Below are 115,343 nucleotides of genomic sequence, written 5' to 3' on the forward strand. Positions count from 1 at the left end.
GCCTGATCGGCCGCGAACGCGGCTACCACGGCGTCGGCTTCGGCGGCATCTCGGTGGGCGGCATCGCCGGCAACCGCAAGCCGTATGGCGTGATGCTGCCCGGCGTCGATCACCTGCCGCACACGCATAACCTGGAGAAGAACGCCTACACCCGCGGCGAACCGGAATACGGCACCGAGCTGGCCGACGAACTGGAACGCATCGTCGCGCTGCATGACGCATCGACCATCGCCGCCGTGATCGTCGAGCCGGTGGCCGGTTCCACCGGCGTGCTGATACCGCCGAAGGGGTATCTGAAGCGCCTGCGCGAGCTGTGCACCAAGCACGGCATCCTGCTGATCTTCGATGAAGTCATCACGGGCTTCGGCCGGCTGACGACGCCTTTCGCGGCCGACTACTTCGACGTCGAGCCGGACATGATGACCACCGCCAAAGGCCTGACCAACGGCGTGATTCCGATGGGCGCGGTGTTCAGCAAAAAATTCATCCACGACACCTTCATGGAAGCGCCGGCCGGCATTGAGCTGTTCCACGGCTACACCTACTCGGGCCATCCGGTCGCCTGCGCCGCCTCGCTGGCGACGCTGGAAGTGTTCAAGGAACAGAAGATCCTCGAACACGCCGCCGGCATGGCCGAATACTGGGCCGACGCGGTGCACTCGCTCAAAGGGCTGCCGCACGTGATCGACATCCGCACCATCGGTCTGATCGCCGGCATCGAGCTGGCGCCTATCGCCGGCAAGCCGGGCGCGCGCGCCTTCGCCGCCTTCAAGCAGGCCTTTGCCGACGGCGTCTTGATACGCACCACCGGCGACATCATCGCCCTGTCGCCACCGTTAGTCCTGGAGAAGAAGCACATCGATGAATTGTTTGGAAAACTGACGACTGTACTTAAAAACCTAGCCTGACCGCCGTCGTCCTCGCGCAAGCGGGGACCCATGCTGAGCATATTCAGCATGGACTCCCGCTTTCGCGGGAGCGACGGTGGTGGCGGATAACGAGGAGAACACCATGCTGGTAGGCGTCCCAAAAGAGATCAAAAACCAGGAGTCCCGCGTTGGCCTTACCCCGGCCAGCGTGAAGGAACTCGTATTGCGTGGCCATCAAGTACTTGTGCAGAAAAATGCCGGCGTCGCCATCGGTCTGACCGATGCGATGTATGAAGGCGCCGGCGCCACCATCATCGAAGCGGCGGCCGAAATCTTCGCTCGCGCCGAGATGATCGTCAAAGTAAAGGAACCGCAGCCGGAAGAATGCGCGATGCTGCGCAAGGGGCAGATCCTGTACACCTATCTGCACCTGGCGCCGGACCCGGAGCAAACCAAGGCGCTGGTGGAATCGGGCGCGGTCTGCATCGCCTACGAAACCATCACCGGCGCCAACGGCGGCTTGCCGCTGCTGGCGCCGATGAGCGAAGTGGCGGGGCGCATGTCGATACAGGCCGGCGCCGCGCATCTGGAGAAATCCAAGGGAGGCATGGGCCTGTTGCTGGGCGGCGTGCCGGGCGTGGCGCCGGGCCACATCGCCATCATCGGCGCCGGCGTGGTCGGCACCAATGCCTTGCAGATGGCGGTCGGCATCGGCGCGCGTGTGACGATTTTGGACAAGAACATCGACCGCCTGCGCCAGCTGGACCTGATCTACGGCAACCGCATCTCGACCATGTATTCGAACGCGCACTCGATCGAGGAAGCGGTGCTCGATGCGGACCTGGTGATCGGCGGCGTGCTGGTGCCCGGTGCGGCCGCGCCCAAGCTGGTGACCAAGGACATGATCGCGCGCATGAAGCCGGGCGCGGTGGTGGTGGACGTCGCCATCGACCAGGGCGGCTGCTTCGAAACCTCGCACGCCACCACGCACGAAAAGCCGACCTACGTGGTCGACGGCGTGATCCACTACTGCGTGGCCAACATGCCGGGCGCGGTCGCCCGCACGTCGACCTTCGCACTGAATAACGCAACCATCGGCCACGCGGTAGCGCTGGCCGACAAGGGCTGGCAGAAAGCGCTGAAAGCCAATCCGCATTTGAAAAACGGTTTGAATGTCTGTCTCGGCCACGTCACCTACGAAGCGGTGGCGCACGGCCTTGGCTATACCTATGTAGACCCGGACAGCCTGCTGGGCTGATGCCGAAATTTGAAAGAAGATCATGAGCAACTTGGACACCATCACCCATTACATCAACGGCGTAAAAGTCGATACGCAAAGCGGCCGCTATGCGGACGTATTCAATCCCGCGCTGGGCGAACCGGTGGCCAGGGTCGCCCTGGGTACGACGGAAGAAGTCGATGCCGCCGTGCGCGCAGCGGAAAAAGCTTTCCCGGCATGGTCCGCCACGCCGCCGCTGACGCGCGCCCGTGTTCTGTTCAAATACCTGCAACTGTGTCAGCAGCACACCGACGAATTCGCGGCGATGCTGACGCGTGAACACGGCAAAACCTTCGCCGATGCGCAAGGCGAAGTGGCGCGCGGTATCGAGATGGTGGAATTCGCGGTCGGCATTCCGCAACTGTTGAAAGGCGAATTCACCGACCAGATCTCGCGCGGCATCGACGCCTGGTCGATGCGCCAGGCGCTGGGTGTGGTGGCCGGCATCACGCCGTTTAACTTCCCGGTGATGGTGCCGATGTGGATGTTCCCGGTTGCCATCGCATGCGGGAACACCTTTATTCTCAAGCCTTCCGAGCGCGATCCGTCGCCGTCGCTGTTGCATGCGCGGCTGCTGAAGGAAGCCGGTTTGCCGGACGGCGTGTTCAATGTCATCCAAGGCGACAAGGTGACCGTCGATGCCTTGCTCGATCATCCGGTGGTGCAGGCGGTGAGCTTCGTCGGCTCGACGCCGATCGCCGAATACATCTACTCGCGCGGCTGTGCTGCGGGCAAGCGCGTGCAGGCTTTGGGCGGCGCCAAGAACCACATGGTCGTCATGCCGGATGCGGACATGGAGATGACGGTCGATGCGCTGATGGGCGCGGCCTACGGTTCGGCCGGTGAGCGCTGCATGGCGATCTCCGTGGTGGTGGCGGTTGGCGATGCGGGCGACAAGATCGTCGATGCACTGGCAAAGCGCACCGCTGCACTGAAAGTGCGCGACGGTATGGCGTCGGATGCCGAGATGGGGCCTGTGGTTTCCAGCGCGGCCAAGCAGCGCATAGAGCGCTTGATCGGCGAGGGCGTGGAGCAGGGCGCGAAACTGGTGGTCGATGGACGCAACCACGTTGTGGCGGGTCGTGAGAACGGCTTCTTCATCGGCGGTACCTTGTTCGATCACGTCACGCCGGATATGACGATTTACAAGGAAGAGATTTTCGGTCCTGTGCTGTGCATGCTGCGTTCTCCGGACGTGGGCAGCGCGGTGGAGCTGATTAACCGTAACGAGTACGGCAACGGTGTGGCGATCTACACGCGCGATGGCGGCGTGGCGCGCGAGTTCGTGCGCCAGATCCAGGTCGGCATGGTGGGTGTGAACGTGCCGCTGCCGGTGCCGATGGCCTTCAACAGTTTCGGCGGATGGAAGCGCAGCCTGTTCGGCGACCATCACGCTTACGGTCCCGAAGGCGTGCGTTTCTATACGCGCCACAAGGCAGTGATGCAGCGCTGGCCGAACACCGCAAGCGCTGGCGCAGAATTTGCATTCCCTCAGATGAAGTAAATAACAAAATCTCAGCCAGGAAATCGTATGATGATCGAATCTCTCAAATACATGCCCCAGCCGAAGGAAGCCAATGCCACACTGGCGGAACACTTCACTGACCTGGCACCCGCGCTGAACGCGCGCCAGGCCGCGATCGAAAGTTCGCGCTGCCTGTATTGCTACGACGCGCCGTGCACGCGCATCTGCCCGTCCGAAATCGACGTCGCCAGTTTCATCCGCAATATCCACGACGAAAACATCAACGGCGCGGCGGTCGGCATCCTCAAGCAGAACATCCTGGGCGGCAGCTGTTCGCGCGTCTGTCCGACCGAGATCCTGTGCGAAGACGCCTGCGTGCGCAATCACGATGCCGAAGGCCAGCCTGTAAAAATCGGGCTGCTGCAGCGCTACGCGATCGACAACATGACGCTCACCGAGCATCCATTCGCGCGCGCCGCATCGACCGGCAAGAAGATCGCCGTGGTCGGCGCAGGTCCAGCGGGCCTGTCGTGCGCGCACCGCCTGGCGATGCTGGGCAACGACGTGGTGATCTACGAGGCGAAAGAAAAATCCGGCGGCCTGAATGAATACGGCATCGCCAAGTACAAGCTGACCGATAACTTCGCGCAGAAGGAAGTCGACTTCCTGCTGCAAATCGGCGGCATCGAAATCAAGCATGGCCAGACACTGGGCGGCAACGTGCAGCTGAAAGACCTGCACGCGCAATACAGCGCCGTGTTCCTCGGCCTGGGCCTGGGCGCCAGCAAGCAGCTGGGCCTGACCGGCGAGGACGCGCCCGGCCTGCTGGCCGCCGTCGACTACATCGCCGCGCTGCGCCAGGCCGATGACCTGAGCAAGCTGCCGCTGCCCGCGCGCGCCATCGTCATCGGCGCCGGCAACACCGCGATCGATATGGCGGTGCAGATCCAGCGCCTCGGCGCGGAAGAGGTCACGCTGGTGTACCGCCGCGGCTTCGACGCGATGAGCGCCACCGAACACGAACAACACATTGCGAAAGAAAACCAGGTCCGCATGCGCACCTGGGCCCAGCCGCAGCAAGTGCTGCTGGACGAAGCGGGCCGCGTGCGCGGCATGCGCTTCGAGAAAACCGCAATCACCAACGGCCGTCTGGCTGGCACCGGTGAGACTTTCGAGATCGCGGCCGACGCGATCTTCAAAGCCATCGGCCAGAGCATGGACGAAAAGAGCATCAGTGATCCACTGGCGAAAACGCTGAAACGCGACGGTGACAAAATCCACGTCGATGATCAGTTCCGCACAGTCCTGCCGCGTATCTACGCCGGCGGCGACTGTGTGGCGCCCGGACAGGACCTGACCGTGCAGGCGGTACAGCACGGAAAACTGGCGGCACACGCCATTCATCAAGACATTAACGGTATGAAGGAGGCTGCATAATGGCTGACCTGAGCATAGAATTCTGCGGCATCAAGTCCATCAATCCGTTCTGGCTGGCCTCCGCGCCGCCGACCGACAAGGCCTACAACGTGGTGCGCGCATTCGAGGCGGGTTGGGGCGGCGTGGTGTGGAAAACGCTGGGCGAAGATCCGGCCGCAGTCAACGTGTCGTCGCGCTACTCGGCGCACTACGGCAAGAACCGCGAAGTCCTCGGCTTCAACAACATCGAGCTGATTACCGACCGTTCGCTGGAAATCAACCTGCAAGAGATCACACAGGTGAAGAAGGACTGGCCGGACCGCGTCATCATCGTGTCGCTGATGCTGCCGTGCGAAGAGAAGCTGTGGGCCGATATCCTGCCACTGGTGGAATCCACCGGCGCAGACGGCATCGAGCTTAACTTCGGCTGCCCGCACGGCATGCCGGAGCGCGGCATGGGCGCCGCTGTCGGCCAGGTTCCCGAATACGTGGAGATGGTCACGCGCTGGTGCAAGACGCACTCCAAGCTGCCGGTCATCGTCAAGCTGACGCCCAACATCACCGACGTGCGCGCTCCGGCGCGCGCCGCCAAGGCCGGCGGCGCCGATGCGGTCTCGCTGATCAACACCATCAACTCGATCACCCACCTGGACCTGGACCAGATGGTGGCCTTCCCGATCGTCGGCGGCGCCAGCACGCACGGCGGCTACTGCGGTTCGGCCGTCAAGCCGATCGCGCTGAACATGGTGGCCGAGATCGCGCGCGATCCGCAGACCAAAGGCTTGCCGATCTCCGGCATCGGCGGCATCGGCAACTGGCGCGATGCGGCGGAGTTCATGGCGCTGGGGGCGGGCTGCGTGCAGGTCTGCACCGCCGCCATGCTGCACGGCTTCCGCATCGTCGAAGAGATGAAGGACGGCCTGTCGCGCTGGATGGACGAGAAGGGCTACAAGAGCATCAGCGAATTCGTCGGCAAGGCCGTGCCGAATACGACGGACTGGAAATACCTGGACATGAACTACCAGGTGATCGCGCAGATCAACCAGGACGACTGCATCAAATGCGGCCGCTGTTACGTGGCGTGCGAAGACACGTCGCACCAGTCGATCGCGCAGCTGATCGACGCGGCCAGCGGCGTGCGCACGTATGAGGTCATCAAGGAAGAATGCGTGGGCTGCAACCTGTGTGAAATCACCTGCCCGGTGCAGGGCTGCATCACGATGGTGCCGCAGAATACAGGCAAGCCATACATGAACTGGACGCAGGACCCGCGCAACCCGCGCGCGGAGAACATCAAGGTGACGGAAACAGCGTAGCAACCCCACCCCGATGGGGTCTGACCCATTGGGTCGGACCCCTGGCGCCGCAGTGCGGGTTAGGTATGGAACTTGCAGCGACAAAAGGACACATCAACCTTTGGAGAAAGCCCCGTGAGCAAAGAACTCTCTGGCAGCACGCAACTCTGGAACGAAGACCTGGCCCCGACAACGGAGGCGCAACGCACCTGGCGCTGGTATCACTTCGCCGCACTGTGGGTCGGCATGGTGATGTGCATACCGGCCTACACGCTGTCCGCCAGTTTGATTGAAGGCGGCATGTCCGGCTACCAGGCCGTGCTGACGGTGTTCCTCGCGAACGCTATCGTTCTGCTGCCGATGCTGTTGATTGGCCACGCCGGCACCAAGTACGGCATTCCGTATGCGGTGCTGGCCCGCTCGTCGTTCGGCACCGCCGGCGCGCGCTTGCCGGCGCTGATGCGCGCCATCGTCGCTTGCGGCTGGTACGGCATCCAGACCTGGTTCGGCGGCCAGATGATCTACACGCTGCTCGGCGTGATGCTGGGCGGCGATATCGGCGGCGACAAGATCGCGGGCCTCGGCATCAACGGCGGACAGCTGCTGTGCTTCCTGGCTTTCTGGGGCATCCAGTTCTGGTACATCGTGCACGGCATGGACGCGATCCGCAAACTGGAAACCTATACCGCACCGCTGAAGATCCTGATCTGCTTCGTGCTGCTTGGCTGGGTCTACAACAAGGCCGGCGGCTTCGGTGACCTGTTGTCGGCGCCTTCGCAATTTGTCGCGGGCGGCAAGAAGGCCGGCCAGTTCTGGTCCGTGTTCTGGCCTTCGCTGACGGCGATGGTCGGCTTCTGGGCCACGCTGGCGTTGAACATTCCCGACTTCACCCGCTTCGCCAAATCGCAGCGCGACCAGGTGCTGGGCCAGTCGGTCGGCCTGCCTGTGCCTATGGGCTTGCTGGCGATGATGGCGGTGATCGTCACCTCGGCCACCGTGGTCTTGTACGGCAAGGCGATCTGGGATCCGGTCGATTTGGCCAGCCGCATGACCGGCGCCGCCGTGCTGATCGCGCTGTTGATACTGTTGATCGATACCGTGTCCGTCAACCTGGCGGCCAACCTGGTCGGCCCGGCCTACGATTTTTCGTCGCTGGCGCCGAAGCAGATCTCGTACAAGGTCGGTGGCTACATCACGGCCGGTATCGCGATCTTGATGATGCCATGGAAGATACTCGAATCCACGCAAGGCTATATCTTCACCTGGTTGATCGGCTACTCGGCGCTGCTGGGGCCTATCGCCGGCATCCTGATCGTCGACTACTACATGGTGCGCAAGACCGAATTGAATGTCGGCGAACTGTATCGCGAAGACGGCCAGTACTCATATGGCAACGGCTGGAACATGGCCGCGCTGGTGGCGTTTGTGATCGGCGTACTGCCGAATATCCCAGGCTTCCTCAATGCCGCTTTCCCGGCGTCCTTCCCCGATGTGGCGCCCGTCTTTAAAACGATTTATACCTACGCCTGGTTTGTGGGAATCGCTATTTCCGCGCTGGTGTATGGGGTTATGATGAAGGGCAAAGCGGTGCCCGCGATCCGGGCAGCTCACCCCTAAAGAGATTCAGGAGATGTCCATGACAACTATCATCCGTGGCGGCACTGTCGTCAATGCCGACCGGGCTTTTCGTGCCGATGTGCTCTGCTATGGCGACAAGATCGTCGCCGTCGGCGATAACCTCGATGCGCCGGCATCGGCCAAGGTGATCGACGCCAGCGGCCAGTACGTCATGCCGGGCGGGATAGATACCCACACCCATATGAACCTGCCCTTCATGGGCACTGTCACGCAGGACGATTTCTACACCGGCACGGCGGCCGGCCTGGCCGGCGGCACCACCACCATCATGGACTTTGTGATCCCGGCGCCGAAGCAGAACCTGATCGAGGCTTATCACCAATGGCGCGGCTGGGCGCAGAAGGCCGCCGGCGACTACACCTTCCACGTGGCGATCACCTGGTGGGACGAGACGGTGCACCGCGACATGGGCATCCTGGTGCGCGATCATGGCGTCAACAGCTTCAAGCATTTCATGGCGTACAAGAACGCCATCATGGCCGACGACGAGACCTTGGTGAAAAGCTTCCGCCGTTCGCTGGAGCTGGGTGCGATTCCGACCGTGCACGCCGAGAACGGCGAGCTGGTTTATCAGTTGCAGCAGGATCTGTTAAAGAAGGGCATGACCGGACCGAGCGCGCATCCGCTGTCGCGTCCACCGGCGGTGGAGGCGGAAGCGGCCAACCGCGCCATCGCGATCGCCAATGTGCTCAACACGCCGGTGTACATCGTGCACGTTTCCTGCGCCGAATCGCTGGACGCCATCACGCGTGCCCGTGCCAACGGCCAGCGCGTGTACGGCGAGGCGCTGGCCGGCCACCTGGTCATCGACGACAGCGTGTACCAGAGCGAGGACCTGGACTTCGCGGCAGGCCATGTGATGAGCCCTCCGTTCCGCAGCAAGCATCACCAGGCCGCGTTGTGGCATGGTCTGCAGGGCGGCAACCTGCACACCACCGCGACCGACCACTGCACCTTCTGCGCCGAGCAGAAGGCCGCCGGCAAGGACGACTTCACCAAGATCCCGAACGGCTGCGGCGGCGTGGAAGACCGCATGTCCGTGGTGTGGGATGCGGGCGTCAACAGCGGTTTGCTGACGCCGTCGGAGTTCGTTAAGGTGACATCGACCAACGCTGCGCAAATTTTCAACATGTATCCGCGCAAGGGCGTGATCGCCGTCGGCGCCGACGCCGACATCGTGGTCTGGGACCCGGAAGGCAGCCGCACCATTTCGTCGCTGACGCAGTTCGCCAAGGGCGGGTTCAATGTATTCGAAGGCCGCACCGTGCGCGGCATCCCGAGCACTACGCTGGCCGCAGGTAACGTCGTGTTCCATCGCGGCGTGCTGATGGCGGTGGAGGGGGCGGGCCGCCATATCGACCGTCCGTCGTTCAAGCCGACGTCGGCGCGTTGAAATTACCTCGTCATTCCCGCGAAAGCGGGAATCCATAGGTCAGCGGCGTGCCCGCTCAGCATGGATTCCCGCCTGCGCGGGAATGACGGATCTACTGGAGATTGATGATGAACGAAATGCGCATCAATGGCGACCGCCTGTGGGCGGCGCTGATGGAACTGGCCCAAATCGGCGCCACCGCCAAGGGCGGCGTCAAGCGCCTGGCCTTGACGGACCTGGACAAGCAGGGCCGCGACCTGGTGGTAGGTTGGGGCAAGCAGGCCGGCATGTCGGTCACGGTCGACCAGATCGGCAATGTCTTCATGCGCCGCGACGGCACCAACAACGCGCTGCCGCCTGTGATGACCGGCAGCCATATCGACACCCAACCTACCGGCGGCAAATTCGACGGCAACTACGGCGTGCTGGCGGGCCTGGAAGTGGTGCGCACGCTGAACGACTTGAAGATCAAGACCGAAGCGCCGATCGAAGTCGCCTTCTGGACCAATGAGGAAGGCTCGCGCTTCGTGCCTGTGATGATGGGGTCCGGCGTGTTCTGCGGCGCCTTCAGCCTGGAGACTGCCTACGCCGCCAAGGACACCGAAGGCAAGACGGTCGGCGAGGAACTGGCGCGCATCGGCTACAAGGGCGATCAGGTGCCGGGTGACCATCCGATCGGCGCCTACTTCGAAACCCATATCGAACAAGGCCCGGTGCTGGAAGACGCCGACAAGGTGATCGGCGTGGTGCCGGCGGTGATGGGCCTGTCCTGGTACGACTGCGTGGTGACCGGCATGGAAGCCCACGCCGGCCCAACGCCTATGGGCCTGCGCAAGGACGCGTTGCAGGTGTCGACCAGGATCATGCAGGAAGTGGTCGCCATCGCCAACCGCTATCCACCATATGGACGCGGCACGGTGGGCATGGTGCAGGTGTTCCCGAACAGCCGCAACGTGATACCCGGTGAGGTCAAGTTCAGCATCGACCTGCGCAACGTGAACGATGAACTGCTCAACACCATGCATGAGGAGATGTTGGCGTTTATCGACAAGACCCGCACCGAGACCGGCTTGAAGATTTCGATCGAGCGCGTGTCCTACTACCCGCCATGCCCTTTCCATCCGGAGTGCGTGGATGCGGTGCGCAACGCCACCGCCAAGCTGGGATATTCGACGATGGACGTGGTCTCCGGCGCCGGCCACGATGCGATCTACGCCGCGCGGCTGGCGCCGGCCGGCATGATCTTCGTCCCTTGCAAGGATGGCATCAGCCACAATGAAATCGAGGACGCCAAGTCTGAACACCTGGAAGCAGGCTGCAACGTTCTGTTGCATGCGATGCTGGAGCGCGCCCGTATCGTTTGACCGCCGCCCGGCCGGAGGGCATACTGACCCGTAGTGGCCTACTCGGACCACAAGAACGGATCAGGGCTCTCCCGGCTTTCAACATGCAAGAACCACCCCAATCCCACGCGACGGCGCTGGAAACAGCCTGCCTGACGGCCACGCTGGAAAGCATCTCCGATGCGGTCCTGATGCTGGACCGCAGTTGGAATATCCGTTACATGAACGGCAATGCGGAGCGGCTGCTGCAAGTGCAACGCCTGGAAGTGATGGGCAAGAACGTATGGTCGGTGTTCCCCGAGGCGGTCGACGGCCCGTACTACCGCGCCTACCACCAAGCGATGGAGACCAACAGCCTGGTGGCGTTCGAGGAGCATTACGCGCCGCTCAATCTGTGGACCGAGATCCGCGCCTATCCGTCGCAAGAGGGCGTGACGATCTACTTCCGCGACATCAGCGAGCGCAAGGCCATCGAGGCGCAGATCCACAGCATGGCCTTTTACGACAAGCTCACCGGCCTTCCCAACCGCCAACTGCTGCTGGATCGAGCCGGCCATGCGCTGTCGCTGGGCCATCTGGGCGCCATGCTGTTCATCGACCTGGATAACTTCAAGACCATCAACGATACGCGCGGCCACGACAAGGGCGACATGTTGTTGCAGCTGGTCGCAGCCCGCCTGAGCGCCGCAGTGCGCGAATGCGATACGGTGGCCCGTTTCGGCGGTGACGAGTTTATCGTGCTGCTGGAGGATTTGGGCACCACCGAGAACGACGTCGCCAGGGCGGCGCAGGACATGGCGCTCAAGATCGTCCATGCCTTCGCCGAGCCGTTCGATATCGAGGGAATAGAGCAATACAGCACGCCCAGCATCGGCATCACGGTGTTCAGCGGCGCCTGCAGTGGCGTGGACGATGTGCTGAAACGCGCCGACCTGGCCATGTACCAGTCCAAGGCGGCGGGACGCAACACCGTCTCGTTCTTCGATCCGGCGATGCAGGCGCGCGTCAGCTCACGGGCCGCTCTGGAAGCCGACATGCGGCGTGCACTGGGCAATGATGAATTCGTGCTGTACTACCAGCCGCTGATGGGCATGGAAGGAACCATGGCCGGCGCCGAGGCGCTGGTGCGCTGGAAGCATCCGCAGCGTGGCCTGGTGCCGCCGGCCGAATTCATCCCGGTTGCTGAGGAGTCGAACCTGATCCTGCCGCTGGGGCGCTGGGTGATGCGCGAAGCATGCAGCCGGCTGGCGCAATGGGCCGTCGATGCGCGCACGGCCGGGATGGAAATCGCGGTCAACGTCAGCGCTTCGCAATTCCACCGGCCGGACTTCGTCGAACATGTGCTGGAGGTGCTGGCGCAGACTGGCGCCCGCGCCGACAGGCTGCGGCTGGAACTGACGGAAAGCCTGCTGTTAAAGGATGTCGAGGGAACGGTAGGGAAGATGCAGCAGCTGCGCGCCGCCGGCGTCAGCTTCGCGCTGGACGATTTCGGCACCGGCTATTCGTCGCTGTCCTATCTGCACCGGCTGCCGTTGGACCAGTTGAAGATCGACCGCTCCTTCATCTGGAGCGCGGTCAAGGAAGATAGCGGCGCCGCGATCGTCCGCATCATCGTCTCGCTGGGCAAGGCGCTGAACATGTCTGTACTGGCCGAGGGTGTGGAGACGCAGGAGCAGCTCAACTTTGTCATCGCCGAAGGCTGTCAGTATTATCAAGGTTATTTATTCAGCAAGCCGCTGCCCGGGCCGGAGCTGTTGACACTCATCGCAGGCCTATAGATTGATGCATTCGGATCCACAGCAAGCCTACCTCGATGGAAATCACCGCATGGCCGCCGGCGATTTTGCCGCAGCGGAGGACTGCTTTTTGCAGGCCCTGATGCTGGAGCCCATGCACGGCGCCGCGCGCGCCAATCTCGGTTATCTGAAGGAGCAGCAGGGCGCGCTCGCGGAGGCGGAATTCCACTATCTCCAGGCGATCGCGCTGATGCCCGATCATGCACAGCTTTACCAGAATCTGGGTGTGGTGCTGCTGAAGGCGAAGCGCTTCGAAGAATCGGAAGCTGCGGCACGCATCGCGCTGGATCTGGCGCCGGAATCCCCATCCGCGTGGAGTCAGCTGGGCGTGTTGCTGGCCTGCGTAAAGCGCGAGCAGGAGGCCGAACTATGCTACCGCCGCGCGCTGGCGTTGGACCCGGAGCATGCGCGGACGCGCTTCAATTTGGCCTACGTGCTGCTGCGGCAAGGGCGCTTTGAGGAAGGCCTGCCTTTGCTGGAGGCGCGCTGGCAGTTCGATTCGTTGGCGCATACCTTCGCCTGCCCCCGCTGGGACGGTGAGCCTTTGCATGGCAAATCGGTGATGATCGTGCTGGAGGCGGGGCAGGGCGACATGATCCACTTCTGCCGCTACGCCGCGCAGCTGAAGGCGCGGGGAGCGTCGCGTGTCGCCGTGATCTGCCATGTGCCGTTGAAGCGCCTGTTCGCCACGCTGGAGGGCGTCGACCGTCTGTACGCCTTGGGCGACCCGATCCCGGATGAGCACTGGGACTACTGGACGCATCCGATGCGCCTGGCCGCCACGCTTGGCGTCAGCCTGTCCGCCATGCAGGCCGCGACTCCCTACCTGGCAGCGGAGCCGGAACTGGTGCGGCTTTGGGCCGGCCGCCTGCCGCGGCAAGGCTTGCGGGTTGGACTGGCTTGGAAGGGCAACCCGGATTTCGAGAACGATGCCGATCGTTCGCTGCCATCGTTGGCGACGTTGGCGCCACTGGCGTCACTGGCCGCCGCCGGATCCGTACATTTCATCAGCCTGCAAAAAGGCCAGGGCGAGGACGAGGCACTGAATCCGCCCGCCGGCATGCCGTTGTACGCAGCCGGCCCGCAACTGCACGACTTTGCCGACACCGCAGCGGTCATCGCCAACCTCGATCTGGTGATCAGCGTGGATACGGCGGTAGCTCATCTGGCGGGCGCCCTGGGCAAGCTGTGCTGGGTGCTGCTGCCGGATTATCGCTGCGACTGGCGCTGGCTGGCCGGACGTAGCGATACGCCGTGGTATCCGGCCATGCGCCTGTTCCGCCAATCCGCAGCCGGCGACTGGGTGCCGGTGATCGACGCCGTCAGGCGTGAACTGGCCCTGTTGCGCGGCGATTAACTGTGGCGGCGCCTCGCTGAAAGATGTTGACTCGTCCTCCGCTCTCTGGTCAACTAGGTTACTCGAAAAAGAAGAAACGCTTGACCTGACTCACTGGAGGTTACAAGATGAATGGGGACATTTCACGCCGCGGGTTCTTGAAGGCCAGTGTGGTTGCTGGCGTTTCGGTCTATATCGCGCCCTTGGGCGGCAAGGCACTCGCCGCCCTGTTCGAGGAAAAAATCCTCACGCCGGTCGCCTGGGACGGCAAGGCCGGACTGGCCAAATTCCGTATCGACGGCCTGTCCAAGGTAACCGGCGCCAAAGTCTTTGCCCGCGACATCCGCTCGCGCGACATGCCGCACTGGCCGCAGCAACAAGCCCATGCCCTGATGCTGCGCACCACCCGCACCGACGCGCTGTTTGACGGCATTGACTTGTCGCTGCTGGGGGCGGACCTGAAACCGGACCGCGTCGTGACGGCGGAAGACCTGGTGCGCGACGGCGTCGCCTTCCCCGGTTTCTATGGCACAGACATGCTGCTTCCGGTCGGGAAGCAGCCTGCCTATCTGGGACATGCGGTGGCGGTCCTGATCTTCAACGACTTCGCCCGCTTCCGCGCGGCCAAGGATGCGCTGCAGTTCAAGGAGGGCGTGGTGCGCTACGGCGCCGCCGCGCCGCCGATGGAGCGCGACCCTTGGGGCACCTTCCGCTTTGTGCGGGTGGGCGGCGCCACCTCGGCCGACATGGACGTTTTCTCCAGTCTGAAAAATGCGCCGGTGTTCCCCAGCGCGATGCGCAAGCAGCAGCCGGTCTGGCCGGACGGCATAGAACACGGCAAGCTGGGCGAGCAGGGCATGTATTACGCCAACCAGATCAAGGAGGAACTGGATCGCCCGCCGGCAGACTGGCTGGTGCTGGAACGCGACTACAACACGCAGTCGGTGGACACGGCAGCGATGGAGCCGGACAACGCCAACTGCTGGTACGACGCCGCCGCGCAAACGCTGCACATGGTGGTGCCGACGCAGTCGCCGCAAGAGGTCATCGACAGCACGATAGAAATGCTCAAGAAGAGCAAATTCCCGCTCAAGAAGCTGTTCCTGCATCCGTGCTACACGGTGGGCTACGGCTCCAAGGACCACTACAATTTTCCGTTCTATGGCCTGATGACGGCGCTCTACGCGAACGGCGTTCCTGTGCGGCTGGCCAACGATCGCTACGAGCAGTTCCAGTCGTCGATCAAGCGCCATGCGTTCAAGATGAAGTACCGCATCGCGGTCGACCGCAAGAGCGCGATGCTGCAGTCGTTCCAGGGATATTTTGAAGCCAACGGCGGCGGGCGTTGTAACTTCTCGCCATCGGTGGCGATGGTGTCGGCGACGGCAGCGCAGTCGATTTACTATTTTCCGAAGAACGATTTCGCCGCCGTCGCCATCGCTTCGCGCGCCGTCGATGCCGGCTCGGCACGCGGCTACGGCACCTTGCAGAGCATGGCCGCGACCGAAATGATGATCGATGAATTCGCGGAAAAACTGGGACTCGATGCGATCGATTTCAGGCTGAAAAACGCGTTGCGGTCAGGGATGAAGAACACGCAGGGCGCGATACCGGCCGGTGCGGTGCGGGTCGACGAGGTGCTGCAAAAAGCCAAGGTCCATCCGCTGTGGACCGGCCGCGCCGGCGCCAAGCGCTCGTTTGAAGCGGCGCATCCCGGCCATCGTTACGGCGTGGGGTTCGCCTGCGTGCAGAAGGACTTCGGCACCGGCGCCGAGAGCTCATTCGCCAAGGTGCAGATCAACGCCGACGGTGCGATCGAGCTGTCGCATAGCGGCACCGAGATCGGCACCGGCATGTCGACCTCGCAGGCGGTGGCTTGCGCCAAATGGCTGGGCAAGCCGGCCGGCGTGGTGCATACCGCCGTCACCGAATGGGACGACCTGCCGGTGGTCAGCAGCGGCGATCCCTACATCATGAGCCAGGCCGATCAGGACAAGCTGTCGGCCAATCCGCGCTGGTCGCCGACCTACTGCTCTCCCGCCAGCGCCACCAACTCGGCCTACTACTTCACGCACAGCACGCGCGAGGCGGCGCGGGTGGTCTTCATGCACGGCCTGTGGCCCGCCGCGATGGCTATCTGGAGCGAAGGCTATGCCGGCGGCCAGGCGGCGTCGCTGGTGATACGGGTGGAGGATGCGCGCTGGGTCGACGGCAAGCTGTCGGCCGGCGGCTTGCAGGCGCTGTCGTACGAGCAGTTGGCGAGCAAGGCGCACGAGTTGGGATTGGTGACCGGCGCCACGGTGCACGTGTTCAACCGCTGGCAGTGGACCGAGGCGGAGTTCGACGTCAACGGCGCCGGCGTGCGCCTGCCGATAGACGGCCTGTCGCTGCGCTACGGCGACGGCGCGGACAAAGGCAAGAAAGCCAGCATGGGCTCCACCGGCGGCTACCATGTGCTGAACCGCAAGCGCGTGTTCATCCCGCCGGTGCAGCGCAATAACGCCACTGTCACCTACTACAGCGCGGTCGGCACGCTGGTCGAGTTGTCGGTGCATGAGGCCAGCGGCAAGGTCGAAGTGCTCAGCCATCATTCCATCATGGAGTGCGGCAGCATGCTGTCGCCGCAGTTGGTGTCGAGCCAGTTGCAGGGCGGGCTGGCGATGGGCATAGGCCATGCGTTGTACGAATCCCTGCCGCTGTACGAGGATGGCCCGGGCAACGGCACCTGGAACTTCAACCGCTACCAGCTGCCGCGCGCCAGCGATGTCGCGGTATGGAAGCAGACGGCGGATATCCTGCCGCCGTTGACGGAGACCGATACGCCCAAGGGCATTGCGGAAGTAGTGATGATTCCCGTGGTCGGCGCCATCGTCAACGGCATCGCCCACGCCATCGGCCATCGCTTCACCGACTTGCCGGTCACGCCGGAACATATCCAGGAGGTGCTGGCATGAGCATCGCGACCAAACCAATCACGCTGACCGTCAACGGCAAGACGGTCGGCCCGCTGCCGGCGCCGGAAGGGTTGATGATGATCGACTTCCTGCATGAGTACCTGGACCTCACCGGCTCCCGCCTGGGCTGCGGACAGGGCGTTTGCCATGCCTGCGTGGTGATCCTGGATAAAGCCGACGGCACCAGCGAGGAGGTCCGCTCCTGCATCACCGGCGCGCATTTCTTCGACGGTAAAAAAGTGCGCACAGTGGAGGGACACGCCAAGTTGAACGACAAGGGCGAGGTGGTGGCGCTGTCGCCGGTGCAGCAAAAATTCCTCGAGCATTTCAGCTTCCAGTGCGGTTACTGTACGCCGGGTTTCGTGAACGCGGCCACGGTGCTGCTGGAGCGCTTGAAACGCACGCCGGTCAGCCGCGACCAGATCGACGAGACGATCACGGAAAGCCTGAACGCCCACATCTGCCGCTGTACCGGCTATGTGCGTTATTTCGAAGCGGTCAAGGACGTCGTGTTGAATACACCCGGGCTGGTTAAGGAGGGTAAATGATGAGCCGCCATTTCGCTCTATGCGCCTCCGCAGCGTTGCTGGCCGTATTGGCCGGCGGTGCCCAGGCAGCTGCTCCGGCAGCCAGCGATGCCGTCGCGCGCGGACGCTATCTGGTCAAGGCGGCCGATTGCGCCGCCTGCCACACGTCTGCGACCGGCGCGCCGTTTGCCGGCGGCGTGGAATTGAAATCCGACTTCGGCACTTTTTACGGCACCAACATCACGCCGGACAAGGAGCACGGCATCGGCAAGTGGACCGCCGAGGAGTTCTACGCGGCCTTGCGCGACGGCGTGGCGCCGGACCGGCATCTGTATCCTGCCATGCCCTACACCTCCTACCGCTCGACGAGCCGCGCCGACAGCGACGCCATGTTCGCGTATCTCATGCAGATCAAGCCGGCGGCGGTGGCCAGCAAGGCCGCCGATCTCAAGTTCCCGTACAACATGCGCTTCGGCATGCGCTTCTGGAACATGCTGTTTTTGAAGGACACGCTGCCCGATGCTTCGGCCGGCCAGTCGCCGGCGTATCTGCGCGGCCGCTACCTGGTCAACACGATGGGCCACTGCGCGGAATGCCATACGCCGCGCGGCTCGCTGGGGCAGATGGATGGAGCAAAGCCTTTGGGCGGCAGCGCGTTGGCGCGCATCGCAGCGCCGGACATCTCGCCGGCCGGGTTGTCGGCATCGGGATGGACGGCGACCGACCTGGCATCGTTCCTGGGCACCGGCGTGGCGCCGCAAGGCTCGGCGTATGGCGAGATGTTCGCCGTGGTCCACCTGAGCACCCAGCATCTGACGCCGGGCGACATGTGGGCAATGACCACTTATCTGCTGGGTGACAAACCCTTGCCGCCGCAGCCGCTGAAGCCCGCTGCGGCCACCGGCGATGCGGCGATCGATGCGGGCCGCCGTACCTACGTCGCCGTCTGCGCCGGTTGTCATGGCGTCGATGGCGGCGGCAAGCCGCATGTGGCGGTGGCGATGAAGGGCAACACCACGGTGCGCAGCGCCGATCCGCACAACCTGATCGCCGTCACGCTGGACGGCATCGAGGCGCAGCGCTTTGGCAAGAAGGAAAGCATGCAGGCGATGCCGGGCTTCGCGACCAAGTTGAGCGACAAGGAAATCGCCGGCTTGATCAATTTCCTGCGCGTCAGCTGGGGCGGGCAGGCGGGCAAGGTCAGCGAGGCCCAGGTGAAAGAGCTGCGGACGCCTTGATATCGCTGTCGGCTTTCTTGACAGCCGGCGCCGTCGCGGCGGCATCCGCTGGTCCAAGTCATTGACTTCATTGGCTACACCTGTCGGGGCATACTTCCTGCATCGCGTCTCAACGGCCGGCATTTCCGCCGGCGGTTGACCAGGGAGACGCGACATGAACATCCATTCCAGAATCCGGCGCGGCTGCATGCTTGGCGCAGTGCTTGCCACGATGGCGGCGGCGCTGCCGGCATCGGCCGCGCCGTTCTTCTTCAGCACCGGCGGCCCCGATGGCCTGATCGGCACGGCCACGCGGCCCGGCAGCGCCGGCAAGGTCGAAATCGAAACGGCGGACGATTTCATCCTCGGCTCGCACACCAGCATCACCAGCGCTAGCTTCACGGGCCTGCTGACCGGCGGCGCCACGGCGGCCAACATCGGCCAGGTGGTGGCGGAGATCTATCGCGTGTTCCCCAAGGACTCCACCAATCCGCCGTCGGGCCGCGTGCCGACGCGTATCAATTCGCCGTCCGACGCGGCGTTCGACAGCCGCGATAGCGGTGGTAGCTTGACTTTCTCGATCACTACGCTGGGCGCCTTCAGCGCCGCCAACAGCGTCCTCAATGGCATCAACCCGTTACCTGGACAGACTACCGGCGGCGAAGGCCCGATCAGCGGCACCGAGGTGACCATCACCGTCAACTTCGGCACGCCGTTCGATCTGCCGGCCGATCACTACTTTTTTGTGCCGCAGGTGGAGGTGTCGGGAGGGGAGTTCTACTGGCTGTCCGCCGCGAAGCCCATCGCCGGCGGCACAGGCCCATTCGTGCCTGACCTGCAAAGCTGGATACGCAACGAGCCGCTGGCGCCGGACTGGCTGCGTATCGGCACGGACATCGTCGGCGCCGGCGCTTTCAATGCTTCGTTCTCGCTGGTGGGCGCCACGGCGGTGCCGGAGCCAGGCAGCGTCGTGCTACTGCTGGCGGGCGTGCTGCCGTTTGCGTTGACGCGCCGCCGGCGCGCGCCGGCGGTCGCTCCTCAGGCGTAGCTGCGCAGGAAATCCAGCAGGACATGGGCGGCGATGTCGGCATCGTCCGCCGTCATCGTCTCCAGCGGATTGTGGCTGATGCCGCCGTTGCCGCAGCGGGTGAATAGCATGGCCACGTCGGTGATCGCGGCCATCGCCATCGCGTCGTGACCGGCGCCGGAAAGGAGGTCGAAACGCTGCAGGCCGGCGCGTTCGATGGCGGCGCCGAATTGCTGCATCAGACGCGGCGCACACGGCGCGGCCGAAGCATTCACGATCTGCTGCATGCCCACTTCCACCTGGCGCCGCGCGCAGATCGCCGCGATGCCATCCAACACATCCTTCACCGCGGCCAGCCGCACCGCATCGTCGGCGGCGCGGATATCCAGCGACAGCTTGCACGCGCCGGGGATCACGTTGACCGAACCGCCGGGCACCTGCAACTGGCCGACCGTGCCGACCAGCGACTCACCCTGCGCGCAGCGCTGCTCCACCAGCAGCACGATTTCCGCCGCCGCCGCTGCCGCGTCCTTGCGCATCGTCATCGGCGTGGTGCCGGCGTGGCTGGCCAGGCCGGTCAGCTCGACCAGGTAGCGCGAGCTGCCGGCGATGGCCGTCACCACGCCCAGCGCCAGGTCGCGCTCCAGCAGCACCGGGCCTTGTTCGATATGGACTTCCACGAAGCCGAGCAGCTGCGCCGGATCGCGCACGATGGCGGGAATGCGCGCCACGTCGTGGCCGGCCGCCAGCAGCGCCTCGCGCATGGTGGCGCCGTCGGCGTCGGTCTGGTCCAGCAGCGACAGGTCGAAGTGGCCGGTCACCGCGTTACTGCCCAGGAAAGTGCTCTTGAAGCGCACGCCTTCCTCTTCGGCGAAACCGACGATCTCGAAATGGAAGGGCAGCTTCTCGCCGCGCTGGTGCAGGTGGCGCACGATGGCGATCGGCAGCAGGATGCCGAGGCGGCCGTCGTACTTTCCGCCGTTGCGCACGGTGTCGTAGTGCGAACCGGTCATCAGCGTTTTCGCGTCCGGCGCATCCGAGCGGTAGACGCCGACCACGTTGCCGACGGCGTCGATGTGCGTGTCCATGCCGGCTTCGCGCATCCAGTCCACCAGCTGCGCGGCGGTCTTGCGGTGCGCTGGCGTCATGTAGGCGCAGGTCAGGTCGAAGTCCGCGCTGGTGCTGTTGTCGGTGTCGCTCCATGCGGCGATGGTTTCGCACCACTGCATGATGGTCGGGCCGAAGTCCAGCGTCACGCCCAGCAGGTCGTTCAGGCGCAGCTCGGCGATGCGCTTAATCTGGCGCAGGCACTCGGCGATTTCGTCGGCGCGCTGGTTCTTCAGGCGGCGCGTGAAGGTGGCGATGATGACGCGGCGCGTCAGCCCCTGTCCGTCCGGACCTTTGACGGCGAGGATGAAGGGGAAGCCGAATTTGTCGTTGTAGTCCGCGTTCAGCTGGTGCAGCGTGGCGAATTCCTCGGCGCTGCACAGGTGCAGGCCGGACTTGGCTTGCTCGTTGGTGGATTCTGCCGTCAGCTGGCCGGATACAGCTGCCTTGCCCGCCAGTTCGGGGTGGGCGCGGATCAGGCCCAGTTGCTCGTCCAGCGTGGCGGCGCTGACCACCGCCTGCAAGGCCAGCTTGAGCGCGGTGGCGTTGGCGAAAGGCCGCTGGGCCGCCGCCCGTTCCGGTATCCACGGCGAGTGCTCGTAGATGCCGCGCAGGCGGTCGGTGAAGGTGGCGGCGTCGCAGCTGTTTAAGTCGGATAGTGTGGTCATAGCCTAGTGTAATCGCAACTGAGCCGTGCAGTTATATGCGGTATCCGCTACGGTTTATAAGGTTTACTATTTGCCGAGCGCCTTGGCCGCCGTGGCGACCTGCTCGCGCAGCCACTTGTGTTCCGGCGCCTGGTGCACGCGCTCGTGCCACAGCTGGTAGAAGCGCATCGGCGGGAACTTGACCGGCACCGTGAAGGTCTTCAGCGGCATGTTGCGCTCGTAGTAGCGCACGAACTGGCGGCCGGTGGTCAGCACCAGGTCCGTCTGCGTCAGCATGTAGGGGATCAGGCCGAAGTAGGCCGATTCCACCGCGACGTTGCGTTGCATGCCTTGGCGCTCCAGGAAGTCGTCGATGACGCCGTGGTAGCCGGGCAGGATCTGCGTCGGCGCCACGTGGGGCAGGGACAGGTAGTCGTTGATCGTCATGTCCTCGCTGCCGGTGCGCAGCGCATACGGGCAGTCGGAGCGCATCACGGCGATGATCGGGTCTTCGAACAGCTTGGACATGTGCAGGTGCTCGGGCGGTTCGTCCCAGTTGGCGATGACCAGGTCCATGTCGCCATCCGACAGCAGGCGCACGTAGTCCACGCCGGGGCCCAGGCCGTGGATCTTCACGCGGCTGTTGGGCGACCCGCGGCGCAGCAGCGCCACCAGGTTGGGCAGGAACTGGCTGTCCAGGTAGTCCGGTGCGGCGATGTGGAAGGTGCGCGCTTCTTCCTGCGGCACGAAGGGCGACTTTTTCAGGAACAGGTTCTCGGTCTCGTCGAGGATGCGCTTGGCCGGGATCAGCAGGCTTTCGCCGTGCTGGGTCGGCACCATGCCGCGCGCGCCGCGCACCAGCAATGGGTCGCCCGTCAGCTCGCGCAGCTTGCGCAGCGAGGCGGAGATCGAGGGCTGCGGCTGATTCAGTTTGAGGGCGACGCGTGAGACGTTCTTCTCAACCAGCAGCAGGTAGAGTATGCGGATCAGGTGCAGATCCAGGTGTTGCGGCAGGGCGGCCATGGGAGTATTTCTGTTATACGGAATCGGATATGTTTAATATACTCTAATGTTCATGTGGTCGGCGTCAATTCCGTTTATCTTCTGTAAATTAGCCACACTCTTTACCCGGAAAGCTCCCATGGATTTATACGCCTATCTGATCCCGTACGGCCTTGAGTGGCTAAACCTGATCGTGCGCTGGCTGCACATCATCACCGGCATCGCCTGGATCGGCGCTTCGTTCTACTTCGTCTGGCTGGATAATTCGATCCGCCCGCCGGCTCCCGGTTCGGAGCTGGCGAAGAAGGGCGTGTCCGGAGAGCTGTGGGCGGTGCACGGCGGGGGTTTCTACAACCCGCAAAAATACCTGGTGGCGCCGGCCGAACTGCCCAAGGACCTGCACTGGTTTAAATGGGAGGCTTATTCCACCTGGCTGTCCGGCATCGCGCTGCTGACCATCGCCTACTACTTCAACGCCCAGGCGATGATGATCGATAAATCGGTGGCCGATATCGGCAGCTGGCAGGCGATCGGCATCGGCATCGGCACGCTGGTCGTCGGCTGGACCGTGTACGACCTGCTGTGCCGCTCGCCGCTGGGACAGCGCGACCTGTGGTTCGGCGTGGTGGTGTTCGCGCTGATCGTCGGCGCCGCGTATGGCCTCACGCATGTGCTGAGCGGCCGCGCCGCCTACATCCACGTCGGTGCGCTGATCGGCACCATCATGGTCGGCAATGTGCTGATGCTGATTATTCCCGGCCAGCGCAAGATGGTGGAGGCCATGTCGGCCGGCCGCCTGCCGGACCCGATCCACGGCCAGAAGGCCAAGCAGCGCAGCGTCCACAATAACTACTTCACGCTGCCGGTGCTGTTCATCATGATCAGCAACCACTATGCGATGACTTACCGGAACGACCATGCGTGGCTGGTGCTGGCCTTCATCATGGCGGCCGGCGTCTTCATCCGCCACTTCTTCAACCTGCGCCACAAGGGCCGCGTGGAGTGGCGCTATCCGGCCGTCGGCGTGGCGCTGCTGGTTGGCGTGGCGGTGGCGATCGCGCCGCCGCGTCCCGTGGCGGTGGCTGCGGCGGCCGATCCTGCGGCGCAATTCGGCAAGGTGAAAGCCGTCATCGACCAGCGTTGCGTGGCCTGCCACTCGGCCCATCCGTCGCAAGCCGGCTTTGCGACGGCGCCGGCCGGTGTCATGCTCGACAGCGCCGAGCAGGTGCACCAGAACGCGGAAAAAATCTACAAGCAATCGGTCCAGCTGAAAGCCATGCCGCTTGCGAACCTGACCAATATGACCGATGCCGAACGGGCGCAGATCGCGACCTGGTTCGAGTCCGGCGCCAAGTGAGAGAACAGCGATGACGACGAACAAAGAACAACTGGCTCAATGGATCGACGCGCACTTCGATGAAGAAGTCGGCGTATTGCAGCAGCTGCTGCGCGTGCCGACCGATACCCCGCCCGGCAACAACGCGCCGCATGCCGACATGGTGGCCGATCTGGTCAAGGCCTACGGCTGGAGCGCCGAGAAGCACGCGGTGCCGGCGCAAGTGGTGCAGGACTACGGCATGGAGACCATCACCAACCTGATCGTGCGCCGCCCGTACCAGGCCGGCGGACCGACCGTGGCGCTCAACGCCCACGGCGACGTGGTGCCGCCGGGCGACAACTGGACCTATCCGCCGTATGGCGGCGTGGTGGAGAACGGCTACATCTACGGCCGCGCCGCAGCCGTCTCCAAATGCGACTTCGCCACCTACATCTTCGCCACGCGCGCGCTGGAGGCGCTGGGCGTGCCGTTGAAAGGCGGACTGGAACTGCACTTCACGTACGACGAGGAATTCGGCGGCCTGCTGGGGCCAGGCTGGCTGCTGGAGCAGAAGCTGACCAAGCCGGACTTCGTCATCGCCGCGGGCTTCAGCTACAACATCGTCACGGCGCACAACGCCTGCCTGCAACTGGAGATCACGGTGCACGGCAAGTCCGGTCATGGCGCGATGCCGGAGACCGGCCACGATGCGCTGCAAGCGGCCACCCGTATCCTGAACGCGATCTACGACCAGTTGCCGGAACTGAAGAAGGTTAAATCGAAAATCCCGGGCATCGATTCGCCGACCATGCTGGTGGGCCGCATCGACGGCGGCACCAATACCAACGTGGTGCCGGGTAAGGTCGTGCTGAAAATGGACCGCCGCATGATCCCGGAAGAAGATCCGGTAGCGGTGGAAGCGCAGGTGCGCGCGCTGATCGAGAAAGCGGTGGAAGGCCAGCCCGGCATCCGCATCGAGATCAAGCGCCTGCTGTTGTCGCACGCGCTGCGCGAGCAGCCCGGCACCGAGAAGCTGGTGGCCAGCCTGCAGCAGAACGCACAAACCTTCATCGGCGAGAAGATCCCCGCGCAAGGCACGCCGCTGTATGCGGACGCCCGCCTGTACGGCGAACAGGGCATCCCGGCGGTGCTGTACGGCGCCGGCCCGCGCTCCGTGCCCGAGTCCAACGCCAAGAAGGCGGACGAGCGCCTGCTGCTGGAAGACCTGCGCAAGGCGACCAAGGTGGTAGCATGCACGCTATTGGATTTCCTTGGAGAGTAAGATGTTTGAAAAGAAGATGATGGCCGGCTGGGGCGATATGGACTTCAACAGCCATATGCGCAATACGGCGTTCCTGGACAAGGCGGGCGATGTGCGCATGCTGTTCCTGTCGGAGAACGGCTTCCCGATGAGTGAATTCATGCGCCTGAAAATCGGCCCGGTGGTGATGAAGGACGAAATCGCCTACTTCAAGGAAGTGATGCTGCTGGAAGAGATCACCGTCACGCTGGGCGTGGCCGGCCTGTCCGAAGATGGCAGCCGCTGGTCGCTCAGCACCGACATCATCCGCGCCGACGGCAAGCTGGCCGCGCGCGTGACCAGCACCGGCGGCTGGCTTGACCTGGCGGCCCGCAAGCTGATTGCGCCACCTGCCAATCTGCTGGCCACCTGGCAGTCGCTGGGCAAGACCGCCGACTTCCAGGAACTGAACACCAGCATCAAATAAGCGCCGCCTCGAGACTATTTGGCCTCGTAGAACTTGCGGTGCAGCTGCCCCGGAACGCCGCGCGCCGCCAGGCGCCTGGCGGCATCGGACAGCGATGGCGCCAGCGCCGTGTTGTCCTTCCCAAGATAGATGTACAACGGCAGGTCCTCGAGCGAAGCGCTGCTATGGCCCTGTGCCAGCAGCGGCCTGGCCTCGGCGTTGAGGCCGCCGTCGTCGAATACGCAGGCGTCGTCGCGCGCCGCCAGCACCATTTGCAGGCAGGCCGATTCGCTTTGCACGTCATGCGGCTGGATCGCCGGCTGCAGCGCCTCCAACCTTTGCTGGTACAGGTAGATGCCGCGTTTGTAGCTGACCGTCTTGACCTTCTTCGCCAGCGATTCCCAGCTGGTGATGTCCTTGTCGGTGCGGGTGAAGATGCGCGTGCGCGAGACGATGAAGGGTTCGTCGAGGCGCACATAGTCCGGATGCTTCTGGATATAGCCTTTGACGCGGCCTACCTCGCCGACGATGCTGCCGGCGGCGAGCATCGCTTCGGAGCGCCGTCCCGGCAGGCTTTGCAACGTGCAGCGCTGCCTGCTCTCGGCGCACAGTTGCTCAAGGTAGGCGCCGGCGTACAGGAACAGCGGCGAGTTCTCGTCATGCGTGGTGCCGAATACCAGTTCCTTCCCTGCTTGCGCGTGCGCGCAGCCTGCAACGGCCAGCGTTGCGGCGATCAGGATGTTGAACTGGCTGCGGAACATGGTTACCTTCATTGCCGATGAATTTGAGGCCGCGATTTTAGCGGATTATCAGATCGATTGTCGTATCATAGGCCCATTATTGAACAAACGGCCAGCCAGTGCATCGATACGATTTGATCAGCTGTCACGATTGCGGCGTACTGCACAAGCGGCGCCCGGTGCTGCCGCGCGAGAAAGCGCGCTGCGTGCGCTGCCGTTCCATCCTCTATCGCGGCATCCATTCGGACGTCAACCGCATGGCGGCCATCACCTTGTGCGCCATCTTCACCTTCCTGATCGCCCAATTTTGTCCCATCGTTGAACTGGAAGTGGGCGGCTACTCGTCCAGCGCCACCTTGCTCGGCGCGATACGCGTGCTGTGGACGGAGCAGATGCAGCTGGTGGCGGTGATCGTGTTCCTGTTCACGGCGCTGTTGCCGGCCGTGGAACTGGGCGCGCTGCTGTACGTAACGCTGGCGCTGCGCGCCGGCCTGCGGCCGCCCGGCTTCGATCACCTGCTGCGCGCCGTTGGCGCCGCGCGGCGCTGGGGCATGACCGAGGTGCTGATGATCGGCATCCTGATCACCATCGTCAAGATGACCAGCCTGGCGCAGGTGGTGGTGCAACCGGGCCTGTTCGCGTTTGGCGCGTTGACGCTGATGCTGGCCATCGTCACCTCTTTCGATCCGCAGATGCTGTGGAATATCGGCGAGCACCTGCCGGGGCCGCGCCGTCCGGCGCAGGCGGAGTTCCGCTACACGCCGCATACCCGGCTGGCCGCTTGCCACAGCTGCGGCCTGGTGGCGCAGGACCGGCCGGCCGCGCACCAGCATTGCGCGCGTTGCGGGGCCGTGCTGCACCGGCGCCGTCCCGACAGCGTCGGCCGCACCTGGGCCTTCCTGCTGGCGGCCACCATCCTCTACATCCCCGCCAACCTGCTGCCGGTGATGTACACGCACTCGCTGTTCGGCAAGGAGGACGACACCATCATCAGCGGCGTGGTCTACTTCTGGACCAGCGGCTCGCCGGCGCTGGCGGCGATCATTTTTATCGCCAGCATCGTGGTGCCGGTGCTGAAGCTGGCGGCGTTGTCGCTGCTGGCGCTGACGACGCAGCGGCGCTCGCGCTGGCGGCCCTTGCAGCGCACGATGCTGTACCGGATCGTGGAGTTTGTCGGCCGCTGGTCGATGCTCGATATTTTCGTGATTACGCTGACGGTGGCGCTGGTGCGCTTCCAGTCGCTGGCCGTGATCACCGCCGGTCCCGGCGCGCTGGCGTTTTGCGCGGTGGTGGTGCTGACGATGCTGGCGTCGATGCAGTTCGACCCGCGCCTGATCTGGGACCCAATCGATTCAAATGGAGAGAACCATGCCTGAAAATGAAAGCGGTGCGCCGCCGCTGCCCGAGCCGAGAGTGGAAAAGGCCAATCGCTGGCTGCCTTCGCTGGTTTGGCTGATCCCCCTGCTGGCCGCCTTGATCGGCCTGGCGCTGGTGGTCAAGTCGGTGATGGACCAGGGGCCGACGGTGACGGTGAGCTTCCGCAGCGCCGACGGCCTGGAGCCGGGCAAGACCAAGGTCAAATACAAGGACGTGGATATCGGCCTGGTGCGCACGATTACGCTGTCGCGCGATTTGTCCAAGGTGCTGGTCCAGATCGACATGAGCAAGGAGGCCAAGCGCTTCACCGCCGCCGATACCCGGTTCTGGGTGGTGCGGCCGCGTGTGGGCGCGAGCGGCGTTTCCGGCCTGAGTACCTTGCTGTCGGGCGCCTATATCGGTGTTGATGCCGGCAAGTCGGAGGAGGTCAAGGAGGAGTTCACCGGCTTGGAAAAGCCGCCGCAGGTGGCCGGCGACGACAAGGGCAGCAAATTCTCGCTGCACGGCGAGAGCCTCGGCTCCATCGACGTCGGCTCGCCGATCTTCTACCGTCGTATTCAGGTCGGGCAGGTGATCGGTTTCGACCTCGACGAAAAAGGGCGCGGCGTGAAAATGACGGTGTTCGTCAGCGCCCCGTATGACCAGTACGTCGGCAAGAACACACGCTGGTGGCATGCCAGCGGCGTCGATGTGCGGCTCGATTCGAACGGCTTCAAGGTCAACACGCAGTCGCTGGCGGCGTTGCTGGTGGGCGGCATCGCGTTCGAGACCATGAATGGCCAGAAGCCGGACCAGCAGGCGGCGCCCGGCACCGATTTCCCGCTGGCCTCCGACCAGGCCAACGCCTTGCGCGAACCGGACGGCGTGCCGATTACCACGGTGCTGTACTTCGACCAGTCGCTGCGCGGCCTGTCGCCGGGGGCGCCTGTGGACTTCCGCGGCATCGTGCTGGGCGAGGTGCGCTCGGTCGGCGTGGAGTTCGATCCGGTGAAGAAGAACTTCCGCATGCCGGTAACGGTGGACATGTACCCGGCGCGCCTGGGCCGCAGCTTCCAGCAGACCGTCTCCAGCGACCAGGATCGCAACGCCGGCCCGGTGGTGCTGGAGCGCATGGTGGCGCGCGGCCTGCGCGGCCAGCTGCGCACCGGGAACCTGTTGACCGGCCAGTTGTATGTGGCGCTGGACTTCTTCCCGAACGCGCCCAAGGTTAATCTGGATGTGGCGCAGTATCCGCTGGAGGTGCCGACGGTGCCGAACAGCCTGGACGAGCTGCAAACCCAGATCGCCAGCATCGCGCGCAAGCTGGATCAGGTGCCGTTCGGCGAGATCGGCAACAACCTGCGCGACACGCTGAAGAGCGCCAATGTGCTGTTCAAGCAGATCGACGCCCAGGTGGTGCCGGAGATGAAGGACACGCTGGGCGCCGCCCGCAAGACCTTCGGCGAGGCCAACCAGCTGCTGCAAAAGGACTCGCCGGTGCAGTCCGACCTGCGCGAGGCCTTGCAGCAGCTGACGCAAACGCTGCAATCGCTGAATGCGTTGTCGGATTATCTGGAGCGTCATCCGGAGTCGCTGCTGCGCGGGAAGACGAACAAGCAGGACACCAAGGGAGAACCTAAATGATGCCGCATAAAACTGCGCCAACCGCGCTGGCCATGGTGGCCATGCTGCTGGCCGGCTGCGCCGCCGCGCCGCCGGAGCATTTCTACAGCCTGAGTAACGGCATGGGCGTGCCTGCGCCCGCCGCCAAACCGCCGGGCTACTACATCGAGCTGCCGGCGGTGACGGTGCCGCAGCAGGTGGCGCGCTATCAGCTGGTGGTCAGCACGGAGGCGGGCCGCATCGACCTGCTGGAGCACGAGCGTTGGTCGGCGATGCCGGCGTCGGAGCTGGGCCAGGCGCTGTCGCTGGCGATCACCGGCGAGCTGGGAACGGTGGATGTGTTCCGCACGCCGACGGCGGATGGCGCGCCGGTCTACCGCATCAGCACCAATGTGCAGCGGTTTGAATCCGCACCTGGACAGTACGCTCTGATCGATGCGGTGTGGAGCGTGCGCTTGGTCGGCAGCAGCAAGGTGCTGACTTGCCGCAGCGTCGCCAACGAAACGGTCGGCGGCGGCTACGACGCGCTGGTGGCCGGCCACCGCCGCGCCGTCACCCGCATCGCCGCCGATATCTCAAAAGCCGTTCGCACACTGGCCTCCGGCGCCAACGCCGGCTGCTGAATCTGCTTTAATCCTGATCAAAGAGCTGGGCACTGGTAGCTTGATCTCTTCCTGCGACGGCATATATTGAGTGGATGCCGCAACGAAAACGGGAGGCCGATATGTGTGAGAAAGTTCAATTATCGATGGTTGGTGGTCTTCAGGTGCTCAGGTTGCCGCGTGGCTGTCAGTTTGAGGGAGGCGAAGTTTATGTCCATCGGGATTCAGCGTCCGGCGATGTTATTTTATCGAGCAAGCCACCGCTGTCTTGGGCTGAGTTCTTTGCGGAAGATGCGTCGAAAGTTGTGCCTGCGGACTTTATGAATGCAGCAGATCGTCAGCAAGGTGCGCAGGAGCGCGATCCGTTTGCGGGTATGGATGTATGAGTATCTATATGCTGGATACCAACATCGCTAGTTATGCTATCCGGGACGATCATCCATTGGTAACTCAACGTTTGCGGAGCTTTCCACGTAATAGTCTGACCGTTTCAGTAATGACCGAGGCCGAACTGCAATATGGCGTCGCCAAGCGTGGAGGCGGCGTTGGCTTGAAGACGCGGGTTGATAAGTTTCTAGGACTGGTAAGGGTACTGCCTTGGACCAGTGATGTGGTGTTGTCATATGCGAATTTGCGTGTGCTTCGTGAAGCTGCGGGCGTTACGCTGGCGCCGATGGATATGTTGATCGCGGCCCATGCGAAGGCAATCGGGGCCACGCTCGTTACCAGTGACGCCGCCTTCAGTTTTTATCCTTCAGGAGTGATCCTGGAAGACTGGAGCAAATGAGCTAGTCAGCCGTCTGCATCGCCTGCTTGACCTGCTCGCGCAGCCATATGCTGGCGGGGTCGGTGTCGATGTTGTTGTGCCAGTAGAGGTAGATGTCCAGCGACGGCATCGTCAAAGGGAAGGGCAGGATCAGGTTGCCGAACTGCTGGTTGACCACGCGCGCCAGGCGCTCCGGCATCGTCAGCGCGAGGTCGGTCTGGCTGACCGCGCGGCAGGCGGCGAAGTAGTGCTGGCAACGCAGCCGCACGCGCCGCTGCAATCCCATGCGGCTCAATTCGAAATCCTCCAGCCCCGGCCCGCGCCGGCGTGAGCTGGTCTGGATGTGCTCCAGTTTCAGGTAGGCGTCCAGATCCAGCGCGCCGCGCACCAGCGGATGATCGCGCCGCACCAGCACCACCGTCTGGTCGGTCGCCAGCAGCGTGCGGCGAATGTCGTTCGACAGCGGCAGCAGGATGTCGATGGCGGCGTCCAGTGTGCCGGCCGCCAGTTCGCTTTCCAGTTCGCGCCGGCCCACCTGCAAGGTGTTCAGTCCCACCGTTGGGGCATCGCCGGCCACGCGCGCCATCAGCGGCGGCAGCACGCTCGCCTCCAGCACATCGCGCAGCGCCAGCGAGAAGGTGCGTTCGCTGGTGGCGGCGTCGAAACGCTCGGCGCCGTTCAGCGTCACCTCAAAGCCGCGCAGCGATTGCCGCACCGAGTCTATGATGGAGCGGGCCAGTGGCGTCGGCACCATCACGTGGCCCTGGCGTTCGAACAGCGGATCGTCGAACAACTGGCGCAGCCGGTTCAGCGCGTGGCTGATGGCGGGCTGGGTCAGGTTCATCTTCAGACTGGCGCGGGTGATGCTGCCTTCCGCGTAGATCGCCTCGAAGACGATGAACAGGTTGAGATCGACCTTGGATATATGCATGAAATTTATTCGGCTCAATTAAAACTATTCATTTGATGAATTATAGGCCGGACGTTAAGCTGGTGTCTGTTTTGATCTGGAGCTGGAAGAAAATGGGACAAATTTATCTGGTGCGCCACGGGCAAGCCTCGTTCGGCAGCGCCAATTACGACCAGCTGTCGACGCTGGGCTATGAGCAGGCGCGCTTGCTGGGGCAGTGGTATGCCAACGGCCGCCAGTCGTTCCAGCGGGTGGTGGTGGGCGGCATGGCGCGCCATCGCCAGACCGCCGACACCTGCCTGGCCGAGCTGCCCAAGGCGCAGCTGGCCGACACCGAGTGGATCACCGACCCCGGCTTCGCCGAATTCGACCACCTCGAAGTACTGCGGCGCCACTGCCCGGAGGTCGACGACGCCGCCGCCTTCCAGCAGATGCTGGCGCAGCACGAGGAGCCGCAGCGCGCGCTGGAGCATCTGTTCCGCGCCGCCATGCAGCGCTGGATGAGCGGCTGGCACGACGACGACTACAGCGAGACCTGGCCGGAATTCCGCCGCCGCTGCGTGGGCGCGCTGGAGCGGCTCGATACCGACAGCAGCAAGCAGTCCACCATCGTGTTCACCTCCGGCGGCGTGATCGCCACACTGATGCAGCACCTGCTTGGCTTGCAGGACTACCAGGTGATGGAGCTCAGCTGGACGCTGGCCAATTGCGCCGTCACCAAGCTGCTGCAGCGTCCCGGCCAGTTCACCCTCAGTTACCTGAACAACTACTCGCACCTGGAATGGCTGGGACAACCCGGCGCCGTCACCTACCGCTAAGGACCACATTATGGATTTCGACTACAGCCCGAAAGTACAGCAACTCCAGGCCAAGCTGACGGCCTTCATGGACGAGCATATCTATCCGAACGAAGCGCGCTTCCACGCCGAGATCGACGCCAACCGCGCCGCCGGCGACGCCTGGGTGCCGACCGTGGTGATGGAGGAGCTCAAGCTCAAGGCGCGCGCGGCGGGCTTGTGGAATTTGTTCCTGCCCGACTCCAAGCACGGCGCCGGCCTGACCAACCTGGAATACGCGCCGCTGTGCGAGATCATGGGCCGCGCCGTGTGGGCGCCGGAAGTGTTCAACTGCTCGGCGCCGGACACCGGCAATATGGAAGTGCTGACCCGCTACGGCACCGAAGCGCAGCAACGCGAGTGGCTCGATCCGCTGCTCGATGGCCGCATCCGTTCCTGCTTCGGCATGACCGAACCGGACGTGGCCTCGTCCGACGCCACCAACATCGCCAGCTCCATCGTGCGCTCCGGCGACGAGTATGTGATCAATGGCCGCAAGTGGTGGTCCTCCGGCGGCAACGACCCGCGCTGCAAGGTCTTCATCTTCATGGGCAAGAGCGATCCCGATAACCCCAACCGCCATGTGCAGCAGTCGATGATACTGGTGCCGCGCGATACGCCGGGCGTGAACGTGCTGCGCCACCTGCCGGTGTTCGGCTTCGACGACGCGCCGCACGGCCACGCCGAAATCGTGTTCGACAACGTGCGCGTGCCGGCCTCCAACCTGCTGCTGGGCGAGGGCCGCGGTTTTGAAATCGCCCAGGGCCGCCTCGGGCCTGGGCGCATCCACCACTGCATGCGTTTGATCGGCCTGGCCGAACGCGCGCTGGAGCAGATGTGCAGGCGCAGCTTGAGCCGCGTCGCTTTCGGCAAGCCGGTGGCGGAGCAGGGCGTGACGCTGGAACGCATCGCCGAGTCGCGCATCATGATCGACCAGGCGCGCCTGCTGGTGCTGAACGCCGCCTACATGATGGACACGGTGGGCAACAAGGTCGCGGCCAAGGAGATCGCCATGATCAAGGTGGCGGCGCCGGCGATGGCCTGCAAGGTGATCGACTGGGCGATCCAGGTGCAGGGCGGCGGCGGCATGGCCGATCCTTTCCTGGCCTCGGCCTACGCCGGTGCGCGTTCGCTGCGCCTGGCCGATGGTCCGGACGAAGTGCACCGCAGCCAGATCGGCAAGATGGAGCTGGCGCGCTACAAGGCGCCGCGCAGCCACTGACGCCGGTGTTAGAATCGCCGCATGGATGACGCCCCGGACCACAACACAGACTCGAACGCGGTAGCGCCGGCGGCCGCGCCGCGCCGCACCCGCCGCAAGAACGGCGGCACCACGCTGCGCGACGTCGCCAAGCTGGCGGGCGTGGCGCCGATCACCGCCTCGCGCGCGCTGAACACGCCGAACGCGGTGTCCGACGCCATCCTGCTGCGGGTGCGTGTAGCGGTCGAGCAGACCGGCTACGTGCCCAATATGCTGGCCGGCGGCCTGGCCTCGCGCAAGAGCCGGCTGGTGGCTGCGGTGATCCCGACCATTTCCGGCAACGTGTTCCTGGAGATGGTGCAGTCGCTGACCGCGTCGCTGGCGGCGTCCGGCTACCAGCTGATGCTGGGCCAGTCGGGCTACGAGGATTCGCGCGAGGATGAACTGCTGGAGGCCATCATCGGCCGCCGTCCCGACGGCGTGATACTGACCGGTATCATGCGTTCGCCGCAGGGCCGCCAGCGCTTGCTCACCAGCGGCATCCCGGTGGTGGAAACCTGGGACCTGACGCCCGACCCGATCGACATGCTGATCGGCTTTTCCCACGAAAAGGTGGGGGAGGCGGTGGCGCGCTACCTGCACGCGCGCGGCAAGCGCCGCGTCGCCACGCTGAGCGCCAACGACCAGCGCGCGATGCGCCGCATGAAGGCTTTCTCCGACACCGCCATCGCCCTCGGCATGGCAGCGCCGGGCGAGGACGCCGTGCCGGGCTGGGTGGTGCCGGCGCCGACCAACGTCGGCCTCGGCCGCAGCGGCTTGCGCGAGCTGCTGGCCCGCCATCCCGACATCGACGCGCTGTTCTGCAGCTCGGACATGGTGGCGCTGGGCGTGCTGACCGAAGCCCAGGCCCGGGGCATCGCCGTGCCGGGTCAACTGGCCGTGGTCGGCCTGGGCGATCTCAGCTTCTCGCGCGACCTGCAGCCGGCGCTGACCACCGTGCGCATCGACGGCGCCCGGATCGGCAGCACCGCCGCCCGCTTCATCATCGAACGCTCGCAGGAACGCGAAGTGAGCGACAGCATCCTCGACATCGGCTTCTCCATCATCGAGCGCGACAGCGCCTGACATCCGTTACAAATCGATTCGCCCCCGTTTCTGAAACTTATTGACATCTCCTATCCACCGGATTAACCTAAGTCATCGTACAACTGGTACCGGTACCATCACACTGGCGCCAGCGGCATTTCATAGGGGATACCCCGTTTAGGCTGATGAAATGGTACGGCGCGGGAGTCCGGTGGTGTGGCCTAAGCTGTTGTTAAACGCCTACACATCGTACAACTGAGTGGAGTCACGCAGAGTAGTTCTTACCTGTTAATTAGGGGACAATAGTGTTTAACAAAAATTACAAGCATCACGATATGCATACAACCACGATGACCACCATCAAGATGACGCCGCTGGCGTCGGCCTTGGCGCTGGCGCTGTTTGCCATGGGCGCCCAGGCACAGGAGCAATCGACCGCCAAACCCGGCCAGTTGGAAACCGTGGTGGTGACCGCCAACAAGCGCGTCGAAAAACTGGAAAGCGTGCCGATGGCCATCTCGGTCATGAGCGAGCAGGAAATCCAGCGCGCCAACATCCGCGAGTTCGAGGACGTGGTCAACATGATGCCGTCGCTGACGCTCAACTCCGGCACCACGGCCGCCAACAACGCCATCTTCATGCGCGGCATCGGCACCGTCTCGGTCGGCATCGGCGTCGAGTCGGACGTGGCCGTCATCATCGACGACATCCCCATCGCCACCCAGTTCCAGGCCTTCAAGGACCTGGCCGACGTGGCCCGCATCGAAGTGCTGAAGGGCCCGCAGAGCACGCTGTTCGGCAAATCGGCGGTGGCCGGCGCTGTCAACATCGTGACCAAGCCGCTGACCGGACCGATGACCTATCGCGGCAGCACCTACCTGAGCAGCGACCACGAATGGCGCGTCAACGCCTCGATGGGCGGCACCATCAACGAGCACTTCGCCATGCGCCTCGCCGCCAGCAACACGCGGCTGCCCGGCACCTTCCACAACCTGACCGACGGCCGCGACGTCAACGGCTCGGGCGGCAAGACCTTCCTGGCCAAGCTGCAATGGACGCCGCTGGACAACCTGTCGGTCGACCTGACGCCGCACTACAATTTTTCGGAAAACACCCGTGGCGTCACCGCCATCAACGGCTTCTTCCTGCGCACCGGTTCGGCTGCGGCGGGCAACCTGGTGTCGACCCCGGTTGGCCTGAACGGCGCTTACTTCAATGGCAATCCGCTGCTGCCGGCCACGTCGGTGCTGGCCGGCATCGACGTCAACGATCCGAACAACCGCAACGTGCGGCGCGACTTCCCGACCGGCCTGGTCTCCAGCGACCGCGGCACCGGCCTGAAGGTGACCTACACCTTGCCCAACGATGCGCAGCTGATGTCGATCACCTCGGTGGACAAATACCTGGCCAACGATTTCCGCGACCAGGACTTCACCGACGTGCCGACCATCGCCGAAGCCGGCAAGACCGCGCTGACGCAGGGGAACAACCAGTATGGCACCTACGACATCCGCGCCAAGACGCAGGAGTTCCGCTACGTCTCGCCGGACAAGGGCAGCTTCAAGTACGTGGCCGGCCTGTGGCTGGCGCATAACGAGATCTACCGCCACTTCATCCGCGGCTACTGCGTGGCGCCGGCCGCGTGCAACGGCAACTCCAACTCCAGCCCGACCAACTACTACACCGACATCTACAACACCAACAAGGCCTTGTTCGGCCAGGCCTCGTGGGAATTCGCCCCGACCTGGACGCTGGAAGCGGGCCTGCGCGACAACCAGGAAACCTCGGGCTTCCACTATGCGCGCAACTACTACACCAACCAGGTGGACCGCGCCAGCTTCGTGCCGGGTCCGGTGGGCGTGGACCAGTTCCAGAGCACCGGCAACTCGGACCGCTCCTACACCGGCAAGGTCAGCTTGCAGAAGCAGGTCACGCCGGAGTTGATGGTGTACGTGATGGGCGCGACCGGCTACAAGGGCAAGGCGTATGACGTGACGTCCGGCCTGAAGGCGGTGGCGGCCTTCCCGGTGCGTTCGGAAACCAGCCAGACCATGGAGCTCGGCGCCAAGGCCAACCTGTTCAACAACCGCATGTCGGTGGCGGCAACGGTGTACAACTCGGAGTTCTTCAACTACCAGCAGAACGTCACCTACGTGCTGCCGAACGACCCGACCATCTACAGCCAGCTGAACTCGATCCCGCGCATCCGCACGCATGGCTTCGAGCTCGACACCAATGTGCTGGCGGCCAAGGACCTGACCATCAACGCGGCGCTGGCGTTCACCTTGCCGACCATCGAGAAGTGGGCCAACGGTCCGTGCTTTGCCGACACCACCAACGTCGCGGTCGGCACGAGCAAGCTGGCGGCCAACGGTTCGCTGGCGGGCCAGAACCCGAGTTGCTTCCCGATCGCGCCCGGCTCGACCACCGGCGTGCAGAACCTGGACAACAGCATCTTCCCCGGCACGCCTAAGATCAAGCTGAACATCGGCGCCAATTACGAGTTCCCAGTGCCGCGCCTGCCGGTCAATGGCTTCGTCAACGTCAACGTGCGTTACCAGGGCGAGTACAACACCAACATCAACAACGACCCGCGCTCGGTCAACGCCGGCTACAGCATTACCGACCTGGGCTTTGGCGTGAAGGACCAGAGAGGGCGTTACGGCATCAGCTTCCGGGTGAACAATCTGTTCGACCGCTTCTACATCCCGAACGCCAACGCCAGCGGCCCGGCCTTCCGCTCCGGCCCGACGGCCACCTCGCCGGCGCTGACGGTCAACAGCTGGGTGCCGCCACGTGACGTGTTCCGCTACTTCAGCATCAAGCTGGATGTGAAGTACTAAGTCGCTAATCCGGGGTCAGGTCCCCCATTACAGCATGAGCTCGGCTGGTATAGCCGAGCTCATGCTGTAATGGGGGACCTGACCCCGGATTGTTTTGCGGGCTGTATGCACATACAGTATAATTCTGTCATGACGCTTACCGCCCAACATGGCTTTATCCTGACTCGCCACTGGCGAGACGCGGACTATGGGACGGAGATCGAATTCTGGCTGGCGACCGACGACGGCCCGAAAAAGATCCGCCTGACCGCCCAGACTTCGGTGGCCTTCGCCGAGGCCCGGCAGCGCTCGGCCATCGAGGCGCTGATCGACGATAAGTCCGGCATCGAGCTGCGCCCGCTGGAGTTGAAAACCTTCCAGCAGGAGCCGGTCGTCGGCATTTACTCCTCCCGCTACAAGCAACTGACCGCACTGGAACGCACGCTGCGCGAGCACGGCATCAAGATGCTCGAGGCCGATATCCGTCCGCCGGAACGTTATCTGATGGAGCGCTTCATCACCGCCGCCGTGCAGTTCGAAGGCGGGCGCGCGGAAGGCGCATCCGTCATCCACAACTGCAAACTCAAGCCCGCGCCCGAGTACCGCCCCAAGCTGAAGATGGTCTCGCTCGATATCGAAACCAGCGCCTTCGAGGATCTGTATTCGATCGCGCTGGAAGGCTGCGGCCAGCGCCAGGTCTACATGCTGGGCGCGCCGCAGGAGTCGTCGCAAGAGATCGACTTCGACCTGGAATACTGCGCCACGCCGCGCCAGCTGATCGAGAAACTCAACGCCTGGTTCGTGCGCCACGATCCCGATGTGCTGGTCGGCTGGAATGTGGTGCAGTTCGACTTGCGCGTGTTGCAAAAGAACGCCGACAAGCACAAGATCCCGCTGGCGCTGGGCCGCGAGGGCAAGACCATCGAGTGGCGCGAGCATCCTGGCAAGCAGGGCTATATGTTCGCGCCGGTGGTCGGCCGCATCGTCCTCGACGGCATCGACGCGCTAAAGGCGGCCTCGTGGACCTTCCCATCCTTCAGCCTGGAAAACGTGTCGCAGGCCATGCTGGGCGAGGGCAAGGACATCGGCGACGTCTACGACAAGATGGCCGAGATCGAGCGCCGCTTCCACGAGGACAAGCCGGCGCTGGCCCATTACAACATCAAAGACTGCGAGCTGGTCACGCGCATCTTCGACAAGGCCAATCTGCTGGCCTTCATGATCGAGCGCGCCACGGTGACCGGCTTGCAGGCCGACCACCTGGGCGGATCGATCGCCGCCTTCGGCCACCACTACCTGCCGCGCATGCACCGCGAAGGCTATGTCGCGCCCAGCGTCGGCGACGTCTCCGGCGGCGCCTCGCCGGGCGGCTTCGTCATGGACTCCAAGCCCGGCCTGTACGACTCGGTCGTCGTGCTCGATTACAAGAGCCTGTATCCCTCCATCATCCGCACCTTCCTGGTCGATCCGGTCGGCCTGATCGAAGGCGAAAACGCCGCCGATCAGTCGACGGTGGTGGAGGGCGTCAACGGCACCGTGTTCTCGCGCACGAAGCATTGCCTGCCCGAGATCACCACCCAGATCTGGAAGCAGCGCGACGCCGCCAAGCGCGCCAAGAACGAGCCACTGTCGCAAGCGCTGAAGCTGCTGATGAATTCCTTCTGCGGCGTGCTGGGCGCGACCGAATGCCGTTTCTTCAATCCGCGCCTGGTCTCCTCGGTGACGCTGCGCGGCCACCAGATGATGAAGCAGACCCGCGAACTGGTCGAGGCGGAAGGCTACGACGTCATTTATGGCGACACCGATTCCATCTTCATCTGGCTGAAAAAGGAATACGAAAACAGCGAGGCGCTGGCCATCGGTGTAGGCCTGGCCGGCAAGATCAACACTTGGTGGCGCACCATGCTGATGGAAAAACACGGCCTCGAATGCCATCTCGAAATCGAGTTCGACACCCACTATCAGAAGTTCTTCATGCCGACCATCCGCGGCACGGAAACCGGCAGCAAGAAACGCTACGCCGGCCTGATCATCAACGCCAAGGGCGAAGAAGAGGTCATCTATCGCGGCCTGGAAGTGGCGCGCAGCGACTGGACGCCGCTGGCGCAGCAATTCCAGCAAGGTCTGTTCAAGCGCATCTTCAAGGACGAGCCCTACCAGGAATTCGTGCGCGACTATGCGCGCAAGACCATGTCCGGCGACTACGATGAACTGCTGGTGTACCGCAAGCGCCTGCGCCAGCGGCTGGACGAATACAAGGTTAACGTGCCGCCGCAAGTGCGCGCCGCGCGCTTGGCCGACGAGTACAATCAGGCGCAGCATCGCCCGCTGCGTTACCAGAACGGCGGCTGGATCAGTTATGTGATGACCACCAGCGGCCCCGAGCCGACCGAAGTGATGCGCTCGAATATCGACTACGAGCACTATCTGACCAAGCAACTGCAGCCGATCGCCGATTCGATCCTGCTGCCGATGCACGACAGTTTCACCAGCCTGACCACGGCGCAAGCCAGCCTTTTCTAAAACGGAGATAGCATGAGCGATTTCAAGAAACTGCATGACGGAAGTAAACTGCTGCACCTGCCTAACGCCTGGGACGCCGGCAGCGCCCGGTTGTTCGAAAGCCTGGGCGCACCGGCCATCGCCACCACCAGCGCCGGCGTGGCCTGGGCCGCCGGTTATGCCGATGGCGGCCAGATGCCGGCCGAGGTGGCGATCAACGTCGCCGCCAGCATCGCCCGCGTGTTGACGGTGCCGCTGTCGGTGGATATCGAAAACGGTTATTCGGACGATGCCAACGCGGTCGCGCAAACCGTGCTGCGCCTGATCGATGTCGGCGTGGCCGGCATCAACCTGGAAGACGGCAACGACGCGCCGCAATTGCTGGCCGCGAAAATCACCGCGATCAAGAAGCTGGCGGCGCAGTCGGGCAAACAGATCTTCATCAACACCCGCACCGACGTGTATCTGAAAGGCCTGGCGCCGGAAGGCGAACGCGTGGCCGAAGTGCTGAAGCGCGCCGCGCTCTACAAGGAAGCCGGCGCCGACAGCCTGTTCGTGCCGGGCATCTGCAAGGTGGACGAGATCAAGGCGGTGGTGGCCGGCGCCGGCTTGCCGGTCAATGTGATGGACTGGCCGGGCGTGCCGTCCGCCGACGAACTGCATCAGCTGGGCGTGCGCCGGCTGAGCGCGGGCTCGGGCATTTCGCAAGCCTTGTGGGCGGTCGCCGCCGATATGGCCAAGGGCTTCCTGGCCACCGGCAGCGCCGGTCCACTGGTTGAAAAAGCGATGCCGTACGGCGACCTGCAAAAGCTGTTTATCGCCTGAGCTGATTAGGCCGGTTGACGGCCAGCGTTGGCGGCGCGGCGATTGTCGAAGCTGTAGGCGCCGGCGCCGAAGGCCACCACTTGCAGCAGGCCGCCTGCCATGGCGATGTTCTTCAACAGGTGGATCATCTGGTTCTGGTCGCCGACCGCGTGGTGGAAGGCCAGGCCGGTGACGATGGAGAACGCCGCCAGTCCTGCCGCCACCAGGCGGGTCTGGATACCCAGTGCCAGCAGCAGGCCGCCGCCCAATTCGACGGCGATGGCGATCACCAAAGCCAGCATCGGCAACGGCAGGCCGGACGAGGCGATATAGCCCATCGTGGCGGCCGGCGCGGCCAGCTTGCCGATGCCGCTCATGACGAAGATGGTGGCCATCAGGACGCGGCCGATTGCCGGGATGACGGAAGTGTTAGCGTTGTTCATGATCGTTCCTTTTCGTGAGTTGGATTACATCAAATTTGCCGAGCGCAGTTGGGTGCCGATGCGTTCGATTTCTGTTTCGCCTTGCGCCAGTGCGGCCTCGCTGGTGTGTACCGAGTAATACCCTGTGACCAGATCGTGCGGATGTTTGACCGCCGAGCCGAGCACGAATTCCGTCTCGCCCTCAGCGACGAAGTCGATGCTCTTGGCGCCTTCCTCGAACACCGCCACTTCGCGGCCGATCACCGCCGCGCCCACATGCAGCGCACCGTCCGCCACCGCGACCCAGGCCACGTCATGGCCGGTTGGCGGCTGGTAGCTCCAGCGTTCGCCATCACGCAGCTTCACGTGCAGATAGGTCAGCGAAGCACGCGGCTGGATGCGGCTGGCGGCGTCGCCGTAGCGGCCGAGGATCACTCGCGCCGGGCCGTTGCTGACCACATGCTCCGCCGCCAGGTACTGGCTGTGCGCCGGGCCGTTTTCATCTTCCGGCGGCAGCGCCAGCCACAGCTGGAAGCCGTGCACCGGCACGTTTTCGGCCGGACCGCCGTCGTGCCAGACGCCATTGCCTGCGCTCATCCATTCGACGCCGCCGGTGTGCAGCACGCCTTCGCTGCCGGTGGTTTCGCGGTAAGCCATCGCGCCTTCCATGATCACGGTGGTGGTGGCGATGCCGGAATGCGGATGCATGCCCATCTTGCCGCCACGGCTGGCTTCCATGCGGAAGCGGTCAAGGAAGACGAAGGGCTTGATCAACTGGCCCACGTCGCCGGGACTCACCAGGCGGGTAATCGGACCACGGGTGCTGCCTTTGGTGCGGAATGCGATATTGCGGTTCATTTGCTTGCTCCTTGTTTGTTGCAGTGCATGGAGAGCATCTTAGGCCGGTGCTATCCATCTGAATAGCCTATATAATTGGATGGATAGTATCCAAGGAGTCGATACATGCTTGACGCCATGTCGATGGACCAGCTGCGCACTTTCATCGCCGCCGCTGACGAAGGAAGTTTCTCGGCCGCCGGCCGCAAGCTGCGCCGGGCGCAGTCGGTGGTCAGCACCACGCTGGCCAACCTGGAGCAGCAGGTGGGCTTCGCGCTGTTCGAGCGCACCGGCCGTTATCCGCAGCTGACCGAGGCGGGCAGGGCGCTGCTGGAGCAGGCGCGCGCCACCGTCGGCGGCATGGATGCGTTCAAGGCCAAGGCGCGCACGCTGGCCGAGGGGCTGGAGCCGGAACTGGCGGTGGCCGTCGATGTGATGTTCCCGATCGCCACGCTGACGGCGGCGGTGCAGGCGTTCAAGGCGGAATTTCCCACCACGCCGCTGCGGCTGTACGTGGAAGCGCTGGGGGCGGTGGTGCAGCCGCTGCTCGCGGGCAGTTGCCGGGTGGCGATCATCGGCTCGCTGCCGGAAATCCCGCCTGGCTGCGCGGCGGAATTCCTGCTCAGCGTGAAGGCGGTGTGCGTGGTCGCGCCATGCCATCCGCTGGCGGCGGCGCCGGGAGAGATTCCGCAAGCGGAGGCCGCGCAGCACGTGCAACTGGTGCTGACCGACCGCTCGACGCTGACGGCCGGCCGCAACTTCGGCGTGGTGGCGGCGCAGACCTGGCGGCTGGCCGACCTCGGCGCCAAGCACGCCTTCCTGCGCGCCGGCCTGGGCTGGGGCTATATGCCGTTGCACATGGTGGAGGAAGACCTGCGCACCGGCAAGCTGGTGCGCATCGCGCTGGAGGCGCACGCGCCGTTGGGGCCAGGCTTCTCGATGCACGCCATCCACATGCGCGACCATCCACCCGGTCCGGCCGGGCGGTGGTTCATCAACCAGCTGAAACTGGTGTGATGCCGTTGCTAGCATACAACTAGTGTAACTTGGCATTTCAGATGCACCGGAGCATCATGGACAGCTCAACCTTCAAGGAGCTGGCGATGAATCTGGCGAATCTCAGGATTGCGGTACGGTTGGGCTTACTGGGCGGTTTTGTCTTCATTGCGCTGGTGGCGGTGGGACTGGGCGGCTGGATCGCGATCGCGTCCGGCAATGCGCGCAGCGCCGCTGCGCTGGAGCGCGCCGCCAATCTGAGTGACGCCATCGACACCACCCGCAGCGCGCAGGTGGAATTCAAGAACCAGGTCCAGGCCTTCAAGAACATCCTGATGCGCGGCGCCGAGGCGGACAAATACACGGCGACCTTCAAGAAGTCGGCCGCCGTCGCCGACACCGAGTTGGGCAAGGCCAAGGAGTTGATGACCAAGGTGGGCGTGAATACCGCGCTGGTGGACGAGACGATACAGGTGCATCAGGAAATGACCGGGAAATTCCTGCAAGCGCTGGCGCCCTACAAGCCGGACTCGCCCGACAGCGCGCGGGCGGTCGACGAATCGGTGCGCAGCATAGACCGGGCGCCGACCAAGAAAATGGACGACATCGTGCTGTTCATCGAGGGCGAGTCGCACCGCCTGCTGGCCAGCATGGCGGAAGAACGCGAGACCGCCCAGCGCCGCTCGGCCATCATGCTGTTCGCCGTGGTGGCGACCACGCTGGTGGTCGGCGGCTTGGCAGTGGCCTGGCTGGCGCGCAGCATCACGACGCCGCTGAACGCCGCCATCGCCATCGCGCAAACGGTGGCCAGCGGAGACCTCAGCGCGGAAATCGAAGTCTCCGGCACGGATGAAATCGGCACCTTGCTGGATGCGCTCAAGCACATGCAGGACAGCCTGGCCGGCATCGTCAGCAAGGTGCGGGCCGGCACCGAGGCGATCGCCAACGCCTCGCAGGAAATCGCCAGCGGCAACCTGGATTTGTCGGCGCGCACCGAGGAACAGGCCAGCTCGCTGAGCGAGACCGCCGCATCGATGGGGCAGCTGACCGCCACCGTCAAGCAGAACGGCGAGAACGCCAACCAGGCCAGCACGCTGGCCGGCAACGCCTCGCAGGTGGCGGTGCGCGGCGGCGAGGCGGTGGCGCAGGTGATCGACACCATGGGCTCGATCAATGAGTCGTCCAAGAAGATCGTCGACATCATCGGCGTGATCGATGGCATCGCCTTCCAGACCAATATCCTGGCGCTCAACGCGGCGGTGGAGGCGGCGCGCGCCGGCGAGCAGGGCCGGGGCTTCGCGGTGGTGGCCTCGGAAGTGCGCAACCTGGCCCAGCGTTCGGCGGCGGCGGCCAAGGAAATCAAGGAGCTGATCAGCGATTCGGTCGCCAAGGTCGAAACCGGCAGCCGGCTGGTCGGCCAGGCCGGCAGCACCATGGACGACGTGGTGGCCAGCGTGCGCAGCGTCAGCACCATCATCAGCGATATCGCCGTCGCCAGCGGCACGCAAAACGAAGGCATCGACCAGGTCAACATCGCCATCGCCCAGATGGACAGCGTGACCCAGCAGAACGCCGCCCTGGTGGAGGAGGCGGCGGCGGCCGCCGAAGCCATGCAGCAGCAGGCGCTGAACCTGGCGGAAGCGGTGAGCGTCTTCAAGATCGCCGGTCACCGTCGGAACGCGCTGACGGTGTAGCAAAAAACAAACATTTTCCCGTTGCCGGTGCTTGCCGCCGGCGACGGCGTTTGTTCTTTTCCGGGCGGTCAAATTTGCTTGACGTTTAAATTATTTCCTCATAGGAGAGCGGCGGCTTTTCGCCCGCCCGCTAACTGCCAGTTACAAGTTTCCACTAGGAATAGCGGATGCCAGCTGAGAAACTTGGTTACATTTTCCTTACAATTTAGTGTCGTGTTGTCTTTGACAGACGGGTTCGCCGATCACAGAATCGGCCTCACACCGGCTTACAAAAACGCTAATTTTTAGGCGTTTTCAACCTTGGCAACGTGCTACCGCGCGCGGCCGGAAGGACGGTGTGGTGTTAGCGGTATCCCTCTAACCTGTGTGTAAAGGAAAAACCATGACTTTGAATAAAGCAATGATGGCGTTGTTACTGTCCCTGGCCGGCGGTGCCGCGATGGCCGTGCCGCATTCCGCGACAGTTGATTTCTCCAAGGGGCTGGAAGGCTGGTCGGGCATGCAGCCCCTCGACGGCAACGGCGGTTCCGGCATCGATACCGGCATGGGCCATGGCGCGCCGGCCCTGCGCACCGTGATGGAGAATTTCGGCCTGGAGTGGGGCACCCGCAGCAACCAGGCTTTCCTCGGCGACTACACCAAGCTGCCGGGCGTGACCTTGGGGCTGGACATTTCAGCGCAGCAGATTTACTTCTTCAACCGCGAGGTGTCGCGCAACGTGATCGTCGAGCTGCGCGACTACGACAACACGCCGTCCGGCTTGCCGTACACCAGCGTGTTCTACAACCTCGGCAGTATCGACTCGACCAAGGGCTGGCAGCATTTGTCGGTGACTATCGGTGACACCAACTCGACGCTGCTGCCGGCCGGATGGGGCGGTTATGGCGGCCCCGACGGGCAAGGACCGACGCTGCCGGCCGGCCGCACCTTCGCCAGCGTGCTGGCCAGTGTCGATGAGATTGTGTTCACCACCTTGCAGCCCGGATATGTCTACGGCTACACCAACTTCGACATCGCGATCGACAATGTGTCGATCACCGCCGTGCCGGAACCTTCGACTTACGGCATGCTGATCGGCGGCATGGGACTGGTCGGCTGGATGGCGCGCCGCAAAGCGCGCGCGGTGGCATAAGCCTGCTGCATTAATGTCGGAGAGTGGGGCCCCGCCCTCCGATCGATGCGCGGCGGATTGAATTTATTTTGATGCGGGTGGCGGCAGTTCCGAATATTCCTTGAGCAGGGCGGAAAATTCCCGCACGCCGGCGGAACCCAGCCAGGTCCACATTTTCTCCACCTGGGCGGCATGGGCGGCGTAGTAGCCGGCGCTGGCGGCCAGCCAGATGTGGTCGGAAAAAATCGGCTGCGGCAGCCTGACGATGGCGCCCTTGTATTTTTGGGCGATGTAGGCGTCCATGTCGTTCGGCGAGGTGACGGAGACCGCGAAGCCGTCGATTCTGTTGAGCCTGAGTTTTTCGAGATTGCGCGCGATATCGACCGCGCCGCTGTCGACTTTCAGGCCCAGGCTTTGCAGGCGGGTCTTGTAGCTCGCCCCCAGCGTGATGCCCAGCGGGCGGTTTTGAAAATAGCTGGCCGGGGCGGTGGCCGGCGGTATCCGGTCGGCGCTGCGGACGAAGACGACGATGTTCAGCGCCAGCGCGCGCGCAGTGTCCGGCTGATGGTTTTTGTCGAGCGGGAAGACGATGCCGGCGGTGTCCGCGGCGCTGGAGTCCATCGGGGCGAATTCGATTTCGCCTGCGATCAGGGCCGGCTTGATGCGCATCACCGGCAGGCGTTTCAGGTCCGCCTGGCATCCCGTGCTGGCGGCGAAGCGCTGCACCAGTTCCGCCGACGCGCCGGGCTTGGCGGGTACTTCGGTTCCGGTTCCCAGCCAGTACGGCGGTCGTTCCTGGTCCAGGTAGCCTATTCGTACCGGTTCGCAGGCCGCCGCACCGTAGACCTGGCCGGTGCCGATGGCGAAAATCACCGCGAAAGTGCCGAATTTCATGAGTCGTCCAGATGCCAACAATAATTATTGGCAGCATTATGACAGTAGCTAACCGGATACGCCGAATCGCTCAGTCCAGCGACCACACGTAGGTCAAGGTGGCCCAGACCGGCTCGCCCTGGCCATCGCTGCTTGCTGGTTTGAACTTGCACTGCGAGAGCGCCCGGCGCGCAGCCTTGTCGAGATCCGGGAAGCCGCTGGACTTCTGCACCTTCGATTCGAGCACCTTGCCGTCATTCCCCACCAGCAGCGCCAGCAGCACCGAGCCGCTTTCACCGCTCAGGTAGGAATTGGGCGGATATTTAGGCGGGACGCATGCTTTGGCGTCGACGATGACGGCGGTGCGCGGTGCGGCACGGCTGGCGTCGGCCACGGGCTTGGCCTCGCTGCGCGCAGGCTCGGGCGCGACCGGCCGCTCAGCTTCCCGCACAGCTTCGGGCGCAGGGGCGGGTTTGGCGGCCAACGCCGGCGTCGGCGCCGGTGCTGCGGAACTCGCCTTTGGCGCCTCGACCGCTTTGACCGGTTCGGCTGCCTTGGCCGGCGCAGGCGGCTGCCTGGTGTTGGACGCCTGGACCGGCACGTCCAGCTTGTGCAGGCCCAAGCCCATGCTCTTTAACATGGCGGTCAGGCGCTCGTATTCGGACGCCTTGGTGGTGGCGGGACTGGCCGCCGGCGGCGCTTTCGGCGCTGCGGCAGGCTTCGAAGTCTCGGCGGCTTTCGCGCCCTGGCTGGACGGCGCCGACGCCTGAATCACTTTAGTGTCATCGCCCGTGGCCGGCACCGATTGTTCAGGGACCGAGGCATAGATGGCGGCCTGTTCAAGGCGCATCATCGATTGGTTGTCTTTCCAGATAAACCACAGGATGATTGCAATGGCCAGGAAGAGGAAACCGACCAGCAGGGTTGTAATGCGTACGCGGCGGCCTTGGGTGTGGTGGCGGATGAAGTCGAGGCAGGCATCCAGGCGTTTCCCTGGCTTGCGGCGCGACGTTTCCTGCGCCGGGCGGCTAGCCCGGTCCGATTCATCCATGTCAAACGGCGTATAGACGACGGTGGAGTCGGGCAGATCGACGTTGCTGTGAAAGCCGAAATGCTTTTCACGGGCGCGCTGCTCGCTAAGGATCTGCAAATCGTACAGTTCCCGTTGATCCGCATCGGACAACACGCTGTACGCCGCGTTCAGGCGCGCCATCATCTGCTCGGCGTGATGGTTCCCGATATTTTTATCAGGATGATGTTTTTGCGATAGTGAACGGTAGGCCGCGCGGATGACCTCTGGGGGGGCGTCGCGGGTGACGTTGAGACTCTCGTAATGGCTGTAAAGTTTTGTCATCGAATATAGCCCAGAGGACCAGGAACTTGCAATTTTGTTCAGTGATGCAAGATACTATATTGAAATCATTGTTGAAGCGCAGTTCCGGGTCCGGGATTTGGAAAAATGGCTTAAATACAACAGTTGCGGAATACATATGGTGACTTCCGGGCGGTAACCTTCACGGCATGGTCGCCACTTGAATAATTTCTAGAGAGAACTGTTTATTGTTTGATAGCCATCCTTTGGCATGGTGACGCCCTACCGTCACGGTGGTAGTCTTAAGTCAGCCGGCTTTGCCCGCGCCGTACTTCAGCTTAACGATCGGGGAGGGTTTGGAATGCAACACCAGTACGCTTGCGCTGCGCGCACATCGGGCACGGGAGCCGCAGGTGCTTGATTTTGTCGAGCAAAAGCTGATGCCGCCGGCGACGGCCTGCCGCCTCATGCCGCGCGCCGATGTCATGGCCGGGCTGGAGGCGGCACGGCAGCACCGCATCCTGTTGCTGCGGGCGCCGGCCGGCTATGGCAAGACCTCGATGTTGCGGCTGTTTCATTCGCGGCTGGCGGAACAGGGCGCCCGGGTCGCCTGGCTGACCTTCGACAGCGCCGACCGCGATCCCGCGCGCCTGTTGTTGAGCTTGCGCGCGGCCTTGCTGGGCGGCGACGAACGAAGCGTGCTGAGGACAACCACCATCACCCATTTGTTCCTGGATGATGTCGAACGCCTGGACGAACCGGCGATCCGGCTGCTGCTGTCGGTGATCGCTGAAGTATTGCCGCCGCCCTTGCAAGTCTACCTCGGCAGCCGCAGCCTGCATCAGGTCAGCGTTGCCAACCTGAAGGCCAAGCACATCCTGCTGGAAATGAACCTGGAGAAGCTGCGCTTCGTCGAGACGGAGACGGAAGCCTATCTGCACCAGGCCAATCTGTTCTTGTCCGACGAGGAGGTGCGCTGGCTGCACCAGGTCACCGAGGGGTGGCCGGCGGCGATCGAGCTGCTGGTGCTGGCCTGGAAGCGGATACAGGGCAGCGTCGCCCAGGGCTTGCCCGACTTGCACGGTTTGAACGACCTCAGTGAGTACCTGGCGGAGGAAGTGTTGCGCGCCCAGCCCGACGACGTGCAAGCGTTCCTGATCGCCACCGCGCCGCTGCAGTCTTTTTGCGTGGAACTGGCCGACGCCGTGCGCGGCAGCGACGATAGCGCCCGGTTGATCGCGCGCATCCGCTTGTCCGGCTTGCCGATCCAGCCGATCGGCGAACACTGGTTCCGCTATCACCCTTTGTTTTCCGGCCACATCGTGCGCCATCACCAGCCGCCCCGCAGCGGCGCCGAAGCCATCTATGCCCGCGCGGCGGCCTGGCTGGCCGGCCATGAACGCAGCCTGGAAGCCTATGATTGCTATCTCAAGGCCGGCGACCTGGAGCGCGCGGCCGACGTCCTGGAATCGCTGGCCGAGTTGCTGCGCGCGCGCGGCCAGTTCCCCAGCCTGCTGCGCTATTGCGCGCAGTTGCCGGAGGCCTTGCTGCGGCAGCGGCCGCGCATCAGCCGCTGCCTGCTGGTCGGGCTGACTTACTCACCGCTGCGCAACGATGCGCAGCGCTGGATGGATTATTTCCGCCAGCAGGCCGCCACGCCGGGCAGCGATCCGGCCTACGGCGACGGACTGCGCGCCTTCGAACCGGTGCTGACCTTCCTGGATGGCGACGTGGCCAGCAGCATCCTCCTTGCCGAGCGTAATTGGCCCGCGCAGCAGCAGGCCCATCCGTACGAGCGCGGCGTGCTGGCCACCAGCATGGCGTATTCCTATCTGGTGCAGGGCTCGCTGTCGCAAGCGGTGCAAATGCTGATCGAGGCCCGGCGCATTTGCGGCGACTCGGGCAGCGTGACGACCATGACGGTGGTGATTTTCCTGCAAGCCTATATGGATGCCATGCAGGGACGGATCGATGCCGCGCTGGAACACTTGAGCATGCTTGACCAATTGCATCAACAGCATGGCGCCACCATCCCGGCGGCGTTGATGTACACCTACGGCGGCGGCTTGCTGTTGCTGCTGCTGTACGAGCGCAATCGCATCGACGACGTTGCCAGCCACGTGAAAATGGCGCGTGGCATGGCCGGCCTGATCCTGCCGTGGGACACCACCAGTTCGCTGCTGGTGGTGCAGGCGCGCCTGACGGCGTTGCAGAGCGGCCTGCCGGCCGCCAAGCGCTGGCTGGAGGGCGAAATCATGAAGGCCCGCCGGCACTCGCCGCCGCAGGTGCGCACCGCGCTGGAAAACGAGTTGTCGCGGCTGGTGGTGGTGGTGGGCAACCGGCCTGGCATTGCGGGCTATGCCGCGCAAATGCAATGCGCCGCCGTGGCGACATCGCCGTGGATTTTCTGCAGCCAGGAAATCGATGGCGCCGGCATTGCGCAGGCGCGGCTGGCGATCGCCAGCGGACAGCAGGAGCAGGCCCTGTTGCTGTTGCCGCGCTTGCTGGACCAGGCGGAAGAGATGGGGCGCTCTTGGCGCGCGGCCAAATTGCGGGCGCTGCTGGCGCTGGCGCTGGAACGCAGCGGCCAGTCGGGCGCCGCGCTGGCACAGCTGGTGCGGGCACTGGAGCAGGGCGCGCAGTCCGGCCTGTTCCGCACCTTCCTGGACGAGGGCGATGCGCTACTGGACCTGCTGAAGAAATTGCACGTGCAGGCGCCGCAACTGCTCAGCGCGGCCGCCAGGGCGCACCTGGCCGCCTTGCTGGCGTGCGCCACCGCTCCGGCAGCCGGCAAACCGTTGGCGGCCACGCTGACGCCGGCCGAACGCGGACTGCTGACGCTGGTGGCGCAAGGCCAGAGCAACCGCCAGGTCGCCCTCAACCTGGACTTGTCGATCAACACCGTGAAATGGCACCTGGCACAGATCTTCGACAAGCTCGGCGTCTCCAACCGGGTGCAGGCCGCCAACCTGGCGCGCCAGGCCGGGCTGCTCAGCGAGCCCGTTTCGCCCGCGCGGGCGCCAGCGCCGCGTTGAAGCGGGCAATCAGGCCATCCTCGACCTGCTTGCTGCACATCAGGTAGCGCTTGTAGCCGGCGGGCATTTCAGCGAAGGTGATGATTTGCGTTTCGCCGTTGCCGGTCGAGTAGTTTTTCAGATGGTGCTGGATGACCTCGATCGGTGCGAAAGTCAGCTGGGCGCGCCCAACTTCGATCATTCTCAGCACCTGCGGCATGTCGGCATGGGTGTGCTGGACCCGCGCGCGCATGCCGAGCATCGCCCGGTCCAGGTAGTCGCCGTAGATAAAGCCTGCCTTCAGCAGCACGGTCAGCTGCTCGTTGGCCAGGATGGCGTGCGCGCTGAGGTCGCCGACCGGCGTGGCCGGCAGATTGGCGAACGCGGCCCACGGCGTATCCTGCGACAACGCGTCGCTGTACTTGGCGAACTGCTGGCGCTCACGGTTCTTGTACCAGCCGACCGAACAGACCCGCTCCTGGTTGGACTTCAGCCGCTGCAGCTGGCGCAGCGCCGGCACCTCCCTCAGCGTCACCTCGATGCCGGCCTTCTTGAAGGCCGCCAGCGCCGGCCGGACGGCGATGCCGTCCATGGCGCCGCCCGGCAGCACGACCATGTAGGGCGGGAAATGTACGATTTGCAATTCCAGCGGCGGCGAGGCGGCGGCCATGGCGGGCAGGCAGGCGAGCAGCGATAGGCGGGGAAGAAAGGCGAGAAGCTTCATGATGGCCGGGATGGTGATATGCGCCTGCATCATATGGGCAGCGGCGGCGCGCGGCACCATGCCAAAGGATGGTGCCGCGCAATGAGGCGGTGAAAGCGCGCTCACTCGCCGCTACCCGCCCTTTAGCATGGTGACCGTGTCCGGGCATCGCCGTAGTCTCTCGCGGCAACTTGCCACCACCCCACCTGAAGAGAAAAATGGATTTATTGCGTAAGCTTAAACTGTCCCGCCGCCTGGCGATCCTGGTCGCCATTTTCCTGACCGGCATGGCGATCTACGGCCTGTGGTCGTTCAAGACCCTGAACGAGCTGAAAGTCAACGGCCCGCTGTACCAGCGCATCGTGCAGGACAAGGACCTGATCGCCGACGTGCTGCCGCCGCCGGAATACATACTGGAATCCTATCTGGTCAGTTTCCAGCTGATGGCGGCCGTCGACGCCGCCGAGCAGGACGCGCTGCTGGCGCGCCTCGATGCGCTGAAGCGCAGCTACAACAGCCGCCGCGCCTACTGGCAGGCGCAGCAGCTCGACGGCGAGGTTGCCGACGCCCTGCTCAAGCAGGCCGACGCCCCGGCGCAAAGCTTCTACACGATCGCCTTCACGCAACTGGCGCCGGCCGTGCGGGCGCAGGATCATGCCGCCGCCACGGCAGCCATGCAGCGCATGAAGCAGGCCTACGGCCAGCATCTGGCGGCGATCCAGCGCGTGGTGGAGCTCAGCAGCCTGCGCGCCGCCGCCAGCGAGGCCGAATCGGTCACCCTGATCGCCTCGGCCACGCTGCTGATGCTGGCGATCCTGGCGCTGTCCATCGTGGCCGGCATCGCCGCCGCGGTGCTGATCGTGCGCAGCATTACCGGGCCCTTGCACGACGCGGTGCGGGTGGCGCAGGTGGTGGCCTCGGGCGACCTGGCCAGCCATATCGCCACCGGCTACGACGACGAACCGGGCCAGCTGCTGCTGGCCCTGCAGCGCATGAACGACAGCCTGCGGGCGACGGTGGGGCGGGTGCGCAGCGGCACCGAAACCATCTCCGTGGCCGCGCGTGAAATCGCCGCCGGCAATATGGACTTGTCGGCGCGCACCGAGGCCCAGGCCAGTTCGCTGGAAGAGACCGCCGCCGTCATGGAACAGCTGACCGCCACGGTGCGGCAAAACGCCGACCACGCGCAGCATGCCAACCAGCTGGCGTTGTCGGCGGCCGGCGTGGCGCAGCAGGGCGGCCAGGCGGTCGAGCGGGTGGTGGCCACCATGACCGCCATCAAGCACAGCTCGCACCAGATGGCCGACATCGTCGGCGTCATCGACGGCATCGCCTTCCAGACCAATATCCTGGCGTTGAACGCGGCGGTGGAAGCGGCCCGCGCCGGCGATCAGGGACGTGGTTTCGCGGTGGTCGCGACCGAAGTGCGCAACCTGGCGCAGCGTTCGTCCGGCGCCGCGCGCGAAATCAGGAACCTGATCGCCGACGCGGTCACCCGCATCGACGGTGGCGGCTTGCTGGCCGACGAGGCCGGCGCGACCATGCACAAGATCGTCGCCTCGGTGCAGCAGGTGACCGATATCATGGGCCAGATCGCCAGTGCCAGCAGCGAGCAAAGCGTGGGCATCGAGCAGGTCAACCGCTCGGTCTGCGAGATGGACCAGGCCACCCAGCAAAACGCCGCGCTGGTTGAACAGGCCGCCGCGGCGGCGGCCAGCATGCAGGAGCAGGCGGCCGGCATGCTGCGCGAGGTCGGGGTGTTCAAGCTGGCCGGCGACCGCCCGGCGCAGCGGATGGCCACCCACCCCATGCTTTCGCATGGCGACACGTTGCGGCGCGGCGGGCAACATGGCCGATTGGACTGAGCCCCGGCTCGTCGATTTTGGAGATGATGCCATGTCAACCGAGCGCGCGGCCTCGCCGCTACCCAGCATGCTGAAAAAGCTGGGCGCTATTACCGCCATCCGCGACACCCAACTGGTGGAGCAGAGCCTGCTGCGCACGCTGGCGCCCATCGTCGGCGTGCTGGAAACCTCGCTGTACCGTATCAGCAGCCAATATCAGATTACCCACATCCTGCACCATTCGCGCACCGGTTCGCGCGACAGCGACGGCGCCGAGCGCATCTCGGAGCGCATCGACGCGATCCGCAACGAGACCAATATCGCCGAGCATATCAGGGAGGTGATCGACAACGTGCGCCTGCTTGGCCAGCCCTGCCACCGCCGGCGCGGCGACGGTTTGATCTTTTGCTACCCGCTGCGCAGCGGCGAGCAGCAAAGCGGCTACCTGATCTTCGAGCGCGGCCAGATCCTGACGCCGATGGAGGAGGCGGTGATCACCGGCGTGCTGCGGGTGTATTCGAACTACTACGCCTTGCTCGACTCCAGCCAGCGCGACCGGCTGACCGGCCTGCACAATCGCTATGCGATGGAAATCAGCCTGGAGCGCCTGTGGGAGGAATTGTCGGTGCAACCGCAACGCGGTTGCTACTGGCTGGGCGTGCTCGATATCGATCATTTCAAGAGCATCAACGATCAGTTCGGCCATGTGATCGGCGACGAGATCCTGCTGCTGGTGTCGCGCGTGCTGGGCAAGACGCTGCGCCGCACCGACCTGCTGTTTCGCTACGGCGGCGAGGAATTCATCGCCATCGTCGAAGCGGGCGACCGCGAGACGGCGACCCAACTGTTCGAACGGCTGCGCAAGGCGGTCGGCGACTACAACTATCCGCAGGTGGGGCGGGTGACGCTGAGCGGCGGCTTCAGCATGGTATCGACCACGGTGTTGCCGAAATCCGTGCTGGAACGCGCCGATCGCGCCATGTACGAAGCCAAGAAGGCCGGCCGCAACCGCGTCTGCCATTACGACACGCTGCGCGCCCAGGGCGTGCTGGAAGAGGTCGAGTCCGGCAGCATCACCTTGTTCTAGCTGGAATGTTTTTGTGTCTGAAAAGTTGACTAACTCAAATATTATCCGATACTGATCGCGGCGCGTGATATATTGAATTTCCAATATATCAACACCTGAAGTGCCGCTACTGGCCTGAATTCTGCCGTTCGTGCCTTTCTTCGTGCAGCCGCAATTTTGCGCTTGCGCCTCCCCTCTCCAGTTTGTTCACGCAGGTATCCGACTATGTCCCAGGTATCGACTGCCCCATCGCAGGAATTCTCGAAAGCACTCACGGGCATTGTTGGCCTGAATGAAATGACCGATGGCGGCTTGCCGAGAGGACGGACGACCTTGCTCGCCGGCGGCCCCGGATCGGGCAAGACCATCCTGGCGCTGCAATTTCTGGTGCATGGCGCCCGCGAGTGTGGCGAACCGGGCATTTTTGTCGCGTTCGAGGAGACCTCGGAGCGCATCGTCGCCAACGCCCACGGATTTGGCTGGGATCTGCCCGCCTTGCAGGAAAACAAGGCCTTGTACTTTCTCAACGCCCAGCCCGCGCCCGACCTGGTACTGTCCGGCAATTTCGACCTGAGCGGCATGCTGGCGGCCCTGGAAGCCCAGGCCGGGGCGATGAAATCGAAGCGCATCGTGGTCGACGCGCTGGACATCGTGCTGGCCTTGCTGCCCGACGCCATGTCCAAGCGGCGTGAAATTTACCGCTTGCACGATTGGCTGCTGCGTCACGAAATGACGGCCATCATTACCGCCAAGACCGGCGAAGGGGCCGACAACCTCATGCCGCAGTCGTTCGGCTTCATGCAATTCATGGTGGATTGCTCCATCGTCCTGAATCACAGCGTCGTGCTGGGGGTGTCTCAGCGTAATTTGCGCATCCAGAAATATCGCGGTTCGGGCTTCGATGAAAACGAGTCGCCCTTCCTGATCAGCAAGCGGGGCTTCGAGGTGGCGGTCGCGCGCACGCTGGGCCATGTCGACGCCAACGTGACCAATGAACGGGTGTCGAGCGGTGTCGCGCGCCTGGATACCATGCTGGGCGGCGGCTACTACCGCGGTGCAAGCGTACTCATCACGGGTTTCCCCGGCACCGCCAAGACCACGCTGAGCGGGGCGTTCGTCGAGGCCGCCTGCCGGCGCGGCGAGCGCACCATGTTCGTCAGCTTTGATTCGGATGGATCCGAAGTGGTGCGCAATCTTTCCTCGGTCGGCATCAACCTCGATGACTACATCAAGAGCGGCTGCCTGAGCATGATTTCGGCGCGCACCATTACCGGCAGCGCCGAGACCTACCTGGTGCGCATCAAGATGATGGCGCAGGAGCACGGCGCGCGCTGCCTGGTGATAGACCCGGTCTCGACCCTGTCCAAATCGGGCAATGAATTGACCGCGCACAGCGTGGCGGAACGGCTGATCGACTGGTCCAAGGCGCAGGGCATCACGCTCGTGTGCACCAGCCTGCTCGACGAGATGTCAAGCCAGTCCGAAGGCGGCTCGCCGCTGCAGATCTCGACGCTGGCCGATACCTGGATCCACCTCAACTACCTGGTGCAGGCAGGGGAGCGCAATCGTGGCATGTCCATCATCAAGTCGCGCGGCACGGCGCACTCGAACCAGGTGCGCGAACTGATACTCAGCGATGCCGGCGTCACCCTGGCCGACACCTACAGCGCCGGCGGCGAAGTCCTGATGGGCACCATGCGCTGGGAAAAGGAAAGCGCGGAACGGGTGAATGCGGAACTGGCCGAAGTGGCGGCTCAACTAAAACAAGTCCAGCTCGACGCCGAGGAGGCGGAACTGGAAGTGCGGCTCAAATCCGTGCAGACCGAGCTGGTCGCCAAGCAGGTCGAGAAGGCGCTGTTGACCCGTACCATCGAAAGCCGGGAGCGCGAAGCGACGCGAGGGCGCAGCCGGATGGCGGAGCTGCGCGGCGCCGATCTCAACGTGGCGGGAAAGTGAGAACACATGGATTGCTCTTCCATCTACAAATTCCGCCTGTACGTGGCGGGCGACGCGCAGAATTCCGCGCAGGCCAGGGTCAATCTGCAGACGCTGTGCGACACCCATCTGGCGCAGCGCTACGAAATCGAAGTGATCGACGTCTTCCGCGAGCAAATGCGGGCGCTGGAGGATGGCGTCTTCATGACGCCGACCCTGCTCAAGCTGGAGCCGCCGGCCGCGCGCAGAATCGTCGGCACCTTGAATCAGACGGACGACGTGTTGCTGGCCCTCGGTTTGCCGCTCAAGTAGGGAGCCCGGACCGGCTGGAAGGTGGATAGCCATGGAAGTGACGAAACTGATCGCCACCCTGCACGAGTGCGTGGAGCGGCTGGAGCAGCTCACCGGCGGCGAGGTCGATTCGATCATGGATCAGCATGGCCGGCCGTTCCTGCTGCGGCGCGCGCAGGAGCAAATGCGCCTGAGCGAGACGTCGCGCCAGAACGTCATGCTCAACGCGCTGCCGGCGCACATCGCGATGCTCGGCGCCGATGGCGTCATCGTGTCGGTCAACGACGCCTGGCAGGGCTGCGGTGGCATGTCGGCCGTGCAGGCCCCGGGACACGCCGTCGGCGCGAATTATGTGCGGCTGTGCGAACAGGCCGGGGAGGCTGGCGTGGCCGAGGCGGGGGCGATCGCGGCCGGCCTGCGCGCCGTGTTGTGCGGCGCCCAGGCCAGCTATTCCACCCAGTATTCCTGCATGGCGGGCGGCCGCCTGGTCTGGTTTCTGTTGACCGTGTCGCCCTTGGCGGCGGCCTACCGCCAAGGCGCGGTGGTGATGCACATGGATATCACCGAGCAAAAGAAAGGGGAGGAAGACTTGCGGCGCTTCCGCACGGCGATGGATTTCACCGCCGACGGTATCTTCCTGCTGAACCGCAGCACCATGCGTTTTATCGAAGTCAACGACACCGCCTGTTCCATGAGCGGCTACAGCCGCCAGGAGCTCATGCACTTGGGACCGCCCGACCTCGGGGCCGGGCGTCCCGCCGAGCTTGCGGACCTGTACGATGCCCTGATTGCCAAGGGCACCAATGAAAGCGCGCTGACCCGCATACACCGCAAGGATGATTCTTGGCTGCACGTGGAAATTCACCGCCAGGCGCTGCGCTCCGGCGCCGATTGGATCATCGTTGCCGTGCTGCGCGACATCACCGAGCGCAGGCATGCCCAGCACCAGTTGCAGCATCAGGCGCACCACGACGGCCTCACGGGCTTGCCGAATCGTACGCTGTTCTACGACATCCTCGGCAAGATGCTGGGGCAGGCCGAACTCAACGGCTGGCTGCTCGCGGTGCTGTTCCTCGATCTGGACAACTTCAAGAACGTCAACGACACGCTGGGCCATTCGTGCGGCGACGAGCTGCTGATCCAGTTCAGCGACCGTCTTTCGCACTGCGTGCGCGTGCGCGACACGGTCGGCCGCCTGGGCGGCGACGAGTTCGCACTGATCGTCTTGATGCCGGATGGGAATAACACGGCCCCTGCCGTGGCCAACAAGATCCGCGAGGCGCTGCGTCCGCCCTTCGTGCTCGGCGGACACGAGGTGAGCATCACGGCCAGCATCGGCATCACCATGCACCCCAACGACGCCTCGACTCCGGAGGAGCTGATCAAGTACGCCGACACGGCGATGTACCAGGCCAAGCAGGCCGGGCGGGACACCTTCCGTTTCTTTACCGCGCAAATGAACATCGAGGTGCTCGCCAGGCTGGACTTGGAAATCGCGCTGCGCAAGGCGCTGGAGAACGACGAGTTCGTCTTGCACTACCAACCCAAGGTGCAGGCGACCAACGGGCGTATCGTCGGCCTTGAGGCCTTGTTGCGCTGGGAGCGACCCGGCTATGGTCTGGTTTCGCCGCAGATCTTCATCGGCGCGCTCGAGGAAACCGGCCTGATAGTGCCGGCCGGCCGCTGGGTGATCGACACCGCATGCCGCCAGATCCGTGCATGGCTGCGCTCCGATGTCGGCCCGATGAATGTCTCGGTCAACGTCGCGGGCCGCCAGTTCGCCGAAGGCGACCTCGAGGCCGATGTGATCGAGGCCTTGCGCCTGCACGAGGTGCCGCCGGACTTGCTGGAGCTGGAGCTGACCGAGAGCTCGCTGATGGCCAACACCGAGCGGACCATCACCACCCTGAAGAACCTGAAGCGGCTCGGCGTGCAGATATCGATCGACGACTTCGGCACCGGCTATTCCAGCCTGGCCTATCTGCGCCGCTTCCCCATCGATAAATTGAAGATCGACATCGCCTTCATCCGCGAAGTGACGAGCAATCCGGACGATGCCGCCATCGTGCTGGCCATTCTGGGCATGGCGCGCAGCCTGAAGCTCAATGTGATCGCCGAGGGCGTCGAGACGGCGGCCCAGCTGGCATTTCTGCGACGCCACCATTGCGACGAGATCCAGGGCTATTTGTTCAGCCGCCCGCTGCCGGTGGCGACCCTGGAGCCGTTGTTGCTGCAGGGGCTGCGCATGCAGTTGCCGGCGGCGGCCGAGAGCGTTCTGCAAAAGACGCTGCTGCTGGTCGATGACGATCCCAGTGTGCTGTCTTCGTTGCGGCGCCTGCTGCGCCTGGATGGCTACCGCCTGCTGTCGGCGGGATCGGCGGCTGAAGGGTTCGATTTGCTGGCCAAGCATGAAGTCCAGGTGATACTCTGCGATCAACGCATGCCGCAAATGAGCGGGACGGAATTTCTCGACCGCGTCAAGGAAATGTATCCGGACATCTTCCGCATTGTCCTGACCGGTTACACCGACCTGGAATCCATCGTGCAGGCGGTCAACCGGAGCGCGATCTACCGCTTCTACACCAAGCCCTGGGACAACAAGGTCCTGCGCGCCGACTTGCAAGCCGCATTTCGCCACTACAGCCTGCTGCACGACGTCGCACTGGCGGACAGTAGCGACCAAACCGACGCCGGCGCGCCGTCCTGAGCCTGGTGGTCGGGGTGAGAGGATTCGAACCTCCGGCCTCTGCGTCCCGAACGCAGCGCTCTACCAGGCTGAGCCACACCCCGGCTCTGGAATAATTACATCAGAATTTTGCGCATTTTTCAACCGTACACGAGTGACAAGACTTGCTCGTTATCAACCCATTTGTGACTAAATGCCAACGCCCGCCGCACGAATGGCAGGTTTCTTGCTTTGTAAAAAGATCAAGATGGTTAATATAGTTAAATATATTAATACGCATTATTTTGGGGCGGCGCCCTCACTGATATGGGAAGGTCTGGCATGAAGATACGGCAAAAGATGATGTGCAGCTCGGTGGCTGCGGCGATGGCGGTGATGGCGGGTCCGGCGTGGGCGCAGGTCAAACCGTCCGACGAGATCGAAGTGGTCAAGGTGACCGCGCAAAAGCGCAAGGAAGATCCGGCCAAGGTGGCGATGAGCATCACCGCCGTCACCGGCGCCCAGCTCCAGGCCGAGCACGTGAACGACTTCACCGACCTGACCCGCGTGGTGCCCAACATCTCTTTCACCGCCGCCAGCGGCAACGGCGGCGCCGGTCCCGGCACCGAGAACATCGAGATCCGCGGCATCAGCTCGACCGCCGGCGCGGCCACCGTCGGCATCTACCTGGGCGATGTCTCCATCACCGTCGGCAACGTCTACACCATGGGCACGGTGGAGCCGAAGTTCTTCGACATCGACCGCGTCGAAGTGCTGCGCGGGCCGCAGGCCACCTTGTACGGCGCCAGCTCGATGGGCGGCACCATCAAGTTCGTGCCGAACGAACCGGACCTGAAGGAGCGCGAGTTCAGCACCTACGGCGAGCTGTCCAACACCAAGGGCGGCAGCGGCAACTACGCGGCCAATATGGTGGCCAACTTCCCGCTGATACAGGACGAGCTGGCGTTGCGCATCGGCGTGCAGGCCCAGCACACGGGCGGCTACATCAACCAGGTCGACGGCGACGGCAACCAGCTGGCCAGCAACATCAACAAGCTCAGCGACCAGGAAATGCGGGTGGCGCTGAAGTGGAAGCCGATCCGTTCGGTGACGATCACGCCGTCGGTCTACTATCAGAAGGTGGATGCGAAAGACATCGCCGCCTTCAACCTGGACCGGCCTTTCTACCAGGCGCAGAAGCAGGTTCGCGAACCGTCCAAGGACACGCTGCTGACCCCCAGCGTGACCGTCAACTGGGACCTGGGCGCGATGGACCTGACCTCGGCCACCAGCTACTTCGAGCGCAAGTTCGACCGCACGCAGAACGGCTCGGCCTACAACAGTTATTCGCTGTCGACCTTCCTGACCTCGACCGAGGATGGCGGCAAGGCGCCGCCGGAACTGATCGCGGCGATCGCCGGCCTGCCGTCGGCGGTCTACCTGAACAACCAGGTGCGCCAGGTGTCGCAGGAATTCCGCCTGGCTTCGCGGCCGTACGATGCGAGCGTGTCGCCGTGGACCTGGCTGGCCGGCACCTACTTCTCCAACCAGCACACCAACGTCATCGAGAACGACCCGATCTTCGGCGTGACCGACACCTTCAAACGCTTCGGCTTCGACATCGCCGATCCTGACCTGCTGCCGGACGCGCGGGCCGGCCAGTTCCCGAACGATAACTCGTTCGCCGGCGCCTTCCACTTCCGCGAGAAGCAAAGCTCGATCTTCGGCGAGGTCAATTACTACTTCACGCCGACCGTGCACGCCACCGTGGGCGCGCGCTACCTGAAGGCCGATTCCACGCTGGACCAGCGCAACGGCAACTACCTGGCCGGCGCCGGCAACAACAGCAGCGCCGCCTCGTCGTCCAAGGCCTTCACGCCGAAGTACGCGCTGACGTGGGAAGTCAATCCGACCAACACCGTCTACACCAGCGTGGCCAAGGGCTTCCGCCTGGGCGGCAACAACATCTACGTGCCGCCGACCACCTGCTCGCAGGACCTGGAGGCGAACGGCCTGACCAAGGGCCCGGATTCGTATTCGGCCGACAGCCTGTGGAGCTACGAGGTGGGCAGCAAGTCGCGCTTCCTCAACAACCGCGTCACGGTCAACGCCGACGTGTTCTACGTGAAGTGGAAGAACATCCAGCAGGGCGTCTACCTGCCGACCTGCGCCTACACCTACAACGCCAACGCCGGCGACGCCACCAGCAAGGGCTTCGAGTTCGACATCAAGGCCAAGCCGCTGCCGGGCCTGACGCTGACGGCGTCGGCCGGCTACGTGAAGGCCGAGCTGTCCAACGACGAGGGCTCGCGCAACGGCGTGGTCGGCGCGGTGGCCGGCGCGCAGGTGCAGGGCGTGCCGAAATATAACGCCGCCTTCAACGCCACCTACAACTTCGCGGCGTTCGGCGACAAGAGCGCCTACGTGATGGGCGGCATGCAGTGGGTGGGCGCCAGCAAGGGCTCGCTCAATCCCGAGCAGACCGACTACGAGCGGCCGGCCTACCACAGCACCGACTTCAGCGCCGGCATGTCCTTCGACCGCTACAACGTGAGTGTGTTCATCAAGAACGCCTTCGATACCGACACGGTGATCCAGCATCCGCAGGTGGCGTCCATCGTGCAGGGCTACCGGCTGGCGCCGCGCAGCATCGGCGTGAGCGTGGCGGCGAAGTTTTAAGCGAGGACAGTAGGGGTATTATTTCGGTAACATTACTTTTATGATATTGTTAGTCTCTTATTAAAATTAGGGGATTAATAATGCGTGTGGTTCCTAAGTTGAGCATGGCGGTACTGGCAGTGGCGGCGTCGTTTGGCGCCCAAGCTGCCTCGTACTACGGTGAAATTCCAACCAATACCGAGTTGCGGGCCGGCGACTTTACCCAGTCGGGCGGCGAATACTGCCTGCTGCAGCAGGCAGACAGCAACCTGGTCGTCTACAAGCGTCCGCGCAGCAATACTTGCGATGGCGGCACGCCGATCTGGGCTACCTATTCCAGCGGCGCCACCAAGACCGTCATGCAGGCCGACGGCAACCTGGTGCAGTATGACGACGCCAACAACGTGAAGTGGGCCAGCAATACCGGTGGCCGGCCGGCCGGCGACTATCGTGCCGGCGTCCACGCCACCACCGGCAGCCTGCAGATCACGTTGTGGAACGGCAGTTCGGGGCAGATTATCTGGTCGTCGCCCAAGGACCCGAATCCAACCCCGACCACGCCGACCAATCCGCCGGGCACGACCTGTCCGGGCGGCGGCAAGGCGGAGCGCTATCTGGTCTGCGTGGGAGCGGGCAGCATGTCCCAGTTCACCTACAGCTTCATGGCCTGCAGCTCGACGCAAGCGCAGCTGCTGGCCTACCAGAATCACTGGGGCTGGGGTCCTTGCCGCTTCTGATGCCATCGGCATAGACTCGACGCTGTCCGTTTCGACGGGCGGCGTTTTTTTATTGGAGTGAATCCATGAAACCTTGGCTGCTCGTTGGCTTGCTGGCAGGACTGGCATACTATTTCTGGCCTGGTGACGAACATCCTGCCACCTCGTTGACCGCGCGGCGCGAGGCGACGGCGCCGGCGGCAGGCGCGCCTGCGCACGCCGCCGAGGTGCAGACCGCCAGCGGCGCGACCAACTGGTTGATGTCGCCGTTCGGCCGCGGCGCCGCCAGCGAGATCGATCAAGCCAAGTTGCTGGAAGAGCGCAAGCTGCGCATGAAGCAGGGCGGCTATTTCACGCCGGAAGAGTATTTCTCGCTGCCGCTGGCCGAGCTGAACCGGCGCGCCAAGGCCGGCGACCTGTACGCGATGCTGCAACTGGCGCAGCAGTACTACTATGAATCGGCGGCGTTGCAGTCCAGCGATGGTTTCGATACCGAGGCCAATCCAAAGGAGCTGGGCCGGCAGTATTTTGCCGATGCCGCCGTGGCGGGGCATATCCAGATCATTGCCGTGCTGGTGCAGCTGTACGACGCCGAGGGTGACGCCGGCAAGGCCTATGCGTGGGAACTGTTTGCCGGGCAGATGGGCCTGAAGCTGGCCGGCGGGCACGATCCCGACCAGCTGAGCCCGCAGGCGCGCGCGGAGGCGCAACAGTTGGCCGGCAAGCTGTTTGCCAAGGCGTCGCAGCCGACGGCGGCGCTGCTTCCCTATGCCGGCGGCGGGCAGTAAAGGCCGCTGCGGTGCGGCCGGCGTTTTCAGCGATAATGTTGCCTTTGAATTTCACGCAAAGGCAGCATCATGACCATCACGATTTATCACAACAACGCCTGCGGCACCTCGCGCAAGACGCTGGAAGCGATACGCGCCACCGGCGTCGAGCCGGAGATCGTCGATTACGTGAAGAGCCCGCCGTCGCGCGAGGCCTTGAAGGCGATGATCGCCAAGGCCGGCCTGAGCGCGCGCGCCGCGATGCGCGACAAGGGCGACCTGTACGACGAACTGGGCCTGGCCGACGCCACGCTGTCCGACGACGCGCTGCTGGACGCGATGATGGCCCATCCGATCCTGATCAATCGCCCGTTCGTGGTGACCGACAAAGGCGTGCGCCTGTGCCGTCCATCCGAGCTGGTGCTGGAACTGCTGTAATGATGCGGCCGCTGCGCTGGCTATTCCGGCTGATGCTGGCCGCCACCATCGCGGCGGCGCAGTTGGCGCAAGCGGCGCCAGTGCCGGCGGGTTGGGACTTGACGTTCAAGGCGCAGCGGGCCGAGGCGCCGCCGATCCGCAGCGGATGGAACGACACCTACAACCTGTATCAGGTCATCGACAAGCGCAGCTGGCAGATGCGCTATCTGCTGCAGCAGGTGCCGCTCGATAGCCTGGATGCGGCCGTATTCGTGCAAAGCACCTCGCATCGGCACGGCCTGTTCGTGCAGGGCGAGCGCGCGTATCTGATGCTGGAGCGCGGTTACTCGTCGTTCGACGTGCGCCCGGTCAATCCCGACGACGCGCGCCGCCTGATCCGGCAATACGCGCAGCACAACGGGCCGGCCACCTCGGCCAACCTGGCCTCGAACGACGCCATACATTGCACTCCCAAGGTCGCCAGCTCGGTGGTCAGCCTGGTCCTGGACGGCAAGGCCAAACAGTATTGGCTGTCCGGCGCGGACTATTGCGAAATACAGCTTGATCTGCTGGCGCCGCTCAAGGAAATGCTGTGCGGTATGCACTGCTACGCGAGCAAGATGGTCGACCTCTGGGCCGGGGCGCTCGAGCGCGACATCAAGAACCTGCCGGCCACCGGCCCGGTGACCGGCGCGGCGCCGGGCGACGCGCGCACCGGCCTGACGTCGCGCGCGCCGGTGCTGCGGGATGCGACCGCCGTATTGCGCGACGGCGGCACGCCGGAAGCCATGTGCTACCAGCTCAACCAGCTGCTGGACCTGCCTTCGCCGAGCGCAAAGGGCCGCGGCCGCGATTACAGGGATGGCGACGACGCGGAAATCACCGCCGCCGTGCTGGCGCTGCTGGGACGGCTCGATGCCAGTTGCACCTACATGACCGGCGCGCCCTTGCTGCACGTACTGGTCCGCCGCAGCGCGCCTGCCGTGGTCGAACTGGCGCTGCAGCGCGGCTTTCCAGTGAACCAGATCGACTACAACACGCCGCTCGACGAGGCGATTTTCGAGAAACGCGAGGACATCCAGCAAATCCTCAGGCGCGCCGGCGGCGTGCAGCACACCACGGCCGGCAAGTAAGCGCGGCCGCAAATAAAAACGGCGCCTGAGGCGCCGTTGTCGTTTAGTGCGTGCGGTGGACCGAGAAGTGGGCCAGCTGCAGCAGCGATTCCTTGTAGACGCTGTCGGGCAGGTCGGCGATCGCGGCGGATGCGCGCTCGGCCGCCGTCACCGCTTGCTGGCGCGTGTAGTCCAGTGCGCCGCTGGTGGTGATCGCCGCCAGGATGGTGTCGAAGTGCTGCTCGTCGCCCTGTTCGATGCAGCTGCGGACCAGCTCGCGCTGTTCCGGCGTGCCGTTTTCCATCAGGTAGATCAGCGGCAAGGTCGGCTTGCCTTCGCGCAGGTCGTCGCCGACGTTCTTGCCGATTTCATTGGCGTCGCCGGCGTAGTCCAGCACGTCGTCGATCAGCTGGAAGGCGGTGCCCAGCGAGCGGCCGTATTCGCCGGCCGCGTCGATCTGCGCGTCGTTGCAGCCGGAGATCAGCGCGCCCAGCTCGGCCGCCGCCTCGAACAGCTTGGCGGTCTTGGAGCGTATCACTTGCAGATAGCGTTCCTGGCTGACGTCCGGGTCGTGCATGTTCAGCAGCTGCAGCACTTCGCCTTCGGCGATGACGTTGGTGGCGTCGGACAGGATCTGCATCACGCGCATATTGTTCAGGCCGACCATCATCTGGAAGGCGCGCGAGTACAGGAAGTCGCCCACCAGCACCGAGGCGGCGTTGCCGAACAGGGCGTTGGCGGTGGCGCGGCCGCGGCGCAGCGACGATTCGTCGACCACGTCGTCGTGCAGCAGGGTGGCGGTGTGGATGAATTCCACCACCGCGGCCAGCTCGTGGTGCGCCGTGCCTTTATATGCGTAAGCGTTGGCCACCAGCAGGACCAGCACCGGCCGGATGCGTTTGCCGCCGGCGCTGATGATGTATTCAGCAATCTGATTGACGAGACTGACCTCGGAATGCAGTTTCTGGCGGATCACCGTGTTGACCGCGTCCATGTCGGCGGCGATCGTGTGGGCGATATTGTTTTGAGTGGCGTTTTGGGTAGCGGCAGACAAGGCGAACCTGTGCGGTAGACTATGGGTGCCGCGATTATACGTCATGCCCCCGCAGAGAGGGGGCATCGGCCCCTGTTCATGGCAACATGTTTGTCAAATATATAATCTGTACGCGGCAACAAAATAGTCGACATACCACGCCCGTCGGCATTTGTGAATAGTTTTTGACGCGAAATCCCATCCCATGTATAATCAGCGGTTCCCCGGTTTCCATGCCTGCCTCGCAAGGGTCTTTCAAGGATATCGGACGAAATTTTCTTAAACATTTGATGAGGTTTCAAATCATGTACGCGGTCATAAAAACCGGTGGCAAACAATACAAAGTTGTCGCTGGCGAAAAACTTAAAGTAGAACAGATACCGGCAGACATTGGTTCCGAACTCACCATCGATCAGGTCCTCGCCGTTGGCGAAGGCGAAAGCATCAAATTTGGTGCTCCTCTGGTTGAGGGTGCAAAGGTACTGGTTACTGTTGTGGCACACGGTCGTCACGATAAAGTGAAGATTTTCAAGATGCGTCGTCGTAAGCACTACCAGAAGCATCAAGGCCATCGCCAAAATTACACCGAAATCCAAATCGTATCGATCAACGGCTAATCGCCGTTTGCCCGAGAATTAGTATCCAAGGAGTCTTAAATGGCACACAAAAAAGGCGGCGGCACAACGCGAAATGGTCGTGACTCAGAATCAAAGCGCCTCGGCGTTAAGGTTTATGGCGGTCAATCGATCAATGCTGGTGGCATCATCATTCGTCAACGCGGCACGCCAGTGCGCGCCGGCGAAGGTGTTGGCATGGGCAAAGACCACACCCTGTTCGCTCTGGTGAACGGCAAGGTCAAGTTCGTAGTCAAGGGCGAAGGTTCGAAGCAATTCGTTACCGTCGTTCCAGCGTAAATAACGCTACCCGGCCCGGTGCGCTCGCCGCACGGGTCGTTTTGTAAGGCGCAAGCCTTCAATCGAAAGGCTCTGCCCACGGTAGGGCCTTTTTAGTTTTATGGCGGTACATCATGAAGTTTATCGACGAAGCAAAAATTGAAGTAATCGGTGGTGACGGCGGCAATGGTTGCGCCTCGTTTTGCCGTGAAAAATTCCGCCCGTTCGGCGGCCCTGACGGCGGCGACGGCGGCAAGGGTGGCTCGATCTGGGCCGTAGCGGACCGTAACATCAATACCTTGGTCGATTTCCGCTTCTCGAAAGTCCACCGCGGTAAAGACGGCGAATCCGGCCGCGGCGCCGATTGCTACGGCAAGGGCGCGGACGACATCCACCTGCGCATGCCGGTCGGCACCCTGATCATCGACGATCTGTCGGGCGAAATCCTGGCCGATCTGACCGAACACGGCCAGATCGAACTGCTGGCCAAGGGCGGCGAGGGCGGCTGGGGCAACATCCACTTCAAGACCTCGACCAACCGCGCCCCGCGTCAAAAGACCGAAGGCAAGGAAGGCGAACGCCGCGACATCCGCCTGGAACTGAAGGTACTGGCCGACGTCGGCCTGCTGGGCATGCCGAACGCCGGCAAGTCGACCTTTATTTCGGCCGTATCGAACGCGCGTCCTAAGATTGCCGATTACCCGTTCACCACCTTGCACCCGAACCTGGGCGTGGTCCGCGTGTCGCACGAGAAGAGCTTTGTGATCGCCGATATTCCCGGCTTGATCGAAGGCGCTTCCGAAGGCGCCGGCCTGGGCCACCAGTTCCTGCGTCACTTGCAGCGCACCGGTCTGCTGCTGCACATCGTCGACCTGGCGCCGTTTGAAACCGACGTCGATCCGGTCAAGGAAGCCAAGGCCCTGGTCAACGAACTGAAAAAGTACGACGAAGCGCTGGTCGACAAGCCGCGCTGGCTGGTGTTGAACAAGCTGGATATGGTGCCGGAAGAAGAGCGCGTCAAGCGCGTCAAGGACTTCATCAAGAAGTTCGGCTTCAAGGGCCCGGTGTTCGAGATCTCCGCGCTGAGCCATGACGGCACGCAGGAGCTGGTCAACGCCATCCAGAAACACCTGGAAGCGAAGCGTCACAGCGAGCAGCGCGCGGAAGAAACCCAGATGACGGAAGAGGCGCGCGGCATCTCCTCCATCGATCCGGACGATCCGCGTTTCAAGATCCTCGACTAAGACCCTCGACTTATCCTCTGCATTACCGGCATAATCAGTTATCAGCTGATTATGCCTTTCCATTTCGGCGCCGTCCTGCCACCGCAGGGCCGGCGACCGTTAGCGGCAAAGCAGGGCAAACCGCCCGCCAAATCACAGCACTGAACCCCATACGCTTGTTTTGAGAACGCTTTAGTAAAGCCCGTGTCCATGAATTCTGTCATCCAAAAAGCTACCCGCATCATCATCAAGGTCGGCTCGTCGCTGGTCACCAACGACGGCCGCGGGCTGGACCACGCCGCCATCGCGCGCTGGGCCGCGCAGATCGCCGGCCTGCGGGCCTTGGGCAAGGAAGTGGTGCTGGTCTCGTCCGGCGCCATCGCCGAAGGCATGCTGCGCCTGGGCTTCGAGCAGCGCCCGACCGACATCCACGAATTGCAGGCGTGCGCCGCCGTCGGCCAGATGGGCCTGGCGCAGATCTACGAAACCAGCTTCCGCGCGCACCAGCTGGGCACGGCGCAAGTGCTGTTGACGCACGCCGACCTGGCCGACCGCGAACGCTACCTGAACGCCCGCTCGACCTTGACCACCTTGCTGCGCCTGGGCGTGGTGCCGATCATCAACGAGAACGACACCGTCGTCACCGACGAGATCAAGTTCGGCGACAACGACACCTTGGGCGCGCTGGTGGCCAACCTGATCGAGGCCGACGCGCTGATCATCCTGACCGACCAGCAAGGCCTGTTCAGCGCCGATCCGCGCAAGGACCCGGCGGCGGTGCTGATCCAGCAAGGCCGCGCCGGCGATCTGGCGTTGGAAGCGATGGCGGGCGGCGCCGGCAGCAGCCTGGGTCGCGGCGGCATGCTGACCAAGATCCTGGCGGCCAAGCGCGCCGCCAAGTCGGGCGCGCATACGGTGATCGCCTATGGCCGTGAAGATAATGTGCTGGGGCGTCTGGCCAGTGGTGAAGCCATCGGTACCGAGCTGGCCGCGCAGACCGGTCACCTGACGGCGCGTAAGCAATGGATGGCCGATCATCTGCACACGGCGGGACAGGTAGTGCTGGATGCGGGCGCGGTGCAGAAGCTGAGCAAGGAAGGCAAATCGCTGCTGCCGATCGGCGTGGTGGAAGTGAAGGGCGAGTTCGGACGCGGCGCGGTGATCACCTGCGTCGGCGCGGACGGCGCGCCGGTGGCGCGTGGACTGTCGAACTACACCAGCGCCGAAACGCGCCGCATCATGCGCAAGCCATCGAGCGAGATCGAATCCATCCTGGGCTTCGTCGAAGGCCAGGAGTTGATCCACCGCGACAATCTCGTGCTGGTATAGGCGTCACTCCCGCGCAGGCGGGAGTCTATGCTGAGTATGGACCGCATCGGCGGACCGTCCCGCCTGCGCGGGAATGACGTGGTCAGAGGCCGTCCGGCGCAGGCGTCTTGCTGCGGTAGTCGCACAGGTCCTGCTGCATGCAGTTCCAGCACTCCGGCTTGCGCGCCTTGCAGGTGTAGCGGCCATGCAGGATCAGCCAGTGGTGGGCGTCCTGCAAAAACTCTTTCGGCACGAACTTCAGCAGTTTCTGCTCGACGATGTCGACGTTCTTGCCCGGCGCCAGGCCGGTGCGGTTGGAGACGCGGAAGATGTGCGTGTCCACCGCCATCGTCGGTTCGCCGAAGGCCGTGTTCATCACCACGTTCGCGGTCTTGCGGCCTACGCCCGGCAGGGCTTCCAGCGATTCGCGGTCGCGCGGCACTTCGCCCCCATGCAACTCCACCAGCATTCTGCACGTCGAGATGACGTTCTTGGCCTTGGTCTTGTACAGGCCGATGGTCTGGATGTAGGTCTTCAATTCCTCTTCACCCAGATCCAGTATGGCCTGCGGCGTGTTGGCCACCGGGTACAGCTTGCGCGTCGCCTTGTTGACGCCGACGTCGGTCGCCTGCGCCGACAACAGCACGGCGATCAGCAGTTCAAACGGCGAGGTGTATGCAAGTTCGGTTTCAGGCTTGGGATTGGCGGCGCGGAAGCGCACGAACATTTCGTAGCGTTTGGCTGGATTCATTCTTGTTTGTTCTGTTCTTTTTTCAGGCGCGCGCGTTCCATTGCGGCGGCGATGATGGCGCGCTTGCGTTCCTTCTCCGCTTCGCCTGCGGCGTCGGCCGGATCGAGCGCGTGCACCGCCGCCATCTTGGCTTCGGCCTTGGCGGCCAGGCGGGCGTCGTTTTCGTCCTTGTCGCGCTGCAGGTGCAAGATGTGGAAGTCGTGCCGTTCGCGCGCGGCGTCGGCGTCGGCCTGGCGCCAGGCGTCCCAGCCGGTGGTTTCGGTGACAGGGTACATGACGATGCAATCGACCGGGCACGGGTTGACGCACAAATCGCAGCCGGTGCACAGGTCGGGCACCACGGTGTGCATCAGCTTGGCCGCGCCGACGATGGCGTCCACCGGGCAGGCCTGGATGCACAGCGTGCAGCCTATGCACAGCGACTCGTCGATATACGCCACCGCGCGCGGCCGTTCCAGGCCGTTGACGGGATTGAGCGGGATGACCTTGCGGCCCGTTACCGACGACAGGCGCGCGATGCCTTCCGCGCCGCCGGGGGGGCACTGGTTGATCTCGGCCGCGCCGGCGGCGATCGCTTCCGCATACGGACGGCAACCGTCATAGCCGCACTTGGTGCACTGCGTTTGCGGCAGGACGTCTTCGATGCGGTCGGCTAGGGTGGTGGGGGCGGTGGGCTGCACGGCGAACTCATTGCGATAAAACGACATTATCCGATATCTGCACCGCCCGGCGCCAAAAACCTTATCAGGCGCGCGGTTTCGACGGCCACACGCGGCGCACGGTCTGCCGTTCCAGTTCCTCCGCGTGCAGGCTCAGGGCCGGCTTGATCAGGTCGCTGCGGCTGACGATGCCGATCAGCTGGCGCGTCTGCGCGTCGCTGACCACCGGCAAGCGCTCCAGCTGGTGCACCGCCAGCCGCGTCGCCAGCGCGCGGCAGGTCTCGTCGGCCAGCGCGAAGATCGGCACGTTCACGCCGAACAGATCGCCCACGCAGACGGCGCCGGCGGCACGCTCGCCGGCCAGGCCGGCGCGGTCCAGCATGCCCAGCAGCGCGCCGTCGCGCGTGACCGGGAAGGCGCGGTGGCGTTGCTCCGCGCCGAAGTGCGTCAGCAGCACCTCGGCCACCGGCAGCCGCGCGTCGATGCTGGCGGGCGCCGCCGTCATGACTTCGGCCACGCTGTGGCGCTCCATCGGATCGATGCCGTATTCGCGGTAGATGTGGTGGCCGCGGCGGGCGATCTTTTCGGTCAGGATGGAGCGGTGCATGGTGATCACCGTGAACGCATAGGCCACGGTCGACGTGGCCAGCACCGGCAGCAGGGCGTTGACGTCGTGCGTCAGCTCGAAGGCGAACACCACCGCCATCACCGGCGCGCGCATCATGCCGCCCAGCGTGGCGGCCATGAACACCAGCGGCCACACGGCCGGCGCGCCGCCCGGTAAATAAGGGCCGAGCAGCGCGCCCAGGCCGGCGCCCAGCATCAGCAGCGGCGCCAGCACGCCGCCGGAGGTGCCCGAGCCCAGCGCCAGCAGCCAGATCACGGCCTTGACCAGCAGCAGGGCGGCGATGGCGCTGGCGGCCAGGTGGTTGTTGAGCAGGTCGGCGATGACGTCGTAGCCCACGCCCAGCGCGCGCGGCTGGAAAAAGCCGCCGATGCCGACCGCCAGCCCGCCCAGCGCCGGCCACCACATCCAGTGCAGCGGCAGCTTGTGGAAGCCGTCCTCGACGCGGTACAGCGCGGTCGACAGCAGCCAGGCCAGTGCGCCGCACAGCAGTCCGCCGATCAGGCAGGACAACAGCGCCGACGGCGGCAACGCTTCGGTATGCAGCGGGAACAGTGGTCCGGCATCGAGCAGCAGCGGCCGCAGGAAGCCCGCCACCGCGCACGCCACGGCCACCGGCGCCAGGCTGCGCGGCCGCAGTTCGAACAGCAGCAGTTCCACCGCCAGCAGCAGCGCCGCGATCGGCGTGCCGAAGATGGCCGTCATGCCGGCCACGGCGCCGGCCACCAGCAGGGCCTTGCGTTCGGCGCCGCTCAGGTGGAAGTGCTGGGCGATCAGCGAGCCGACCGCGCCGCCGGTCATGATGATGGGGCCCTCGGCGCCGAACGGGCCGCCGCTGCCGATGGCGATGCCCGAAGCCAGCGGCTTGAGCACGGCCACCCTGGGCGACATGGTGCTGCTCTTGAACAGGATGGCCTCGATCGCTTCCGGGATGCCGTGGCCGCGTATCGCCTCGCTGCCGTAGCGCGCGATCAGGCCGATGACCAGGCCGCCGATCACCGGCACCGCGATCACCCAGGCGCCCAGCGTGTGCGCGGCCGGCGAGGTGAACGCGGTGGAAAACCTCTGGAAGAAGAACAGGTTGGTGAAGAAGTTGATCGCGTGCAGCAGCAGGTCGGCGGTCACGGTGCTGAGCGCGCCGACCACGGCGGCGATGGCGGCGATCAGCACCAGCCGGGAACTGCCGTCGAAATCGCGGCGGGCGTCGTAGTTATGCATGGCCGTCCTGGCTGAGTTTTGGGATGGTGAAGACGCCGTCCAGCGACAGCAGTTCCGCGCGGTGCAGCTCGGCCAGCTGGCTGAGCATGGCTTCGCCTTCCTTGAGCAAATGGACTTCGACCCGGCGGCGGTCGCTGCTGCCGGGGCGGCGCTCGACCAGGCCGGCGGCCTCGCAGCGCGATACCAGCGCCACCACGCCGTGCGGCTTGGCTTGCAGGCGTTCGGCCAGTTCGCCGACGGTGGCCCAGTCGCGGCCGGGATAGCCCTTGATGTGCAGCAGCAGCAGGTATTGCAGCGGCGTGATGCCCTTGGCCTGCACCACGTCTTCGGAAAAGCGCTCGAAGCGCCGCATCTGGTAGCGGAATTCGGACAGCGCGGCAAAGTCGGACTTGGCGAGCGGAGGAGGTGAGCGTGAGGGCATGGCGGCGGCGCTGAATGTGGCTGAGTGTGAAAGCGCACAATATATCACGACATGATATATTTTATCCGGATAAAAAAAATCCCCGCCGAGGCAGGGATTTTGCGGAGCAGGGGCGCTTAGCCGTGCTTCTTGATGAACTCGGTGATCTTCGGGCACACCATTTCGCGCCAGCGGCGGCCGGAGAAAATGCCGTAGTGGCCCGCGCCGGGGGCGACGTAATCCTGCTGCATGTCGGCCGGGATGCCGCTGCACAGGTCGTGCGCGGCCTGGGTCTGGCCGGCGCCGGAGATGTCGTCCAGCTCGCCTTCGACGGTGAACAGCGCCACCGTGGTGATGTCCTGCGGGCGCACCGGCTTGCCGCCGACCATCCACGTACCCTTGGGCAGCGCGAAGTCCTGGAACACGGTCTTGATGGTGTCCAGGTAGTATTCGGCCGGCATGTCCAGCACGGCGTTGTATTCGTCGTAGAACTTGCGGTGGCTGTCGGCCGGCTCGTCGTCGCCCTCGACCAGGTGCATATAGAACTCGCGGTGGCTCTGCGCGTGGCGGCCCGGGTTCATGGCGATGAAGCCGGCGTGCTGCAGGAAGCCCGGGTAGACCTTGCGGCCGAAGCCTGGATAGTTTGGCGGCACCGCGTAGATCACGGTGTTTTCAAACCACGAGAATTTCTTTTCGGTGGCCAGGTTGTTGACCTGCGTCGGCGAGCGGCGCGGGTCGATCGGGCCGCCCATCATGGTCATGGTCTTCGGCAGCGCCGGATCCTTGGCGGTGGCCATCAGCGAAATCGCCGCCAGCACCGGCACGGTCGGCTGGCAGACGGAAATCACGTGCACGTCCGGGCCCAGCTGGCGGATGAAGTCCTGCACGTAGAAAATGTAGTCGTCCAGGTGGAAGGCGCCTTCCGACAGCGGCACCATGCGCGCATCGGTCCAGTCGGTGACGAACACGTCGTGGTCATGCAACAGGCCGCGCACGGTGTCGCGCAGCAGCGTCGAATGGTGGCCGGACAGCGGCGCCACCAGCAGCACGGTCGGCTGTTTCAGGGCCTTGGTTTTCTTGTCGTCCAGGTCTTTCTTGAAGTGGATCAGGCGGCAGAAGGCCTTGTTCGACACCACTTGTTCGATGATGCCTATGGTTTCGCCCTTGACTTCGGTGCTGTCGATTTCAAACGCCGGCTTTTCGTAGTCCTTGCCCAACCGGTACATCAGCTCGTAGCCCGCGGCGATGCGCTGGGCAAATGGCGTGTGCGCCAGTGGCGAAACCGGATTGGTGAACATCTTGGACGACGCGTCGGCCCACTGCATCAGCGGGGTCAGGAACGAGCGGTGCATTTCGTGCAGGTGGTAGAGCATATTTATTCCTGGGTCAAGAGCTTGGTGCGATGCACCAATACTTCACATCATAAGCCAAATTATAGAATAATTGTTTGTGACGTAAAGCATTCCAAAATACCGTCGGGCAAGCCTACGTAGTATCCACAATACCGCCGTGGTTAAACAATAATACCGCCGAACCAATAAAAAAAGCAGCGTTTCCGCTGCTTTTGTGTAGGACACTTGCTAATGTTGGCGTAGAGGCTGCTTCAAAATGAGCGCAGCGAGGCGCGGTGGCGAAGGCAGTGCGCTAGCACGGCGAGACGCCGCAACGACGCGGCGGTCTTTTTGAAGCGGCCTCTTAGTCGAAGACCGGGGTTTCGACGCCCAGCACCTTGTGCAGTTTCGGCGAAGTGGTGGTGTATTGCATGTGGATCTTCTTGTCCGGGAAGATGTACGGCGCGGCGCCGAAGGCGGCCAGCGCGGCTTCGTGGAAGCCCGACAGGATCAGTTTTTTCTTGCCCGGATAGGTGTTGATGTCGCCCACCGCGAAGATGCCCGGGACATTGGTCTCGAATTTCTCGGTGTTTTGCACCTTCAGCTGGCGGCGCTCGATGTCCAGGCCCCATTCGGCGATCGGTCCCAGCTTCGGCGACAGGCCGAAGAACACCAGCAGCATGTCCAGCGGCACGCGGCGGGTGACGCCGTCGGCGCCGGTGACTTTCAGCTGCGACAGCTTGCCGTCGGCATCGACTTCATGGCCGGTGGCCTGGCCGATGATCAGTTGCATTTCATATTCATCGCACAAGGCTTTCATCTTGGCGACCGAGGCTGGCGCGGCGCGGAAATCTTCGCGGCGATGCAGCAGAACCACCGATTCGGCCTTGCCGACGAAGTTCAGCGCCCAGTCCAGCGCGGAGTCGCCGCCGCCGCAGATGACCAGGTTCTTGCCTTCGAACTGGGCAGGATCCTTGACCTTGTAGTGCAGCTGCGAACCTTCGAACACTTCGATGCCGTCCACTTTCAGCGTGCGGGCCTGGAACGAGCCGACGCCGGCGGCGATGAAGATGGTCTTGGTGATGAAGGCGGTGCCGGCGCTGGTCTCGACGTCGAAGCGGCCGTCGTCGCGGCGGGCGACCTTGGTCACTTCCTGGCCCAGGTGGAAGGTCGGCTCGAACGGCTCGATCTGCTTGAGCAGGTTGTCGGTCAGTTCCTGGCCGGTGCATGAAGGCACGGCCGGGATGTCGTAGATCGGCTTGTCCGGGTACAGTTCCACGCACTGTCCGCCCACCGCGCCCAGCGAATCGATCACGTGGGCTTTGATTTCCAGCAGGCCGAGTTCGAAGACCTGGAACAGGCCGACCGGGCCGGCGCCGATGATGACGGCATCGGCTTCGATGACGCCAGGGGAAGTGACAGTGCTATTCATACGTGGTTTCCTGTTATTTCAATAATGGTTAGGCAACACTGGGCTGCGCGGCGGCTGTTGCCAGCGTACGCGCCCGGGCTGCTTCGCCAGACTGGCGTCTTAACGTACCAGCAGGTGCAGTTTTTCTTTGACGTCCTTGAACTGGTCCGCTTCCGGCAGGGGAGGGATAGTCTTGGTAATCGAAGGCCAGTTGCGGGCGAGGTCGACGTTGATCTTGATGAATTGCTGCTGGTCGCCAGGCACGTCTTCTTCGGCGAAGATGGCGTTGACCGGGCATTCGGCCACGCACACGGCGCAGTCGATGCACTCGTCAGGGTCGATCGCGAGGAAGTTCGGGCCTTGGCGGAAACAATCTACCGGGCAAACATCGACACAGTCCGTATAGCGGCAGCTGATGCAAGATTCGGTGACAACGTGGGTCATAACAGTCCTATCAATGTTGGTGTGCAGCGGCGTCGGCGGCGGTGGGATGGCCCGGCTAACCTCAGCAAAGCACTGTATTTTAAGGTAATTCGCTATTTCTCACAAATTGCGCTTATATACAATACATATAAGCAAATGCGTTGTGGCCCGGACTGGCGCGGCTGCGGCGCAACTGGCATCATGGCGCCTTTTCATACAAGAGGATGCCGGATGGCTGATATCAACATCGTCCAGGCGCACCACCTGGCGCTGGAGCCGGCCCGCGCGGCCGCCCAGGAAGTGGCCGACAAGCTGGCCGAGCAATTTGATCTGGAGTGTGTGTGGGATGGCGATGTGCTGCGTTTCGAGCGCAGCGGCGTCACCGGATCGCTGACCTTGCTGCCGGAGGAAGCGCGTTTGCATATCGCGCTGGGCTTCCTGTTCAGCGCGTTCTCGTCGCAGATCGAGGCCAAGGTGGCCGACAAGATGCGGCGCGTGTTCACCGCCGCATAAGAAAACCCCGCACGGCCAGGCGGGGTCGGACCCCGTCGGGGTCCGACCCCTAAGCGGCGGCGCCAGCGTGGCGCACAGGCATACGGGTTACTTCAGACCTTCGATCAGGTCGATGTACTGTTGTTTCGCTTCGTCCAGCGAGGTGCCTTGCAGCGCGGCCCAGGCGTCGAACTTGGCGCGGCCGACGAAATCGGTCATGCCGGGACGGTCGCCGGTGGCGTCGCCCGCCGAACCTTGCTTGAACAGCGCGTAGATCTTCAGCAGCGTCATGTTGTCCGGGCGCTCAGGCAGGTTCTTCGAATCCAGCTGGGCTTGCGCGAATTGCTCTTCTAAACTCATCACTTCTCCTCGGGTAGGTGGGGTAGCCGCCATCATACCCGCAGCCGCCGCCAAAACCGCTAGAGGGACTCCTCAAAAACAGAACGGCGGACAGGCCGGTCCGAAGACCTGGCATGTACCGCCGTTTCCGGTGCCCTGGCGGGCACTGGCACTGCGACGCGAACGCCGCGTGCCGGAGCGCCTGCTTACTTCTTCTTCGTCGGGTTGACTGCCGACTTCAGGGTCGCGCCAGCCGAGAATTTTGGAGTTTTCGACGCAGCGATCTTGATCGCTTCGCCGGTTGCAGGATTGCGGCCTTTACGAGCAGCGCGTTTCGCTACGGAGAAGGTGCCGAAGCCGGTGATGCCTACCGTGTCGCCTTTTTTCAGACGCTCGGTGATGATGGCGATCAGAGTATTCACTGCACCGTTGGCGGCAGCAGCGGACACTTCAGTGCGTTTCGCAAATTCTGCAATCAATTCGCCTTTTTTCATTACTACCTCCTTGGTTATTAGAGCGCGCAGATTAGCATAAATATTGTCAAATGTAATGGTTTCTGTACGAAGTAGCCCTTACAGTAGCTGCCGCGCCACGCTGCACTGCAATAAAACCCCCGTGTTTACAGGCGCTACGCGGTGCGCGCGGACCCGCATCGCGCTGCAAAAAGGTTTATGATGGGACGATCCGGGACAGGAATCATGACCTTTTCAGACGAGACTTTGATTGCATATGCCGACGGCGAGTTGGACGACGCCTTGCGTCTCGCCGTCGAGTCCGCCATGCGCCGCGACAGCAGCATCGCCCGCCGCGTGGCCCGCCTGCGCGCCGCGCGCGACGAGGTGTATGCCGAGCAGGCGCCGTCCGGCGTCGAGCTGGGTTCCCATCCGCGCCACGCCAAGGTGGTGCAGCTGGCGGCGGTGCGCGCGCAGCGCGCTGCGCAGCAGCAGGCCGCGCGCAAGGCGGCCAGGCATCAATGGGGCTGGCTGGAATGGAGCGCGCTGGCGCTGGTCATGGTGCTGGGCCTGGCGGCCGGCAAATTCGGCCTGGCGCGCTGGCAGCCGGGATGGTTCAGCGAACCGGCGGTGGCGCCGACTACCGTCGCCAGCCGCAACGGCATGCTGGTCGCGCAGGGCCGCCTGGCCAACGCGCTGAGCCAGCAGATGGGCGGCGCCGCGCCGTCGGAAGGCGAGGTGCGGGTGGGGCTGAGTTTTCTGTCGAACGAGGGAGGGTACTGCCGCAGCTTTACGCTGGTGGGCCTGAGCCAGGATCTGGTGGGGATCGCCTGTCGCATCAGCGACGAATGGCGGATCCCGGTGCTGGTGCAGAACGCGCGGCCGTTGCCGGCGCCGGGCGCCTACGGCCTGGGCGGCACCGAGATGCCGACGGCGCTGCTGGAAGCGATCGACCAGCGCATCGTCGGCGGCATGCTCGACACGCGAGCGGAGTTGGAAGCGCTGCGCAGAAACTGGCAGCGTTGACCGCCGCCGCCGTCATTCCCGCGAAAGCGGGAATCTATGCTGAGTATGGATTCCCGCCTGCGCGGGAATGACTACGGCGCTTGTACTTAAACGCCCAGCAGTTCCACGTCAAAAATCAGCGTGGCGTTCGGCGGGATCACGCCGCCGGCGCCGCGCGAGCCGTAGCCCAGTTCTGCAGGGATGATCAGCTGGCGCACGCCGCCGATTTTCATGCCTTGCACGCCTTCATCCCAGCCACGGATGACCATGCCGGCGCCCAGGGCGAACTCGAATGGATCGTTGCGGTCTTTGCTGGAGTCGAATTTTGCGCCCTTGGTGCCGTCGTCGTTGCGCAGCCAGCCGGTGTAGTGCACGGTGACGTTCTGGCCGGCTTTGGCGACTTCGCCTTCGCCTTCGGTCAGTTCGATGTATTGCAGGCCGGAGTCGGTGGTGATAATGGACATGATTTTCCTTCTGTGGAGTCGTTAAAGATAGCCCCGAATTGTAGCAGGGCGCCCGCAGCAAGGAATAATTGCGGCTTTTGTCTCGTACCGGCGCAGTTTGCACGTAAAATAAACGTTTTGCTCTTTCAAGCGATTTTTACATGCTCCGTAGTTTCCGCCGTATCGTGCTTTCCTGTGTCTGCGCCGTCACTGCCATCAGCAGCGCGCAGGCCAACGTAGTGGTTGTGCTTAACTCGCGCGACGCCACTGTGCAGCTGCTGGACCAGGACACTTACAAAGACCTGTCCACCTTCCCGGTCGGCAAAGAGCCGCACCACCTGATGTCGACCCCGGATAACAAATCGCTGATCGTCGCCAGCTCGGTGGGCAACGAGCTGATCTTCCTCGATCCGAAAAGCGGCCAGGTCCAGCGCACCATCAAGGACATCCTCGATCCTTACCAGATCGGCTTCTCGCCGGACCAGAAGTGGTTCGTGTCGAACTCGCTGCGGCTGGATCGCGTCGACCTGTACAAATACGACGGCGCCAACCTGACCTTGGCCAAGCGCATCCCGCTGGCCAAGCTGCCCAGCCACATGGCCTTCAACGCCGCCAGCAACATGGTGTTCATCACCCAGCAGGGCAGCGACCAGGTCAGCGCCATCGACCTGAGCACGCAGACGCTGAAGTGGACCATGTCGGTCGGCAAGCTGCCGGCCGGTATCGCCATGACCCCGGACGACAAATACCTGCTGGTCGGCATCATGGGCAGCGACTACGTCGAAGTGATCGACTGGAAAACCCAGAAAACCGTCAAACGCATCAAGACCGGCCAGGGCGCGCACAACTTCCGCGCCGCCGGCGACGGCCGCCTGACCTATGTGTCGAACCGGGTGTCGAACTCGATTAACATCATCGACCAGAAGACGCTGGAAAACGTCGGCCAGATCAATGTGCCCGGCGGCCCGGACTGCATGGAGATCACCGCCGACGGCAAGACCATGTGGGTGACGCTGCGCTGGATCAAGAAAGTGGCCGTGATCGACCTGGCCACCCGCAAGGTGACCAAGCTGATACCGGTGGGACGTTCGCCGCACGGCGTATTCTTCTTCAACTCCGCCCAGCGCATGTAATGAAAGCCGCCGCCGCCCTGACTTTGCTGGCGCTGGCGGCTACGCCGGCGGTGCAGGCCGCCGATAGCGCCAAGGCGGCCCACGCGACCAATAGCGACGCGCGCGAGCTCAACGACGCCGCCCGTGCCGCCAACGCCCACGCCCGCAGCCTCAATGGCCCGGCGCGGCGCGCGGCCGAAGCCAAGGCGGCCGGCATTGCCGCCGCGGCTGCCGCGGCGACAGCTGCGTCGGCGGCCGCCCCGGCAGCTTCAGCCGTGACCGTCGCATCCGCCGCAGCAGGCGCCGGCGCCAAGCCGCAAGCGGCGGTGCTGCGCCACAGCGCCTGCAAGGGCACCATCTACCTGACCTTCGACACCGGCAGCCAGTCCCAGGCCGCGCTGATCGCCGACACGCTGAACCGTCACCAGATCAAGGCCACCTTCTTCCTGGCCAACGAGAAAACCATCAACGGCGATTACTCGCTGGACCCGTCGTGGTCGGCCTACTGGAAGGCGCGCGTGGCCGAAGGGCATGCGATCGGCTCCCATACCTTCGACCACGACGTGCTGGCCAAGGACGGCGCCGACGGCGCGGTGCTGGTCAAGCCCGGCTTCGGCGCGCACGCCGGCAAAATCATTTCCTTGACGCCCGCGCAGTATTGCGAGGAAATCAAACGGGTCGACCAGCGCTTCGTCGAGCTGACCGGCAAGCACCTCGATCCGATCTGGCGCGCCCCGGCCGGCCGCACCACGCCGCGCACGCTGGCGGCGGCGCAGGCCTGCGGCTACGCGCACGTGGGCTGGGCGCCGGCCGGTTTCTCCGGCGACGAGCTCTCCAGCACGGCCTACCCGAATGCGGTATTGTTGCAGAAGTCCCTGCGCGACTTGCGGGACGGCGACATCTTCGTCGCCCACATGGGCATCTGGTCACGCAAGGATGCGTGGGCGCCGGCCAACCTGGAGCCGCTGATCAGCGGCCTGGAACAGAAGGGCTATTGCTTCGCCACGCTGCGCGAGCACCCCGACTATCTTTCACAGTTTAAAAAACCTAAATGATGCAATTAATTTCCGACTGGCTGGGCGTGGCCCAAGGCTGGTTGTTCGAGACGGTGATACAGCCGCTGGTGTTCCAGTTCGGCTTCGGCGAGTTTATCGAGGAAGCGTTCGAGGGCACCGAGTGGCTGCTGATCGGCGTGCTGGAGCTGACCTTGCTGTTCCTGGTGCTGCGTCCGCTGGAGGCGATGATCCCGGTGCACAAGTTCACCGATCCGCACGCGCGGCGTACCGACTTCATCTATACCGTGCTGCACCGCATCGGCCTGTTCTCGGTGCTGATCTTCTTCACGCTCGATCCGATGATGGACAGCGTGGCGGCCATGCTGCGCTTTGAAAGCTTCCAGCCGCTCAACCTGGAGACGCTGTGGCCAGGCATTAGCCCGCTGGGCAGCTTCCTGGTCTACTTCGTGGTGCTGGACTTCTTCGATTACTGGTACCACCGCGCCTCGCACCAGTTCAACTGGTGGTGGGGCTTGCACGGCCTGCACCACAGCCAGCAGAACATGAACCTGTGGAGCGACAACCGCAACCACCTGCTCGACGACCTGCTGCGCGACGTCTACATGGGCGTGATCGCGCTGTGCATCGGCGTCGAGCCGTCGCAGTACGTGATGCTGGTGTCGGTGTCGCGCATCCTGCAGAGCCTGCAGCACGCCAACGTGCGCATCCACTTCGGCCGCGTCGGCGAGTGGCTGCTGGTGTCGCCGCGCTACCACCGCATGCACCACGCGATCGGCGTCGGCCACGAGTCGAACGGCAAGGGCACCTTGGGCGGCTGCAATTTCGCCGTGCTGCTGCCGGTCTGGGACATCATTTTCCGCACCGCCAATTTCACGCCGGAGTTCGTCGCCACCGGCATCCGCGACCAGCTGCCGCAGACCGACGCACAGGGCGTCGTCACGCCGGGCCGCGAATACGGCAAGGGTTTCTGGGCGCAGCAATGGCTGGGCCTGAAGCGCATGGTTGAATACGCACGCAAGGATGTGGTCTGATGACGAATGTAATCCGCTCCTGGGGCCGCGCCTTTTTGTCGCAATGGCACGGCAAGATGCTGGCGATGAGCCTGGCGCCTTTCCTGCTGGCGGTCGGCGTCTGGGCAGTGGCGCTGTATTTCTGCCTGCAACCGCTGATCGACTACGTGCATGCGCAATTCGCCGAGCACAACCTGTTCACGCCGGCCGGCAACCTGCTCGCGTCGCTGGGACTGGCCGTCCTGAAAACCGTGATGCCGCCGCTGATCGCCATGCTGTTGTTCCTGCCGTTGATGATACTGACCGCGTTGATCTTCATCGGCGTGATCGCGATGCCGCTGATCGGCCGCCACGTCGGCTTGCGCCACTATCCGCAGCTGGAGCAGCGCAAGGGCGGCAGCCTGGTCGGCAGCGCCGTCACCGCGCTGGGCGGCATGGCGATCTTCATCGGCCTGTGGATACTGACCTTGCCGCTGTATTTCTTCCCGCCGCTGGCCATCATCGTGCAGGCGCTGCTGTGGGGCTGGCTGACTTGCCGCGTGATGGTGTACGACGCGCTGGCCGACTACGCCACGGCCGAGGAGCGCCGCCAGATCCTGGCCGAGCACCGCTGGCGCTTGCTGGCGATCGGCGTGATCTCGGGCGCGGCCGGCGCCTTGCCGGGCGCGATCTGGCTGGGCGGCACCGTGCTGGCGGTGGTGTTCTTCCCCTTCCTGGCGGCGGCGTCGATCTGGCTGTACGTGCTGATTTTTATCTTCACCGGCTTGTGGTTTGCGTATTATTGTCTCGATGCGCTGGCGCGCCTGCGCGCCCAGGCTGCGATCGTCATCCCCGCGCAAGCGGGGAACCATGCTGAGCCTCCTATGCCCGCTCAGCATGGATTCCCGCCTGCGCGGGAATGACGCGGAAGTGGTTGTTTATTGAATTAAAGGGTAACTATGGCCATCGGTCTCATCATCATCGGCGACGAAATCCTGTCCGGCAGGCGCGTCGACCAGCATTTCCCCAAAGTCGTGCAGATGCTGGCGGCGCGCGGCCTGCAACTGGACTGGGCCGAGATCCTGGCGGACGACCCGGCGCGCATCACCGCCACGCTCAAGCGCACCTTCGCCGGCGACGACATCGTGTTCTGCTGCGGCGGCATCGGCGCCACGCCGGACGACCACACCCGCCTGGCCGCCGCCAACGCGCTGGGCCTGCCGCTGGTCATGCATGAGCAGGGCAAGATCAACATCCAGCAGCGCATCCTGCAAATGGGCCAGGACGCCGGGCAGCAGGTGGACCTGAACTCCGAGGAAAACCTGCACCGCCTGAAGATGGCCGAGTTCGCCCAAGGCGCGGCGCTGATTCCTAATCCGTACAACAACATTGCCGGTTTCGCTTTGCATAAGCATTACTTCGTGCCGGGCTTCCCGGTGATGGCGTGGCCGATGATCGAGTGGGTGCTGGACAATCATTACGCCGACCTGTTCAACCGCGAGCCGCGTCTGGAGCAGTCGGTGCTGGTGTACGAGGCGGCCGAATCGGCGCTGACGCCGCTGATGGTGGCGATCGAAGCGCAGTTCCCGAGGGTGAAGGTATTCAGCCTGCCGAGCGTGGGCGATGCGCACACGCGCCGCCACATCGAGTTGGGCGTCAAAGGCGAAGCGGTCCAGACAGCCACAGCGTTTATTCAATTGTGCTCCGAGCTCAAGAAGCTCAATGTAGAGTTCAGCAACACTTAGTGTCACACTGTTATCAGAAGGGCCTGGACGGCGCTCTTTCCTCGCGGAGAGCGCCGTTGTTTTTTTGCGAAAAACAAACGGCGCAGTAAAATTATTCTGCCTCCGCGCCGGTTCGCACCCCTCTGATGTGGTGCAATGGAAGCTAGCAATGTAGCCCTACATTCGAGTAAGTTTTACTGAAACAGCTGACCGGTTTGAATCATATGTTAAGCAATCGTCGTTTCCGCCGGCCCCGTCTTGTTGTTCGCGCAGTGCGCAAATTGCGCGCAGGCGCAGCAGCATTAGGCTATCGCCGTACCCGGCACCTGCGTGTCGTGCCGCCGCCCACTCCCGAGCAAACCGAAGCGCATCTGGCCCAGGCCCAGATGGACGCGCCGCCGCCCACCACGCCGCCGAAGAGCAAGCGCTCGCGCAACGCTTTCCTGCTGGTGTTGCTGGTCGGCCTGTCGTTCGCGGTCTACTGGGGCGTGCAGGAAACCCGCACCTCCAGCATGCAGGCGCGCATCTTCACCGACCTGGTCGGCAAGATGACCTACAAGATGGAACCGGGCGCCAGCAAGTCGATCCGCTTCCCGAAAGACAGCCCGTACGACGAGCGGCTCGGCTACGCCGGCCTGCCGGACTACCTGGGCAAGCTGAGCGCGCGCGACTACCAGGTCAGCGCGCAGGTGCGCATCTCGCCCAAGATGGCCGAGCTGGCCGACATGGGCGTGTTCGCCACCTATCGCGAAAAGACCAAGACCGGCCTGACGATCTACGATTGCCGCGCGCAGCAACTGTTTGCCGCCAGCTATCCTGAGCGCATCTACAACAAGTTCGAGCAGGCGCCGATGGCCTTGATCAACAGCCTGCTGTTCATCGAAAACCGCGAGCTGCTCGACACCAAGTACCCGACCCGCAATCCGGCCGTCGAGTGGGACCGCCTGGGCAAGGCCGTGATCGAAAAAAGCGTGACCTCGGTCGCCGGCGGCCACCGCGCGGCGGGCGGCAGCACGCTGGCCACGCAGATCGAAAAATACCGCCACTCGCCGGAAGGCCGCACCGGTTCCATGAAGGACAAGCTGCAGCAGATGGTCTCGGCCAGCCTGCGCTCCTACCAGGACGGACCGGACACCACCAAGGCGCGCCGCCGCATCGTCATCGATTACCTGAACACGGTGCCGTTGTCGGCCAAGCCCGGCTATGGCGAAGTGAACGGCATCGGCGACGGCATGTGGGTGTGGTACGGCCGCAGCTTCCCGGACTTCAACCGTCTGCTGGGCGGCAATCTCGACAACCCGGATGCGGAAACCGCGCTGACCTTCAAGGAGGCGCTGAGCCTGATGATCGCGCAACGCCGCCCTAGTCATTACCTGGGCAACGGCGCGGCCGACCTGGAAGTGCTGGCCAACAGCCACCTGCGCATCCTGGCGCAGGACGGCGTGATCACGCCGGCCATGCGCGACATGGCCTTGCAGCAGAAACTGCATCCGGCCACCGGCAACGGCCTGGAGTCGGCGCCGGCGATGACCTTTGTGTCGCGCAAGGCGTCCAACGCGATCCGCAACCACCTGGCCAACCTGCTGGGCGACAACCGCATGTACAACCTGGACCGCCTCGACCTGAGCGTGGTCAGCACGCTGGACGCGCAGGCCCAGACCGCCGTCACGCAAGTGCTGCGCGACCTGCGCGATCCGGAGAAGGCCAAGGCCGCCGGCCTGACCGGCAAGGGCATGCTGGGCAACGGCGATCCGGCCAACGTGGTGTACAGCTTCACCTTGCTGGAGAAGGGCGAGCAGAACAATCTGCTGCGCCTGCAAACGGATAACTTCGACCAGCCGCTGGACATCAACGAAGGCGCCAAGCTGGACCTGGGCTCGACCGCCAAGCTGCGCACGCTGGTGACCTACCTCGACATCGTCGACATGCTGCACAAGAAATACGGCGGCATGGACGCGGCCGCGCTGGGCAACGTCAGGATCGATCCGCAGGACAAGCTGTCGCAGTGGGCGCTGGAGTACTTCAAGGCGCTGCCGCTGGAGAAGGGCGGGCGCGAATTGACGCCGATGCTGAACGCGGCGATGGAGCGCAAGTATTCGGGCAATCCGGGCGAGGGTTTCTTCACCGGCGGCGGCCTGCACCACTTCGGCAACTTCTCGAAGGAAGACAACGGCAAGATCCTGACCGTGACCGAGGCGCTGCGCCACTCGACCAACCTGGTGTTCGTGCGCCTGATGCGCGACGTCGCCAAGTACTACATGTTCCAGACGCCGGGTTCGTCGGCGTCGCTGCTGGCCGACTCGGACGATCCGCGCCGCGCGCAATACCTGGCGCGCTTCGCGGACAAGGAAGGCAAGGAGTTCCTGGCGCGCTTCTACCTGAAGTACAAGGGCAAGCCGGAGTCGGAGCTGGACAAGATCCTGCTGGCGAATATCCGCAGCACGCCGGTGCGGCTGGCGGTGATCCACCGCACCGTCTATCCGACCGCCAGCCAGCAGCAGTTTGCCGCCTTCCTGAAGGACAACCTGCCGTCGCAGAACGAGGTGCCGGAAGAGCGCGTGGCCAAGCTGTACGACCAGTACGCGATCGACAAGTGGTCGCTGGCCGACCGCGGCTACCTGGCCAGCGTGCATCCGCTGGAGTTGTGGATGGCTGCTTACATGCGCCTGCACAACGGCGCCACCTTGTCGCAGATGACGGCGGCCAGCGAGAAGGAGCGGCAGGAGGTCTACCAGTGGCTGTTCAAGACCCACCACAAGCACGCTCAGGACAAGCGCATCGGCGGCCTGATCGAGGTGGAGGGCTTCATGGAAATCCACAAGCAGTGGAAGAAGATGGGTTATCCGTTTGAATCGCTGGTGCCGTCGTATGCGACCACCCTGGGCGCATCGGCCGACCGTCCGGCGGCGCTGGCGGAGATGATGGGGATTATCGTCAACGGCGGCGTGCGCAAGAGCAGCCAGCGTATCAGCTCGCTGCACTTCGCCGAGGGCACGCCGTATGAAACTGTAGTGACCAAGGCCTCTGCCACCGCCAACGAGCAGGTGCTGTCGCCGGAGGTGGCGCGCGTGGTGGCCGATGCGATCCGTGGCGTGGTGTCGGACGGCACCGCCAAGCGGGCGCGCATGGCCTTTGTGGGTTCGGATGGCAAGGTGATACCGGTAGGCGGCAAGACCGGCACCGGCGACCAGCGCTTCGACGTGTATGGCGGCGGCGGACGTTTGATCGAGTCGCGCTATGTGAACCGGTCGGCGACGTTTGTGTTCAATATCGGCGAGCGCTTCTTCGGTTCGATGACGGCCTATGTGCACGGGCCGGAGTCGAAGAACTACGATTTCACCAGCGCGCTGCCGGTGCAGTTGCTGGTGGTGCTGGCGCCCAACCTGATGCCGCTGATCGAGCCGCATCCGATCGCCAAGCCGGGGCCGACGCCGCCGGTGATCGTCAAGACCGGTGGCAACGCCACGGCGGCGGTGACGCCGCCGCTGCAAGCCTGCGGCGGCTGATTTCACCCCGCACGGCGGCGCACCAGGGTCGGACCCCGAACGGGGTCCGACCCTCGGCCTCAAAGGGGGGAAGGCGTCGCTCAATCGGCAGCTTCGCGTTTCCCTTGCATAGTTGCTCATTTGTTGGCAATGTATCAGCCCATGAAACCGATACGCCACCACATGTCCAAAATCCTCAAGTTCACGCAGTTCTCCATGCGGGACTTGTTTGTCGCCGCCGCGCCCACCATCGCCCTGATCGCCGGCGTCTGCCTGCTGGCTTACTGGCTGGTGGACCCGGCGCCGCCGCGCACGGTGCGCCTGGCCACCGGCCAGGAAAACAGCGCCTACGCCGAATTCGGCAAGAAATACGCGGCCGCGCTGGCCAAGCACGGCGTCAAGGTGACGCTGGTACCGTCCGCCGGCTCCGGCGAAAACCTCAAGCGCCTGAAGGCCGGCGAAGTCGATATCGCCTTCGTCCAGAGCGGCTCCACCAACGAAGAAGCGGCCGAACGCGAAGGCCTGACCTCGCTGGGCAGCCTGTTTGTCGAGCCGCTGTGGCTGTTCCTGCGCGAGACCAAGGGCAAGCCGCCCATCACCCAGCTGACCCAGCTGCGTGGCCTGAAGATCAACTACGGCCCCAAGGGCGCCGGCGCCCCGCGCCTGTTCCGCCAGGTGCTGGAGCTGAACGGCGTCGAGAAGGGCGAAGTGGAGCGCTTCTCGCTGGCCAACACGCCGGCCACGGTGGAGTTACTGGAAGGCCGCATCGACGGCCTGGTGTTCACCTCGGCCCCGGAAGCGCCGCTGATCCAGATGCTGCTGCAAACGCCGGGCATCAAGCTGTTCAACTTCAACCAGGCGGAAGCCTACGCCCGCAAGCTGCCCTTCCTGACGCATGTGGTGCTGCCGCAGGGGATTGTCGACCTGGGGCGCGATATCCCGGCCGAGGACTACAACCTGATCGCCCCGACCGCCACGCTGGTGGCGCGCGACGACCTGCATCCGGCGCTGACCGACCTGTTCGTGCAGGCGGCCGCCAGCATCCACAGCGGCGCCGGCTGGTTCTCGCAGCAGGGCCAGTTCCCGTCGGCCAAGTACACCGAGATCCCGGTGGACGCCGAGGCGGCCAAGTACTACAAGAGCGGCCCGCCGCTGCTGCAGCGCTACATGACGTTCTGGCTGGCGAATTTCTTCGACCGCATGTGGGTGGTGGTGGTGGCGCTGGGCGCGTTGATACTGCCGCTGTCCAAGGTGGTGCCGCCGCTGTACGTGTGGCGCATCCGTTCGCGCGTGTACCGCTGGTACGGCCAGCTGCGCGCGGTGGAGCAGGCGGTGGAGGAAGCGCCGGAGGAAACCCGCATGCAGGTCTATGAAAGCCAGCTGGTGCGCCTGAACGAGATCGAGGACCTGGTCAACCAGGTATCGATCCCGCTATCGTTCGCGGATGGCTTGTACGGCTTGCGCAGCCACATACAGTTCGTGCGCAAGCGTATCCAGTTCCTGATGGGCGAGTCGGCCCCGGCGCCGGATGAGGCGGTGGCGGTTTAAGCCCCGGTCCAGGGTAATTCGGCCTTGCACCAGCCGCTGACGTTCTTGCAGTGGCCGTGCTCGTCCTTGTCGCCCTCGAAACCTTCCAGGATGTCGTAGCAGTGCTGGTAGCCGTGTTCGGTGGCCAGCTTGGCCGCGCTGCGTGAGCGCACGCCTGAGCGGCACAGGAACAAAATCACCTGGTCCTTGCGCGCCACCGAGTTCAGCTGTTCGATGAACTCATGGTTGGCGATCCCGCCCGGATACAAGCTCCACTGGACCGCACCATGTTGGGCTTCCGGGATGGCCACCCGGCCCACCCAGTCGCGCTCGGCATTGGTGCGCACATCGACCAGCTTGACCGCGTTGTCGGCGCTGATCAGTTCATAGGCTTCCTGCGGCGTCACGGCGCCGGCATAGGGCCAGTCTTTGCTGCGGCTGCGGGCCAGCGCAAGAATATCTTCTATTTTGCTCATGTCATGTTCCAGAAATAAGTTTGAGTTTATTATAGGCCTCCTGCGCCCGCACCACACGCAGACGCACCAAAGCCGTGCATTTTTCAGGAATTTTCCAAAAATGCACAAAACAGGTGCAATATCTCGAACATGCACTCAGTTGGTGCGGTATTGAACTGCCTCAAATAGTGGCACTTTGGACTGCCGGCGAATTTTAGAATCATTTTGCCAGCAAGTTCAAAGACGCTATCGACATAAGCTGATGAGTTTTAAGCTGGCACGGATACTGCTTACCAAGAGCGCACGAGCCCCACATTCCTTTAGGAGATACGCATGGCAATGACAGCCGCAGAAGTTCTGAAAATGGTCCAGGAAAACGAAGTCAAATTCGTTGATTTCCGTTTCGCCGACACCCGTGGTAAAGAACAGCACGTCACCGTGCCTGTGTCGCACTTCGACATCGACAAGTTCGAATCGGGTCACGCATTCGACGGTTCCTCGATCGCCGGCTGGAAAGGCATCGAAGCTTCGGACATGATTCTGCTGCCAGATCCAAACACCGCGAACATCGACCCGTTCATGGAAGAGACCACGCTGTTCATGCAGTGCGACGTCATCGAGCCTGCCGACGGCAAGGGTTACGACCGCGATCCACGCTCCATCGCCAAGCGCGCTGAAGCCTACCTGAAATCGTCCGGCATGGGCGACACCGCCTACTTCGGCCCGGAGCCAGAGTTCTTCATCTTCGACAGCGTGCGCTGGAAGATCGACATGTCCGGCTGCTTCGTCAAGATCGATTCCGAAGAAGCATCGTGGACCACCGGCGAGAAACTGGAAGGCGGCAACACCGGCCACCGTCCGACCGTCAAGGGCGGCTACTTCCCAGTGCCACCAGTGGACAGCTTCCAGGACATGCGTTCGGAAATGTGCCTGATCCTGGAATCGCTGGGCATCCCGGTCGAAGTGCACCACCACGAAGTCGCTGGCGCCGGCCAGAACGAAATCGGCACCAAGTTCTCGACCCTGGTCGAGCGCGCCGACTGGACCCAGAACCTGAAATACGTGGTCTGGAACGTGGCCCACAGCTACGGCAAGACCGCCACCTTCATGCCTAAGCCTATCGTTGGCGACAACGGTTCCGGCATGCACGTGCACCAGTCGATCTGGAAAGACGGCGTCAACCTGTTCGCCGGCGACGGCTATGCCGGCCTGTCCGACACCGCGCTGTACTACATCGGCGGCATCATCAAGCACGCCAAGGCACTGAACGCGATCACCAACCCAGGCACCAACTCGTACAAGCGTCTGGTTCCAGGCTACGAAGCTCCAGTCAAACTGGCGTACTCGGCCAAGAACCGTTCGGCTTCGATCCGTATTCCACACGTGGCCAATCCTAAGGGCCGCCGTATCGAAACCCGCTTCCCGGATCCACTGGCCAACGTCTACCTGTGCTTCGCAGCGTTGCTGATGGCCGGTCTGGACGGTATCGCCAACAAGATCCACCCAGGCGAAGCAGCATCGAAAGATCTGTACCACCTGCCGCCGGAAGAAGACGCACTGATCCCAACCGTGTGCGCTTCGCTGGAAGAAGCTCTGGACAACCTGAACAAAGACCGCGAGTTCCTGACCCGTGGCGGCGTGTTCAGCGATTCCATGATCGACGCTTACATCGAACTGAAAATGCAGGACGTCCAGCGCATGCGCATGACGACTCACCCTGCCGAGTTCGACATGTACTACTCGCTGTAATTGCAACGCACCGGCGGCGCCGGTGCTTGTAGTGAGGCAAAAAACGCGGGGCGAGCAGAGCTTTCCCCGCGTTTTTCTTTGGATGTTGTATATTCGGGATGGATAGTTTCACCCATGGATTTCGAATGACAACTAGTATCAAACGATGTGTGCCGTTGACCATCATGGCGCTGCTGGGCTGCGCTACCGCCCAGGCGCAGATCTACAAGTGCGTCACGCCCAACGGCAACATCGAGTACACCGACATCAACCGCGGCAGCTATTGCAAGTCCATGGACTTGCCGGGCACCGTGATTCCGGCGCCACCGCGCCGCCAGGGCACGCCTGCGCGCAGCGGCAACGCGCCGGCGCCGGTCAGCACGCCGGGCGATTTTCCGCGCGTCGACAGCGCCGAACAGCGCGCGCGCGACGCCGACCGCCGCGGCATCCTGGAAGAAGAGCTGAAGAACGAGTCGCAAAGACTGGCCGAGCTGCGCAAGGAGTTCAACAACGGCGAGCCGGAGCGGCGCGGCGACGAGCGCAACTACGCCAAGTACCAGGAGCGGGTGGCCGCCATGCGCGACAACATCGGCCGCTCGGAAAAGAATATCGAAGCCCTGAAACGTGAGATCGCGAATATCCGATGACGAGTTTACTATGAGCCTTATGAGTCATAACGCCGGCAAGCACCGTCCGCCGGCACTGGCGGGCCTGGAGCTGCTGGCTTCGGCCGTGGTGCTGCTGGACGCCGAAGGCCAGTTTGTCTACGCCAACGCGGCCGCCGAGAATCTGCTGGAGAGCTCGCTCAAGGCGCTGTCGCGCCAGACGCTGAGCGCGCAGTTCCTCAACCCCGGCGAGCTCGACAACATCTGCAACCAGGCGCGCGAGCACAAGTTCTCCGACCTGCGCCAGGACCTGATGCTGGAGCGGGCCGGGCGCGATGCGCTGCACGTGCACAGCATCGTCTCGGCGCTGGACGAGCCGCCCGGCCACATCCTGATCGAACTGCGCGAGCACCTGCAACACCTCAAGCTGGACCGCGAGGAGCGCATCCTCGACCAGAGCCAGGTCAACAAGGAGCTGATCCGCAACCTGGCGCACGAAATCAAGAACCCGCTGGGCGGCATCCGCGGCGCCGCGCAGCTGCTGGAGATGGAGCTGCCGGCGCTGCACGCCGGCCAGCTGCGCGAGTACACCCAGGTCATCATCAAGGAAGCGGACCGGCTGCAAACGCTGGTCGACCGCCTGCTGGCGCCGCACCGCCGGCCGCACATCGTCGGCGACGTCAATATCCACGAAGTGCTGGAGCGGGTGCGCAGCCTGATGCTGGCCGAGTTCCCGTCCGGCCTGACGATCTTGCGCGATTACGACGCCTCGATCCCCGAGTTCCGCGGCGACAAGGAACAGCTGATCCAGACCGTGCTCAACATCGCGCACAACGCCGCCCAGGCGCTGGCCAGCCGCATCGATAACGGCGATGCGGAGATCGTTTTCAAGACGCGCGTGGCCCGTCAAGTCACCCTGGCCAAGGTCCGTTACGGGCTGGCATTAGACTTGCATATCATTGACAATGGACCGGGTATCGCACCCCAGATCCGCGACCGGATTTTCTATCCCCTGGTATCGGGCAGGGAAGGCGGCAGCGGCTTGGGACTGACCCTAGCGCAGACCTTTGTGCAGCAGCACATGGGTGTGATCGAGTGCGAGAGCCGGCCTGGATATACGGACTTCCGCATCCTGCTGCCATTGCCATAAGCCCAGGCGGGCAGGGGGCGGATGCCGGGTCCCTTGATTGACGATCCATATTGCGGGATACACACAACACATGAAGCCAATCTGGATAGTAGACGACGACGAATCGATCCGCTGGGTACTGGAAAAAGCACTGGCCCGGGAAAACCTGGCCACCAAGAGTTTTGCCAACGCGCGCGACGCCATCGCCGCGCTGGAGTTCGAGACGCCGCAGGTGCTGGTGTCCGACATCCGCATGCCGGGCGACTCCGGCCTCGACCTGCTGCAACTGGTGAAGTCGCGCTTCCCCGGCCTGCCGGTCATCATCATCACCGCCTTCTCCGACCTGGATTCCGCCGTCGCGGCCTTCCAGGGCGGCGCCTTTGAATACCTGGCCAAGCCCTTCGACATCGACAAGGCAGTCGAGCTGATCCGCCGCGCGCTGGACGAGAGCCTGCGCGAGACCAGCGTTGAATCAGGCCCGTCGGAAACTCCGGAAATCCTCGGCCAGGCGCCGGCGATGCAGGAAGTGTTCCGCGCCATCGGCCGCCTGTCGCAATCGAATGTGACGGTGCTGATCACCGGCGAATCGGGCTCGGGCAAGGAGCTGGTGGCGCGCGCGCTGCACAAGCACAGCCCGCGCGCGCAGCAGCCCTTCATCGCGCTGAACACGGCGGCGATCCCGAAAGACTTGCTGGAGTCCGAACTGTTCGGCCACGAGCGCGGCGCCTTCACCGGCGCCCAGACCACGCGCCGCGGCCGCTTCGAGCAGGCCGAGAACGGCACGCTGTTCCTGGACGAGATCGGCGACATGCCGTTCGATCTGCAGACGCGTTTGCTGCGGGTGCTGTCGGACGGCCACTTCTACCGCGTCGGCGGCCACCAGCCGCTGAAGGCCAATGTGCGCGTGATCACCGCGACCCACCAGAACCTTGAACAGCGCGTGCGCGAAGGCTTGTTCCGCGAAGACTTGTATCACCGCCTCAACGTGATCCGCCTGCGCCTGCCCAGTTTGAGGGAGCGGCGCGAGGACATCCCTATTTTGGTGCGCCACTTCCTGGTGCAGAGCGCCAAGCAGCTGGGCGTGGAAGCCAAGCGCATGAGCGACGCCACGCTGCAATTCCTCAGCGGCCTGGACTTGCCGGGCAATGTGCGCCAGCTGGAAAACCTGTGCAACTGGATCACGGTGATGGCGCCGGGCCAGACGGTGGAAGTGAAGGACTTGCCGCTGGAGCTGACGCAGGAGCAAGGCCATGCGCCGGCGCCGGCCGAGAGTTATGCGCCTATCCAGCACCACGGCACGGTGATGGCGATGCCGGTGGCCGACGGTGGCGGTGGCGGCGCGCATGCGTCGGCAGCGGCCGGCGCGCCGGACGCCTGGCTGGGCTTGCTGGAAGCGCAGGCCGCCAGCATGCTCAGCGGCGGACAGCAGGAAGTGATGGCGGTGCTGGGCCGGCAGTTCGAGTCGGCGCTGATACGCACCGCGCTCAAGCACACGCACGGCCGCAAGAACGATGCGGCGGTGCGCCTGGGCATAGGCCGCAACACCATCACCCGCAAGATCGCCGAACTGGGCATCGACGGCGCCAAGGACGATTGATACCGGCGCCCGCGCGCCGGTTTGAGGTAAGCTCTTGGCTGATGAAGCCAGGAGCTTTTTTTTTATGGAAACAGTATGCTGATTAATTGTGTGGCCTATCAGGACGGCCAGAAGCTGGCCGACATTCCGGTCGAGGAGATCAGCGATTACATCGAGAAGCCGGAGACCTTTGTCTGGGTCGCCCTGCGCGACGCCCAGCCGGACGAGCTGGCGATCATGCAGCAGGAGTTCGGCCTGCACGAGCTGGCGGTGGAGGATGCGCGGCGCGGCCACCAGCGCCCCAAGATCGAGGAGTACGGCGATTCGCTGTTCGTGGTGGTCAAGACCATCGAGTGCCGCGACAACGATATTGACGTCGGCGAGGTCGATATCTTCGTCGGCGACAGCTACGTGCTGTCGGCGCGCGACAGCCATAGCCAGCAGGGCTTCCTCGGCGTGCGCGCGCGGGCGGAGAAGGAGCCGCACATGTTGCGCCTCGGCCCGGCCTTCGTGCTGTACGCGCTGATGGACGCGGTGGTTGACCGCTACTTCCCGGTGCTCGACTTGCTGGAAACGGAGCTGGAAAAAATCGAGGAGCTGATCTTCAGCCAGGGCAGGCAGCGCGACAACATCCAGCGGCTGTATGAGCTCAAGCGCAAGGTGACCATCGTGCGCCACGTGGTGTCGCCGCTGATGGAGGCGGTGGGGCGGCTGCATGGCGGCCGCGTGCCGTCCATGTGCCAGGAGACGCAGGAATACTTCCGCGACGTGCATGACCATTTGCACCGCATCAGCGCCTCGCTCGACGGCATCCGCGACACCATCGCCACGGCGATCCAGGTCAACCTGTCGATGGTGGCGATCGAGGAGAGCGAAGTGAACAAGCGGCTGGCGGCGTGGGCGGCGATCTTTGCGATCGTCACGGCGTTTGCCGGACTGTGGGGGATGAACTTCAAGTTCATGCCGGAGCTGGAGTGGAAGTACGGCTATCCGATGGCGGTGCTGGTGATGGTGGGCGTGTGCCTGTATCTGCACCGGCGCTTCAAGAAGGCCGGTTGGCTTTAACCCGCACTGCGGCCGCAGGGGTCTGACCCCCCGCGGGGTCAGACCCCGCCTCGGTTCGGGGTTCGCCTCTTAAACAAAAAAAGCCCGCGCGGCCTGAGCTGCGCGGGCTTTTCTTATGTGCGGCCGATTACTTGAACTTGTAGCCAGCGGTCACGTAGACGAAGCGGCCACGTGGATCGTACTGGTTGATGTCGTAGCCGGACTGGAACTGATTGGTGACTGCGGTACCAATCGGGTCAGGCTGCTTGTCGAACAGGTTCTTCACGCCCAGCGCCAGGGTCAGGTTCTTGATGCCGCGGAAGGTGACGTTGGCATCGTAGGTGGCTTCCGACGAGATGAACACTTTGTTGTCGTTCAGGTCGTGGCCAACCTGGTAGCCGCTGCGATAGTTCTGCACCAGGGTGGTCGCCCATGGACCTTTGCTCCAGGTGGTCGCCAACTGGTGCTTCCAGCGCAGGATCACGCCGCCGTTTTGCGCGCCGATCACCGGGTTGCCGGAACCGTCAACGATGGTGCCGACTTTGTGCGAGACGTCGCCGCCCGGGCTGGTCTGGTCGAAGGTATCCATGTAGGTACCGTTCAGGTTGGCTTCCAGCTTACCGAAGCTGAAGTTGTCCTTCCAGTTGGCCGTCAGGTCCAGGCCCTGCACGTTGGCGTTGCCGGTGTTGGCCAGCGTCGAGCGGATGCTGACGATGTCGTTGCCGTTCAGGGTCACCAGGCCTGCGTAGGCTGGGTCGCCGGCGCGGAAGCGCGACACGATCTCTTGTGCCGACGGCGTCGCCAGGATATCGCGGATGTTGATGTTGAAGAAGTCCACGCCGATGCTGGTGGTCGACACCGGCTGCCATACGGCGCCGAACGAGTACTGCTTCGACTTCTCTGGCTTCAGGTTAGGATTGCCGCCCGACAGAGCATTGACTTGCAGACCGGTTTGCTTGGTCGCCGGGTCGTTGAACTGCTCGGAAGTACCCAGCGTCTGCGGCGTCCACAGGTCGACCAGCGACGGTGCGCGGAAGCCGGTGCCGTACGAACCGCGCAGCACCAGGGTCTTGAGCGGCTGCCAACGGACATTGCCTTTCCAGTTGGCCGAGTTGCCGACGTCGTCGTAATGGTCGTCGCGCACCGCCAGGTTGGCTTCCAGCGTCTTCGTCAGCGGAATGCTCAGTTCGCCGAACGCCGAGTTCACGGTACGGTCGCGGTCGATAGGTACGACCGAGCCGCCCAGGCCGGAGATGTCGCCCGACTGGTAAGCCGCGCTAGGGCTGGTGGTGTAGTTCTCTTTGCGCGACTGTGCGCCCACCGCGTATTGCGGGGTGATGCCGGCGATGGTCCAGAAGTCGCCGGTGATCTTGGCGTCGAAGGAGTCGCTGGTCGATTTGGCTGCCAGGAAGTCGCCGGTGAAGGCTGCGCCTTGCAGCTGGTCGGCCAGGGCGCCGGTTTGCACGCCGCCTGCAGCCCATGGATTCCAGTTGCTGGCGTTGATGATCTTGGCGTAGGCCACTTGCGAGAAGTAGCCGGTGGTCACAGCGCTGTTCAGCTTGGACTCGTTGTGGGTCAGCGCCACTTCGTAGTCGACCGCGCCGATGGTGCCCTTGGCGCCAACGACCACGCGTGCCTGCTTGGCGGTGTCGACGTTCTGGCGTGGGCCGAAGTCGAACACGCGCGAGGTGATCGACAGCGGTTTGCCGATCAGTGTATCGAAGCCCTGGCTGTGCAGGTAAGGCGCTGCGATCGACTGGTAGACCGGGTTGCTTGGGAAGAGCAGCAGTGCCGCGTCCACGCCTTGCTTGGCGAACTCGCCGTCGGTCTCGAAGAAGCTGGCGCGCGCCGGCGAAGCCTGGTAGGTCTGGGTGACTTTGCTCTGCGAGTACAGCACGTCGCCGAACAGCTGGTGCTGGTCGTTCAGCTGGTAGCTCAGGTTGCCGGTGAAGTTGAACAGTTCGCGATCGGGCGTCAGGCCGACGTCCGGGCCGCTGTCGTAGTAGCAGTAAGGCGAACCCTTGGCGCCGCCTTGCAGCGTGCCCATCTTGATGGTGCCGCACTTGTCGCCGATGGCCAGCGGATTGCCGTAGCCCGAACCGCCCGAGCTGAAGCCGGCGTCAGGACCTTTGCCTGGCGTGAACGAACCCTGGATGTTGCCCAGGCCGGTCGCGGTGCCGTTGTAGTAAGGCAGCTTGGTCGAGGTGGCCGCGTAGTCGCGATCACGGCCGAACAGGGCCTTTTCTTTTTCGTAGGAGCCCGAAGCCACCACGCTCAGCTTGTCGGTGTTGAAGCCGCCGGTGATCGAGGCCTTGCTGTTCTGGCCGCCGCCGCTTTGCGATGGGGAGCCGTAGCCGCCGGTGATTTCCACGCCTTCGGTGCGCTTGGACAGGATGAAGTTGACCACGCCTGCGACCGCATCGCTGCCGTACACGCCGGACGCGCCATCCTTCAGCACTTCGACGCGCTCGATGGCGGCCAGCGGGATGACGTTGACGTTGACGGAAGCGCCGTCGCTGCCGGCGAACGCCGCCAGGCGGCGGCCGTTGACCAGCACCAGGGTGCGGGTCGAGCCCAGGCCGCGCAGCGAGATCGACGACAGGCCGCCGGTCGAGGTGCCGGCGCCGGTGGCGTTGCTGGTGCCGCCCGCCGAGGAGAAGGCTGAGATCGACTGCAACAGTTCTTCGGTGCTGGTGGCGCCGGTGCGGGCGATGTCAGCCTTGGTTACGATTTGTACCGGCAGCGAGGTTTCAGCGTCGACACGCTTAACCGACGAACCGGTGATTTCCACGCGTTGTATGACAGGGGTATCCTGTGCAAATACTGGCTGGGACAGCAGGCCTGCACTGATCAGTGCAGCGCTACCCGAAAACATCAGGCGCAGCGAACGCGAAATTACAGTTTCCATCATCATTGCTTGAACTCCTAGCGAGGTTACGGCTTAGTACTTTGTCATTAAAAATTTCATAATGAATAATCCATCTATAAATTATTCAGGCGGTCATCAGACCACTTGAGCCTGACAAGGTCAATTGACGCTCTGTAACAAGATTGAAATAAACAACACTTTTCACGGTTATTTCAAAAAAAGACGACTTATTTACACAAAAATACAAAGTATTTGGTGGTTGATTGCCAATTTGTGATAATCAGGCGTGAAACGTTCAACCAAGTTCATGTGAGCGGGGGTACGATGAGCGATGACAAGTTGTTGGCCGGACAAGAGGCTGCGCCGCGTCTATTCGGCGTCGAGGACGGCCGGGCGCTGGCCGAGGCGGCGCTGCGTTCGATCACGGCGTCGACCGCGCGCGTCCGCGGCGACGACTTCCTGCGCATCCTGGTGCGCGACCTGGCGCAGGCGCTCGATGTCACCTATGTGATCGCCGGCCGGGTGATCGCCATGGCCGACGGCCAGGAAGGCATCCGCACGCTGGCCGTGTGGGGCGGCGCCGACTACCTGCCGAACATGGAATACAGCCTGCTGCACACGCCTTGCCAGGACGTCACCGACCAGAGCATGTGCTTCCATGCCTGCGGCATCCAGGCCGATTATCCCAAGGACACGCTGCTGGTCGACATGCGGGCCGAAAGCTATATCGGCATGCCGATGATCGATACCGAAGGGGACACGCTGGGCATCCTGTCGGCCATCGACACCAAACCCATTTCCGAGGACAAGCGCCTGCTGGCGCTGTCGCTGCTGTCGATCTTTGCCGCGCGCGGCGCCGCCGAGCTGCAACACCAGGAACGCGAGCGGATGCTCGAACAAAAGGTGCGGCAACGCAGCGAGGCCTTGCTGGCGGCGCAAGCCACGCTGATCGAGCAGGAAAAAATGGCGGCGCTGGGGGCGCTGGTGGCCGGCGTGGCGCACGAGGTCAACACGCCGATCGGCGTCGCGGTGACGGCGGCCTCCACGCTGAGCAGCTATGCGGCCGAGCTGGTCAAGTGCGTCGGGAGCGAGCGCGTCAGCCGTTCCGAGCTGGTGGCGACGGCGGGGCGCATGCGGGAGGCGGCCTTGCTGGTCGAGCGCAACCTGCTGCGCGCCGCCGACCTGATCGGCAACTTCAAGCAGCTGGCGGTGGACCAGGGCAGCCAGAATGTCTGCGCGGTGGCCTTGCTGGAGCATGCGCAGAGCGTGGTGTCGGCACACGGCCCGGAGTTGCGCAAGTTCGGCATCGCGGTCGAGCTGGATATCGCGCCGGAGTTGCGGGTGCGGCTGGATCCTGGGCGTTGGTCGCAGGTGCTGTCCAACCTGTTGATGAACAGCGCCAAGCACGCTTATCCGAACGGCGGCCCCGGCCTGATCAGGCTGGCCGCGCGCATGGAAGTCGACTGGCTGTTGCTGGAGTTTAGCGACGACGGCGTCGGCCTGACGGCGGAAGTGCGGGAGCGCTTGTTTGAACCGTTCTTCACCACCAAGCGCGGGCAGGGCGGATCGGGACTGGGCATGCACATCGTCTACACCATCATGCACCAGATGGGCGGACAGGCGGCGGTCGAGCCCAGCCCGGCCGGCTGCCGCATCAAGCTGCGGCTGCCGGTGCGGGAACCGGTTTAAGGCTTAAGGTTTGGGCTGCTGGTCGGCGGCCATCGACAGCGCCACCGCCTCGGCCACCTTGATGCCGTCGACGCCGGCCGACAGGATGCCGCCCGCGTAGCCGGCGCCTTCGCCGGCCGGGAACAGGCCGCGCGTGTTCAGGCTTTGCAGCGTGTCGTCGCGGCGCTTGATGCGGATCGGCGACGAGGTGCGCGTCTCCAGCCCGGTCAGCACGGCGTCGTGCTTGAAGTAGCCCTTGACCTGCTTGTCGAACGCCGGGAAGGCTTCGCGCAGCGCGGTCACGGCGTACTCCGGCAGGATGGTGGCCAGGTCGGTCAGCTGCACGCCCGGCTTGTACGACGGCACCACGCTGCCGAACTCGGTCGAGGCGCGGCCGGCGACGAAGTCGCCCATCAGCTGGCCCGGCGCATTGTAGGTGCCGCCGCCCAGTTCAAACGCCTTCTCTTCCAGCCGGCGCTGGAACTCGATGCCGGCCAGCGGGTGGCCGGGGTAGTCGACTTCCGGCGAGATGCTGACCACGATGGCGCTGTTGGCGTTGCGCTCGTTGCGCGAATACTGGCTCATGCCGTTGGTGACCACGCGGCCCGGTTCGGACGCGGCCGCCACCACCGTGCCGCCCGGGCACATGCAGAAGCTGTACACGGCGCGGCCGTTGGAGGCGTGGTGCACCAGCTTGTAGTCGGCGGCGCCGAGGATGGGGTGGCCGGCGTTGGGGCCGAAGCGGCAAGTGTCGATCAGCGACTGCGGGTGCTCGACCCGGAAGCCGATCGAGAACGGCTTGGCCTCGACGTAGACGCCGCGCTGGTACAGCATTTCAAAGGTGTCGCGCGCGCTGTGGCCGACCGCCAGCACCACGTGGTTGGTGACGATTTTCTCGCCGCTCTCCAGCGTCAGGCCGCGCACCTGGCCGCCGTCCGGGCCTGGCTCGATCTCGATGTCGACCACCTTGTTTTCAAAGCGGTATTCGCCGCCCATCTGTTCGATGTTGGCGCGCATCTGTTCGACCATCTTCACCAGGCGGAAGGTGCCGATGTGCGGTTTGCTGACATACATGATTTCCTCCGGCGCGCCGGCCTTGACGAACTCGGTCAGCACCTTGCGGCCATAGTGCTTGGGGTCCTTGATCTGGCTGTACAGCTTGCCGTCCGAGAAGGTGCCGGCGCCGCCTTCGCCGAACTGCACGTTCGACTCCGGATTGAGCTCGCGCTTGCGCCAGAAGCCGAAGGTGTCGACGGTGCGTTCGCGCACCTGCTTGCCGCGTTCGAGGATGATGGGACGCAAGCCCATCTGCGCCAGGATCAGCGCCGCGAACAGGCCGCAGGGACCGGTGCCGATCACCACCGGGCGCGGGTTCTGGTCGTGGCCGGCCAGCTGCTCGCCGTGGGCGACGAACTTATATGCAGTGTCCGGCGATGGCGCCAGGTGGACGTCGTGGTGCAGGCGTTTGAGCAGCGCCGCTTCGTCCTTGACGTCGACGTCGAGCGAGTAGATCAGCACGATCGCGGTTTTCTTGCGGGCGTCGTAGCTGCGCTTGAATACCGTGTAGCCGAGCAGGGCGTCGGCGGCGATGTCCAGGCGCGCCAGGATGGCGGCCGGCAGGTCGGCCTCGGCGTGGTTCAGCGGGAGTTTGACTTCGTTTAATCGCAACATGGATGGCTTCCTGAGAGGGCGCTGTCTAGGCGCCATGATAGTCGGACCGGCGGGGCGGTGCTCCGGTTCGGTCCGTAAAACCCCGTATTTTACCCGCAATGGCCGCCAATTGCAGCCATGCCGGCCGCGCCCGCCCCATGAAATGCGGACAAAATACAGTCCGGTAAATATAAAACGCCGGGACGGGGCTTGCGGGATATTAAATTCAGCCTTCCGCCGTCCATACTCGCCGTGTTAATTGCCTGGCCTGGAATTTTATATATGGGCGGCTACCAATTAATAGCGCCGATTATTCCCTTCGCCTATTAATCCCATAGATATTTAATATTTAGAGTTGGAATGGCTATTTATAAACAATATAGAACTGGCGGCTATTATCGCCGCGCCCATATGATTATTGTGTTTGGCGATAAATAGGGCGAGGATTGTTGCGGGGATGTAATTATTCACTAATGAATCATCCGTGGATTTGTTGCGAAAAGGCGACTGCCACCAAAATGAGCAGATGCCGGTTTTTCTCCACCCCATGGTGCGTTTTGGTATCCACGCGGAAACTTTATTGCGCGTCGCCGCCGGTTAAAAACGCAGCGTCGTTGGCATATCGGATGCTCTTTGTTCTGGCAAGCCCCTGTTTCGCATTGATTTTCGCCGGTTGCAGCTTGACGGTTGAAAATATTGGTGTACTCGCTTCGAGGGGCCTGCAGCAGGACGGGAAACGGTGCATGTCTCGCGGTTTGTTGTTTTTCTGCGATTATTTCGTTATTTGATAGGAAATTAAAAATGTAATTTTAGAAACATTCCGAACTGATTCAGCTCAAGGTTTAAAGCAATGTTGTATGAACGAGACAATTTCTATTGTTAATAAAAAAACATCCGCCAGCGTGATTGTTCGGGCGTTTTGCCGCAACGCACCATGCCGGTGCGCAGAATCTGCCGCCTTCCACACGCTTGCCGCTGCCGTGTAAGGTTCATTGACAATAGCCGAGTTGCTATGTTTTTATGAACAGCGGAAAAGTTTGGCTTTATTTCATCAACGATGACGCAAGCGCCGATCTTTACCTGGGGCAGAAGAGAAAGTGCAGTTGCCGGTGAATGAATGGTTTTATCAAAGCTATTCGTTAGTCGGTAGAGGTTAAACAAAGAAATGGGTCGTTTTTACTCGCTATCCAAAAGATGCTGTTAAACGTTCTAATAAACACACCAAGGGAATTCAATATAATGATCAAGGAAACAGTTTTGTCTCGCTCGATCCGCGTGATGTTCGTCAGCGGGATTGCGCTGGGTATGCATGCAGCGTCCGCGCAGCAAGCACCGGACCAGCCTATGCAAAAAGTTGAGGTGACCGGTTCGCGCATCCCAACCCTGAACACGGAAGGCACCAGCCCGATTACCGTTCTGGGTTCGAAAGACATCAAGATCGACGGTCTGCGCAACGTCGAAAGCCTGCTGAACAACCTGCCACAGGTGTTCGCATCGCAGTCCGGCTCGGTCTCCAACGGCGCGACCGGTACCGCTCAGGTCGACTTGCGTGGTCTGGGTTCCAACCGTACCCTGGTGCTGGTCAATGGCCACCGCCTGCCAGCCGGTACCCCGGGCTCGCCAGCAGCTGACTTGAATCAGATTCCTGCTCCCCTGATCAAACGTATCGAAGTACTGTCCGGCGGCGCCGGCGCCGTGTACGGCGCGGATGCGGTCGCAGGTGTGGTCAACTTCATCATGAACGACCGCTTCGAAGGCGTTCAGGTCGAAGTCAACGGCAGCGGCTACAACCACAAGCAGCAAGATACCGCCGGCGTGGGCAGCCTGGTCGCCAAGCGCGCCCTGGGCAACCCTGGCCAGTACTCGGTACCGGGCAACGTCGGCCTGGACGGCCGTTCGCGCGACGCCTCGCTGCTGATCGGTAGCAACTTCGCCGACAACAAAGGTAACGCCACCCTGTTCTTCAGCTACAAGCGCGACGACGCGCTGCTGCAAGCCGCGCGCGATTTCACTTCGTGCTCGCTGAGTGTTTCGGCTGCAGGCTTCGCTTGCGGCGGTTCCAGCACCAACGCCACCGGCCGCTTCACCAACGGCGCCGACAAAGGCCCGCTGTTCCCTAACGCCGGTAAAGTCTTCACCACCACCGCCGCCGGTACGCCACGTTCCTACGTCGATGCGACCGATGCCTACAACTTCGGCCCAACCAACTACCTGACCCGTCCTGACGAGCGTTATGGCGTTGCTGCAAACATCCATTACGACCTGAACGAGAAAGCCCGCGTCTACGCCGACTTCTCCTTCCACGATGACCGCAGCGATGCGCAAGTGGCTCCAGGCGGTATGTTCGGCGCGGTGTACACCGTCAAGAACGACAACCCGTTCCTGACTCCTGAGATGAAGGCCGCGCTGGACGTGACCACCCCAGGCAGCTCCAACTCGGTGGTTGTCCAGCGTCGTAACGTTGAAGGCGGCGGTCGTGATTCCGTCTTCACCAACACCTCCTATCGCATGCTGATGGGCGTCAAAGGCGAAATCGGCCCTTGGCAGTACGACATCTTCGCGCAGACCTCCAAAGTTCGCTTTGCTGGTAGCTCGGATAACTACTTCTCGAAATCCAAGGCTGCCAAGGCCATGGACGTGGTCAACGTGAACGGCGTTGCGCGTTGCGCCTCGTTCGTCGACGGCACCGATCCAGCTTGCGTACCTTACAACGTCTGGAAAGTGGGCGGCGTAACCAAGGAAATGCTGGATTACATCCAGATTCCTGGCCAGCAGTTCGGCCAGACCGAACAGCAAATCCAGGGCGCCAACATCGCGGCTGACCTGGGCGACTACGGCATCAAAGTTCCTGGCAACTCGCAAGGCGTCGGCGTGTCCGTCGGCCTGGAGCGTCGCGTTGAAGCGCTGGAACTGCGTCCAGACGGTCCTTCGCAAAACTTCGACCTGGACGGCTCCGGCGGTCCTGTGAAGCCAGTCAAAGGCCGCTATGTGGTCAAGGACGTGTTCGGCGAGATGCGTCTGCCGCTGCTGGAAAACAAACCGTTTGCCGAGTCGCTGGCAACCAACCTGTCGTTCCGCCACACCAAGATCGACACCGGCGTCAGCGCCAACACCTACGGCCTGGGCCTGGAATGGCAGCCAGTTTCGATGGTCAAGGTCCGCGGTTCGCACCAGAAGGCAGTGCGCGCACCAAACATCAACGAACTGTTCACGCCTAGCGGCAACAACCTGTTCGACATGGATTCCGATCCATGCGCAGGCGCCACCCCAGCCCGTTCCGCAGCCGAGTGCGCCCGCACCGGTGTCAGCGCTACGCGTTACGGCAACATCCAGGGCAGCCCAGCTGGCCAGTACAACTACCTGGCTGGTGGTAACACGGCTCTGAAGCCAGAGCGTTCGAAGTCGAACACCCTGGGTCTGGTGATCACCCCGATGAAAAACCTGACCGTGACCGTCGATTACTTCGACATCAAGGTGCAGGACACCATCAGCATCGTGAACCCAGAAACCACGCTGACCAAGTGCCTGGATTCCGGCGATCCTATCTTCTGCTCGCAGGTTCATCGCGACTCGCAGGGTACCCTGTGGCTGCTGCCTCAGGCGAACATCGTTGGCACCAACACCAACATCGGTTCGATCAAAACCTCGGGTATCGATCTGGGCTTCAGCTACGGCCAACGCGTCGGCAACCTGGGCACCATGGGTCTGACCATGAACGGCACCAAGCTGAAGTCGTATGAAATCGAAGAGCTGCCAGGTGAAGGTTCCTACGATTGCGCAGGCCTGTACAACGGCGCCGGCAAATGCGGCCAGCCTCGTCCGAAATGGCGTCACAAGCTGCGTGGCAACTGGAACACCCCATGGAGTGTCGACCTGGCTCTGACCTGGCGCTACTTCCAGGGCGTGGACATCGAAACCACCAGCAGCAACTCGCACCTGACCGGCACGCCGCGTGATGCTGAATCGCACTTCGCTTCGGCCAACTACTTCGATCTGGCAGGCACCTACTACTTCAACAAGAAGATCAGCCTGACCGCCGGTATGAACAATATGTTCGACCGCGATCCTCCGATCACCTCGAAGTACGGTACGGGCCAGGGTAACGGCAACACCTTCCCATCGATGTACGATGCGCTGGGTCGTAAGCTGTTCATGAATCTGAGCGCCAAGTTCTAATCGGCGTCACGAAGTAAAAAGCGGCGGGTCTCACGACCCGCCGCTTTTTTTTATGCCTTTTTTTAACCGTTTTCTTGTGGCCGGGCTCAGGTTTCCCAGTCGCTGCCGGCGTCGATGGCGCCCAGCATCGCGCTCACCAGCGTGCGTTCTTTTTCAGTGAGCTCCGGCCGCCAGGCTTCGAACAGCAGGATCACGCGCGTCTGGTCGCTGGTGTTCCAGGCCTCGTGCTCGATGCTGTCGTCGAACACCCAGGCCTTGCCTTCTTCCCAGCTGCGCGTCTCGTTGCCGACCCGCAGCGAGCAGCCGGGCGGCACGATCAGCGGCAGGTGGCAGATCAGGCGGGTGTTGAGGATGCCGGTGTGCGGCGGAATGTGGGCGCCCGGCCGCATCATCGAGAACAGCACGGTGGGCGCGCGTCCCGGCACCTGCGTCATCGGCACCTGGGCCAGCGCGGCCAGCGTTTTCGGACAGCGCGCGGCGTTTTCCGCCACCACTTCGCCGTTGCGCCACAAATAGAAAGCGCTCCAGTCGCGGTTGTTGTGCATGCCGCCGCGGTTGAGCGCGGGCAGCCTGGGGTCGGGCTTGAGGTAGGGCTCGAAGGCGGCGTCGTCCTGCAGCACTTGCAGCAGCTCGGCGCGGATGTCGTCGGTGGCCGCCTCGACCTGGTCCAGCCACGGGAAGTCGGCGCGGTCGAAGAACTGGGTTTGCGGCAGGCCGGGGAAGTAGTACAGGCGCGGCTGCTGCAGGAAGACTTGCTTGCGGCCGAGCAGCAGGTCGAGCGACTGGTTGAAGCGGGCGCTGTCGGCGTCGTCGGCCAGGCCGGCCTGCTGCAGCCGCTGCATCAGCTGGCCTTCGAACTGGGCCACGTGCTGTTCGCAGGCGGCGCGCGCGCGCGCCAGCTGCGCGCGCAGCGACGGCGGCAGGTCGTCATCCGGTGGCGCCGCCTTCAGCGCGGTGCGGTAGAACGCCACGGCCGAGATGGCATTGCCGTCGGCCGCCAGCAAGTCGCCCTTGACCAGCAATAGTTGCAGATTGTCCGGCGCGGCGTCCAGCGCGTGCTCCAGGGCGGCCAGCGCCGCCTTGATGTCGCCCAGCGCCTGGCAGGCTTGGGCCAATCCGAACCAGGCTTGCGGCCCGCCCTGGCCGCTGCGGGTAAGTTGCTCAAAATGGGTGCGTGCCGCCGCCGCGTTCGGATTGTGTGTGGTCATTGCCTAGAGGTCAAAACCGCCATCGGCGCTCTTGAAGGCGTGGATGGCGCGGGTCATTTCCGTGATCATGGCGCGTTCCGCCAGCGTCAGCTGCGGATGCCAGATGTCGAAAATCAGCACCACGCGCAGCTTGTCGCTGTCATTCCACGCCTCATGCTCGATGGTATCATCGAATACCCAGGCTTGGCCCGGTTGCCAGCTGCGCGTTTCATTGCCGACCCGGAAGCCGCAGCCCGGCGGCACGATCAGCGGCAGGTGCGTCACCAGGCGCGCGTTGCTGACGCCGACGTGGGCCGGGATCCGGGTCTTCGGCTTGAGCAGCGAGAACATCGCGGTCGGCGTGCGGCCCGGCTGGTCCGGCTGCGGCGCACCGCCCAGCAGCGCCATCGTCTGCGGGCACCTGGCGGCGTTGTCCGGCACCGGCAGGCCGTCCTTGAGCAGGTGGAAGGCGCTCCAGCGCGGCGAGTTGTTCAGTTCCGCGAACTGGTTGTGCGGCACGTCGTCCGGGTAGGTCAGGTAGGGCGCGAAGCCATCCTCGGTTTGCAGCACCTGCAGGAATTCATCGCGGATGGCGTCGGTGCCGGCTTCGATCGCGTCCAGCCACGGGAACTCGCCGCGCGGCAGGAAGGCTTGCGGCACCAGGCCGGGATAGTGATAGCGCATCGACTTCGATTCGTAGCGGCGCTTGCGGCCCACCATCAGGTCGACCGATTCGCGGAAGCGGCTCAGGTCTTCGCCTGCATGCAGCTGGTATTGCTGTTCGAGGAAGTTGTCGAGGAAGCGGCCATAGTCGGCCTGGTAGCGCTCGACATACTGCATCGCATGCTCGACGGCGCTGCGCATGCCGGCATCGAGCCGTTCGACCGGCGGCGCCACCGAGGCCACCGCGCCGTACACCGAGGCCGACTGGTGGGTCTTGCCCTGGCGTTCCAGCAGGTTGGCGCGCAGGATCAGGGCCACCATGTCGGATGGATCGGCCACCAGCGCGTTGTGGATGGCGGTCTCTTCGGCCGCCTCGTCCTTCTGTCCCTGGCAGGCCAGCGCCAGGTTGACCCAGTTCTGCGGATCGTCCGGATAGGCGCGCACCAGGCGCTCGAAGGCGCGGCGCGCGGTGGCGTGGTCGCCGTAGCGGAAGGCGCGCTTGCCCAGCGAGGTCAGCGCCAGGGGATGGGCCGGCTGCAGGTCCAGGATGCGCGCCCACATGCGGCCGGCTTCTTCTTCCTGGCCGGCCTGGGTGGCCTTGATCGCTGCTGCCTCCAGGATGGCGACTTCAGGCGACGCCGGATGCGGATTGGGCTTGGAGGTAATCATTTCTAGTCATCGACGGGTTGCAGGGAAGCTTTGTTGCCTGCAAAGAAATTATAGACCGCCGATAACACGCCTTGACGCAAAGCGCGCATGAAACCAGATCAACTGTTGGTGCCACGCATCACTTTGATACAGTTCGCCGCATTTTGTTACATGCCACCCCACAGCCCGCTCAGGATGGCGGCGGCCGACAGGCCGGCGGTCTCGGTGCGCAGGATGCGCGGACCCATGGCCAGCGGCAGGGCGCCGTGCTGGATCGCCAGGTTTTCCTCGGCATCGCTGAGGCCGCCCTCGGGGCCGATCACCAGGGTCACCGCCTGCGGGCTCTGGTGGCGTGCCCAGTCGGCCAGCGACTGTCCGGCGCGCGGCGTCAGGATGATGCGGCGGTGCATGTCCTGCTGGGTGATCCATTGCTTGTAGTCTTGCAGCGGCGCCAGCTGGGCCAGGCGGTTGCGGCCGCTCTGCTCGGAGGCCGACTCGATGATGCCCTGCCAGTGCGCCATCTTCTTTTCCGCCCGTTCGGCCGACAGCCGCACCACGCAGCGCTGCGCCGCCAGCGGCTGCACGCCGGACACGCCCAGCTCGATCGCCTTCTCGATGATCCAGTCCATCTTGCTGGCCTCGGGCAGGGCTTGCGCCAAGGTGATGCCGAACGGCAGCTCGACCTCGCGCGGCTGGTGCGTCTTGACCTCGACGCTGACGTGGCGCCTGCCGATCTCGCTCAGGGTGGCGCTGTATTCACCGCCCTGGCCGTTGAACAGCGTGACCAGCTCGCCCGGCGCCAGCCGCAGCACCTGGATGTGGTGGGTGACCGCCTCGGGCAGGCTGACGAGCTGGCCGATGGCCAAAGGCTGGGAGATATAAAAGCGGGGCATGCGCGAATCCGGTCGGTTTGAGTTCCGCAATTTTAAATGGTGGACGCCTCGGTCTGGTAAAATAATGGGTTCAGCAAGAGAGCAGCACAGACAGTAGTAACGACAGCAGCATCCCATTGCCCCCAGTTTCCATACTTTCGTGATAGACCAACGATGACTTCTACGCTCCCAACCACCCAAATGGCTAACGCGATCCGCGCGCTGGCAATGGACGCCGTCCAGAAGGCCAATTCCGGCCACCCAGGCATGCCGATGGGCATGGCCGAAATCGCCGTGGCGCTGTGGAGTGGCCATTACAGCCACAACCCGGCCAACCCGAAATGGGTGAACCGCGACCGCTTCCTGCTGTCCAACGGCCACGGCTCGATGCTGCACTACGCGCTGCTGCACCTGTCCGGCTACGCGGTGAGCATGGACGACATCAAGTCCTTCCGCCAGATGCATTCGAAAACCCCGGGCCACCCGGAAGTCGACATCACCCCGGGCGTGGAAACCACCACCGGCCCGCTGGGCCAGGGTATCGCCAACGCGGTCGGCATGGCGCTGTCGGAGTACCTGCTGGGCGCCGAGTTCAACAAGCCTGGCTTTGACATCGTCAACCACTACACCTACGCCTTCGTCGGCGACGGCTGCCTGATGGAAGGCATCTCGCACGAAGTGTGCGCGCTGGCCGGCACCCTGGGCCTGAACAAGCTGATCGCCCTGTACGACGACAACGGCATCTCGATCGACGGCAAGGTCGAAGGCTGGTTCACCGACGACACCCCGGCCCGTTTCGAAGCCTACGGCTGGAACGTGATCCGCGCCGTCGACGGCCACGATGTCGCCGCCGTCTCGGCCGCCATCGCCGCCGCCAAGACCTCCAGCAAGCCGACCCTGATCTGCTGCAAGACCGTGATCGGCAAGGGCTCGCCTAACCTGCAGGGCGGCGACAAGGTGCACGGCGCCGCGCTGGGCGACAAGGAAATCGCCGCCGTCCGCGAATACATCGGCTGGAGCGCCGCGCCGTTCGAGATCCCTGCCGACGTCTACGCCGCATGGGACGCCAAGTCCGCCGGCGCCAAGCTGGAAGCCGACTGGGCCGCGACCTTCGCCGCCTACGGCAAGCAATTCCCGGCCGAAGCCGCTGAACTGAGCCGCCGCATGGCCGGCGACCTGCCAGCCGCGTTCGACGCCACCCTGGCCGCCGGCATTGCCGCCTGCGTCGACAAGAAAGAAAACATCGCCACCCGCAAGGCCAGCCAGAACGCCATCCAGGCGCTGGCGCCGGTGCTGCCGGAATTCCTGGGCGGCTCGGCCGACCTGACCGGCTCCAACCTGACCAACTGGAAAGAGTGCGTCGCGCTGCGTTCCGGCAAGCCGGGCAACCACGTCAACTACGGCGTGCGCGAGTTCGGCATGTCGGCGATCATGAACGGCGTCACGCTGCACGGCGGCTACATCCCGTTCGGCGCCACCTTCCTGACCTTCTCCGATTACAGCCGCAACGCGCTGCGCATGGCCGCGCTGATGAAGCTGCGTTCGATCTTCGTGTTCACCCACGATTCGATCGGCCTGGGCGAAGACGGCCCGACCCACCAGTCGGTCGAGCACGTCTCGTCGATGCGCCTGATCCCCAACCTGGACAACTGGCGTCCATGCGACACCGTCGAATCGATGGTCGCATGGGGCGAGGCGGTCAAGCGTAAGAACGGTCCGTCGACCCTGATCTTCTCGCGCCAGAACCTGCCGTACCAGGAGCGCACCGCCCAACAGATCGCCGACGTCGCCCGCGGCGGCTACGTGCTGAGCGAAGTGGCCGGCGCCAAGGTCACGCTGATCGCCACCGGTTCGGAAGTCGAGCTGGCCGTGGCCGCCGCTTCGGCGCTGGCTGCGGAAGGCATCGCCGCGCGCGTGGTGTCGATGCCGTCGACCGACGTATTTGACCGTCAGGACGCCGCTTACAAGGCCAGCGTATTGACCAAAGGCTTGCCACGTGTGGCAATCGAAGCCGGCGTAACCGATTTCTGGTACAAATACGTTGGCCTGGAAGGCGCTGTGGTCGGCATCGATACCTTCGGTGAATCGGCTCCGGCAGGCGTGCTGTTCAAGCACTTCGGCTTCACGGTGGAAAACGTCGTGGCGAAAGTCAAATCTGTCATTGCATAATCTATAATTGCTTGTTGCATTACCTATTTTTCTAATCAGGAGCATAGTATGACGATCAAAGTTGCAATCAATGGCTACGGCCGCATCGGCCGCAATGTGCTGCGCGCTTTCTACGAAGGCGGCAAGAAACAGGACATCCAGATCGTTGCGATCAACGACCTGGGCGATGCCAAATCGAACGCCCACCTGACCCGCTACGACACCGCCCACGGCAAGTTCCCAGGCACCGTGACGGTGGACGGCGACAACATGATCGTGAACGGCGACGTGATCCGCGTGTTCGCGCAGCGCAACCCAGCGGAAATCCCATGGGGCGATCTGGGCGTGGACGTGGTGCTGGAGTGCACCGGCTTCTTCACCACCAAAGAGAAAGCTTCGGCTCACTTGAAGGGCGGCGCCAAGAAAGTCATCATCTCGGCACCAGGCGGCAAGGACGTCGACGCCACCATCGTGTACGGCGTCAACCAGCACGTGCTGAAATCGACCGACACCGTGATCTCGAACGCTTCGTGCACCACCAACTGCCTGGCCCCGCTGGTCAAGCCGCTGAACGACGCCATCGGCGTGGAAACCGGCCTGATGACCACGATTCACGCCTACACCAACGACCAGGTACTGTCGGACGTGATGCATGAAGACCTGCGCCGCGCCCGTTCGGCCACCATGAGCATGATCCCGACCAAGACCGGTGCTGCCGCCGCGGTTGGCCTGGTGCTGCCTGAGCTGAACGGCAAGCTGGACGGTTTCGCGATCCGCGTGCCGACCATCAACGTTTCGCTGGTCGACCTGTCGTTCATCGCCAAGCGCGACACGACCGTGGACGAAGTCAATGCGCTGATGAAGGCCGCCGCTGAAGGCGCGCTGAAAGAAGTGCTGACCTACCAGACCGAACCGCTGGTATCGATCGACTTCAACCACAATCCTGCTTCGTCGAACTTCGACTCGACCCTGACCAAAGTGTCGGGCCGTCTGGTGAAGGTATCGTCGTGGTACGACAATGAGTGGGGCTTCTCGAACCGCATGCTGGACACCACCGTTGCACTGATGACCGCGAAGTAATTCGCTGCGAGTCCAGTAGAGCCTGCCGGCGCAATCCGGCAGGTTTTTTTTTGTCCGGCCAATATCAACCATGAAGATGCCGCGTCGGACGAAAAAAAACCCATCGGCACCGAGCAAGCTCGGGCCGATGGGTTTTTTAGTTGGCTGCTGTGATTACAGCGAAACGCGCAGGCCCAGGTAGTAGCGGCGGCCGATGGCGTCGTAGGTCGACGCATCGGTCTCGGTACCGGTGGAGCTGCCTGGCAGGCCGCTGATGATCGGTGCCGGCTTGGCGTCAAACGCGTTGTTGATACCGAAGTAAACCTGCATCGACTTCTTCGCTTCCTTCTTGATGTCGTAGGTGAACTGGAAGTCGTTGTAGGTCTTCGAACCAACGCCCACCGTGCCCGGTGCGATGCTCAGGCTCTTCAGGAACTGGTCGTCCAGCGCCACAGGACCGGTATAGGTTGCGGTCCAGGTCGCGCCGAAGCTGCCCCATTTGTATGCCGTGTTCAGCACTGCCTTGTTGCGCGGAGCGTTGATGTTGTTGGCGGTGATTTCGCCGACATCGTCGTTGCGCGGGGTCAAGGAAGGATTAGCCTTGTCTTCCGGGATGTCCCGGCGCCAGAATTGACGCAGATAGGTGTAGGCCAATTGCGCGCTCAGGCGGCCAGGACCGACCTTGTCCGCCCACGACACGGTCATGTCGATGCCTTCGGTACCCATGCCGCCGCTGTTGGTGACGGCGGTATCGCTGTACTTGATGGAGCCGGCGCTCAGGTTGCCCGTTTGCACAGGACGGCGGGTGATGAATTTGCAGAACACCTGGTTGTTCTGGTTGTAGCACTGGTCCAGCGCATACTGGCGATCGGTGCCGACGATGGCGTCCGCGATATTGATTTTGAAGTAGTCCGCCGTGAAGGTGACCTTGTTCAACAGTGGAATCGAACGCGGCGTGACGACGATGCCGATCGTGGTCGAACGGCCTTTTTCAGCTTTCAGGTCCGGATTGCCGGTGTTGTAGCCGCTGATGCCCTGCTGGTCGGGCTGGCCCAGCGTGAAGATGCCGCCGTGTGCCGCCATGTTGGCCGCCACGCCAGGCGCGTTCTTGCAGTTGGTCGCCAGCGCCGTGCCGGCCGACGAGGATACGCCTTCGCATGGATCGACCAGGCCGTTCGGGAAGTCCTGGCTAGGCGCCTGGTACAGCTCGTTGATGTTAGGCGCGCGGGTCGATTGCGCGCGGGTCGCGCGGATCTTGAAGTCCGAGGTCACCGCCCATTCGCCGCCGGCGTTCCAGCTGTTGGTGCTGCCCACGGTCGAGTAGTCGCCGTGACGGAAGGTGCCCAGGAAACTCACGTCCTTGGCGAACGGCTTGTCTTTCAGCAGCGGGATGCGGGTTTCGACGAACGCTTCACGCACCTGGAACTTGCCGTAGGTCGGTGGCGTCGCGTTGCCGGCGTTCAGGCCGGCCTGGGTCAGTGGATCTGGAACCGAGCTCGACTCCTCGCTGCGCCATTCGAAACCGGCCGCCAGGCCGACTTTGCCGGCTGGCAGTTCGAACAGGTCGCCGCTGACCGATGCGCCGGCCAGTTTCTGGGTCACGGCGGTCAGCAGCGAGCCCGGCGCGGTCACGTATTTCAGCGCTTCCGGCGTCACGGTGTTGAAACCGAAGATATTGATCGGCACGCAGCCTTCGGCCACCGCGTTGGCGTCGCTGCAGACCGGGGCGCCGCCGGCTACGCCGGGGATCGCGCTCAGCGCGTTGCGCAGGTTGGGGATGTTGACCTGGCCGGTGGAGCTCTGCGCTTCCTTGGTTTTGCCGTAGGTGACGTAGGTCTCGTAGTTCCAATCCTTGACCGTGCCTTTCAGGCCGGTGGAAATGCGGAAGGTGTCGCGGTCGACGTCGGAGTGGCGCGCGCCGAACTCGGACAGACGGCGGGTGAAGAAGTAATCCGGGATGCCGTCGCCGTCGGTGTCGCTGATGCGGTCGTACAGGTATTGCGGCACCAGCGGGTTCTTGACCAGCTGGCCTTTGACCATGGCGCCGGCCGGCACCTGGCCGCCGCTGCCTTTGAAGACCGAGTCCGAACCGAGCGGGAAGGCTTCGATATTGCTCGAGGCCTTGGTCGATGCGTACGTGCCCTCGAAGAAGGCGCTGTGGTTGTCGTTGAAGGCGTGGGTGCCGTTCAGTGCAAAGAGGTAGCGCTCGGTCGGTACGGCGATGGTGCGCAGGGCGGAGCGGTTGTAGCCGGTCGCGCCGACGCCGTTGACGCCGTTGGTGCTCCACGGGATGACATTGCCGTTCTTGTCGTAGGTGAAGTCTTCGGAGTCGCCGTAGAAGTGGCCTTGCGGCGCGTAACCCGAAAAGTTCGGCGATTTCGGAATGAAGGCCAGTTCAGGGTGGCCTTTGGTGATGGCCGAGGTCTGGTCTTGCGACGAGCGCTCGCGGTCTTTGGAGAACACCGCGCCTTGCTTCGAGTAGCCGAAGTGGCCCATGATGTTGCTGGCGCCGTCGGCGCTGGTGGTGCCGAAGGTCAGCGCCAGTTTTTTCTTGAGGTCGTCGCCTTTGCTGCTGCGGCCGGACTGGCCATCGATCAGCACGCCGTCGAAGTTTTTCTTCAGGATGATGTTGACCACGCCGGCCACCGCATCCGAACCGTAGGTCGCCGAAGCGCCGCCGGTCAGCATCTCAACACGTTCGATGAAGTCGGTCGGGATGGTGTTCAAGTCGACCGAGGTGCTGCCGGGCACGCCGGAAACGAAGCGGCGGCCGTTGACCAGCACCAGGGTGCGCGAATCGCCCAGGTTACGCAGGTTGACGGTCGAAACGCCGGCGCCCGAGGTCAGGAAGTTCGAGTTGGTGCGGCTCAGCGTCGGCGTGCCCAGCGTTGGGTTCTTTTGCAGCAGTTCCTGCAAGTTGACGGCGCCCGAGGCGGCGATATCGGCCGAAGTCAGGATTTGCAGCGGCGACGGCGATTCGGCGCCGGGCGCCGAAATACGCGAACCAGTAAT

At 63.6% G+C, this 115,343-nt stretch carries 91 protein-coding genes and 1 tRNA gene (2 of these 92 only partly in view); 64 read left to right on the forward strand and 28 right to left on the reverse strand.

Going from position 1 to position 115,343, the window contains the following annotated elements:
- From V6M89_RS01060 to V6M89_RS01125, 14 genes are all read left to right on the forward strand, one after another.
- On the forward strand, positions 1–908 hold the 3' portion of the coding sequence (locus V6M89_RS01060) for an aspartate aminotransferase family protein (protein WP_332851417.1). Its footprint begins 409 nt before the window's first position; 908 of the gene's 1,317 nt are visible here — the last part of the coding sequence; the start codon falls outside the window, past its left edge; its stop codon occupies positions 906–908.
- Between the two features lie 103 nt (positions 909–1,011).
- A complete protein-coding gene (gene ald, locus V6M89_RS01065; protein WP_332851418.1) occupies positions 1,012–2,127 on the forward strand; it encodes an alanine dehydrogenase in 1,116 nt (371 codons plus the stop codon).
- A gap of 22 nt (positions 2,128–2,149) precedes the next feature.
- Positions 2,150–3,652, forward strand: a complete 1,503-nt coding sequence (locus tag V6M89_RS01070; protein ID WP_332851419.1) for a CoA-acylating methylmalonate-semialdehyde dehydrogenase — start codon at positions 2,150–2,152, stop codon at positions 3,650–3,652.
- 27 nt (positions 3,653–3,679) lie between these two features.
- Positions 3,680–5,050, forward strand: a complete 1,371-nt coding sequence (locus tag V6M89_RS01075) for an NAD(P)-dependent oxidoreductase (RefSeq protein WP_332851420.1) — start codon at positions 3,680–3,682, stop codon at positions 5,048–5,050.
- The gene (preA, locus tag V6M89_RS01080; RefSeq protein WP_332851421.1) at positions 5,050–6,345 is read left to right on the forward strand and encodes an NAD-dependent dihydropyrimidine dehydrogenase subunit PreA; all 1,296 of its coding nucleotides are present in this window, start codon (positions 5,050–5,052) and stop codon (positions 6,343–6,345) included. The genes V6M89_RS01075 and preA overlap by 1 nt, the downstream gene beginning before the upstream one ends.
- Before the next feature lie 114 nt (positions 6,346–6,459).
- Positions 6,460–7,941, forward strand: coding sequence for an NCS1 family nucleobase:cation symporter-1 (locus V6M89_RS01085; RefSeq protein WP_332851422.1), 1,482 nt, complete (start codon positions 6,460–6,462; stop codon positions 7,939–7,941).
- 19 nt (positions 7,942–7,960) lie between these two features.
- Positions 7,961–9,355: a dihydropyrimidinase gene (hydA, locus tag V6M89_RS01090; protein ID WP_116993309.1), complete on the forward strand. Its 1,395-nt coding sequence runs from the start codon at positions 7,961–7,963 to the stop codon at positions 9,353–9,355.
- A gap of 107 nt (positions 9,356–9,462) precedes the next feature.
- Entirely contained in the window at positions 9,463–10,698 is a 1,236-nt protein-coding gene (locus V6M89_RS01095) for a Zn-dependent hydrolase (RefSeq protein WP_332851560.1), read from the forward strand.
- Positions 10,699–10,781: 83 nt separating this feature from the next.
- Positions 10,782–12,455, forward strand: a complete 1,674-nt coding sequence (locus V6M89_RS01100; protein WP_332851423.1) for a putative bifunctional diguanylate cyclase/phosphodiesterase — start codon at positions 10,782–10,784, stop codon at positions 12,453–12,455.
- Positions 12,456–12,459: 4 nt separating this feature from the next.
- Positions 12,460–13,830, forward strand: coding sequence for a tetratricopeptide repeat protein (locus tag V6M89_RS01105; protein ID WP_332851424.1), 1,371 nt, complete (start codon positions 12,460–12,462; stop codon positions 13,828–13,830).
- Positions 13,831–13,937: 107 nt separating this feature from the next.
- On the forward strand, positions 13,938–16,763 hold the full coding sequence (locus tag V6M89_RS01110; protein WP_332851425.1) for a xanthine dehydrogenase family protein molybdopterin-binding subunit: 2,826 nt from the start codon (positions 13,938–13,940) through the stop codon (positions 16,761–16,763).
- On the forward strand, positions 16,760–17,311 hold the full coding sequence (locus V6M89_RS01115) for a (2Fe-2S)-binding protein (protein WP_332851426.1): 552 nt from the start codon (positions 16,760–16,762) through the stop codon (positions 17,309–17,311). Before V6M89_RS01110 ends, V6M89_RS01115 begins: the two co-directional genes overlap by 4 nt.
- Positions 17,308–18,528 (forward strand): c-type cytochrome, encoded by a 1,221-nt coding sequence (locus V6M89_RS01120; RefSeq protein ID WP_332851427.1) that lies wholly within the window; start codon positions 17,308–17,310, stop codon positions 18,526–18,528. The genes V6M89_RS01115 and V6M89_RS01120 overlap by 4 nt, the downstream gene beginning before the upstream one ends.
- A gap of 154 nt (positions 18,529–18,682) precedes the next feature.
- Positions 18,683–19,555 (forward strand): PEP-CTERM sorting domain-containing protein, encoded by an 873-nt coding sequence (locus tag V6M89_RS01125; protein ID WP_332851428.1) that lies wholly within the window; start codon positions 18,683–18,685, stop codon positions 19,553–19,555.
- On the opposite strand, the gene V6M89_RS01130 is transcribed toward V6M89_RS01125, so the two are convergent.
- Positions 19,546–21,309: an allantoate amidohydrolase gene (locus tag V6M89_RS01130; protein ID WP_332851429.1), complete on the reverse strand. Its 1,764-nt coding sequence runs from the start codon at positions 21,307–21,309 to the stop codon at positions 19,546–19,548. The two genes, V6M89_RS01125 and V6M89_RS01130, sit on opposite strands and share 10 nt — an antisense overlap.
- Before the next feature lie 66 nt (positions 21,310–21,375).
- Positions 21,376–22,311 (reverse strand): LysR substrate-binding domain-containing protein, encoded by a 936-nt coding sequence (locus tag V6M89_RS01135; RefSeq protein WP_332851430.1) that lies wholly within the window; start codon positions 22,309–22,311, stop codon positions 21,376–21,378.
- A gap of 118 nt (positions 22,312–22,429) precedes the next feature.
- Between V6M89_RS01135 and V6M89_RS01140 the strand changes: the two genes are divergently transcribed.
- The 3 genes from V6M89_RS01140 to V6M89_RS01150 are packed head-to-tail and all read left to right on the forward strand — an operon-like array spanning position 22,430 to position 25,335.
- A complete protein-coding gene (locus tag V6M89_RS01140) occupies positions 22,430–23,647 on the forward strand; it encodes a urate hydroxylase PuuD (RefSeq protein ID WP_332851431.1) in 1,218 nt (405 codons plus the stop codon).
- Positions 23,648–23,657: 10 nt separating this feature from the next.
- Entirely contained in the window at positions 23,658–24,890 is a 1,233-nt protein-coding gene (locus V6M89_RS01145) for a M20/M25/M40 family metallo-hydrolase (protein ID WP_332851432.1), read from the forward strand.
- A 1-nt stretch (position 24,891) separates the two neighbouring features.
- A complete protein-coding gene (locus tag V6M89_RS01150; RefSeq protein WP_332851433.1) occupies positions 24,892–25,335 on the forward strand; it encodes a thioesterase family protein in 444 nt (147 codons plus the stop codon).
- Positions 25,336–25,349: 14 nt separating this feature from the next.
- Here V6M89_RS01150 and V6M89_RS01155 read toward each other — a convergent pair whose 3' ends face one another.
- Positions 25,350–26,075 carry a substrate-binding periplasmic protein gene (locus tag V6M89_RS01155; protein ID WP_332851434.1) on the reverse strand — a complete coding sequence of 242 codons (726 nt, stop codon included), beginning with the start codon at positions 26,073–26,075 and terminating at the stop codon, positions 25,350–25,352.
- A 98-nt stretch (positions 26,076–26,173) separates the two neighbouring features.
- On the opposite strand from V6M89_RS01155, the gene V6M89_RS01160 reads away from it, so the two are divergent.
- The 5 genes from V6M89_RS01160 (at position 26,174) to V6M89_RS01180 (ending at position 30,422) form a co-directional block, all read left to right on the forward strand.
- On the forward strand, positions 26,174–27,430 hold the full coding sequence (locus tag V6M89_RS01160; RefSeq protein WP_332851435.1) for a paraquat-inducible protein A: 1,257 nt from the start codon (positions 26,174–26,176) through the stop codon (positions 27,428–27,430).
- Positions 27,423–29,054 (forward strand): PqiB family protein, encoded by a 1,632-nt coding sequence (locus V6M89_RS01165; RefSeq protein ID WP_332851436.1) that lies wholly within the window; start codon positions 27,423–27,425, stop codon positions 29,052–29,054. The genes V6M89_RS01160 and V6M89_RS01165 overlap by 8 nt, the downstream gene beginning before the upstream one ends.
- A complete protein-coding gene (locus V6M89_RS01170) occupies positions 29,051–29,656 on the forward strand; it encodes a PqiC family protein (protein WP_332851437.1) in 606 nt (201 codons plus the stop codon). The genes V6M89_RS01165 and V6M89_RS01170 overlap by 4 nt, the downstream gene beginning before the upstream one ends.
- Positions 29,657–29,757: 101 nt before the next feature.
- Positions 29,758–30,021, forward strand: a complete 264-nt coding sequence (locus tag V6M89_RS01175; protein ID WP_332851438.1) for an antitoxin — start codon at positions 29,758–29,760, stop codon at positions 30,019–30,021.
- Between the two features lie 8 nt (positions 30,022–30,029).
- Complete coding sequence (locus V6M89_RS01180) at positions 30,030–30,422, forward strand: type II toxin-antitoxin system VapC family toxin (RefSeq protein WP_332851439.1); 393 nt, start codon at positions 30,030–30,032, stop codon at positions 30,420–30,422.
- A 1-nt stretch (position 30,423) separates the two neighbouring features.
- Here the strand turns inward: V6M89_RS01180 and V6M89_RS01185 are convergent, their stop codons facing one another.
- Complete coding sequence (locus V6M89_RS01185) at positions 30,424–31,332, reverse strand: LysR family transcriptional regulator (RefSeq protein ID WP_332851440.1); 909 nt, start codon at positions 31,330–31,332, stop codon at positions 30,424–30,426.
- A 92-nt stretch (positions 31,333–31,424) separates the two neighbouring features.
- Here V6M89_RS01185 and V6M89_RS01190 point away from each other — a divergent pair, with 92 nt between their 5' ends.
- The 6 genes from V6M89_RS01190 to V6M89_RS01215 all read left to right on the forward strand — a co-directional run bounded on the left by V6M89_RS01190 (position 31,425) and on the right by V6M89_RS01215 (position 40,583).
- On the forward strand, positions 31,425–32,129 hold the full coding sequence (locus tag V6M89_RS01190) for a histidine phosphatase family protein (RefSeq protein ID WP_332851441.1): 705 nt from the start codon (positions 31,425–31,427) through the stop codon (positions 32,127–32,129).
- A 10-nt stretch (positions 32,130–32,139) separates the two neighbouring features.
- Positions 32,140–33,369, forward strand: a complete 1,230-nt coding sequence (locus tag V6M89_RS01195; RefSeq protein WP_332851442.1) for an acyl-CoA dehydrogenase family protein — start codon at positions 32,140–32,142, stop codon at positions 33,367–33,369.
- 21 nt (positions 33,370–33,390) lie between these two features.
- Positions 33,391–34,473: a LacI family DNA-binding transcriptional regulator gene (locus V6M89_RS01200; RefSeq protein WP_332851443.1), complete on the forward strand. Its 1,083-nt coding sequence runs from the start codon at positions 33,391–33,393 to the stop codon at positions 34,471–34,473.
- Positions 34,474–34,769: 296 nt separating this feature from the next.
- Positions 34,770–37,277 (forward strand): TonB-dependent receptor, encoded by a 2,508-nt coding sequence (locus V6M89_RS01205; protein WP_332851444.1) that lies wholly within the window; start codon positions 34,770–34,772, stop codon positions 37,275–37,277.
- 129 nt (positions 37,278–37,406) lie between these two features.
- Positions 37,407–39,779 carry a DNA polymerase II gene (locus V6M89_RS01210; protein ID WP_332851445.1) on the forward strand — a complete coding sequence of 791 codons (2,373 nt, stop codon included), beginning with the start codon at positions 37,407–37,409 and terminating at the stop codon, positions 39,777–39,779.
- A 12-nt stretch (positions 39,780–39,791) separates the two neighbouring features.
- Positions 39,792–40,583 (forward strand): isocitrate lyase/PEP mutase family protein, encoded by a 792-nt coding sequence (locus V6M89_RS01215; protein ID WP_332851446.1) that lies wholly within the window; start codon positions 39,792–39,794, stop codon positions 40,581–40,583.
- Between the two features lie 5 nt (positions 40,584–40,588).
- On the opposite strand, the gene V6M89_RS01220 is transcribed toward V6M89_RS01215, so the two are convergent.
- Positions 40,589–41,005 (reverse strand): DoxX family protein, encoded by a 417-nt coding sequence (locus V6M89_RS01220; RefSeq protein ID WP_332851447.1) that lies wholly within the window; start codon positions 41,003–41,005, stop codon positions 40,589–40,591.
- A 24-nt stretch (positions 41,006–41,029) separates the two neighbouring features.
- On the reverse strand, positions 41,030–41,842 hold the full coding sequence (locus V6M89_RS01225; RefSeq protein ID WP_332851448.1) for a pirin family protein: 813 nt from the start codon (positions 41,840–41,842) through the stop codon (positions 41,030–41,032).
- Positions 41,843–41,947: 105 nt separating this feature from the next.
- Here V6M89_RS01225 and V6M89_RS01230 point away from each other — a divergent pair, with 105 nt between their 5' ends.
- From V6M89_RS01230 to V6M89_RS01240, 3 genes are all read left to right on the forward strand, one after another.
- Positions 41,948–42,838: a LysR family transcriptional regulator gene (locus V6M89_RS01230; RefSeq protein ID WP_332851449.1), complete on the forward strand. Its 891-nt coding sequence runs from the start codon at positions 41,948–41,950 to the stop codon at positions 42,836–42,838.
- 56 nt (positions 42,839–42,894) lie between these two features.
- Positions 42,895–44,511 carry a methyl-accepting chemotaxis protein gene (locus tag V6M89_RS01235; RefSeq protein ID WP_332851450.1) on the forward strand — a complete coding sequence of 539 codons (1,617 nt, stop codon included), beginning with the start codon at positions 42,895–42,897 and terminating at the stop codon, positions 44,509–44,511.
- Between the two features lie 382 nt (positions 44,512–44,893).
- Positions 44,894–45,643: a PEP-CTERM sorting domain-containing protein gene (locus V6M89_RS01240; protein ID WP_332851451.1), complete on the forward strand. Its 750-nt coding sequence runs from the start codon at positions 44,894–44,896 to the stop codon at positions 45,641–45,643.
- A 63-nt stretch (positions 45,644–45,706) separates the two neighbouring features.
- On the opposite strand, the gene V6M89_RS01245 is transcribed toward V6M89_RS01240, so the two are convergent.
- Entirely contained in the window at positions 45,707–46,516 is an 810-nt protein-coding gene (locus V6M89_RS01245; RefSeq protein WP_332851452.1) for a hypothetical protein, read from the reverse strand.
- A gap of 70 nt (positions 46,517–46,586) precedes the next feature.
- Positions 46,587–47,849, reverse strand: coding sequence for a TonB family protein (locus V6M89_RS01250; protein WP_332851453.1), 1,263 nt, complete (start codon positions 47,847–47,849; stop codon positions 46,587–46,589).
- 371 nt (positions 47,850–48,220) lie between these two features.
- Between V6M89_RS01250 and V6M89_RS01255 the strand changes: the two genes are divergently transcribed.
- Complete coding sequence (locus V6M89_RS01255) at positions 48,221–50,842, forward strand: LuxR C-terminal-related transcriptional regulator (protein ID WP_332851454.1); 2,622 nt, start codon at positions 48,221–48,223, stop codon at positions 50,840–50,842.
- Here the strand turns inward: V6M89_RS01255 and V6M89_RS01260 are convergent.
- Positions 50,799–51,578 (reverse strand): substrate-binding periplasmic protein, encoded by a 780-nt coding sequence (locus V6M89_RS01260; protein WP_332851455.1) that lies wholly within the window; start codon positions 51,576–51,578, stop codon positions 50,799–50,801. The two genes, V6M89_RS01255 and V6M89_RS01260, sit on opposite strands and share 44 nt — an antisense overlap.
- Positions 51,579–51,742: 164 nt before the next feature.
- On the opposite strand from V6M89_RS01260, the gene V6M89_RS01265 reads away from it, so the two are divergent.
- The 5 genes from V6M89_RS01265 to V6M89_RS01285 all read left to right on the forward strand — a co-directional run bounded on the left by V6M89_RS01265 (position 51,743) and on the right by V6M89_RS01285 (position 59,367).
- Positions 51,743–53,389, forward strand: coding sequence for a methyl-accepting chemotaxis protein (locus V6M89_RS01265; protein ID WP_332851456.1), 1,647 nt, complete (start codon positions 51,743–51,745; stop codon positions 53,387–53,389).
- Positions 53,390–53,420: 31 nt separating this feature from the next.
- A complete protein-coding gene (locus V6M89_RS01270; protein ID WP_332851457.1) occupies positions 53,421–54,455 on the forward strand; it encodes a GGDEF domain-containing protein in 1,035 nt (344 codons plus the stop codon).
- A gap of 204 nt (positions 54,456–54,659) precedes the next feature.
- Complete coding sequence (gene kaiC / locus V6M89_RS01275; RefSeq protein ID WP_332851458.1) at positions 54,660–56,390, forward strand: circadian clock protein KaiC; 1,731 nt, start codon at positions 54,660–54,662, stop codon at positions 56,388–56,390.
- A 6-nt stretch (positions 56,391–56,396) separates the two neighbouring features.
- Positions 56,397–56,681, forward strand: coding sequence for a circadian clock KaiB family protein (locus V6M89_RS01280; RefSeq protein WP_332851459.1), 285 nt, complete (start codon positions 56,397–56,399; stop codon positions 56,679–56,681).
- A 31-nt stretch (positions 56,682–56,712) separates the two neighbouring features.
- Entirely contained in the window at positions 56,713–59,367 is a 2,655-nt protein-coding gene (locus V6M89_RS01285) for an EAL domain-containing protein (RefSeq protein WP_332851460.1), read from the forward strand.
- A 6-nt stretch (positions 59,368–59,373) separates the two neighbouring features.
- Here V6M89_RS01285 and V6M89_RS01290 read toward each other — a convergent pair.
- A tRNA-Pro gene (locus tag V6M89_RS01290) sits at positions 59,374–59,450 on the reverse strand.
- Between the two features lie 217 nt (positions 59,451–59,667).
- Between V6M89_RS01290 and V6M89_RS01295 the strand changes: the two genes are divergently transcribed.
- The 5 genes from V6M89_RS01295 (at position 59,668) to V6M89_RS01315 (ending at position 65,016) form a co-directional block, all read left to right on the forward strand.
- The gene (locus tag V6M89_RS01295) at positions 59,668–62,004 is read left to right on the forward strand and encodes a TonB-dependent receptor (protein WP_332851461.1); all 2,337 of its coding nucleotides are present in this window, start codon (positions 59,668–59,670) and stop codon (positions 62,002–62,004) included.
- A gap of 104 nt (positions 62,005–62,108) precedes the next feature.
- The gene (locus tag V6M89_RS01300) at positions 62,109–62,720 is read left to right on the forward strand and encodes a hypothetical protein (protein WP_332851462.1); all 612 of its coding nucleotides are present in this window, start codon (positions 62,109–62,111) and stop codon (positions 62,718–62,720) included.
- A 65-nt stretch (positions 62,721–62,785) separates the two neighbouring features.
- Entirely contained in the window at positions 62,786–63,487 is a 702-nt protein-coding gene (locus V6M89_RS01305) for a hypothetical protein (protein ID WP_332851463.1), read from the forward strand.
- Positions 63,488–63,556: 69 nt separating this feature from the next.
- A complete protein-coding gene (gene arsC / locus V6M89_RS01310; protein ID WP_332851464.1) occupies positions 63,557–63,904 on the forward strand; it encodes an arsenate reductase (glutaredoxin) in 348 nt (115 codons plus the stop codon).
- Positions 63,904–65,016, forward strand: a complete 1,113-nt coding sequence (locus V6M89_RS01315) for a hypothetical protein (protein ID WP_332851465.1) — start codon at positions 63,904–63,906, stop codon at positions 65,014–65,016. Before arsC ends, V6M89_RS01315 begins: the two co-directional genes overlap by 1 nt.
- Before the next feature lie 43 nt (positions 65,017–65,059).
- Here the strand turns inward: V6M89_RS01315 and ispB are convergent, their stop codons facing one another.
- Positions 65,060–66,049: an octaprenyl diphosphate synthase gene (ispB, locus tag V6M89_RS01320; protein ID WP_332851466.1), complete on the reverse strand. Its 990-nt coding sequence runs from the start codon at positions 66,047–66,049 to the stop codon at positions 65,060–65,062.
- A gap of 284 nt (positions 66,050–66,333) precedes the next feature.
- Here ispB and rplU point away from each other — a divergent pair, with 284 nt between their 5' ends.
- The 4 genes from rplU (at position 66,334) to proB (ending at position 69,473) form a co-directional block, all read left to right on the forward strand.
- Complete coding sequence (gene rplU / locus V6M89_RS01325) at positions 66,334–66,645, forward strand: 50S ribosomal protein L21 (RefSeq protein WP_008445658.1); 312 nt, start codon at positions 66,334–66,336, stop codon at positions 66,643–66,645.
- Positions 66,646–66,684: 39 nt separating this feature from the next.
- Positions 66,685–66,942: a 50S ribosomal protein L27 gene (gene rpmA / locus V6M89_RS01330; protein ID WP_116993343.1), complete on the forward strand. Its 258-nt coding sequence runs from the start codon at positions 66,685–66,687 to the stop codon at positions 66,940–66,942.
- A gap of 113 nt (positions 66,943–67,055) precedes the next feature.
- The gene (gene obgE / locus V6M89_RS01335; RefSeq protein WP_332851467.1) at positions 67,056–68,165 is read left to right on the forward strand and encodes a GTPase ObgE; all 1,110 of its coding nucleotides are present in this window, start codon (positions 67,056–67,058) and stop codon (positions 68,163–68,165) included.
- Positions 68,166–68,354: 189 nt separating this feature from the next.
- On the forward strand, positions 68,355–69,473 hold the full coding sequence (proB, locus tag V6M89_RS01340; protein ID WP_332851468.1) for a glutamate 5-kinase: 1,119 nt from the start codon (positions 68,355–68,357) through the stop codon (positions 69,471–69,473).
- Between the two features lie 82 nt (positions 69,474–69,555).
- Here the strand turns inward: proB and nth are convergent, their stop codons facing one another.
- The 7 genes from nth to fdxA all read right to left on the reverse strand — a co-directional run bounded on the left by nth (position 69,556) and on the right by fdxA (position 76,291).
- Positions 69,556–70,203, reverse strand: coding sequence for an endonuclease III (nth, locus tag V6M89_RS01345; RefSeq protein ID WP_332851469.1), 648 nt, complete (start codon positions 70,201–70,203; stop codon positions 69,556–69,558).
- Positions 70,200–70,910 carry an electron transport complex subunit RsxB gene (rsxB, locus tag V6M89_RS01350; RefSeq protein ID WP_332851470.1) on the reverse strand — a complete coding sequence of 237 codons (711 nt, stop codon included), beginning with the start codon at positions 70,908–70,910 and terminating at the stop codon, positions 70,200–70,202. The genes nth and rsxB overlap by 4 nt, the downstream gene beginning before the upstream one ends.
- A 37-nt stretch (positions 70,911–70,947) precedes the next feature.
- The gene (locus V6M89_RS01355) at positions 70,948–72,705 is read right to left on the reverse strand and encodes a chloride channel protein (RefSeq protein WP_332851471.1); all 1,758 of its coding nucleotides are present in this window, start codon (positions 72,703–72,705) and stop codon (positions 70,948–70,950) included.
- Entirely contained in the window at positions 72,698–73,126 is a 429-nt protein-coding gene (locus V6M89_RS01360) for a MarR family winged helix-turn-helix transcriptional regulator (RefSeq protein WP_332851472.1), read from the reverse strand. The genes V6M89_RS01355 and V6M89_RS01360 overlap by 8 nt, the downstream gene beginning before the upstream one ends.
- 116 nt (positions 73,127–73,242) lie before the next feature.
- A complete protein-coding gene (locus V6M89_RS01365) occupies positions 73,243–74,478 on the reverse strand; it encodes a polyhydroxyalkanoate depolymerase (protein ID WP_332851473.1) in 1,236 nt (411 codons plus the stop codon).
- A 322-nt stretch (positions 74,479–74,800) separates the two neighbouring features.
- The gene (locus V6M89_RS01370; protein WP_116993350.1) at positions 74,801–75,868 is read right to left on the reverse strand and encodes an NAD(P)/FAD-dependent oxidoreductase; all 1,068 of its coding nucleotides are present in this window, start codon (positions 75,866–75,868) and stop codon (positions 74,801–74,803) included.
- Positions 75,869–75,967: 99 nt separating this feature from the next.
- Positions 75,968–76,291, reverse strand: a complete 324-nt coding sequence (fdxA, locus tag V6M89_RS01375) for a ferredoxin FdxA (RefSeq protein ID WP_008445669.1) — start codon at positions 76,289–76,291, stop codon at positions 75,968–75,970.
- A gap of 210 nt (positions 76,292–76,501) precedes the next feature.
- Here fdxA and V6M89_RS01380 point away from each other — a divergent pair, with 210 nt between their 5' ends.
- Positions 76,502–76,783 carry a polyhydroxyalkanoic acid system family protein gene (locus V6M89_RS01380; RefSeq protein ID WP_332851474.1) on the forward strand — a complete coding sequence of 94 codons (282 nt, stop codon included), beginning with the start codon at positions 76,502–76,504 and terminating at the stop codon, positions 76,781–76,783.
- 87 nt (positions 76,784–76,870) lie between these two features.
- Here the strand turns inward: V6M89_RS01380 and V6M89_RS01385 are convergent, their stop codons facing one another.
- Positions 76,871–77,122 carry an acyl-CoA-binding protein gene (locus V6M89_RS01385; RefSeq protein ID WP_008445674.1) on the reverse strand — a complete coding sequence of 84 codons (252 nt, stop codon included), beginning with the start codon at positions 77,120–77,122 and terminating at the stop codon, positions 76,871–76,873.
- Positions 77,123–77,307: 185 nt separating this feature from the next.
- A complete protein-coding gene (locus V6M89_RS01390) occupies positions 77,308–77,613 on the reverse strand; it encodes an HU family DNA-binding protein (RefSeq protein WP_328595527.1) in 306 nt (101 codons plus the stop codon).
- A 186-nt stretch (positions 77,614–77,799) separates the two neighbouring features.
- Here V6M89_RS01390 and V6M89_RS01395 point away from each other — a divergent pair, with 186 nt between their 5' ends.
- Positions 77,800–78,579, forward strand: a complete 780-nt coding sequence (locus V6M89_RS01395) for a hypothetical protein (RefSeq protein WP_332851475.1) — start codon at positions 77,800–77,802, stop codon at positions 78,577–78,579.
- 86 nt (positions 78,580–78,665) lie between these two features.
- On the opposite strand, the gene V6M89_RS01400 is transcribed toward V6M89_RS01395, so the two are convergent.
- Positions 78,666–79,022 carry an FKBP-type peptidyl-prolyl cis-trans isomerase gene (locus tag V6M89_RS01400; protein WP_332851476.1) on the reverse strand — a complete coding sequence of 119 codons (357 nt, stop codon included), beginning with the start codon at positions 79,020–79,022 and terminating at the stop codon, positions 78,666–78,668.
- Between the two features lie 140 nt (positions 79,023–79,162).
- On the opposite strand from V6M89_RS01400, the gene V6M89_RS01405 reads away from it, so the two are divergent.
- The 7 genes from V6M89_RS01405 (at position 79,163) to V6M89_RS01435 (ending at position 88,875) form a co-directional block, all read left to right on the forward strand.
- Positions 79,163–80,134, forward strand: a complete 972-nt coding sequence (locus V6M89_RS01405; RefSeq protein ID WP_332851477.1) for a YVTN family beta-propeller repeat protein — start codon at positions 79,163–79,165, stop codon at positions 80,132–80,134.
- Positions 80,134–81,168 carry a polysaccharide deacetylase family protein gene (locus tag V6M89_RS01410; RefSeq protein ID WP_332851478.1) on the forward strand — a complete coding sequence of 345 codons (1,035 nt, stop codon included), beginning with the start codon at positions 80,134–80,136 and terminating at the stop codon, positions 81,166–81,168. Before V6M89_RS01405 ends, V6M89_RS01410 begins: the two co-directional genes overlap by 1 nt.
- Positions 81,165–82,160, forward strand: a complete 996-nt coding sequence (locus V6M89_RS01415; RefSeq protein ID WP_332851479.1) for a sterol desaturase family protein — start codon at positions 81,165–81,167, stop codon at positions 82,158–82,160. The genes V6M89_RS01410 and V6M89_RS01415 overlap by 4 nt, the downstream gene beginning before the upstream one ends.
- Positions 82,160–83,041, forward strand: coding sequence for an EI24 domain-containing protein (locus V6M89_RS01420; protein ID WP_332851480.1), 882 nt, complete (start codon positions 82,160–82,162; stop codon positions 83,039–83,041). Before V6M89_RS01415 ends, V6M89_RS01420 begins: the two co-directional genes overlap by 1 nt.
- Positions 83,042–83,077: 36 nt before the next feature.
- Positions 83,078–83,863 (forward strand): competence/damage-inducible protein A, encoded by a 786-nt coding sequence (locus V6M89_RS01425; protein WP_332851481.1) that lies wholly within the window; start codon positions 83,078–83,080, stop codon positions 83,861–83,863.
- Positions 83,864–84,228: 365 nt separating this feature from the next.
- The gene (locus V6M89_RS01430) at positions 84,229–87,348 is read left to right on the forward strand and encodes a transglycosylase domain-containing protein (RefSeq protein ID WP_332851561.1); all 3,120 of its coding nucleotides are present in this window, start codon (positions 84,229–84,231) and stop codon (positions 87,346–87,348) included.
- Between the two features lie 162 nt (positions 87,349–87,510).
- Entirely contained in the window at positions 87,511–88,875 is a 1,365-nt protein-coding gene (locus V6M89_RS01435) for a TAXI family TRAP transporter solute-binding subunit (protein ID WP_332851562.1), read from the forward strand.
- Here V6M89_RS01435 and V6M89_RS01440 read toward each other — a convergent pair.
- On the reverse strand, positions 88,872–89,330 hold the full coding sequence (locus tag V6M89_RS01440; RefSeq protein ID WP_332851482.1) for a rhodanese-like domain-containing protein: 459 nt from the start codon (positions 89,328–89,330) through the stop codon (positions 88,872–88,874). The two genes, V6M89_RS01435 and V6M89_RS01440, sit on opposite strands and share 4 nt — an antisense overlap.
- A 312-nt stretch (positions 89,331–89,642) precedes the next feature.
- On the opposite strand from V6M89_RS01440, the gene glnA reads away from it, so the two are divergent.
- The 5 genes from glnA (at position 89,643) to corA (ending at position 95,412) form a co-directional block, all read left to right on the forward strand.
- Positions 89,643–91,058: a type I glutamate--ammonia ligase gene (gene glnA / locus V6M89_RS01445; RefSeq protein ID WP_026335076.1), complete on the forward strand. Its 1,416-nt coding sequence runs from the start codon at positions 89,643–89,645 to the stop codon at positions 91,056–91,058.
- Positions 91,059–91,183: 125 nt separating this feature from the next.
- Positions 91,184–91,684 (forward strand): DUF4124 domain-containing protein, encoded by a 501-nt coding sequence (locus V6M89_RS01450; RefSeq protein WP_332851483.1) that lies wholly within the window; start codon positions 91,184–91,186, stop codon positions 91,682–91,684.
- Between the two features lie 10 nt (positions 91,685–91,694).
- Positions 91,695–92,792, forward strand: a complete 1,098-nt coding sequence (gene glnL, locus V6M89_RS01455) for a nitrogen regulation protein NR(II) (RefSeq protein WP_332851484.1) — start codon at positions 91,695–91,697, stop codon at positions 92,790–92,792.
- A 70-nt stretch (positions 92,793–92,862) separates the two neighbouring features.
- Positions 92,863–94,368 carry a nitrogen regulation protein NR(I) gene (gene ntrC, locus V6M89_RS01460; protein WP_332851485.1) on the forward strand — a complete coding sequence of 502 codons (1,506 nt, stop codon included), beginning with the start codon at positions 92,863–92,865 and terminating at the stop codon, positions 94,366–94,368.
- A gap of 75 nt (positions 94,369–94,443) precedes the next feature.
- The gene (gene corA, locus V6M89_RS01465; RefSeq protein ID WP_332851486.1) at positions 94,444–95,412 is read left to right on the forward strand and encodes a magnesium/cobalt transporter CorA; all 969 of its coding nucleotides are present in this window, start codon (positions 94,444–94,446) and stop codon (positions 95,410–95,412) included.
- 127 nt (positions 95,413–95,539) lie between these two features.
- On the opposite strand, the gene V6M89_RS01470 is transcribed toward corA, so the two are convergent.
- Entirely contained in the window at positions 95,540–98,305 is a 2,766-nt protein-coding gene (locus tag V6M89_RS01470) for a TonB-dependent receptor (RefSeq protein WP_332851487.1), read from the reverse strand.
- A 279-nt stretch (positions 98,306–98,584) separates the two neighbouring features.
- Here V6M89_RS01470 and V6M89_RS01475 point away from each other — a divergent pair, with 279 nt between their 5' ends.
- On the forward strand, positions 98,585–99,949 hold the full coding sequence (locus V6M89_RS01475) for a sensor histidine kinase (RefSeq protein ID WP_332851488.1): 1,365 nt from the start codon (positions 98,585–98,587) through the stop codon (positions 99,947–99,949).
- 3 nt (positions 99,950–99,952) lie between these two features.
- On the opposite strand, the gene V6M89_RS01480 is transcribed toward V6M89_RS01475, so the two are convergent.
- On the reverse strand, positions 99,953–101,599 hold the full coding sequence (locus V6M89_RS01480) for an NAD(P)/FAD-dependent oxidoreductase (protein WP_332851489.1): 1,647 nt from the start codon (positions 101,597–101,599) through the stop codon (positions 99,953–99,955).
- Between the two features lie 1,236 nt (positions 101,600–102,835).
- Between V6M89_RS01480 and V6M89_RS01485 the strand changes: the two genes are divergently transcribed.
- On the forward strand, positions 102,836–105,754 hold the full coding sequence (locus V6M89_RS01485; protein ID WP_332851490.1) for a TonB-dependent receptor domain-containing protein: 2,919 nt from the start codon (positions 102,836–102,838) through the stop codon (positions 105,752–105,754).
- A gap of 86 nt (positions 105,755–105,840) precedes the next feature.
- Here the strand turns inward: V6M89_RS01485 and V6M89_RS01490 are convergent, their stop codons facing one another.
- The 3 genes from V6M89_RS01490 to V6M89_RS01500 form a co-directional block, all read right to left on the reverse strand.
- Positions 105,841–106,962 carry an aspartyl/asparaginyl beta-hydroxylase domain-containing protein gene (locus V6M89_RS01490; protein WP_332851491.1) on the reverse strand — a complete coding sequence of 374 codons (1,122 nt, stop codon included), beginning with the start codon at positions 106,960–106,962 and terminating at the stop codon, positions 105,841–105,843.
- A 3-nt stretch (positions 106,963–106,965) separates the two neighbouring features.
- Positions 106,966–108,273 (reverse strand): aspartyl/asparaginyl beta-hydroxylase domain-containing protein, encoded by a 1,308-nt coding sequence (locus tag V6M89_RS01495; protein WP_332851492.1) that lies wholly within the window; start codon positions 108,271–108,273, stop codon positions 106,966–106,968.
- 146 nt (positions 108,274–108,419) lie between these two features.
- Positions 108,420–109,145, reverse strand: a complete 726-nt coding sequence (locus V6M89_RS01500; protein WP_332851493.1) for a 16S rRNA (uracil(1498)-N(3))-methyltransferase — start codon at positions 109,143–109,145, stop codon at positions 108,420–108,422.
- A gap of 153 nt (positions 109,146–109,298) precedes the next feature.
- Here V6M89_RS01500 and tkt point away from each other — a divergent pair, with 153 nt between their 5' ends.
- Entirely contained in the window at positions 109,299–111,293 is a 1,995-nt protein-coding gene (gene tkt, locus V6M89_RS01505; protein ID WP_332851494.1) for a transketolase, read from the forward strand.
- Between the two features lie 48 nt (positions 111,294–111,341).
- Positions 111,342–112,352 carry a type I glyceraldehyde-3-phosphate dehydrogenase gene (gene gap, locus V6M89_RS01510; protein ID WP_166105476.1) on the forward strand — a complete coding sequence of 337 codons (1,011 nt, stop codon included), beginning with the start codon at positions 111,342–111,344 and terminating at the stop codon, positions 112,350–112,352.
- A gap of 153 nt (positions 112,353–112,505) precedes the next feature.
- Here the strand turns inward: gap and V6M89_RS01515 are convergent, their stop codons facing one another.
- Positions 112,506–115,343 carry the 3' portion of a TonB-dependent receptor plug domain-containing protein gene (locus V6M89_RS01515; protein ID WP_332851495.1) on the reverse strand. It continues 120 nt past the right edge of the window, so the window shows 2,838 of its 2,958 coding nt (coding positions 121–2,958); its start codon lies beyond the right edge, outside the window; it ends in the stop codon at positions 112,506–112,508.

The organism is Duganella sp. S19_KUP01_CR8 (assembly GCF_036688705.1).
In the GTDB taxonomy this organism is placed as follows: Bacteria; Pseudomonadota; Gammaproteobacteria; order Burkholderiales; family Burkholderiaceae_D; genus Rugamonas.

Bases quoted from the DNA above. Each gene is read 5' to 3' on its own strand.
- V6M89_RS01450 (WP_332851483.1), top strand. From the start codon at position 91,184: ATGACAACTAGTATCAAACGATGTGTGCCGTTGACCATCATGGCGCTG.
- V6M89_RS01430 (WP_332851561.1), top strand. From the start codon at position 84,229: ATGGACGCGCCGCCGCCCACCACGCCGCCGAAGAGCAAGCGCTCGCGC.
- V6M89_RS01405 (WP_332851477.1), top strand. From the start codon at position 79,163: ATGCTCCGTAGTTTCCGCCGTATCGTGCTTTCCTGTGTCTGCGCCGTC.
- V6M89_RS01260 (WP_332851455.1), bottom strand. From the start codon at position 51,578: ATGATGCAGGCGCATATCACCATCCCGGCCATCATGAAGCTTCTCGCC.
- V6M89_RS01165 (WP_332851436.1), top strand. From the start codon at position 27,423: ATGCCTGAAAATGAAAGCGGTGCGCCGCCGCTGCCCGAGCCGAGAGTG.
- V6M89_RS01135 (WP_332851430.1), bottom strand. From the start codon at position 22,311: ATGGCCGCCCTGCCGCAACACCTGGATCTGCACCTGATCCGCATACTC.
- V6M89_RS01205 (WP_332851444.1), top strand. From the start codon at position 34,770: ATGCATACAACCACGATGACCACCATCAAGATGACGCCGCTGGCGTCG.
- V6M89_RS01415 (WP_332851479.1), top strand. From the start codon at position 81,165: ATGATGCAATTAATTTCCGACTGGCTGGGCGTGGCCCAAGGCTGGTTG.
- V6M89_RS01115 (WP_332851426.1), top strand. From the start codon at position 16,760: ATGAGCATCGCGACCAAACCAATCACGCTGACCGTCAACGGCAAGACG.
- V6M89_RS01180 (WP_332851439.1), top strand. From the start codon at position 30,030: ATGCTGGATACCAACATCGCTAGTTATGCTATCCGGGACGATCATCCA.
- V6M89_RS01270 (WP_332851457.1), top strand. From the start codon at position 53,421: ATGTCAACCGAGCGCGCGGCCTCGCCGCTACCCAGCATGCTGAAAAAG.
- rpmA (WP_116993343.1), top strand. From the start codon at position 66,685: ATGGCACACAAAAAAGGCGGCGGCACAACGCGAAATGGTCGTGACTCA.
- V6M89_RS01360 (WP_332851472.1), bottom strand. From the start codon at position 73,126: ATGCCCTCACGCTCACCTCCTCCGCTCGCCAAGTCCGACTTTGCCGCG.
- tkt (WP_332851494.1), top strand. From the start codon at position 109,299: ATGACTTCTACGCTCCCAACCACCCAAATGGCTAACGCGATCCGCGCG.
- V6M89_RS01150 (WP_332851433.1), top strand. From the start codon at position 24,892: ATGTTTGAAAAGAAGATGATGGCCGGCTGGGGCGATATGGACTTCAAC.
- V6M89_RS01400 (WP_332851476.1), bottom strand. From the start codon at position 79,022: ATGTCCATTATCACCACCGACTCCGGCCTGCAATACATCGAACTGACC.
- V6M89_RS01235 (WP_332851450.1), top strand. From the start codon at position 42,895: ATGGACAGCTCAACCTTCAAGGAGCTGGCGATGAATCTGGCGAATCTC.
- V6M89_RS01305 (WP_332851463.1), top strand. From the start codon at position 62,786: ATGAAACCTTGGCTGCTCGTTGGCTTGCTGGCAGGACTGGCATACTAT.
- V6M89_RS01140 (WP_332851431.1), top strand. From the start codon at position 22,430: ATGGATTTATACGCCTATCTGATCCCGTACGGCCTTGAGTGGCTAAAC.
- V6M89_RS01190 (WP_332851441.1), top strand. From the start codon at position 31,425: ATGGGACAAATTTATCTGGTGCGCCACGGGCAAGCCTCGTTCGGCAGC.
- ntrC (WP_332851485.1), top strand. From the start codon at position 92,863: ATGAAGCCAATCTGGATAGTAGACGACGACGAATCGATCCGCTGGGTA.
- V6M89_RS01300 (WP_332851462.1), top strand. From the start codon at position 62,109: ATGGCGGTACTGGCAGTGGCGGCGTCGTTTGGCGCCCAAGCTGCCTCG.
- V6M89_RS01355 (WP_332851471.1), bottom strand. From the start codon at position 72,705: ATGCATAACTACGACGCCCGCCGCGATTTCGACGGCAGTTCCCGGCTG.
- fdxA (WP_008445669.1), bottom strand. From the start codon at position 76,291: ATGACCCACGTTGTCACCGAATCTTGCATCAGCTGCCGCTATACGGAC.
- V6M89_RS01475 (WP_332851488.1), top strand. From the start codon at position 98,585: ATGAGCGATGACAAGTTGTTGGCCGGACAAGAGGCTGCGCCGCGTCTA.
- preA (WP_332851421.1), top strand. From the start codon at position 5,050: ATGGCTGACCTGAGCATAGAATTCTGCGGCATCAAGTCCATCAATCCG.
- V6M89_RS01395 (WP_332851475.1), top strand. From the start codon at position 77,800: ATGACCTTTTCAGACGAGACTTTGATTGCATATGCCGACGGCGAGTTG.
- V6M89_RS01200 (WP_332851443.1), top strand. From the start codon at position 33,391: ATGGATGACGCCCCGGACCACAACACAGACTCGAACGCGGTAGCGCCG.
- V6M89_RS01250 (WP_332851453.1), bottom strand. From the start codon at position 47,849: ATGACAAAACTTTACAGCCATTACGAGAGTCTCAACGTCACCCGCGAC.
- arsC (WP_332851464.1), top strand. From the start codon at position 63,557: ATGACCATCACGATTTATCACAACAACGCCTGCGGCACCTCGCGCAAG.
- V6M89_RS01480 (WP_332851489.1), bottom strand. From the start codon at position 101,599: ATGTTGCGATTAAACGAAGTCAAACTCCCGCTGAACCACGCCGAGGCC.
- kaiC (WP_332851458.1), top strand. From the start codon at position 54,660: ATGTCCCAGGTATCGACTGCCCCATCGCAGGAATTCTCGAAAGCACTC.
- V6M89_RS01130 (WP_332851429.1), bottom strand. From the start codon at position 21,309: ATGACCACACTATCCGACTTAAACAGCTGCGACGCCGCCACCTTCACC.
- V6M89_RS01245 (WP_332851452.1), bottom strand. From the start codon at position 46,516: ATGAAATTCGGCACTTTCGCGGTGATTTTCGCCATCGGCACCGGCCAG.
- hydA (WP_116993309.1), top strand. From the start codon at position 7,961: ATGACAACTATCATCCGTGGCGGCACTGTCGTCAATGCCGACCGGGCT.
- V6M89_RS01420 (WP_332851480.1), top strand. From the start codon at position 82,160: ATGACGAATGTAATCCGCTCCTGGGGCCGCGCCTTTTTGTCGCAATGG.
- V6M89_RS01295 (WP_332851461.1), top strand. From the start codon at position 59,668: ATGAAGATACGGCAAAAGATGATGTGCAGCTCGGTGGCTGCGGCGATG.
- V6M89_RS01175 (WP_332851438.1), top strand. From the start codon at position 29,758: ATGTGTGAGAAAGTTCAATTATCGATGGTTGGTGGTCTTCAGGTGCTC.
- glnA (WP_026335076.1), top strand. From the start codon at position 89,643: ATGGCAATGACAGCCGCAGAAGTTCTGAAAATGGTCCAGGAAAACGAA.
- V6M89_RS01105 (WP_332851424.1), top strand. From the start codon at position 12,460: ATGCATTCGGATCCACAGCAAGCCTACCTCGATGGAAATCACCGCATG.
- proB (WP_332851468.1), top strand. From the start codon at position 68,355: ATGAATTCTGTCATCCAAAAAGCTACCCGCATCATCATCAAGGTCGGC.
- V6M89_RS01225 (WP_332851448.1), bottom strand. From the start codon at position 41,842: ATGAACCGCAATATCGCATTCCGCACCAAAGGCAGCACCCGTGGTCCG.
- V6M89_RS01100 (WP_332851423.1), top strand. From the start codon at position 10,782: ATGCAAGAACCACCCCAATCCCACGCGACGGCGCTGGAAACAGCCTGC.
- V6M89_RS01220 (WP_332851447.1), bottom strand. From the start codon at position 41,005: ATGAACAACGCTAACACTTCCGTCATCCCGGCAATCGGCCGCGTCCTG.
- V6M89_RS01435 (WP_332851562.1), top strand. From the start codon at position 87,511: ATGTCCAAAATCCTCAAGTTCACGCAGTTCTCCATGCGGGACTTGTTT.
- corA (WP_332851486.1), top strand. From the start codon at position 94,444: ATGCTGATTAATTGTGTGGCCTATCAGGACGGCCAGAAGCTGGCCGAC.
- glnL (WP_332851484.1), top strand. From the start codon at position 91,695: ATGAGCCTTATGAGTCATAACGCCGGCAAGCACCGTCCGCCGGCACTG.
- gap (WP_166105476.1), top strand. From the start codon at position 111,342: ATGACGATCAAAGTTGCAATCAATGGCTACGGCCGCATCGGCCGCAAT.
- V6M89_RS01280 (WP_332851459.1), top strand. From the start codon at position 56,397: ATGGATTGCTCTTCCATCTACAAATTCCGCCTGTACGTGGCGGGCGAC.
- V6M89_RS01145 (WP_332851432.1), top strand. From the start codon at position 23,658: ATGACGACGAACAAAGAACAACTGGCTCAATGGATCGACGCGCACTTC.
- V6M89_RS01315 (WP_332851465.1), top strand. From the start codon at position 63,904: ATGATGCGGCCGCTGCGCTGGCTATTCCGGCTGATGCTGGCCGCCACC.
- rplU (WP_008445658.1), top strand. From the start codon at position 66,334: ATGTACGCGGTCATAAAAACCGGTGGCAAACAATACAAAGTTGTCGCT.
- V6M89_RS01470 (WP_332851487.1), bottom strand. From the start codon at position 98,305: ATGATGATGGAAACTGTAATTTCGCGTTCGCTGCGCCTGATGTTTTCG.
- V6M89_RS01110 (WP_332851425.1), top strand. From the start codon at position 13,938: ATGAATGGGGACATTTCACGCCGCGGGTTCTTGAAGGCCAGTGTGGTT.
- V6M89_RS01285 (WP_332851460.1), top strand. From the start codon at position 56,713: ATGGAAGTGACGAAACTGATCGCCACCCTGCACGAGTGCGTGGAGCGG.
- ald (WP_332851418.1), top strand. From the start codon at position 1,012: ATGCTGGTAGGCGTCCCAAAAGAGATCAAAAACCAGGAGTCCCGCGTT.
- V6M89_RS01155 (WP_332851434.1), bottom strand. From the start codon at position 26,075: ATGTTCCGCAGCCAGTTCAACATCCTGATCGCCGCAACGCTGGCCGTT.
- V6M89_RS01125 (WP_332851428.1), top strand. From the start codon at position 18,683: ATGAACATCCATTCCAGAATCCGGCGCGGCTGCATGCTTGGCGCAGTG.
- V6M89_RS01500 (WP_332851493.1), bottom strand. From the start codon at position 109,145: ATGCCCCGCTTTTATATCTCCCAGCCTTTGGCCATCGGCCAGCTCGTC.
- V6M89_RS01410 (WP_332851478.1), top strand. From the start codon at position 80,134: ATGAAAGCCGCCGCCGCCCTGACTTTGCTGGCGCTGGCGGCTACGCCG.
- V6M89_RS01210 (WP_332851445.1), top strand. From the start codon at position 37,407: ATGACGCTTACCGCCCAACATGGCTTTATCCTGACTCGCCACTGGCGA.
- obgE (WP_332851467.1), top strand. From the start codon at position 67,056: ATGAAGTTTATCGACGAAGCAAAAATTGAAGTAATCGGTGGTGACGGC.
- V6M89_RS01095 (WP_332851560.1), top strand. From the start codon at position 9,463: ATGAACGAAATGCGCATCAATGGCGACCGCCTGTGGGCGGCGCTGATG.
- V6M89_RS01265 (WP_332851456.1), top strand. From the start codon at position 51,743: ATGGATTTATTGCGTAAGCTTAAACTGTCCCGCCGCCTGGCGATCCTG.
- V6M89_RS01380 (WP_332851474.1), top strand. From the start codon at position 76,502: ATGGCTGATATCAACATCGTCCAGGCGCACCACCTGGCGCTGGAGCCG.
- V6M89_RS01365 (WP_332851473.1), bottom strand. From the start codon at position 74,478: ATGCTCTACCACCTGCACGAAATGCACCGCTCGTTCCTGACCCCGCTG.
- V6M89_RS01495 (WP_332851492.1), bottom strand. From the start codon at position 108,273: ATGATTACCTCCAAGCCCAATCCGCATCCGGCGTCGCCTGAAGTCGCC.
- V6M89_RS01230 (WP_332851449.1), top strand. From the start codon at position 41,948: ATGCTTGACGCCATGTCGATGGACCAGCTGCGCACTTTCATCGCCGCC.
- nth (WP_332851469.1), bottom strand. From the start codon at position 70,203: ATGAATCCAGCCAAACGCTACGAAATGTTCGTGCGCTTCCGCGCCGCC.
- V6M89_RS01075 (WP_332851420.1), top strand. From the start codon at position 3,680: ATGATGATCGAATCTCTCAAATACATGCCCCAGCCGAAGGAAGCCAAT.
- V6M89_RS01170 (WP_332851437.1), top strand. From the start codon at position 29,051: ATGATGCCGCATAAAACTGCGCCAACCGCGCTGGCCATGGTGGCCATG.
- V6M89_RS01385 (WP_008445674.1), bottom strand. From the start codon at position 77,122: ATGAGTTTAGAAGAGCAATTCGCGCAAGCCCAGCTGGATTCGAAGAAC.
- V6M89_RS01195 (WP_332851442.1), top strand. From the start codon at position 32,140: ATGGATTTCGACTACAGCCCGAAAGTACAGCAACTCCAGGCCAAGCTG.
- V6M89_RS01370 (WP_116993350.1), bottom strand. From the start codon at position 75,868: ATGAATAGCACTGTCACTTCCCCTGGCGTCATCGAAGCCGATGCCGTC.
- V6M89_RS01490 (WP_332851491.1), bottom strand. From the start codon at position 106,962: ATGACCACACACAATCCGAACGCGGCGGCGGCACGCACCCATTTTGAG.
- V6M89_RS01070 (WP_332851419.1), top strand. From the start codon at position 2,150: ATGAGCAACTTGGACACCATCACCCATTACATCAACGGCGTAAAAGTC.
- rsxB (WP_332851470.1), bottom strand. From the start codon at position 70,910: ATGTCGTTTTATCGCAATGAGTTCGCCGTGCAGCCCACCGCCCCCACC.
- V6M89_RS01185 (WP_332851440.1), bottom strand. From the start codon at position 31,332: ATGCATATATCCAAGGTCGATCTCAACCTGTTCATCGTCTTCGAGGCG.
- V6M89_RS01120 (WP_332851427.1), top strand. From the start codon at position 17,308: ATGATGAGCCGCCATTTCGCTCTATGCGCCTCCGCAGCGTTGCTGGCC.
- V6M89_RS01215 (WP_332851446.1), top strand. From the start codon at position 39,792: ATGAGCGATTTCAAGAAACTGCATGACGGAAGTAAACTGCTGCACCTG.
- V6M89_RS01440 (WP_332851482.1), bottom strand. From the start codon at position 89,330: ATGAGCAAAATAGAAGATATTCTTGCGCTGGCCCGCAGCCGCAGCAAA.
- V6M89_RS01240 (WP_332851451.1), top strand. From the start codon at position 44,894: ATGACTTTGAATAAAGCAATGATGGCGTTGTTACTGTCCCTGGCCGGC.
- V6M89_RS01425 (WP_332851481.1), top strand. From the start codon at position 83,078: ATGGCCATCGGTCTCATCATCATCGGCGACGAAATCCTGTCCGGCAGG.